The 113596-nt window shown below is 67.9% G+C and carries 109 protein-coding genes, 2 tRNA genes and 1 pseudogene (2 of these 112 cut by a window edge); 69 read left to right on the forward strand and 43 right to left on the reverse strand.

What is annotated here, in order from left to right; genetic code table 11:
- The 5 genes from metH to ACIA12_RS39360 form a co-directional block, all read left to right on the forward strand.
- Positions 1 to 3559, forward strand: the 3' portion of a protein-coding gene (gene metH / locus ACIA12_RS39340; RefSeq protein WP_396372562.1) for a methionine synthase. 53 nt of this gene lie to the left of the window's left edge; only the last 3559 of its 3612 coding nucleotides appear in the window; its start codon lies off the left edge, out of view; it ends in the stop codon at positions 3557 to 3559.
- Between the two features lie 17 nt (positions 3560 to 3576).
- Positions 3577 to 6111: an ATP-binding protein gene (locus ACIA12_RS39345; RefSeq protein ID WP_396372563.1), complete on the forward strand. Its 2535-nt coding sequence runs from the start codon at positions 3577 to 3579 to the stop codon at positions 6109 to 6111.
- Positions 6112 to 6205: 94 nt separating this feature from the next.
- Positions 6206 to 6478, forward strand: a complete 273-nt coding sequence (locus ACIA12_RS39350) for a DUF4242 domain-containing protein (protein WP_396372564.1) — start codon at positions 6206 to 6208, stop codon at positions 6476 to 6478.
- Positions 6479 to 6536: 58 nt separating this feature from the next.
- A complete protein-coding gene (locus ACIA12_RS39355; protein WP_396372565.1) occupies positions 6537 to 7388 on the forward strand; it encodes an HAD family acid phosphatase in 852 nt (283 codons plus the stop codon).
- Between the two features lie 27 nt (positions 7389 to 7415).
- Positions 7416 to 8195: a class I SAM-dependent methyltransferase gene (locus ACIA12_RS39360; protein WP_396372566.1), complete on the forward strand. Its 780-nt coding sequence runs from the start codon at positions 7416 to 7418 to the stop codon at positions 8193 to 8195.
- Here the strand turns inward: ACIA12_RS39360 and ACIA12_RS39365 are convergent.
- Entirely contained in the window at positions 8158 to 8709 is a 552-nt protein-coding gene (locus ACIA12_RS39365; protein WP_396372567.1) for a GNAT family N-acetyltransferase, read from the reverse strand. The genes ACIA12_RS39360 and ACIA12_RS39365 overlap by 38 nt on opposite strands.
- An 87-nt stretch (positions 8710 to 8796) precedes the next feature.
- Between ACIA12_RS39365 and ACIA12_RS39370 the strand changes: the two genes are divergently transcribed.
- The gene (locus ACIA12_RS39370; RefSeq protein WP_396372568.1) at positions 8797 to 9153 is read left to right on the forward strand and encodes a YciI family protein; all 357 of its coding nucleotides are present in this window, start codon (positions 8797 to 8799) and stop codon (positions 9151 to 9153) included.
- Positions 9154 to 9173: 20 nt separating this feature from the next.
- On the opposite strand, the gene ACIA12_RS39375 is transcribed toward ACIA12_RS39370, so the two are convergent.
- Positions 9174 to 11453, reverse strand: coding sequence for a polysaccharide lyase 8 family protein (locus ACIA12_RS39375; RefSeq protein WP_396372569.1), 2280 nt, complete (start codon positions 11451 to 11453; stop codon positions 9174 to 9176).
- A gap of 116 nt (positions 11454 to 11569) precedes the next feature.
- Here ACIA12_RS39375 and ACIA12_RS39380 point away from each other — a divergent pair, with 116 nt between their 5' ends.
- A complete protein-coding gene (locus ACIA12_RS39380) occupies positions 11570 to 12595 on the forward strand; it encodes a GntR family transcriptional regulator (RefSeq protein ID WP_396372570.1) in 1026 nt (341 codons plus the stop codon).
- Here the strand turns inward: ACIA12_RS39380 and ACIA12_RS39385 are convergent.
- The 4 genes from ACIA12_RS39385 to ACIA12_RS39400 all read right to left on the reverse strand — a co-directional run bounded on the left by ACIA12_RS39385 (position 12564) and on the right by ACIA12_RS39400 (position 16135).
- The gene (locus ACIA12_RS39385) at positions 12564 to 13157 is read right to left on the reverse strand and encodes a TetR/AcrR family transcriptional regulator (RefSeq protein WP_396372571.1); all 594 of its coding nucleotides are present in this window, start codon (positions 13155 to 13157) and stop codon (positions 12564 to 12566) included. The two genes, ACIA12_RS39380 and ACIA12_RS39385, sit on opposite strands and share 32 nt — an antisense overlap.
- 19 nt (positions 13158 to 13176) lie before the next feature.
- Complete coding sequence (locus ACIA12_RS39390; protein WP_396372572.1) at positions 13177 to 13971, reverse strand: class I SAM-dependent methyltransferase; 795 nt, start codon at positions 13969 to 13971, stop codon at positions 13177 to 13179.
- An 18-nt stretch (positions 13972 to 13989) separates the two neighbouring features.
- A complete protein-coding gene (locus ACIA12_RS39395; RefSeq protein ID WP_396372573.1) occupies positions 13990 to 14529 on the reverse strand; it encodes a dihydrofolate reductase family protein in 540 nt (179 codons plus the stop codon).
- Between the two features lie 145 nt (positions 14530 to 14674).
- Positions 14675 to 16135: a chondroitinase-B domain-containing protein gene (locus ACIA12_RS39400; protein WP_396372574.1), complete on the reverse strand. Its 1461-nt coding sequence runs from the start codon at positions 16133 to 16135 to the stop codon at positions 14675 to 14677.
- A gap of 310 nt (positions 16136 to 16445) precedes the next feature.
- Between ACIA12_RS39400 and ACIA12_RS39405 the strand changes: the two genes are divergently transcribed.
- The 4 genes from ACIA12_RS39405 (at position 16446) to ACIA12_RS39420 (ending at position 23020) form a co-directional block, all read left to right on the forward strand.
- Positions 16446 to 17273, forward strand: coding sequence for an SAM-dependent methyltransferase (locus ACIA12_RS39405; protein WP_396372575.1), 828 nt, complete (start codon positions 16446 to 16448; stop codon positions 17271 to 17273).
- A gap of 191 nt (positions 17274 to 17464) precedes the next feature.
- Positions 17465 to 18457 carry a hypothetical protein gene (locus ACIA12_RS39410; RefSeq protein WP_396372576.1) on the forward strand — a complete coding sequence of 331 codons (993 nt, stop codon included), beginning with the start codon at positions 17465 to 17467 and terminating at the stop codon, positions 18455 to 18457.
- Between the two features lie 147 nt (positions 18458 to 18604).
- Complete coding sequence (locus tag ACIA12_RS39415; protein WP_396372577.1) at positions 18605 to 22201, forward strand: CARDB domain-containing protein; 3597 nt, start codon at positions 18605 to 18607, stop codon at positions 22199 to 22201.
- Between the two features lie 69 nt (positions 22202 to 22270).
- Positions 22271 to 23020 (forward strand): SDR family NAD(P)-dependent oxidoreductase, encoded by a 750-nt coding sequence (locus ACIA12_RS39420; protein WP_396372578.1) that lies wholly within the window; start codon positions 22271 to 22273, stop codon positions 23018 to 23020.
- Between the two features lie 12 nt (positions 23021 to 23032).
- On the opposite strand, the gene ACIA12_RS39425 is transcribed toward ACIA12_RS39420, so the two are convergent.
- Complete coding sequence (locus tag ACIA12_RS39425) at positions 23033 to 23311, reverse strand: hypothetical protein (RefSeq protein WP_396372579.1); 279 nt, start codon at positions 23309 to 23311, stop codon at positions 23033 to 23035.
- Between the two features lie 50 nt (positions 23312 to 23361).
- On the reverse strand, positions 23362 to 26070 hold the full coding sequence (locus tag ACIA12_RS39430; RefSeq protein WP_396372580.1) for an ATP-binding protein: 2709 nt from the start codon (positions 26068 to 26070) through the stop codon (positions 23362 to 23364).
- A gap of 78 nt (positions 26071 to 26148) precedes the next feature.
- Between ACIA12_RS39430 and ACIA12_RS39435 the strand changes: the two genes are divergently transcribed.
- The gene (locus ACIA12_RS39435) at positions 26149 to 27084 is read left to right on the forward strand and encodes an alpha/beta fold hydrolase (protein ID WP_396372581.1); all 936 of its coding nucleotides are present in this window, start codon (positions 26149 to 26151) and stop codon (positions 27082 to 27084) included.
- A gap of 9 nt (positions 27085 to 27093) precedes the next feature.
- On the opposite strand, the gene ACIA12_RS39440 is transcribed toward ACIA12_RS39435, so the two are convergent.
- From ACIA12_RS39440 to ACIA12_RS39455, 4 genes are read right to left on the reverse strand one after another with little or no spacing between them, the layout of a single operon-like run.
- A complete protein-coding gene (locus ACIA12_RS39440) occupies positions 27094 to 27297 on the reverse strand; it encodes a nickel-binding protein (protein WP_396372687.1) in 204 nt (67 codons plus the stop codon).
- Positions 27294 to 28022 carry a DUF2993 domain-containing protein gene (locus tag ACIA12_RS39445; RefSeq protein WP_396372582.1) on the reverse strand — a complete coding sequence of 243 codons (729 nt, stop codon included), beginning with the start codon at positions 28020 to 28022 and terminating at the stop codon, positions 27294 to 27296. The genes ACIA12_RS39440 and ACIA12_RS39445 overlap by 4 nt, the downstream gene beginning before the upstream one ends.
- 25 nt (positions 28023 to 28047) lie before the next feature.
- Entirely contained in the window at positions 28048 to 28449 is a 402-nt protein-coding gene (locus ACIA12_RS39450) for a DUF1707 domain-containing protein (protein ID WP_396372583.1), read from the reverse strand.
- Complete coding sequence (locus ACIA12_RS39455) at positions 28446 to 29129, reverse strand: PadR family transcriptional regulator (RefSeq protein ID WP_396372584.1); 684 nt, start codon at positions 29127 to 29129, stop codon at positions 28446 to 28448. The genes ACIA12_RS39450 and ACIA12_RS39455 overlap by 4 nt, the downstream gene beginning before the upstream one ends.
- A gap of 151 nt (positions 29130 to 29280) precedes the next feature.
- On the opposite strand from ACIA12_RS39455, the gene ACIA12_RS39460 reads away from it, so the two are divergent.
- Entirely contained in the window at positions 29281 to 29616 is a 336-nt protein-coding gene (locus tag ACIA12_RS39460; protein WP_396372585.1) for a hypothetical protein, read from the forward strand.
- A 114-nt stretch (positions 29617 to 29730) separates the two neighbouring features.
- Here the strand turns inward: ACIA12_RS39460 and ACIA12_RS39465 are convergent, their stop codons facing one another.
- From ACIA12_RS39465 to smpB, 5 genes are all read right to left on the reverse strand, one after another.
- The gene (locus ACIA12_RS39465) at positions 29731 to 30084 is read right to left on the reverse strand and encodes a YciI family protein (RefSeq protein WP_396372586.1); all 354 of its coding nucleotides are present in this window, start codon (positions 30082 to 30084) and stop codon (positions 29731 to 29733) included.
- A 146-nt stretch (positions 30085 to 30230) separates the two neighbouring features.
- Entirely contained in the window at positions 30231 to 31835 is a 1605-nt protein-coding gene (locus ACIA12_RS39470) for a phospholipase C (protein WP_396372587.1), read from the reverse strand.
- Between the two features lie 64 nt (positions 31836 to 31899).
- The gene (gene efeB / locus ACIA12_RS39475; RefSeq protein WP_396372588.1) at positions 31900 to 33174 is read right to left on the reverse strand and encodes an iron uptake transporter deferrochelatase/peroxidase subunit; all 1275 of its coding nucleotides are present in this window, start codon (positions 33172 to 33174) and stop codon (positions 31900 to 31902) included.
- Entirely contained in the window at positions 33171 to 34142 is a 972-nt protein-coding gene (locus ACIA12_RS39480) for an EfeM/EfeO family lipoprotein (RefSeq protein ID WP_396372589.1), read from the reverse strand. Before ACIA12_RS39480 ends, efeB begins: the two co-directional genes overlap by 4 nt.
- A gap of 363 nt (positions 34143 to 34505) precedes the next feature.
- Complete coding sequence (smpB, locus tag ACIA12_RS39485; protein ID WP_396372590.1) at positions 34506 to 34985, reverse strand: SsrA-binding protein SmpB; 480 nt, start codon at positions 34983 to 34985, stop codon at positions 34506 to 34508.
- Positions 34986 to 35028: 43 nt separating this feature from the next.
- Between smpB and ACIA12_RS39490 the strand changes: the two genes are divergently transcribed.
- Positions 35029 to 35511 (forward strand): hypothetical protein, encoded by a 483-nt coding sequence (locus tag ACIA12_RS39490; protein ID WP_396372591.1) that lies wholly within the window; start codon positions 35029 to 35031, stop codon positions 35509 to 35511.
- A 26-nt stretch (positions 35512 to 35537) separates the two neighbouring features.
- On the opposite strand, the gene ACIA12_RS39495 is transcribed toward ACIA12_RS39490, so the two are convergent.
- From ACIA12_RS39495 to ACIA12_RS39515, 5 genes are all read right to left on the reverse strand, one after another.
- Positions 35538 to 35610 (reverse strand) — tRNA-Arg (locus ACIA12_RS39495).
- A gap of 32 nt (positions 35611 to 35642) precedes the next feature.
- Positions 35643 to 36899, reverse strand: coding sequence for a hypothetical protein (locus tag ACIA12_RS39500; RefSeq protein WP_396372592.1), 1257 nt, complete (start codon positions 36897 to 36899; stop codon positions 35643 to 35645).
- 143 nt (positions 36900 to 37042) lie between these two features.
- Positions 37043 to 37663 carry an META domain-containing protein gene (locus tag ACIA12_RS39505; RefSeq protein ID WP_396372593.1) on the reverse strand — a complete coding sequence of 207 codons (621 nt, stop codon included), beginning with the start codon at positions 37661 to 37663 and terminating at the stop codon, positions 37043 to 37045.
- The gene (locus ACIA12_RS39510) at positions 37660 to 38154 is read right to left on the reverse strand and encodes a SigE family RNA polymerase sigma factor (protein ID WP_343973706.1); all 495 of its coding nucleotides are present in this window, start codon (positions 38152 to 38154) and stop codon (positions 37660 to 37662) included. The genes ACIA12_RS39505 and ACIA12_RS39510 overlap by 4 nt, the downstream gene beginning before the upstream one ends.
- Before the next feature lie 194 nt (positions 38155 to 38348).
- The gene (locus ACIA12_RS39515) at positions 38349 to 38957 is read right to left on the reverse strand and encodes a hypothetical protein (protein WP_396372594.1); all 609 of its coding nucleotides are present in this window, start codon (positions 38955 to 38957) and stop codon (positions 38349 to 38351) included.
- 114 nt (positions 38958 to 39071) lie between these two features.
- Here ACIA12_RS39515 and ACIA12_RS39520 point away from each other — a divergent pair, with 114 nt between their 5' ends.
- From ACIA12_RS39520 to ACIA12_RS39530, 3 genes are read left to right on the forward strand one after another with little or no spacing between them, the layout of a single operon-like run.
- Complete coding sequence (locus tag ACIA12_RS39520) at positions 39072 to 39209, forward strand: hypothetical protein (protein WP_396372595.1); 138 nt, start codon at positions 39072 to 39074, stop codon at positions 39207 to 39209.
- A gap of 12 nt (positions 39210 to 39221) precedes the next feature.
- Complete coding sequence (locus ACIA12_RS39525) at positions 39222 to 39836, forward strand: alpha/beta fold hydrolase (RefSeq protein ID WP_396372596.1); 615 nt, start codon at positions 39222 to 39224, stop codon at positions 39834 to 39836.
- 5 nt (positions 39837 to 39841) lie between these two features.
- Entirely contained in the window at positions 39842 to 40324 is a 483-nt protein-coding gene (locus ACIA12_RS39530) for a GNAT family N-acetyltransferase (protein ID WP_396372597.1), read from the forward strand.
- A 22-nt stretch (positions 40325 to 40346) separates the two neighbouring features.
- Here ACIA12_RS39530 and mscL read toward each other — a convergent pair whose 3' ends face one another.
- The 3 genes from mscL to ACIA12_RS39545 form a co-directional block, all read right to left on the reverse strand.
- Entirely contained in the window at positions 40347 to 40769 is a 423-nt protein-coding gene (gene mscL, locus ACIA12_RS39535; protein ID WP_396372598.1) for a large conductance mechanosensitive channel protein MscL, read from the reverse strand.
- A gap of 120 nt (positions 40770 to 40889) precedes the next feature.
- Positions 40890 to 41504, reverse strand: a complete 615-nt coding sequence (locus ACIA12_RS39540) for an SAF domain-containing protein (protein WP_396372599.1) — start codon at positions 41502 to 41504, stop codon at positions 40890 to 40892.
- A 56-nt stretch (positions 41505 to 41560) separates the two neighbouring features.
- Entirely contained in the window at positions 41561 to 41911 is a 351-nt protein-coding gene (locus tag ACIA12_RS39545; protein WP_396372600.1) for an FmdB family zinc ribbon protein, read from the reverse strand.
- Positions 41912 to 42081: 170 nt separating this feature from the next.
- Between ACIA12_RS39545 and ACIA12_RS39550 the strand changes: the two genes are divergently transcribed.
- A complete protein-coding gene (locus ACIA12_RS39550; RefSeq protein WP_396372601.1) occupies positions 42082 to 44628 on the forward strand; it encodes a penicillin acylase family protein in 2547 nt (848 codons plus the stop codon).
- Here ACIA12_RS39550 and ACIA12_RS39555 read toward each other — a convergent pair.
- Positions 44625 to 45182 carry a 5-formyltetrahydrofolate cyclo-ligase gene (locus ACIA12_RS39555; protein WP_396372602.1) on the reverse strand — a complete coding sequence of 186 codons (558 nt, stop codon included), beginning with the start codon at positions 45180 to 45182 and terminating at the stop codon, positions 44625 to 44627. The genes ACIA12_RS39550 and ACIA12_RS39555 overlap by 4 nt on opposite strands.
- A gap of 70 nt (positions 45183 to 45252) precedes the next feature.
- Here ACIA12_RS39555 and ACIA12_RS39560 point away from each other — a divergent pair, with 70 nt between their 5' ends.
- The 17 genes from ACIA12_RS39560 (at position 45253) to ACIA12_RS39640 (ending at position 62249) form a co-directional block, all read left to right on the forward strand.
- Positions 45253 to 46641: a UTP--glucose-1-phosphate uridylyltransferase gene (locus tag ACIA12_RS39560; RefSeq protein ID WP_396372603.1), complete on the forward strand. Its 1389-nt coding sequence runs from the start codon at positions 45253 to 45255 to the stop codon at positions 46639 to 46641.
- Positions 46634 to 47113, forward strand: a complete 480-nt coding sequence (locus ACIA12_RS39565) for a GNAT family N-acetyltransferase (protein WP_396372604.1) — start codon at positions 46634 to 46636, stop codon at positions 47111 to 47113. The genes ACIA12_RS39560 and ACIA12_RS39565 overlap by 8 nt, the downstream gene beginning before the upstream one ends.
- A complete protein-coding gene (gene glp, locus ACIA12_RS39570) occupies positions 47110 to 48336 on the forward strand; it encodes a gephyrin-like molybdotransferase Glp (protein ID WP_396372605.1) in 1227 nt (408 codons plus the stop codon). The genes ACIA12_RS39565 and glp overlap by 4 nt, the downstream gene beginning before the upstream one ends.
- A complete protein-coding gene (gene moaC / locus ACIA12_RS39575) occupies positions 48333 to 48815 on the forward strand; it encodes a cyclic pyranopterin monophosphate synthase MoaC (protein WP_396372606.1) in 483 nt (160 codons plus the stop codon). The genes glp and moaC overlap by 4 nt, the downstream gene beginning before the upstream one ends.
- Positions 48812 to 49300: a molybdenum cofactor biosynthesis protein B gene (locus ACIA12_RS39580; protein ID WP_396372607.1), complete on the forward strand. Its 489-nt coding sequence runs from the start codon at positions 48812 to 48814 to the stop codon at positions 49298 to 49300. The genes moaC and ACIA12_RS39580 overlap by 4 nt, the downstream gene beginning before the upstream one ends.
- The gene (locus ACIA12_RS39585) at positions 49300 to 49911 is read left to right on the forward strand and encodes a GNAT family N-acetyltransferase (RefSeq protein WP_396372608.1); all 612 of its coding nucleotides are present in this window, start codon (positions 49300 to 49302) and stop codon (positions 49909 to 49911) included. The genes ACIA12_RS39580 and ACIA12_RS39585 overlap by 1 nt, the downstream gene beginning before the upstream one ends.
- 98 nt (positions 49912 to 50009) lie before the next feature.
- The gene (locus ACIA12_RS39590) at positions 50010 to 50840 is read left to right on the forward strand and encodes a hypothetical protein (protein WP_396372609.1); all 831 of its coding nucleotides are present in this window, start codon (positions 50010 to 50012) and stop codon (positions 50838 to 50840) included.
- 91 nt (positions 50841 to 50931) lie between these two features.
- Positions 50932 to 51007, forward strand: a tRNA-Ala gene (locus tag ACIA12_RS39595).
- A 391-nt stretch (positions 51008 to 51398) separates the two neighbouring features.
- Entirely contained in the window at positions 51399 to 52400 is a 1002-nt protein-coding gene (locus ACIA12_RS39600) for a LuxR C-terminal-related transcriptional regulator (RefSeq protein WP_396372610.1), read from the forward strand.
- Positions 52401 to 52543: 143 nt separating this feature from the next.
- A complete protein-coding gene (locus tag ACIA12_RS39605; RefSeq protein ID WP_396372611.1) occupies positions 52544 to 53599 on the forward strand; it encodes an Hsp70 family protein in 1056 nt (351 codons plus the stop codon).
- Complete coding sequence (locus ACIA12_RS39610; RefSeq protein WP_396372612.1) at positions 53502 to 54056, forward strand: Hsp70 family protein; 555 nt, start codon at positions 53502 to 53504, stop codon at positions 54054 to 54056. Before ACIA12_RS39605 ends, ACIA12_RS39610 begins: the two co-directional genes overlap by 98 nt.
- A 4-nt stretch (positions 54057 to 54060) precedes the next feature.
- The gene (locus tag ACIA12_RS39615; protein ID WP_396372613.1) at positions 54061 to 55215 is read left to right on the forward strand and encodes a tetratricopeptide repeat protein; all 1155 of its coding nucleotides are present in this window, start codon (positions 54061 to 54063) and stop codon (positions 55213 to 55215) included.
- Between the two features lie 3 nt (positions 55216 to 55218).
- A complete protein-coding gene (locus tag ACIA12_RS39620; RefSeq protein WP_396372614.1) occupies positions 55219 to 55725 on the forward strand; it encodes a nucleotide exchange factor GrpE in 507 nt (168 codons plus the stop codon).
- Positions 55726 to 55783: 58 nt separating this feature from the next.
- Positions 55784 to 56710 carry a hypothetical protein gene (locus tag ACIA12_RS39625; protein WP_396372615.1) on the forward strand — a complete coding sequence of 309 codons (927 nt, stop codon included), beginning with the start codon at positions 55784 to 55786 and terminating at the stop codon, positions 56708 to 56710.
- A gap of 383 nt (positions 56711 to 57093) precedes the next feature.
- Complete coding sequence (locus ACIA12_RS39630; protein ID WP_396372616.1) at positions 57094 to 57504, forward strand: hypothetical protein; 411 nt, start codon at positions 57094 to 57096, stop codon at positions 57502 to 57504.
- Between the two features lie 129 nt (positions 57505 to 57633).
- Positions 57634 to 58620, forward strand: a complete 987-nt coding sequence (locus ACIA12_RS39635) for a LuxR C-terminal-related transcriptional regulator (RefSeq protein ID WP_396372617.1) — start codon at positions 57634 to 57636, stop codon at positions 58618 to 58620.
- A gap of 95 nt (positions 58621 to 58715) precedes the next feature.
- On the forward strand, positions 58716 to 62249 hold the full coding sequence (locus ACIA12_RS39640; RefSeq protein ID WP_396372618.1) for a discoidin domain-containing protein: 3534 nt from the start codon (positions 58716 to 58718) through the stop codon (positions 62247 to 62249).
- On the opposite strand, the gene ACIA12_RS39645 is transcribed toward ACIA12_RS39640, so the two are convergent.
- The 6 genes from ACIA12_RS39645 to ACIA12_RS39670 all read right to left on the reverse strand — a co-directional run bounded on the left by ACIA12_RS39645 (position 62250) and on the right by ACIA12_RS39670 (position 68218).
- Positions 62250 to 63167 carry a TAXI family TRAP transporter solute-binding subunit gene (locus tag ACIA12_RS39645; RefSeq protein WP_396372619.1) on the reverse strand — a complete coding sequence of 306 codons (918 nt, stop codon included), beginning with the start codon at positions 63165 to 63167 and terminating at the stop codon, positions 62250 to 62252.
- A gap of 80 nt (positions 63168 to 63247) precedes the next feature.
- Complete coding sequence (locus ACIA12_RS39650) at positions 63248 to 64612, reverse strand: sensor histidine kinase (RefSeq protein WP_396372620.1); 1365 nt, start codon at positions 64610 to 64612, stop codon at positions 63248 to 63250.
- Positions 64609 to 65262, reverse strand: a complete 654-nt coding sequence (locus tag ACIA12_RS39655; protein WP_396372621.1) for a response regulator transcription factor — start codon at positions 65260 to 65262, stop codon at positions 64609 to 64611. The genes ACIA12_RS39650 and ACIA12_RS39655 overlap by 4 nt, the downstream gene beginning before the upstream one ends.
- A gap of 4 nt (positions 65263 to 65266) precedes the next feature.
- Entirely contained in the window at positions 65267 to 66571 is a 1305-nt protein-coding gene (locus ACIA12_RS39660) for an MFS transporter (RefSeq protein WP_396372622.1), read from the reverse strand.
- A gap of 85 nt (positions 66572 to 66656) precedes the next feature.
- Complete coding sequence (locus ACIA12_RS39665; RefSeq protein ID WP_396372623.1) at positions 66657 to 67346, reverse strand: pentapeptide repeat-containing protein; 690 nt, start codon at positions 67344 to 67346, stop codon at positions 66657 to 66659.
- Between the two features lie 26 nt (positions 67347 to 67372).
- Positions 67373 to 68218 carry an ROK family protein gene (locus ACIA12_RS39670; RefSeq protein ID WP_396372624.1) on the reverse strand — a complete coding sequence of 282 codons (846 nt, stop codon included), beginning with the start codon at positions 68216 to 68218 and terminating at the stop codon, positions 67373 to 67375.
- 172 nt (positions 68219 to 68390) lie between these two features.
- Between ACIA12_RS39670 and ACIA12_RS39675 the strand changes: the two genes are divergently transcribed.
- From ACIA12_RS39675 to ACIA12_RS39745, 15 genes and pseudogenes are all read left to right on the forward strand, one after another.
- Positions 68391 to 69284: a hypothetical protein gene (locus tag ACIA12_RS39675; protein WP_396372625.1), complete on the forward strand. Its 894-nt coding sequence runs from the start codon at positions 68391 to 68393 to the stop codon at positions 69282 to 69284.
- A gap of 38 nt (positions 69285 to 69322) precedes the next feature.
- A complete protein-coding gene (locus tag ACIA12_RS39680; RefSeq protein ID WP_396372626.1) occupies positions 69323 to 70012 on the forward strand; it encodes a YcnI family protein in 690 nt (229 codons plus the stop codon).
- Between the two features lie 2 nt (positions 70013 to 70014).
- Positions 70015 to 70524, forward strand: coding sequence for a copper resistance protein CopC (locus tag ACIA12_RS39685; RefSeq protein ID WP_396372627.1), 510 nt, complete (start codon positions 70015 to 70017; stop codon positions 70522 to 70524).
- A gap of 545 nt (positions 70525 to 71069) precedes the next feature.
- The gene (locus ACIA12_RS39690; protein WP_396372628.1) at positions 71070 to 71663 is read left to right on the forward strand and encodes a copper resistance D family protein; all 594 of its coding nucleotides are present in this window, start codon (positions 71070 to 71072) and stop codon (positions 71661 to 71663) included.
- Positions 71664 to 71693: 30 nt separating this feature from the next.
- Positions 71694 to 72155: a MarR family winged helix-turn-helix transcriptional regulator gene (locus tag ACIA12_RS39695; RefSeq protein ID WP_396372629.1), complete on the forward strand. Its 462-nt coding sequence runs from the start codon at positions 71694 to 71696 to the stop codon at positions 72153 to 72155.
- A gap of 101 nt (positions 72156 to 72256) precedes the next feature.
- A pseudogene (locus ACIA12_RS39700) lies at positions 72257 to 72511 on the forward strand (NADPH-dependent FMN reductase); the annotation flags it as partial.
- A 130-nt stretch (positions 72512 to 72641) separates the two neighbouring features.
- Complete coding sequence (locus ACIA12_RS39705; protein ID WP_396372692.1) at positions 72642 to 72818, forward strand: hypothetical protein; 177 nt, start codon at positions 72642 to 72644, stop codon at positions 72816 to 72818.
- A gap of 205 nt (positions 72819 to 73023) precedes the next feature.
- A complete protein-coding gene (locus tag ACIA12_RS39710; RefSeq protein WP_396372630.1) occupies positions 73024 to 74562 on the forward strand; it encodes an ABC transporter substrate-binding protein in 1539 nt (512 codons plus the stop codon).
- Positions 74563 to 75501: an ABC transporter permease gene (locus ACIA12_RS39715; protein WP_396372631.1), complete on the forward strand. Its 939-nt coding sequence runs from the start codon at positions 74563 to 74565 to the stop codon at positions 75499 to 75501.
- Positions 75498 to 76334, forward strand: a complete 837-nt coding sequence (locus ACIA12_RS39720) for an ABC transporter permease (RefSeq protein WP_396372632.1) — start codon at positions 75498 to 75500, stop codon at positions 76332 to 76334. The genes ACIA12_RS39715 and ACIA12_RS39720 overlap by 4 nt, the downstream gene beginning before the upstream one ends.
- Positions 76335 to 76483: 149 nt before the next feature.
- Entirely contained in the window at positions 76484 to 77980 is a 1497-nt protein-coding gene (locus ACIA12_RS39725) for an ABC transporter ATP-binding protein (RefSeq protein WP_396372688.1), read from the forward strand.
- On the forward strand, positions 77977 to 79023 hold the full coding sequence (locus ACIA12_RS39730; protein ID WP_396372633.1) for a pyridoxal-phosphate dependent enzyme: 1047 nt from the start codon (positions 77977 to 77979) through the stop codon (positions 79021 to 79023). The genes ACIA12_RS39725 and ACIA12_RS39730 overlap by 4 nt, the downstream gene beginning before the upstream one ends.
- A gap of 35 nt (positions 79024 to 79058) precedes the next feature.
- On the forward strand, positions 79059 to 79871 hold the full coding sequence (locus ACIA12_RS39735; RefSeq protein WP_396372634.1) for a Rossmann-like domain-containing protein: 813 nt from the start codon (positions 79059 to 79061) through the stop codon (positions 79869 to 79871).
- Positions 79868 to 81064, forward strand: a complete 1197-nt coding sequence (locus ACIA12_RS39740) for an MFS transporter (protein WP_396372635.1) — start codon at positions 79868 to 79870, stop codon at positions 81062 to 81064. Before ACIA12_RS39735 ends, ACIA12_RS39740 begins: the two co-directional genes overlap by 4 nt.
- Before the next feature lie 95 nt (positions 81065 to 81159).
- Positions 81160 to 84033 (forward strand): S8 family serine peptidase, encoded by a 2874-nt coding sequence (locus ACIA12_RS39745; RefSeq protein WP_396372636.1) that lies wholly within the window; start codon positions 81160 to 81162, stop codon positions 84031 to 84033.
- A 1-nt stretch (position 84034) separates the two neighbouring features.
- On the opposite strand, the gene ACIA12_RS39750 is transcribed toward ACIA12_RS39745, so the two are convergent.
- From ACIA12_RS39750 to ACIA12_RS39760, 3 genes are read right to left on the reverse strand one after another with little or no spacing between them, the layout of a single operon-like run.
- Positions 84035 to 84523, reverse strand: coding sequence for a hypothetical protein (locus ACIA12_RS39750; protein WP_396372637.1), 489 nt, complete (start codon positions 84521 to 84523; stop codon positions 84035 to 84037).
- Between the two features lie 42 nt (positions 84524 to 84565).
- Entirely contained in the window at positions 84566 to 85771 is a 1206-nt protein-coding gene (locus ACIA12_RS39755; RefSeq protein ID WP_396372638.1) for an RNA polymerase sigma factor, read from the reverse strand.
- Between the two features lie 2 nt (positions 85772 to 85773).
- Positions 85774 to 86130, reverse strand: a complete 357-nt coding sequence (locus tag ACIA12_RS39760) for a YciI family protein (protein WP_396372639.1) — start codon at positions 86128 to 86130, stop codon at positions 85774 to 85776.
- Positions 86131 to 86281: 151 nt separating this feature from the next.
- On the opposite strand from ACIA12_RS39760, the gene ACIA12_RS39765 reads away from it, so the two are divergent.
- On the forward strand, positions 86282 to 87688 hold the full coding sequence (locus tag ACIA12_RS39765; protein ID WP_396372640.1) for an alpha/beta hydrolase family protein: 1407 nt from the start codon (positions 86282 to 86284) through the stop codon (positions 87686 to 87688).
- A 74-nt stretch (positions 87689 to 87762) separates the two neighbouring features.
- A complete protein-coding gene (locus ACIA12_RS39770; RefSeq protein ID WP_396372641.1) occupies positions 87763 to 88431 on the forward strand; it encodes a DUF1707 domain-containing protein in 669 nt (222 codons plus the stop codon).
- Here the strand turns inward: ACIA12_RS39770 and ACIA12_RS39775 are convergent.
- Positions 88428 to 90113, reverse strand: coding sequence for a dolichyl-phosphate-mannose--protein mannosyltransferase (locus tag ACIA12_RS39775; RefSeq protein WP_396372642.1), 1686 nt, complete (start codon positions 90111 to 90113; stop codon positions 88428 to 88430). The genes ACIA12_RS39770 and ACIA12_RS39775 overlap by 4 nt on opposite strands.
- A gap of 94 nt (positions 90114 to 90207) precedes the next feature.
- On the opposite strand from ACIA12_RS39775, the gene ACIA12_RS39780 reads away from it, so the two are divergent.
- The 12 genes from ACIA12_RS39780 (at position 90208) to ACIA12_RS39835 (ending at position 101569) form a co-directional block, all read left to right on the forward strand.
- On the forward strand, positions 90208 to 90447 hold the full coding sequence (locus ACIA12_RS39780) for a hypothetical protein (RefSeq protein WP_396372643.1): 240 nt from the start codon (positions 90208 to 90210) through the stop codon (positions 90445 to 90447).
- Complete coding sequence (locus ACIA12_RS39785) at positions 90444 to 90656, forward strand: hypothetical protein (RefSeq protein ID WP_396372644.1); 213 nt, start codon at positions 90444 to 90446, stop codon at positions 90654 to 90656. Before ACIA12_RS39780 ends, ACIA12_RS39785 begins: the two co-directional genes overlap by 4 nt.
- An 8-nt stretch (positions 90657 to 90664) precedes the next feature.
- Positions 90665 to 91504 carry a 16S rRNA (cytidine(1402)-2'-O)-methyltransferase gene (gene rsmI, locus ACIA12_RS39790; RefSeq protein ID WP_396372689.1) on the forward strand — a complete coding sequence of 280 codons (840 nt, stop codon included), beginning with the start codon at positions 90665 to 90667 and terminating at the stop codon, positions 91502 to 91504.
- A 23-nt stretch (positions 91505 to 91527) separates the two neighbouring features.
- On the forward strand, positions 91528 to 93096 hold the full coding sequence (gene metG / locus ACIA12_RS39795; protein WP_396372645.1) for a methionine--tRNA ligase: 1569 nt from the start codon (positions 91528 to 91530) through the stop codon (positions 93094 to 93096).
- Between the two features lie 86 nt (positions 93097 to 93182).
- A complete protein-coding gene (locus ACIA12_RS39800; RefSeq protein WP_396372646.1) occupies positions 93183 to 94094 on the forward strand; it encodes an NADP-dependent oxidoreductase in 912 nt (303 codons plus the stop codon).
- 72 nt (positions 94095 to 94166) lie between these two features.
- Positions 94167 to 94592, forward strand: a complete 426-nt coding sequence (locus tag ACIA12_RS39805) for an SRPBCC domain-containing protein (protein ID WP_396372647.1) — start codon at positions 94167 to 94169, stop codon at positions 94590 to 94592.
- Between the two features lie 12 nt (positions 94593 to 94604).
- On the forward strand, positions 94605 to 96848 hold the full coding sequence (locus ACIA12_RS39810; RefSeq protein WP_396372648.1) for a hypothetical protein: 2244 nt from the start codon (positions 94605 to 94607) through the stop codon (positions 96846 to 96848).
- Between the two features lie 18 nt (positions 96849 to 96866).
- Entirely contained in the window at positions 96867 to 97781 is a 915-nt protein-coding gene (locus ACIA12_RS39815) for a TatD family hydrolase (protein WP_396372649.1), read from the forward strand.
- Entirely contained in the window at positions 97781 to 98395 is a 615-nt protein-coding gene (locus ACIA12_RS39820) for a nitroreductase family protein (protein WP_396372650.1), read from the forward strand. The genes ACIA12_RS39815 and ACIA12_RS39820 overlap by 1 nt, the downstream gene beginning before the upstream one ends.
- A 220-nt stretch (positions 98396 to 98615) precedes the next feature.
- The gene (locus ACIA12_RS39825) at positions 98616 to 99725 is read left to right on the forward strand and encodes a ubiquitin-like domain-containing protein (RefSeq protein WP_396372651.1); all 1110 of its coding nucleotides are present in this window, start codon (positions 98616 to 98618) and stop codon (positions 99723 to 99725) included.
- A gap of 86 nt (positions 99726 to 99811) precedes the next feature.
- Complete coding sequence (gene rsmA / locus ACIA12_RS39830) at positions 99812 to 100630, forward strand: 16S rRNA (adenine(1518)-N(6)/adenine(1519)-N(6))-dimethyltransferase RsmA (RefSeq protein ID WP_396372652.1); 819 nt, start codon at positions 99812 to 99814, stop codon at positions 100628 to 100630.
- A gap of 9 nt (positions 100631 to 100639) precedes the next feature.
- Entirely contained in the window at positions 100640 to 101569 is a 930-nt protein-coding gene (locus ACIA12_RS39835) for a 4-(cytidine 5'-diphospho)-2-C-methyl-D-erythritol kinase (protein ID WP_396372653.1), read from the forward strand.
- A gap of 50 nt (positions 101570 to 101619) precedes the next feature.
- Here the strand turns inward: ACIA12_RS39835 and ACIA12_RS39840 are convergent, their stop codons facing one another.
- Positions 101620 to 104013 (reverse strand): tetratricopeptide repeat protein, encoded by a 2394-nt coding sequence (locus tag ACIA12_RS39840; RefSeq protein ID WP_396372654.1) that lies wholly within the window; start codon positions 104011 to 104013, stop codon positions 101620 to 101622.
- A 171-nt stretch (positions 104014 to 104184) separates the two neighbouring features.
- Between ACIA12_RS39840 and ACIA12_RS39845 the strand changes: the two genes are divergently transcribed.
- From ACIA12_RS39845 to ACIA12_RS39855, 3 genes are read left to right on the forward strand one after another with little or no spacing between them, the layout of a single operon-like run.
- On the forward strand, positions 104185 to 104631 hold the full coding sequence (locus ACIA12_RS39845; RefSeq protein ID WP_396372693.1) for a hypothetical protein: 447 nt from the start codon (positions 104185 to 104187) through the stop codon (positions 104629 to 104631).
- The gene (locus tag ACIA12_RS39850) at positions 104588 to 104680 is read left to right on the forward strand and encodes a hypothetical protein (protein ID WP_396372690.1); all 93 of its coding nucleotides are present in this window, start codon (positions 104588 to 104590) and stop codon (positions 104678 to 104680) included. The genes ACIA12_RS39845 and ACIA12_RS39850 overlap by 44 nt, the downstream gene beginning before the upstream one ends.
- Positions 104681 to 104692: 12 nt before the next feature.
- Positions 104693 to 106489 (forward strand): ABC-F family ATP-binding cassette domain-containing protein, encoded by a 1797-nt coding sequence (locus ACIA12_RS39855; RefSeq protein WP_396372655.1) that lies wholly within the window; start codon positions 104693 to 104695, stop codon positions 106487 to 106489.
- A 398-nt stretch (positions 106490 to 106887) separates the two neighbouring features.
- Here the strand turns inward: ACIA12_RS39855 and ACIA12_RS39860 are convergent, their stop codons facing one another.
- Positions 106888 to 107385: a MarR family winged helix-turn-helix transcriptional regulator gene (locus ACIA12_RS39860; protein WP_396372656.1), complete on the reverse strand. Its 498-nt coding sequence runs from the start codon at positions 107383 to 107385 to the stop codon at positions 106888 to 106890.
- A gap of 94 nt (positions 107386 to 107479) precedes the next feature.
- On the opposite strand from ACIA12_RS39860, the gene ACIA12_RS39865 reads away from it, so the two are divergent.
- Positions 107480 to 108268 carry a trans-aconitate 2-methyltransferase gene (locus ACIA12_RS39865; RefSeq protein WP_396372657.1) on the forward strand — a complete coding sequence of 263 codons (789 nt, stop codon included), beginning with the start codon at positions 107480 to 107482 and terminating at the stop codon, positions 108266 to 108268.
- Entirely contained in the window at positions 108268 to 108615 is a 348-nt protein-coding gene (locus ACIA12_RS39870) for a VOC family protein (RefSeq protein ID WP_396372658.1), read from the forward strand. Before ACIA12_RS39865 ends, ACIA12_RS39870 begins: the two co-directional genes overlap by 1 nt.
- Here ACIA12_RS39870 and ACIA12_RS39875 read toward each other — a convergent pair whose 3' ends face one another.
- From ACIA12_RS39875 to ACIA12_RS39895, 5 genes are all read right to left on the reverse strand, one after another.
- The gene (locus ACIA12_RS39875; RefSeq protein WP_396372659.1) at positions 108616 to 111075 is read right to left on the reverse strand and encodes an ABC transporter permease; all 2460 of its coding nucleotides are present in this window, start codon (positions 111073 to 111075) and stop codon (positions 108616 to 108618) included.
- Between the two features lie 3 nt (positions 111076 to 111078).
- Positions 111079 to 111900, reverse strand: coding sequence for an ABC transporter ATP-binding protein (locus tag ACIA12_RS39880; protein WP_396372660.1), 822 nt, complete (start codon positions 111898 to 111900; stop codon positions 111079 to 111081).
- A 66-nt stretch (positions 111901 to 111966) separates the two neighbouring features.
- The gene (locus tag ACIA12_RS39885; RefSeq protein WP_396372661.1) at positions 111967 to 112266 is read right to left on the reverse strand and encodes a hypothetical protein; all 300 of its coding nucleotides are present in this window, start codon (positions 112264 to 112266) and stop codon (positions 111967 to 111969) included.
- Positions 112266 to 112937: a response regulator transcription factor gene (locus ACIA12_RS39890; RefSeq protein ID WP_396372662.1), complete on the reverse strand. Its 672-nt coding sequence runs from the start codon at positions 112935 to 112937 to the stop codon at positions 112266 to 112268. Before ACIA12_RS39890 ends, ACIA12_RS39885 begins: the two co-directional genes overlap by 1 nt.
- On the reverse strand, positions 112934 to 113596 hold the 3' portion of the coding sequence (locus ACIA12_RS39895; RefSeq protein WP_396372663.1) for a sensor histidine kinase. It continues 549 nt past the right edge of the window; 663 of the gene's 1212 nt are visible here — the last part of the coding sequence; its start codon lies beyond the right edge, outside the window; it ends in the stop codon at positions 112934 to 112936. The genes ACIA12_RS39890 and ACIA12_RS39895 overlap by 4 nt, the downstream gene beginning before the upstream one ends.

A 113596-nucleotide genomic window follows, 5' to 3' on the forward strand; every position in this document is an offset into this window, starting at 1 on the left:
GCTGGACGGCGCCTGGGGCACCATGCTTCAGGGCGCGAAGCTGACGCCCGAGGACTTCCGCGGCGACCGTTTCCTCGACCACACCCATGACGTGACCGGCGACCCGGACCTGGTCAACCTGATGCGCCCGGACGTGATCCTGGACGTCCACCGGCAGTACCTGAACGCCGGCGCCGACATCACCACCACCAACACCTTCACCGCGACCAGCATCGGCCAGGCCGACTACGGCCTCCAGTCGCTGGTGCGGGAGATGAACCTCGAGGGTGCCCGGCTGGCCCGCCAGGCCGCCGACGAGGCCGGTGGCAAGTTCGTGGCCGGCTCGGTCGGCCCGCTGAACGTCACGCTCTCGCTGTCCCCGCGAGTCGAGGACCCGGCGTACCGTGCGGTGTCGTTCGAGCAGGTCAAGGACACGTACGCCGAGCAGATCTCCGCGCTCGCCGAGGGTGGCGTCGACCTGCTGCTGATCGAGACGATCTTCGACACCCTGAACTGCAAGGCCGCGATCGCCGCCGCCCGCGAGGTCGCCCCCGAGTTGCCGCTGTGGATCTCGGTCACCATCGTCGACCTGTCCGGCCGCACGCTGTCCGGCCAGACGGTCGAGGCGTTCTGGAGCTCGATCGAGCACGCCAAGCCGCTCGTCGTCGGCGTGAACTGCTCGCTCGGCGCCGCCGAGATGCGTCCGCACGTCGCCGACCTGGCCCGATTCGCCGACACCTACGTCGCCTCCCACCCGAACGCGGGTCTGCCGAACGCCTTCGGCGGGTACGACGAGACGCCGGACCAGACGGCCGGGATGCTGCGGGAGTTCGCGGAGTCCGGCCTGGTCAACATCGTCGGCGGCTGCTGCGGTACGACGCCCGCCCACATCGCCCAGATCGCGAAGTCGGTCCAGGGACTGCCTCCGCGCACGGTGGCAGAGCCCTACGGACAGACCCGGTTCAGCGGCTTGGAGCCGTTCTCGATCGGCCCGGACACCGGGTTCGTGATGATCGGCGAGCGGACCAACGTGACCGGCTCCGCGCGGTTCCGCCGGCTGATCGAGGCCGACAACCACCAGGCCGCGGTCGACGTCGCGCTGGAGCAGGTACGCGGCGGCGCGAACCTGCTGGACGTGAACATGGACGCCGACCTGCTCGACAGCGAGCAGGCGATGACCACCTTCCTCAACCTGGTCGCGACCGAGCCCGAGGTGGCCCGGATCCCGATCATGATCGACAGTTCGAAGTGGTCGGTGCTCGAGGCCGGGCTGAAGTGCGTGCAGGGCAAGGGCGTGGTCAACTCGATCAGCCTGAAGGAGGGCGAGGAGGAGTTCCTCGAACGCGCCCAGCGGATCCGCGACTACGGCGCCGGCGCGGTGGTGATGGCCTTCGACGAGCAGGGCCAGGCCGACACGGTCGAGCGCAAGGTGGAGATCTGCGGCCGGGCGTACGACCTGCTGACCCAGAAGGTCGGCTTCCCGCCCGAGGACATCATCTTCGACCCGAACGTGCTTGCCGTCGCCACCGGCATGTCCGAGCACAACGGCTATGCGAAGAACTTCATCGACGCGCTGCCGCTGATCAAGCAGCGCTGTCCGGGCGTCCACATCAGCGGCGGCATCTCGAACCTGTCGTTCTCGTTCCGCGGCAACGACATCGTCCGCGAGGCGATGCACTCGGCCTTCCTGTACCACGCGGGCCAGGTCGGTCTGGACATGGGAATCGTCAACGCCGGCCAGCTCGCGGTCTACCAGGACATCCCGGCGGACCTGCTGGAGCTGGTCGAGGACGTCATCTTCAACCGGCGCGACGACGCCACCGACCGGCTGGTCGCCTTCGCCGAGAACGTGAAGGGCAAGGGCACCCAGCGCGAGGTCGACCTGAGCTGGCGCGAGGGCACCGTCGAGGAGCGGCTGTCGCACGCGCTCGTGCACGGCATCGTGGACTTCATCGAGGACGACACCGAAGAGGCCCGGCTGACCCGGAAGCGGCCGCTCGAGGTGATCGAGGGCCCGCTGATGGACGGGATGAAGGTGGTCGGCGACCTGTTCGGCGCGGGCAAGATGTTCCTGCCGCAGGTGGTGAAGAGCGCGCGCGTGATGAAGCGCTCGGTCGCGTACCTCGAGCCGTTCATGGAGGCGGAGAAGGAGCTGGCCCGGCAGGAGGGGCGTGCCGAGGACGTCCGCGGTCAGGGCAAGGTCGTGCTGGCGACGGTGAAGGGCGACGTGCACGACATCGGCAAGAACATCGTCGGCGTCGTGCTCGGCTGCAACAACTACGAGGTGATCGACCTCGGCGTGATGGTGCCGGCCGCGAAGATCCTCGACACGGCCGTTGCCGAGGGCGCCGATGTGGTCGGGCTGTCCGGGCTGATCACGCCGTCGCTCGACGAGATGGTCGCGGTCGCGGCCGAGATGGATCGCCGCGGGCTCAAACTTCCTTTGCTGGTTGGCGGTGCGACGACGTCGAAGCAGCATACGGCGGTACGGATCGCGCCGGCGTACGAGAACACCACCGTGCATGTGCTGGACGCGTCCCGGGTGGTCGGCGTGGTCTCCGACCTGCTCGACGACGACCGGGCCGAAGAGCTTGCCGTCAGCAACCGTGCGGCCCAGGAGATCCTCCGCGAGCAGCACGCGAACAAGCAGCGCAAGCCGATGCTGACGATCGAGGCGGCCCGGGCGAACCGGGAGGTCGTCGACTACGGCGAGATCCCGGTCCCGGAGTTCATCGGCGTACGCCGGGTAGCCCCCGATCTCGAAACCCTGCGGGCGATGGTCGACTGGCAGTTCCTCTTCCTGGCCTGGGAGTTGAAGGGCAAGTACCCGGCCATCCTGGAGCAGCCCGTCGCGCGGGAGCTGTTCGACGACGCGAACACGCTGCTCGACCAGATCATCGCCGACGGCTCGTTCACCGCCAAGGGTGCGTACGCGTACTGGCGGGCCCACAGCGAGGGTGACGACATCCTGCTCGACGACCTGGGTGTCTCCTTCCCGATGCTCCGGCAGCAGACCGAGAAGCCCGCGGGCCGCGAGAACCGTTGCCTGTCGGACTACATCGCACCGGCCGGCGACCACCTCGGCGGTTTCGCCGTGGCGATCCACGGCGCGGAGGAGCTCGCGGCGAAGTACGAAGCGCAGAACGACGACTACAAGGCGATCATGGTGAAGGCGCTGGCCGACCGGCTCGCCGAGGCGTTCGCGGAGTGGATCCACCTGGAGGCCCGCAAGGGCTGGTTCGAGCCCGATGCGGAGCCGCTGCTGGAGGACCTGCACGCGGAGCGGTTCCGCGGCATCCGGCCGGCCCTCGGCTACCCGGCGAGCCCGGACCACAGCGAGAAGGAACTGCTCTTCGACCTGCTCGAGGCAGACCAGCTCGGCCTCGGCCTGACCGAGTCGTTCGCGATGACCCCGGCCGCGGCCGTCAGCGGCCTGATCTTCGCCAGCCCGGCGGCCAAGTACTTCAGCGTCGGCCGGGTCGGCAAGGACCAGGTCACCGACTACGCCAAGCGCCGCGGCATGCCGCTGGAGGAACTAGAGCGCTGGCTCCGCCCGAACCTGGCCTACGACCCGGACTGAGGATTTACAGTGACGGGATGACCGTCACGATGCTGGTGGAGCGTGACGGGCTGCTGGCGGCGCTGCGGGAGGTCGAGCCGGGGGCGATGGTGTTCGTCTCGGGCGAGGCGGGGATCGGGAAGACCTCGTTGGTGCGCGCCTTCTGCGCCGGTCGGCCGCTGGTTCGGTACGGGTTTTGTGATGCTCTCGGTACGCCTAGGGCGCTTGGTCCGTTGCATGACATTGCCAGGTCGAGCCAGGACTCCGCGCTGACCGGTCTGCTGGGGTCGGGGGCTGACCGGCACGCGCTCTTCACGGCATTTCTCGACCTGCTGGCCGCCGGGCCGTCGGTGGCGGTGGTGGAGGATGCGCACTGGGCAGACGAGGCAACGCTCGACCTGCTGCTCTTCGTCGGCCGCCGCATCGATGAGCTGCCCGCGATCGTCATTGTCACGTATCGCTCCGAGGAGGTCGGCCGCGACCACCCGCTGCGCCGAGTCCTGGGCGACCTGGCCACCGCCCGGCCGGTACGCCGGTTGCAGGTGCCTGCACTGTCTCGGGCGGCGGTAGCCGAGCTGGCCGAGCCGCTGGGGCTAGATGCCGACCAGTTGTTCGCAGTGACCGATGGCAACCCGTTCTTCGTCACGGAGGCGCTCAGTGCGCCGGGTGAGGAGCTACCGGCCACCGTGCGGGACGCAGTACTGGCCAGAGCGGCTCGCCTAGGACCAGAGGCTCGGTCCGTACTGGACATCGTCTCGCTGGTGCCGGACCGGGCCGAGCTTGCCCTTGCGGGTAAGGGCGTTGAGGAGTGCATCGAGTCCGGCGTGCTCCAGCTGGAAGGGCAGACCGTCCGCTTCCGCCATGAGTTGGCTCGGCGGGCGATCGAGTCCGACGTACCGGCCGTGCGGCTCCCGGTACTGCATGGGCAGGTGCTGGACTACCTGGCCGGTTTGGATGAGGTGGACCCGGCGCGGCTCTCGTACCACGCCGAGGCGGCCGGGGATCGGGCCGCTGCTCTGGAATACGCGCCAATGGCCGGCCGGCGAGCAGCGGAGGTCGGTGCCTATCGACAGGCGGCCGAGCACTACGCGCGGGCGCTGCGGCACGCCAGTGGAGCACCCGTGGAGGTGCAGGCCGCGTTGTGGAGGGACAGCGCGGAGGCCTGTGACAACAGCGGGTACCTAGCCGAGTCGATCAAGGCATCCGAGCGATCTGCTGAGCTGTGGGCGTCACTGGGAGAGGTTGACAACCAGGGCACGGTGATGGCGCGCTGCTCGCACGTACTGTGGAAGGCGGGCCGCAATGCCGAGGCCCATGCGATGGCACGCGCAGCAGTCGAGCTGTTGGAAGCCGGTACTCCGGGACCCGGGCTGGCGGTGGCGTACGCGGCTCTGGCCAGGTTGCTCATGCTCGGCCGGGACATGCCTGGAGCGATCGCTCTGGGGACCAAGGCAGCCACCCATGCCGAGCAGTTCGGTGACACGCAGACACTCGGCCGTGCACTCAACGCGGTCGGCAGCGCGCACTGGCTGACGGATCCGGAGCGCGCGGTCGAGGTCTTGTCGGCCAGTCTGGACGCGGCGATCGAAACCGGTGACCAGATGGGCGTCGCGTCGGCGATGACCAATCTCGGGTCGGGTGCCGGAGAGGTTCGCCGGTACGACCTGGCCGACCACTGGCTCGCAGCGGCCGCCGAATACTGCTCAGCCCGCGACCTGGACGCATCTGGAAGCTACGTGCAGGCGTGGCAGTCGCGGAGCCTGTTCGAGCAGGGGCACTGGACTGCTGCTGGGGCGAAGGCGGCTGAGGTGCTCGCTGCGCACAGTCAGCACGTGCCGTCGTACATCGTGGCCAATGTGGTGCTCGGCCGGCTTCGGGCGCGACGTGGGGACCCGGACGCGGAGACGCCATTGCAGCGCGGCTGGGAGCTCGCAGTACAGACAGGGGATCTGCAGCGGTTGTGGCCGGCCGCTGCGGCGCTGGCGGAGAACGCTTGGCTGCAAGGGAGTCCTGAGCTGATCGAGGGGCTTGTGGGTGAGACCTATGAGCATGCGCGGGTGCTGAAGCATCCGTGGGCGGTCGGGGAGCTGGCACAGTTGCTGCGGCTCGGTGGAGTCGAGACCGAGCTGCCGGAGTACGTTGCCCGGCCTTATCTGACTGGGGACGGGTGGCAGGAGCTCGGGTGCCCATACGAAGCCGCGCTGGCCCTGGCGGCGAGTGAGGATCCTGAGCGGCAAGTGGAGGGGTTGTCCGGGCTCCAGCAGTTGGGTGCCTGGCCGGCCGCTGAAATCGTCGCGAAGCAGTTGCGTGAGAGCGGCATCCAGCGGCTGCCCCGGCGTCCGCGCGGGAGCACCCGGGACAACCCTGCGCACCTGACCGACCGCGAAACCGAAGTACTGGCCCTGCTGGCGGAGCATCTGCGGAACGTGGACATCGGCGCCCGGCTGCACATCTCAGCGAAGACGGTCGATCACCATGTGTCGTCGATCCTCGGCAAGCTCGGCGTCTCGTCACGGCAGGAAGCGGCTGAGTGGGTGCGCGCCCAAGATAGGGAGCTGGGGACCCGAACATAGGGAACTGCTCCCGATGGCTGCGCGGTCGCGGCCGGGCAGAGTTCTTCGCAGGGAGGCGAACGGCGCTTCCCGGCAACGAAGAAAGGTACTGCTCATGACTCGCTACCTGGTGGAACGCAGCTTTCCCGAAGGCCTCACCATCCCGACCGACGACCGCGGCGCCAAGGCGTGCCTGAACGTGGTCGACGGCAACGCGCAGCACGACGTGACCTGGGTGCACTCCTACGTGTCGCCCGACCACAAGATGACGTACTGCGTGTACGACGGCCCCTCCCCGGAGGCGATCCGGAGCGCGGCCGAGACCAACGGGTTGCCGGTCACCAAGATCACGGAGGTCCGGGTCCTCGACCCGTACTTCTACCACTGACGGCTCTCCCAGGGTTAGTTTGCTTTTGCAAGCATCAGGCCCGTTCATGGGAGAGATCATGTTCAACCGTTCCTGGCGCCTTCCGTCGCGCCGGCTGGTCCTCACCGGGATCGCCACCCTGACCGTCGCCACTGTGGCCGGCGGCGTCGCGTACTCCGCGGGGGTGGCATCCCAGCAGCCGGCGATCCAGACGTCGACGCCCCGGTCCGAGAAGCAGGTCACCAACATCGACGTACTGCGGCAGCAGCTCCGCAACTACTACGGCGACCCGCTCGGCACCGGCACCTTCGCCGCGGACAGCAACTACGCCAAGGAAGCCAGCTCGGTCGCCAAGGCCGGCACCCGCTACCTGGCCACCCGCCACCACACCCATGGCACCAAGGCGATCCTGCTGGACGTCGACGACACGTCGCTGGCGACCTGGAACTACGAGATCGCCAGCAACTGGGCGTTCAACCCCGGTACCAACGGCACGTTCGTCACCGAGCAGCGCTTCCCGGCGGTGCCGGGCATGGTCGAGCTGACGAAGGCGGCCGAGCGGGAGGGGTACGCGATCTTCTTCCTGACCGGGCGCGGCGCGGCCCAGGAGCAGGCGACCCTCGGCAACCTGACCGCGGACGGGATCGGCGTCGACGCCGGCTACCCGAAGCCGACCGGCCTGCGCAACGGCGAGGACGGCCTGTTCACCAAGCCGGCGGTCGCGAACTACCCGGACTACCTGAAGGCCGCCTGCGCGGGCGACCCGAACGGCTCCTGCACGACGATCCACTACAAGTCCGCCACCCGGGCCCACATCGAGTCCCTCGGCTACGACATCGTCGCCAACTTCGGCGACCAGTTCAGCGACCTCAAGGGCGGCCACGCAGACCGCACCTTCAAGCTGCCGAACCCCAACTACTACCTGCCCTGATCCTCCGTCGCGGTTTATGGTGCGGAGATGAGTGAGTGGTCGCAGGGGGAGATCTACGAGTCGTACGTCGGTCGGTGGAGCCGGCTGGTGGCCAAGGAGTTCGTGGCTTGGCTGGACCAGCCGGCGGGACTGCGGTGGCTTGATGTGGGGTGTGGGACGGGGGCGCTGACGAGTGCGGTTCTTGCTCAGGCGGAGCCGAGTGCGGTGGTCGGGGTGGACCAGTCGGAGGGCTTCGTCGGGTACGCCCGGGGTGCCGTGGCGGATGAGCGAGCCCGGTTCCAGGTGCTGCCGGCGGAGGAGTTGTGTGCCGAGGCGGTCGGTGGGGCGGTTGATGTGGTGGTCGGCGGGCTGGTGCTCAACTTCATTCCCGAGCGGGTGGAGGCGTTGCGCCGAATGCGAGAGCTGGGCCGGACCGTTGCCTTCTATGTCTGGGACTACGCCGAGGGCATGCAGCTGATGAAGTACTTCTGGGACGCGGCGGGCGACGTCGTACCGGAGGATCGGGAGCGGGACGAAGGCCGGGCCTTCCCGTTCTGCAATCCGGCCGGCCTCGAGGGGCTTTTCACCGAGGCGGGCTTCCGCGACATCGCGACCCGCGGGATCGTCGTACCGACCGTGTTCGAGTCGTTCGACGCGTACTGGACGCCGTTCCTCGGCGGGCAGGGAGTCGCGCCCGCCTACCTGCGCAGCCTCGAGCCGGACGCTCAGGCAGCGGTCCGCGACCTGGTGGAGTCACGGTTGCCGACCAATCCGGACGGCTCGATCGAGCTCACTGCCCGCGCCTGGTCAGCCCGCGGTTCGAGCTGAAGTTGCTCCGGAGCAGGCCGTAAAGCAGGTCGTCGGTCCACTCGTCCTTGAACCACGTGTTCTGCGGCCGGAACCCCTCCTGCTGGAAGCCGAGCCGCTCCAGCAGCCGGGCCGACGCGACGTTGCGGGCGTCGACCTCCGCCGAGACCCGGTGCAGCTCGCGCTCGGTGAAGAGGTGGTCGAGCAGCCCGCCGACCGCCTCGGTCGCGTAGCCCTTGCCCTGGTACTCCGGTGCCAGCGTGTAGCCGATGTCGGCCTGCATCAGGTTGTCGAAGGTGTTCAGCCCGATGTCGCCGATCAGCAGTCCGTCGAGCGCGATCGCGTACTGGAACCACCCCGGCTGCAACGGGTCCCCGGCCGCGAACCTCGCCACCGTCGTCCGGGCTTCGTCGAGCCCGAACGGCGCGGTCCAGGACTGGAAGCGGGCGACCTCGGGCACCGACCGGTACGCCGAGAAGGCCTCGGCGTCCTCGGGCCGGAAAGGGCGCAATTCCAGTCGGTCGGTCGTGATCATCCACCAAGTATGGATGTCAAGAACGGCCGACCGGCTGCGTACTTGTTGGTGAGGACCGCGCCACGCGGACCGGGACGGAGGAGGGCGATGAAGTACCTGCTGGTTCTGCAGGCCGACGCCGGGGTGCAGTTGACGACCGAACAGCGGGAGGCGGTCATCGCCGGCCATCGCGAGTTCGAGCGGGTCGCGTCCGAGGCCGGCGAGCTGGTCAGTACACAGGCGCTCGCCGACCCCTCGCGGAGCACGCTGATCCGCAGCAGGCACGGCCGACAGGAGGTGTCGACCGGGCGGTCCCGGGAGGAGTACATGGGCGGGTACTACCTCGTCGACGTCGACGGTCGGGATCGCGCCCTCGAACTGGCCGGCCTGCTGCCCGACGTACAGATCGACGGCCTTGCCGTGGAGATCCGCCCGATCATGTGCGGCTCGGGTACAGACCTCTAGACCTCTAGACCTCTAGACCTCTAGACCCGGAGGGTGAGGTAGCGGGTGGCGCCGGCCGCGCCGGCGACGTCGATGGTGAGCTTGGTGCCCATGGCGGTCAGGTGGATGGTGGTGGCCAGTTGGGTCGGGTCGGAGACGGCGAGCTCGACCGTGCGGCCCCGGAGCCGGGCGATCACTGAGCAGGGCGTGTCTGCTTGAAGGTCGCCGACTCGGTCGGGCTGCCAGAAGTTCACCAGGGTCATACCGAGCGACATGCTGGTCACTGCCTGCACCGAGGCGGTGTTTCGCAGCACCAGCAGGCCGGAACCCTTGGACAGCTGCTTGGTCCGTGCTGCCGAGGCTCCTGGCACTACGAGATACCTGTACGCGGCTCCGCTCGGGTTGACGCCGTGGTCTTGCCACATGGTCAGGTAGCGACGGGTGATGGGCGTAGTGGGGCCGCCTGTGTTGATGTCGCGCCAGGAGCCCGTCCGTGCCTCGCGGCGGAGTTGCAGTGTCGCGCCACTGGGGAAGAAGTACCCGCCTACGCCCTCCAGGTGAGCCCACCTCGCGTTGCTGACGGTTGCGGAGTCGCCGAGCGCGGGTACGCGGCTGAGGTCGTCCACGGTCAGGACGTTGGTACCGCTGCTGTGCAGGTTGCGGTTCTCGATCACTGTCTCGACCGAATAGCCACTGCTGCCCGTGATGCCAGCACCTAGCGCAACGACGTACTCGTCGAGGCAGAACCAGGACTTGCGGGCTCGCATGGGTGATACCGGGCCCTGGAGGTCCTGGCCGACTGCTGCGTAGCCGTCGAGGGTGGTGCCGCCGACCCAGGCCGTTGTCGGGCGGGCCTCGCCCCACTCGCCACCTGCCTTCGGGGGAAGGGGGAGCTTGTCCACTGTCGTACCGGGGAGCCGCGTGCGGTCCACTGTCGGCCAGAAGGCGTCGGCGTACTGTCCGTTGTCCTTGTCGTACAGGTAGGTCATGCCGGAGCCGCTGTGGTAGCCCTGCTCGTTCTCGCCGTTGCCTGATTCGTAGTACGCGATCCGGCGGCTGGCCATCGAGATCGAGTACGCCCAGCCGGAGCGGCGATGCACTGAGCGGTCCATGCTGGCGAACAGCGTGTGCCCGTCGCGCTCGGGCGCCGGTGTGATGCCGCTGAGCGACTTCACCAGGGCCACCCGCGGGATTGTTGCCCCGGCCAACATGTTGCCGAAGGTGTCGCGCTGCAGCCAACCGGCCACCGCTGCTCGCCACTGGTTGGCCAACGCGGTGTCGACGCCGGCCGCGAGGCGCAGGATGGCCTCGGCCGCGGTGTAGCCGTCGTTGTGGTCGGAGGCGTTGTAGCGGGAGACCGCGCGGCCGCGGACGAAGTCCATCATCCGCGCGTCGTGGACGACCGGCAGGTACGCCTTCGCGACCGAGTCGAACAGGATCTGCCGTCTCGGATCGGTCACCTGCCAGGGCGAATTCGCCAGCAGGGCAAGGAGTTTGCCGATCCCGCTGAGCAGAACGTGACCGTAGGTGCCGGTGTAGGCGACCCAGGTGTGCTGGACGAACGAGCCGTCGCGGTAGAAGCCATCGCCGGTCGTCACGTACTGCCAGGTGTCGCTGAGGCCGTCGCGGGCGTGGGTCAGCTTTGCCTCGTCGTCGGTGACCAGGGCACGCACGATGATCGCCTGGCAGAGGTCGACCCGGTTGGCGCCGGTGGAGAGGATCTTGCCGCGCTCGGGCGGGAACATCCAGTACGGGTCGGCGACGAAGTGGTCGATGGCCGCGCAGTAGCGCTCACGTGCTGCCGGCGGGAGTTCGGAGTACAGGAGGACCAGCGTGTTGGCCAGTGGGCGGGTGGCACCGATCTCCCAGGACCACCAGTTGCCGAACTCGACCGTGCTGGGGTTGTAGATCAACTGGTCCATCGACTCCAGGGCTGCCTGGATGTCGGCTAGCAGCGAAGCGTTGGAGTGGTACGCCGAACCGGGGGTGGCCCAGGCGGTCGCCAACTGCTCCAGGCGGACGTAGGTGTTGGCGATCGACGGGTCCTGGTTGAGCGGGTAGTCGATGAAGACTGCCTTGCGGGTGGTGGAGCGGTCGAGCTTGGCCAGCGAGGCCTTGACCGCGTTGTCGAGCCGGGTCAGCGCGGCGGCGTAGTCGGCGTCGGCTGGGTCCAGGGATGCACCACCGGTCAGGTCGGCGGCCCACTTGGCCCTGAGGGCGGCGAAGTCGGCCGGTTCTGCGCTTGCGGTGGCAGGGAGTCCGAGTTGCATCGCGGCGACGGTAGCGGTGCTCGAGGCCAGGAAGGTACGGCGATTCAGCATGGCGGGGTTCCTTCAGAGAGGCGGATCACTGAGGAGGCTGTTTCGCATGAGTCTCTGGCAAGTCATACTCTTCGTCAATGGATTCATGCTAATGAATTTCCAGGTAGAGTCCGTGCATGAGTGCGTCGGAGGCTGTGCGGGGGCAGAAGGCCCGGCATCTCGCGGAGGAGTTGCGGCGGGGGATCGCCGAGCTGCGGTGGCCGGGCGGGAAGTTGCCGACGGAGCAGCAGCTCGCGGGTGAGCAGGGGGTCAGCCTCAACACCGTGCGGCGGGCGGTCGACCTGCTGGTGCAGGACGGGCTGGTCTATCGACGGCAGGGTTCGGGGATGTACATCGCGACCAACGAGACCGGGCCGCTGATCGGGGTCGCGGTGCCGTCGATGACTTACTACTACCCGCGCATCATCGTCGGGATCGAGCGCGAGCTGGCCAAGCAGGGTGCGCAGATGCTGCTGCGCAGTACTGAGTGGGACCGTGCCGAGGAGCGGCTGGCCGTCGACGGGCTGATCGGCGCGGGTGCGGCGGGGTTGATCCTCGCGCCTGATGGCCCGTCAGGGCTCGCCGAGCTCGAGGACCTGGCGTTGCCGATCGTGCTCGTCGAGCGCGGTCTGGAGGATCCGGCGACGGTGCACGAGTTCGTCGGGACCAATCATGCGGCGGGTGCTCGGGCTGCGTTGAAGCATCTGCGCGGCTTCGGGCATACGCGGATCGCTTACCTGGAACGCGTCAGTCCGCACACGGCCCCGCAGGTCAGGGCCGGCCTTGGCGGCGTGCCCGTCCTGGTGGAGTCACGTTATCGCTGGAGCACGGCGGGCGCTGACGAGTTCCTCGACGAAGTTCTGCGGCTGGGAGTCACCGCGGTCATCTGCTTCGCCGACCGCGAGGCGACGCTGCTGCTCAATGCGGCGCTTGCTCGCGGTATCGATGTACCGGGGGAGTTGTCGGTGATCAGCTACGACGACGAGGTCGCCGACCTGTCCGAAGTACCGTTGACGGCCGTTTCCCCTGCAAAACTTGAGGTTGGGCGGATCGCGGTGGAGTTGCTGCGCGCCCGGCTTGCTGATGCCGAGGCGCCGCGCAGGCAGGTGTCGCTCGTGCCGCGGCTCGTCGTCAGGGAGTCGACCGGGCCGGCTGCACGATAGAGCGTGCGGCCGATTCCGCGAGCTTCTCTGCCTCGGCGGCGTTGACCAGAACGCCTTCCAGTACGAACACGGCGAACCCATGCGCTGCCGCGGCCACCGACAGGACGAGCTCGCGCGACGCCGCCTCGGTGGAGCGGGCTTTGCGGGCCGGCTCCTGAAGTACCGCGAAGAGCTCGTTGCCTGCTGCAAGCAATTCTGGGTAGGCCGTCTTGTCCAGGCCTGCCGAGAAGGTCAGCTCGAACATCGGCCGACGCTCGGCCGCGAACCGGACATAGGCGCGGGCGAAGGCGGCCAGCTTCGCGACCGGATCGCGCTCGTCCTTCATCGCTTCGATGTAGCGATCTCGCTGCTCGGCGTACCCCTTCTGTACCAGCGCCGCCAGCAACGCATCCCGATCCGCGAAGTGCTTGTACGGCGCCGCGACACTGACCCCCGCCCGCCGACTCACCTCCGCCAACGTCGCCGCCTTGGGCCCACCCTCCGCCACCAACTCGAGCGCAGCTTCCTCCAGCACCCGCCGAAGATCGCCGTGGTGCTGTCCGCTGGGTCGTCTACCGTTCATTCGACTTAGGTTAGTGCCACTAACTAACCTCCGGCTTGACCGCCTGGCAGGTGAGAAGGAGGGGGATGGGGTCGCCGGGAAGGTGCCAGAAGCCGTCGCCGCCTTGCTGCATAGCGGGATGACGCTGCCGCAGGTCGAGCGGCAGTTCGTCCAGGCGCTTGATCTGCAGGCCCGCTCGGCCGAGGGCCGTGACGAGCTTGGCGACGGTCCAGGGCCAGGTGGTCTGGATGTGCGGACGGTCCATCTCGCCGGCGTAGGTCTGCTTGACCTCGCGCTCGGCGGCCTCGGTGCGGAAGTACGACTTCGCCAAGGCCAGCTCGTCGTCGAACAGCACCGCGATCGGGTGGAAGTCGGCGACGAACAAGGTGCCGCCCGGCCTGAGGCACTTCGCGGCGGCCCTGGCCCACCCGTCGAGATCGGGCAGCCACATCAGCGTGCCGTACGTCATCACGACGAAGTCGAAGGCGCCGTCGAGTTCGCCCGGAAGCTCGTAGACATCTGCCTGCAGGAAGCGCGCGTCGATCGACAGGTCGTGAGCTAACGCGGTCGCGGCAGCGATCGACTCGGCCGAGAAGTCCACACCGGTGACGTTCGCGCCCAGCCGCGCCCATGACAACGTGTCCTGCCCGAAATGACACATCAGGTGAAGCAACGACCGCCCGGTGACGTCGCCGAGCGCCTCCTGCTCGAACGGACGCAACGAGTTCCTGCCCGCCTTGAACGAGGCGACGTCATAGAACTCGGACTCGACGTGCGGTCCCGTCTGCGCGTCCCACGCTCGCTGGTTCCGCAGCATCTGCTGCTTCTCGTCCATGGCGTCGAAGCTAACTTGTCACTCGACCTTGAACCACAGGTTTGTTGCCAGCGGTACCTCGGTAGTGCTGAGGCGTTGGAGCTTGACCGTGCGGCCTCCGGGGTGGTCGAAGAGGCGGACGCCGTCGCCGAGCATGACCGGGGCGACGCAGGTGAGGACCTCGTCGAGTTGGCCTGCCTCCAGGCACTGACGGGCGATGTCCGCGCCTAGTACGTTCACGTACTTGTCACCTGCGGCCGCCTTCGCCTGGGCCAGTGCGTTCGCGAAGTCGTCCACGAAGTACAGGTCGGCAGATGACTTTGACGGCGGACGATGGGTGACGACGTACTGCGGTCCGTCCCACCCGCCGCCGAAGGCCTTGCCTTCGCCGGGGCGGCCCTTGTTCGGGTCGTCGCCGTCGAAGGTCCGCCTGCCGACGAGCAGCGATCCGATCTGCTCGATGAGGTCCCGTACCTCGGGATTCGGGCCGAGGTACGGGGTCATCCACTGCATGTCACCGGCCGGGCCGGCGATGAAGCCGTCCAGGGACATCGTCACCGCATAGAGCACCTTCGCCATGTTTCCTCCAAGGGTTGTTGTCGCCATCAAGACGAGCGAGCCCCGGAAAACTCATCGCAGGCGGAAGGCGGAAGGCGGAAGGCGGAAGGCGGAAGGCGGAAGGCGGAAGGCAGCGAGGCGGTAGGGCGGCAGGGCGGTGAGGTGGTCAGGTGGACTGCGGTCCCACGTCGTTGGGTGTGAGGGGACGGTTGATGGGCGTGGCCGTGCTGTACTCGTCGGCGCCGACGTCCGCCGTGCCCGAGCGGGGATTGCCGTCCAGATCCCGGGTGACGCTGGAGTACGTCCTGCTGGCCGCGTTGATCGCAGGGCTCGACGAGCTCAGCCGCCGAACGCCATCGGAACCCGTTGCCAGCAAGGGGTCCTTGCGGCTGAAGCCTGAAGCGGGGATGTTGCCGTTGCCGGCGGCGCCCCAGAGCAGGTTGCCCGACCAGGTGATGCCCTGCTGGTACGGCATGTCGACGAGCTGCCGGCCCGAGTCACCCACCAGAAGGTTGTCGGAGATCGTGCAGCCGAGCGGTGGCAGCGTCCGCATCGTCTCGCCGGCGATCGCGGTACCGCAGGAAAGTACCGTGTTGAGCGCGATCGTCACCCGGTCCGGGGCGTCGTTGCCCTTCCGGCTCTCGGGCGAATCGCTCGGCTTGTCGTCGCGGACCGATCCGCTGCCGAGCACGATCCCGGCGCCGGTCACCTTCTCCACATAGTTGTTCACCACCAGATGGTCATTGCCGTACATCCGGATGCCGTTCGTGCCGTTGAGGATGAAGTTGCCCTCGACCCGCGAGCGGCTGCCGTGCCGCAGCACGATCCCGCCAAGGCTGTCGCGGACCGTGTTGTCCCGGATGGTGTTGCTGCAGGACTTGACCGAGATCGCCTCCGGATCGCCGTTGGCCCGCTCGAACAGGTTCTGCTCGACGATCGCGCCGGCATCGCTCAGCGACCGGCCGCTCAGCCCGAGCCGGATCGGCTCACCGCCGTTGGACCCGCCGAAGGTGTGGTCGGAGAAGTAGTTGCGCAGGATGTGCACCCCGCGCGCCATCCCAGCCGTCCCGGGCCCCTCGACGCACAGGAAGACGCCCAGCGACGACTTGTGGTGGAAGTGGTTGCGGTCCACCTTCGAGTAGTCCGAGCGGACCATCAGCCAGTTGAGGCCCTCGGTGTTCGCGAGCTGGATGTCGTTGCGGCTGAGCCGGAGATGGGTGCAGTTGGTCGGCAGGTCGATCATCGTGCTCTGCCGGAATCGGAACCCGCTGACCGTCACCCACGACGAGTCGGCGAAGGTGAAGCCCTGGCTGCCGGTCAGCGTCACGCCGCCGACCGATTCGGCCTGCACGATGATCGAGGCGGTCGAGTTGCCGTGCTTGCCCTGGATCGCGATCGGCCTGCCGGACGGTACGGCGTAAGTGCCGTTGGCCAGGGTGACTGTGTCGCCGGGGTTGGCGGCGGCGATCGCCGAGCGCAGTTGGTCGAGCGTCGTCACCCGTACTGCGCGGGCGCGGGTCTGGGCTCCGGTTTGAGGCAAGGCGGAGGTGGCGTCGGCCAGGGTGGGGAGTGCGGCGGCGAGGCCGGCGCCGAGGGCGGTACTGGTCAGGAAGGTCCTGCGGTCCATGGGTGGTCCTCCGGTCGGGGCGGTGATCCGGGTGGTCGGCCGACGGTGCCGGCCGGATCGGCCGACGACGCCGGCCGGTGGCTCAGTCTGGGGCGCTCGCGCACACTCCGGCAAGCGCTTGCCGGAGTGTCGGAGAGTGATGTCCCGTGGGCCGGAACGAGGTTCCGCCGACGTTCCGCCGGGTAGGACGTGTGGGGCAGCGCGGGGCAGTTCGCGGGCAGATCGCCGGTAAGGGGGTGCTGGCGGTGTACAGAGCGAATTGCTGCGATAGCCTCCGGTAATTGCGATTTTCGGATCCGGGCGGGTGGAGATGGACGAAGGGGCCGGCGGCCGGCGCAGGACAGCGCCAGACGTCGATATGCAGCGGCCGAACGATGCCCGCGTCTACGACCTGCTGCTCGGCGGCAAGGACAACTACGAGACCGACCGCCAGCTCGCCCAGCAGGTGCTCAAGGTCGCGCCCGAGATGCCCGAGCTGCTGCAGGCGAACCGGCGCTGGCTCGCCGAGGTGGTCGAGCGGCTGCTCCGCGAGGCGGCCGTGGTCCAGTTCCTCGACCTCGGCTCCGGCCTGCCGACCACGGACAACACGCACGAGATCGCGGCCCGGGTGAACCCGAAGGCGAAGGTGGTCTATCTCGACAACGACCCGACGGTGATCCGGCACGGCCAGGCGCTGCTCGCCGACGAACGGCACAGCTTCTTCGCCGAGGGCGATCTGTCCGACCCGGCCGCGGTGCTGGCCAACCCGGTCGTCACCGGGGCGCTCAACCTCGACCAGCCCGTCGCGGTGATCCTGTGCCTGGTACTGCACCACATCCGTGAGACCAAGGCCGCCCGCGAGATCGTCGCCGGCTACGTGGACGCGCTGCCTTCGGGGTCGTACCTGGCGATCACGCATCCGTGCAACCCGCGTGACGGGAGCCGGCGGGCGGAGTTCGCCACCGGGGTGGAGGAGAAGCTGCGAATCGGCTTCAAGGCCGTGACCTTCCGGACCCCGGACGACATCGCCTCCCTGTTCGAAGGCCTCGAACTGCTCGACCCCGGGCTGGTCAGCCTCGGCGAATGGTGGCCGTCCCCGACCGCCACCCCGACCGGAGCCAGCCACCTGATCGTGGCCGGCCTAGCCCGCAAGCCCTGATCAAACAGCCGGCCCTGATCAAATAGCTGGCTCATCGCCGCCCGGTCCATCGATGATGGCTGCATGTCTGCTGACAAGGCTGCTGCCGCTTACTGATCCACGCCCGTGTTGATCAACACGGCCGCGTGATCGACGACCCCGCTTAGTCGCCGGGTCCCTCAAGCGTGCAGTTTTCCTTCTCAGGGAGCCCCATGTCGCAGCACCTCGAGATCGCCTGTGACGAGTCCGGATTCACCGGAACGAACATGCTCGATCCCAGCCATGAACTCATCACCCACGCCGGCGTGCAGCTCGACCAGGAGACAGCGGCGGAGTACGCCGCCCTGATCCGCACCCGATTCCATCGCTACTCGGCCACGGAGTACAAGGCCGGCCAACTCCTCCGCAACCGGATCGCGGTCGAGTGGCTGCTCGGCACGTTGTCGGGCACCGCGACCGTGCACCTCACCGACAAGACGTACTTCACCGTCACCCGCCTGGTCGACCTGCTGATCGGCGAACCGACGTACGCCGCCGGAACCAGCCTCGCGCTCGACCTGCGCCCGGTCGCGCGGACCCTGCATCGCGCCGGACCGGTCGTCTTCGGTACGACCCGATGGCGCGCGTTCCTCGACACCTTCGTCGAGATGATGCGCCACAAGCGCTACCGCCTCATCGACGGCCCATGGGTCGCTCACTTCCTGCAGACGCTGGACGGGATGCGATCGGAGCGACTCGACCCGCTGATGCAACCGCTCCGCGATGCCCGGCCGCAACTGTTCCACGTCCTCACCGAACTCCAGGACGACCGCTCCCCGGTACCACCGCCGCTCGAACCCCTGATCCCGGCACTCTTCGAAACGGCCCGGCTGTGGACCGCCGACGGCTCCTCGATCACGATCCTCCACGACGAGCAGAGCGCCCTGACTCCCCATCGGGTGGCCCGCGTCGGGGAACTCCTCCGTACGGTCTCCCCGAGCCCGGAACCCCTGCGCGGCCTGACGATGCTCGACTCCCGCACGGACCCGCGCATCCAACTGGCCGACCTCTTGGCCGGCACCGCCCGGTACCTCGCCACAGCCGAACTCCGCAACCGCGCCGACCCCCGCCTGACCGCGCTACTCCGCCCGTACCTGGCACCAACTTCCCTCTGGTCCGACCAAGCGAGCTGGCAGCGAATGACAGGCGGGCTGATGGTCCGCTAACCCCACCTCTTCTTTGTTCTTTGTCTTCGGTCAGTGACGAGCCGTTGACGGATAGATGTTTGGGCTGCAACCTTTGGCTACTGTCTCGCAAAAAGCTTGCAAATCTCTGCAACTTTGAGATCCCGCCCCTCCGCCCTGAGGACACCTATGAAACGAATGCTCGGCGGCCTTGTCGCGGCCGCCCTGATCGCCATCGGCCTCGTGCCGACCGCCTCCGCCGCCACCACAGCGGTTCTGACCAAGACCCTGACCGCCAACAGCTCGCTGGGGGACTATCCGGTCACCAACGCCGGCGACGGCAATCAGAACACCTACTGGGAGAGCACCAACAACGCGTTCCCGCAGTGGATCCGGGCCGACCTCGGCAGCTCGAAGGCTGTCGACCGGGTCGTCCTCAAGCTGCCCGCATCGTGGGGCGCCCGCACTCAGACGCTGGCGGTCCAGGGCAGTACCAACGGCACGACGTACTCCGACCTGGTGGCGAGCGCGGGCTACAACTTCGCGCCCGGGAGCAGCAACACCGTCACGATCACCTTCCCGGCCGCGACGACGCGGTACGTCCGGCTGAACATCACCGGCAACACCGGCTGGGCCGCCGGCCAGCTGTCCGAGTTCGAGCTCTACGGCCCGGACACCGGCGGCGACACCCAGCCGCCGACCGTACCGGGCAACCTCGCGCTCACCGAGCCTTCGTCCGGGCAGATCCGGCTCGGCTGGACCGCGTCCACCGACAACGTCGGCGTCACCGGCTACACCGTCTACCGCAACAACGCCGCGGTCACGACGGTCGCCGGCACTGTGCTGACCTTCACCGAGGCGCAGCCCGCGACGGCGACGGTCGAGTACTTCGTCCGCGCCCGCGACGCGGCCGGCAACGAGTCGGGCGACAGCAACCGCGTCCGCCGCAACGGTCAGGGCGGTGGTACCAACCTCGCCAACGGCAAGCCGATCGAGGCGTCCTCGTCGGTCTTCGGCTTCGTCGCGACGAACGCCAACGACAACAATGTCGCCACCTACTGGGAATCGAACGGCTTCCCTTCGACGCTGACCGTCAAGCTCGGCGCCAATGCCGACGTCAGCTCGGTCGTCGTCAAGCTCAACCCGGACCAGGCCTGGGGGCCGCGGACACAGAGCATCGAGGTGCTCGGCCGTGACCAGGGCGCCACCACCTTCACGTCCCTGAAGGCGCGGGCCAACTACGACTTCAGCCCGGCCTCGGGCAACACCGTCGAGATCCCGGTCGCGGGCCGCGTCGCCGATCTGCGGCTGCAGGTCTTCAGCAACACGGGCGCTCCCGGCGGCCAGGTCGCCGAACTCCAGGTGATCGGTACTCCGGCCCCGAACCCGGATCTGGTCGTCACCTCGGCCAGCTGGACCCCGGCCTCGCCGAGTGAGTCGAGCCCGATCACGCTCTCGGCGACCGTACAGAACATCGGTACGGCAGCGGCCCCGGCCAGCTCGCTCAACTTCAACCTCGGCGGCACTGTCGTCGGCACCGTTGCAGTCAGCGCTTTGAATGCCGGAGCCTCCGCCACGGTCTCCTTCAACGCCGGTACCCGCGCCGAAGGAACGTACAGCGTGTCCGCGGTGGTCGACCCGACCAACACCGTCGTCGAGCAGAACGACACCAACAACACCTTCACCGCCGCGACTCAACTGGTGGTGTCGCAGGCTCCCGGTCCCGACTTGCAGGTCCTGAGCATCACCTCCAACCCGCCGAACCCGGCCGTCGGAGCGTCGGTCACCTTTACGGTCGCCGTCAACAACCGCGGTACGTCGTCAGCCGCGGCCAGTACTACGCGACTGACCGTCGGCAGTACGACTCTCACCGGCGCCACCGGAGCAATCGCGGCCGGTGCGACCTCCAACGTCGCCATCAGCGGCACATGGACCGCGACCAGCGGGGGAGCGACCCTCACCGCGACTGCGGACTCGGCCAACGCGGTCGCCGAGACGAACGAGACCAACAACTCGTTGTCCCGCGCGATCGTGGTCGGTCGTGGCGCTGCGGTCCCGTACACCTCGTACGAGGCAGAGGCCGCCAACTACACCGGCACACTACTGACCGCCGATGCACTTCGTACCTTCGGCCACACCAACTTCGCCACCGAGTCGTCGGGGCGGCAGTCGGTCCGGCTGAACTCCACCGGCCAGTTCGTCGAGTTCACCTCGACCAACCAGACGAACTCGATCGTGGTGCGCAACTCGATCCCCGACTCGGCCAACGGGCAGGGCATCGACGCGACGCTGAGCCTCTACGTCAACGGCACGTTCGCGCAGAAGCTCAACCTGTCGTCGCACTACAGCTGGCTCTACGGCAACAGCGACGGGCCGGAAGCCCTGACGAACACTCCGGGTGGTGATGCGCGTCGGCTCTTCGACGAGTCACACGCGCTGCTTTCGCAGTCCTACCCGGCGGGTACGAAGTTCAAGTTGCAGCGCGACTCGGGGGACACCGCGTCGTACTACATCGTCGACCTGATCGACCTCGAGCAGGTGGCTCCCGCGTTGTCCCAGCCTGCGGGGTGCACCAGCATCACGCAGTACGGGGCAATCGCCGGTGATGGCATCGATGACGCGGACGCCATCCAGCGGGCCGTCACCGATGACCAGAACGGTGTGATCAGCTGCGTCTGGATCCCGGCCGGCCAATGGCGGCAGGAGAAGAAGATCCTCACCGACGACCCGCTCAATCGGGGTCAGTACAACCAGGTCGGGATCAGCAACGTCACGATTCGCGGCGCGGGCATGTGGTACTCGCAGCTCTACTCGACGATCGAGCCGCAGAACGCGGGCGGCATCAACCACCCGCATGAAGGCAACTTCGGCTTCGACATCGACAAGAACACGCAGATCTCGGACATCGCGATCTTCGGTTCCGGCCGGATCCGCGGTGGTGACGGCAACGCCGAGGGTGGCGTCGGGCTGAACGGCCGGTTCGGTACCGGTACGAAGATCACCAACGTCTGGATCGAGCATGCCAACGTCGCGGTCTGGGTCGGCCGCGACTACGACAACATCCCCGACCTGTGGGGGCCGGCCGACGGGCTGGAGTTCAGCGGGATGCGGATCCGCGACACCTACGCCGACGGCATCAACTTCGCCAACGGCACCCGCAATTCCAAGGTGTTCAACTCGTCATTCCGGACCACTGGTGACGACTCGCTGGCCGTCTGGGCCAGCAAGTACGTCAAGGACCAGTCGGTCGACATCGGCCACGACAACGCGTTCACCAACAACACCGTCCAGCTGCCGTGGCGTGCCAACGGGATCGCGATCTACGGCGGGTACGGCAACAAGATCGAGAACAACCTGATCTACGACACGATGAACTACCCCGGCATCATGCTCGCGACCGACCACGACCCGCTGCCGTTCTCCGGTACGACATTGATCGCGAACAACGGCCTGTACCGCACCGGCGGCGCGTTCTGGAACGAGGACCAGGAGTTCGGCGCGATCACCCTGTTCCCGTCGAACCTGCCGATCCCCGGCGTCACCATCCGCGACACCGACATCTACGACTCCACCTACGACGGAATCCAGTTCAAGACCGGCGGCGGCGAGATGCCCAACGTAGCCATCACCAACGTCCGAATCGACAAATCCAACAACGGCTCCGGCATCCTCGCCATGGGCGGCGCCCGAGGCAACGCCACCCTCACCAACGTCACCATCACCAACTCCCGAGACGGCGACATCCTGAAGGAACCAGGCTCGAGCTTCGTCTTCTCAGGCCAGTAACACCATTGCCCGCCCCCGGATCCGGTCTGCCCACCGGATCCGGGGGCTTCGGCATGCCAAGGTAGCGCCATGAGCGTTTGCATTGTTACTGGTGGCGGTGGGCCGCGGATCGGGAATGGGATCTGCCGGGTGCTCGCGGCCAAGGGGTGGACTGTTGTGGTCGCCGACTGCGACTTGGCGGCGGCTGGTGCGGTTGCCGACGAAGTGCGGGCGGCGGGTGGGAAAGCGGTCGCGATGGAGCTTGACGTGACTGATGGCGAGTCGGTTCGGGCGGTGGTGGCGGCGACGGTGGATCAGTTCGGGACTGTTGACGGGTTGGTGAACAGCGCGGGGGTGGGGTCGCGAGGGGATGGAGCGGAGGCGAGTCCGGAGGAGTTTGATCGGGTTCAGGGGATCAACTACCGAGGGCCTTGGACCTGTATCCGGGAAGTTGTGCCGGTGATGATGGCCGGCGGTGGGGGCAGCATCGTCAACATCGGGTCGGTGCATTCGGCGGGGGCGGCTGAGACGTTCACCTTGTACGCCGGTACGAAGGCTGCACTGGCTGCGTTGAGTCGGGGGATCGCGCGGGATTACGGGCGGCGCGGGATTCGGTGCAACATCGTGCATCCGGGGGCCGTTGAGGTGCGGGGGAGTGGGCACGTGCTGGACGAGTTCGTCGCCAAGCAGCAGATGTTGCCGGATGCCGTTGAAGCAGTCGACATCGGCAATGCGGTTGCCTTCCTGCTGTCGGCGGAGGCGCGCGCGATCACCGGCGTCGAGTTGTTCGTCGACGCCGGCACCACGGCGATGCTCTTCTCCAACGGCTTCACCGACTGAACGCCTTGTTGTTCAGCGGGTGTAGCTCCGGGCGACGTCGACCCCGATGACGGACGGCTGGCCGGCCGGTTCGGGGCCGAGTGCCTTGGCGAGGGCCGGGCCGAGGCGGTCGGCGAAGAAGCGGTCGGCGGCGTCCTTGGACTCCCACAGGGTGACGACGCGCAGGCCGTCGGCGGCCGTACCGACGTACCGGGCCTGGAGGCCTTCGGGTTCGGCGCCGACGTGCTCCATCACCTGGTCGAACTGTTCGATCGAGGCGAACGGCGGGGTGGCGATCGCGATCCATGACATGGCTTGCTCCTCTGGTCGGGCGACCGCTCTCTGCGGCCACACCCATCAAGTTAGGAGCCGGCCGGCCGGCGCGAATCCGCCGAATCACTCATCGCGGTACTCAACTGGCCGCGGGTCGCCCAGGTGGCGATCTGGCTGCGGGTGGTGAAGCCGAGCTTGGTGAGGATGTGCTGGACGTGGTTCTGCGCGGTCCGCTCGGAGAGCACCAGCCGGGTCGCGATCTGCCGGTTCGTGAGACCTTCGGCGACGAGCGCGGCCACCTCGGTCTCGCGCGTGCTCAACACGGGTTCCTGGCTCAGGTAGACGGTCATCCCCAGCGAGGCGGCCAGCCGCGCCGCGTCGCGCGAGTTGGTCTCGGCCAGCGCCCGGTCGCCTGGTCTGTTGCGCTCGAGAAGAGTCCGGGCGAGGTGGTACTGCGCTTCCGCGACGAACCCCGGCGCGCCCGCACAGCCGGCCTGGTGGACCGCCGCGGTCAGGTCGTCGACAGCATCGTCCAGCCGACCGAGTACTGCGGCCCCGCGTCCGAGCGTCAACTCAACAGGACCCAGGTACGCAACGCCGTTGCCCACCGTGTGCTCACCCCGGAACGGCTCGAGTCGACGCAGGAGTTCCGTGAGGTCGTCGTACCGGCCGATGCCGGCGCAGGCCAGAGCGGCGTACACGTAACCGGGCAGGATGAAGAAGGCGGGCAGCGACCAGGTGTCGAGCGGTCCGGCCTGCCGGTACGACGCGGCTGCCTCGCTCGTGAGCCCCGCGCAGGTCTGGAGATAGGCGCGCGACAGGTGGGCCATCGTCGCGAACCGGGGCGGCGGGTCGAACGCCTGCCTGGCAACCTCCGGGCTGACCCCGACGTGACCGGCCAGTGCCGCCAGCAAGGCGAAGTACGCGCCGGTGGCCGGTGCCTTCTCGATCACTCGCATCCGCTCGAACCCGCGTCGGGCGATCGCGGCTGCCTCGTCGTAGCGCCCACGAGCCTGGGCGACACACGCAGCGACTCGGTCGTGATGCCAGGCGCTGACCGGGCCGCCTACTCGCTCGACCGCGACCTCCAGCGCGGGCAACTCCTCTGCCGCGGCAGCCAGCCGACCACTCTCTATCAGGGCATCGAGCCGCCAGAGTTCACCCCACATGGCCGAGCGCGGGTTGCCGGTTCGCTGGGCGAGCTCGAGCATCTCCGTTGCCAGCAGCAACCTCTCCGCGCGACCGGCCGGGCCGGGGCAGGCCTCCTGCCGGGCGTGCAGGGCGTCGGCCAGCGCCTGGTCGTCGTTCGCCTGGCGGGCGAGGTCGAGGGCCTCCTGGCTGAGCTCGCCGGTCCGGTCCTGCTCACCGTCATAGAAGGCGAGGTGGCTGCGCTGAGCCAGCAGCCTCGCCCTGGTCGCCTCGCTCACCTGACCGGCCATGGCTTCCTCGCACAGACGTTTGGCGACGGTGTTGATCCCGGGATCCGGGACGGCCTCGAGGACGAGCGCCGCCTCGGCCCGCTGCTCGTCATCCTGTGCAGCCGCCGCGGCCTCGGTCGCTGCAGCCACGCAGGTCTGCAGATCCCCGGCCAGCCTGGCCGCACGGCCGAGCGCTACTTGCCTTGAGCAACGTTCGGCGGCCTCGACCGGCGCGATCTCCCAGGCGGCCTGATAGAGCCGCACGCCTTCCTCGTACGCCAGCCGCCGGACCGCCTCGTCGCCGGCCAGGGTCAGCCAGTACTGCGCGATCGCACCCTCCCCGTACTGCGCCAAGTGCGCCCGATGCCGCGCGATCTCGACCAGGTGCTCACTCAGATCGCCCGCGTGCTGCCGCTCCAACACCTCCGCGATCCCACGATGGAGAGCGGCGCGTTCCGCGGTACCGAGCGAAGCCGCCACCGCATCGCGGGTCAGGGCATGGCTGAACCGTCCCGGCTGATCAAGGAAGCCGAAGGCAACCGCCTGGTCGACCAGCGGCAGGGTTTGCTCAACCGTGAGCTCCAGTACCGCGGCAACCGTGGTGAGCTGGAAGTCCCGGCCTACGATCGCCGCCGCCTGCACCATCCGGCGGCAGTCGGCGCTGACCCGGTCGAGCCGGCCCACGACGATGTCGAGCACCGTCCGCGGCGGCCGGTCGGGCTGCCACGAGCCGTCGGCGATCGCCCGTCCGACCTCGGTGACGAACAGCGGGTTGCCACCGGTGACCTGGAAGACCTGCTCAGCCTGCTCCGCCGAAGCCATGGGGAGTTGCTCTCGGACAGCCCTGAGGTCGAGGCCGCGGAGCTCCAGGCGCTCGGCAGGCAGCTCGGCGAGCAGGCGTGCGCTCCCGGGCTCGCCTAAGCGATGGGTAGCGAGGACTAGTACCGGCAGGTCGCTCACCTGGGCGGCGAGATGCCGCAGTACCAGCAGGGAGGGCTCATCTGCGCGATGGACGTCGTCCAGGAGGATCACCAGCCCCTGCGGGTCCGCTGCCCGCGCTATGGCCTCAGTGACGGCCTCGAACAGGCGGAACCGGTCACCGGCCTCTCCTGCGAGCACCTGGTCGGCGTCGACCTTCAGTCCGCGCAGTACCTGCCGCCACGGCCAGTACGCCGGCGCGCCCTCACCCTCGACGCACCGCCCCCAGGTAACTGCGGTACCGGCCGCCAGTGCCAGCCCTGCGAACTCCTGCGCCAGCCGCGTCTTCCCGATCCCCGCCTCGCCGCCGCAGACCACCAGTCGGCCCCGACCGCCGCCCCGCGCGTCATCGAGCCACCCACGCAGCGCGCCGAGCTCCCGCCCCCGTCCCACAATCCCCATCCGCTCAGCATCACCTAATGCCCGGTACTTCGGGAAGCCCGGTGAACCATCACTTGCGTGGTCGGTCAGACTTGGGCGGTGAAACGGTTCCTGCGGCGGGCTCTCATCGCGATCGTCGTCTTCGTGCTGGTCGTCACGGGCGGGTCACTGACGTACAACGCCTTCACCGGCGGCACGGAGCCGGCGCCGGAGGGGCTGAAGTTCGTCCAGGCGGGGGACGTCAACACCCGCTACGAGAGCTGGGGTACGACCGGTACGCCGGTGGTACTGGTGCACGGCTCGGTGGAGTCGGTCGACACGTGGTCGCGGCTGGTGCCGTTGCTGGCCAAGACCCATCGGGTCTACGCGTACGACATCACGGGATACGGGTACAGCGAGCGCAAGGCGCCGTACACGGTGGAGCATCTCGCCGCGCAGTTGCTGGGCTTCCTGGACGCGATGCACCTTGGGGGCCCTGGGCAACCACGCCCGGTGCTGGTCGGGCACTCGCTCGGCGCCGGGATCGCGGCCGAGGCGACGCTGGAGGCGCCGGCCCGGATCGGCGGCCTGATGTTCCTCGACGGCGACGGCCTGCCGCTTCCCGGCGGTGCTCCGCCGACCGGGGTGATCGTGCCGCCGTACCGGACCACCCTGTACCGGGTGGCACTGAGATCCGACTGGCTGCTGCGGCGGGTCTACAAGTCGACGTGTGGGGCGTCGTGTCCGCCGATGGACGTGGAGCAATGGGTCCGGCCGTTTCGTCAGCCGGGCGCCGAGAAGGCTGTTTGGCAGATGACGGCCGGCGGGATCCCTGCAGTCGCGGCTGATCGGTTGGCTGGGCTGCGCGAAGTACCGGTTCCTACTGCTGTGGTTTTCGGCGCTCGGGACACCAATGGTGGCAATGCTGCCGAGACCGCCGAGCGGATCGGCGCGCCTGCCCCGACGCTGATCCCGGACGCCAACCACCTGACGCTGATCTCCAACCCGGCCGAGATCGCTACCGCAGTAGACGCGCTCGCGGCCCGCAGCCTCTGAGCAGGTACGTCACTGGTGCTCGGTGACCGGGAAGATCTCCTGTGCCACCAGGCCATGCGCCTCGCGGTGGACGGTGTTGGCCGCCTCCGCGTCAGGCGCGTCGACCAGACAGAAGATCTTGCCCGCCGCCTCATCCACCCAGTACTTCAGGTAGTTCACCCCGTGAGCCCCCTGGGTGGCCAGACTCACGTGTGGTTCGGGAAAACGGTTCAGGCTCCGGAGAGCTGGAGGTTGGTGGCTGCCGCGGTGAGGACGATGGACTGGTCTTCGATCGCGACCTGCTGGAGGGTGGCCTTGAACGGCAGTTCCGGTACGACGATGCCGCGCGACAGGATCGCGCCGACCGTGCCGCGGAGCTGCTCGGGGATGCCTTGCAGGGTGCTCTCGTCGACGACCAGCCCGATCCGGCCGTTACGTGCCTCGGGCCGTACGGTGGCGGAGACCTTCAGGCCCTGGATGGTCGCGTTGGCCACCAGTTTGCCGCTTCTGGTTTGCAGGGTGAGCGCGTCGATACCTCTGGTGTTCGCGGTGAGCTTCGCCAGCGCGGACGGGGACAGGCGCAGCTTGACGTCGGCCTTGTCCACCGTGACCGCGGCGTTCCGATCGCCGGTCAACGCCTCGTGAGGGACGTGGATGCCGTGCATGTCGACAGTCAGGTCCTCGGCCGCGACCTTCTCGATCCTCGGCTCGCGCATGGTCATCGTGACCTGGTCGAACTTGCTCCTGGCCAACTGCGGCAGGAAGCCGAAGCCCCCGATCTCCACCTTCGTCTCCGCGGCGGTGACGTCGTACTTCGCTGCCTCGTCGGCCGCCGACTTGGACAACTGGCCCTCGGCGAGCGACTCACCGACCCGGTCGGCGGCGACGGCGAGGCCGGCGAGGATCAGCAGGATGACGATCAGCGCGCGCAGTACCCGGCGTGGTCTTCTGGAGCTCATGCAGGCAGAGCCTAGTGTCCACGCCCTAACCCCGTCGGCCGCCCTGCTGCCAGCGATGGTGCCTGGCCGGTCCGCTGAACATCGCGACCCAGAAAAGCATCCAGAGCAACCAGGGCGCTGCCAGTACGACCGCTGAGGCGACCAGGCCGATCATCAGCACGGGGATGACGAACATCAGGGGAGACGGCGGTCCGGACCTGCCACGTCGGGGCCGGCCCGGATGGGTCGTCTCCAGTTCGGGGAGGTCGGCGAAGAGAAGGTCGACCTCATCGGCGTACCGGGCCTTGGTGGCCTGGTCGCTGCGCTCCTCGAACTCCTCTTGCGTCAACCGGCCGGCGACGAAGTGATCGCTCAACTGCTCGACCGCCCTGTCGCGCTCGGCGTCACCGATGCGGAGCGAACCTCTGGCGGGGAGGTATCCGCTCATGACCGGTCACCGTCGTCGTCATCCGCGAGGATGGAGTAGAGCGTGCGGCGCAAGGTGATCAACGCGTCCCGCGCCTTGGCCTGCTGGTCGGCCGAACCGGCGGCCATGATCTGCCACATCGCCGTCGCGACCTGGCCGAGAATCGGCTTCAGCCCGTTCTCGTCGTCGTCCTGCGCCGACATCGCCTCCCAGGGAGCCGAGACCTCGTCGGCGTGCTCGGCGACATAGGCGCGACCCTCGTCGGTCAGCGTGAACGTCCGCCGCCCGGTCGCCGCGTCGGCGGTCACCAGCCCTTCGTCCTCGAGCTGCTGCAAGGTCGGATAAATCGAACCAGGGCTGGGTTTCCAGGCCCCGCCACTGCGCTCGGCAACCTCCTGAATGATCTGGTAACCATTCATCGGCTGCTCCGCCAGTACTGCGAGAATCGCCGCCCGTACGTCGCCCCGCCGCGCCTTCGGGCCACGGCTGAACCCACGCGACCCACCCGCCCAGGGCGGCCCACCGAACATCCCCCACGGGTTCTGCCCGCCGAACGGATGCCCACCGAACGTCTGCTGCCCACCACGCCGGGAGCGCTGCCCGGTCATCGCCGCGCGCAACTCTTCCTTCAACTGCTCGAACCCATCACAATCCAGCCGCCCGAACCCGGGCCACCCACCGACAAACGCCGAACCCGTCATCCCAACCACTCCTCACCGAGCCATCACGATAATCCGACGATATATCGCGAACCCCGGCCACCCAAGGGTGTGGACAACTCTCAGCAACCTCTCATCCAGCCTTGCTACCGTCGGCAACTCCCTCCAAGCCGACAACGACTGAAGGGTCACCATGAGCTTCTTCGACAGCCTCAAAGACAAGGCCTCCGAACTCCTCCAGACCGCCACCGAAAAGGTCACCGACGCCACCGGCGTCGATCTGGGTGGCGTCACCGACAAGGTCGCCGAGACCACCGGCGTAGACCTCGGCGCCGCGGCCGACCAGGCCACCGAATCAGCCGAAGGCCTGGCCGGCCAAGCCGAAGGCATCGGCGAAACGGCCCAGGGCCACCTCGACGCCACCGGCGACCAACTCGCCGACGCCACCGGCATCGACATACCCACCGAAGCCCTCACCGACCAGGCCACCGACAAACTCGGCGACATCACCGGCAACAGCCAGAAGTAGGTCGGTTAAGCCGACCTCCCGAGGTCGATGCGAGCATGCCCGGCGCCCCGGGCACGCTCGCGGTCCGAGATCACCCCGCAGGAAGACCCGCGGAGCGCCTCCAGTGCCTCTGGCTCATCCGACGTTAGGGGGAAATCGGTGGACCTCTTGCGGCCAGTCGAGGGCGACGGCGAGGCGGCCCGCCCAGTAGCGGGCGGTCTCATCGTCGGGGACCTGGACCACACAGAGGCCGCCGAGGTGCTCCTTGGTTTCTACGTATGGTCCGTCGGTGAAGACCGGCTCGCCGTTTTGTGAGGTGACGCTGCAGACCACCGTCGACGCGTCGAGAGCACCGTTGCCGTAGACGAAGATGCCGTTCGCCTTCATCTCCTCGATCACGGGTTCCACCGAAGCGGACTTCTCGCGGATCTGCTCCGGCGTGTGCTCGGGAACCCACTCGTCGTTGAAGCTGATCAGGTAGTCAGTCACTGTCGTCTCCTCTCGAGGCAGCGGCCATCGGCGGCCGCCACATTATCTCCACGAACGGCAGCACCCCGATCCGACACCATCACGGCAACTGATTTCAAGACGACTCGGGGCCGGACGATTCTTCGTCCGGCCCCGAGTCATTCGCGTCAGTGCTTGGCCACGGCTCCAGTGGTCGGGTTGAGCAGTACCGGTCGGGGGTTCGGGCGGTGGTGGAAGTCGAGCATGCCGGTCAGCGAGCCGGCGCGGGCGTCGTACGAGGCATCGCCGATGGAGCCGGTCCGCCAGTTGTCCTCGATGAACTTGAGGATCGAGGTCTGGTCGGTCCGGCTGTGGTCGACGTAGTTGGTCTTGCTGAACGGGCTGATCACGAGCAGCGGCTGCCGCGGACCGAAGCCACAGCGGTCGGCGTACCCGCCGGCGGCCGGCTTGCCGCCGCACAGTGCCGCCTGGTCGTTGGCCGGGTCCGCGGAACCGTTGCGGAGCGGCGGCGTCACATGGTCGTACCAGCCGTCGGAGTCGTCATACGCGACGACCACCGCGGTCGAGGCCCAGTCCTTGGACTTCTGTACTTCGTTGATCGTGTTGACCAGGAAGTGCTGCTCGTCCAGCGGGTCGGAGTAGCCGGCGTGGCCGTCCTGGTACTCGCCGGCCTTGAGGAAGCTGACCGCGGGCAGGTTGCCCGCCTTCGCGGCAGCGGAGAAGTCGGTCAGGTCGTACTGGTGGTTGGCCTGGTCGGTCTGCCCGATCTTGGCGACCGACGTCGGCGGCAGGTGCTTCGGGTTGCTCGTCGACTTGTAGTACTGGAACGGCTCGTGGTGCGGGCTGTAGTCGACCACCGTGTTGCCGCCGACGTTCTGGTGTGTCGCGCCGCAGACGGAGTACCCGTTCGCAGTACTGGTCGGGCGGAACCCACCCTGGAACCAGCCCCAGCTGACGCCCTTCTTGTTCAGCAGATCGCCTACGTTCGTGCCGGTCATCACGCCGAGCGCGTTCTTCGACGTGTGGTTGTTGTCCGCGCAGTCGTCGTACGCCGGATCCGGGTCGTTGATCATCGTGCCGACGCCGTTCGCGTCCGGCGACGCGACGGTATAGGCGTCGGTGACCTTCTTGCCGGTGACCGAGTCGACGGCGTAGATCCCGTGCGTCTGGCCGGAGATCAGGTTGACCGCACCGGGCGAGGAGGGGCCGAAGGTGCTGCTGTACGAGTTGTCGCTCATCGCGTAGTGCTGGGCGTAGTTCCACAGCCCGGTCACCGTGTTGCCGTCGAAGTAGTCCATCACGAGGCCGGGCGCGCCGTACAGGATCGGCTGGCCGGTGCACTTGTCGGTCTCGGTGTACTCGACGAACTTGTCGGCCTTACCGCCGTTGTACGCCTTCTGCTCCGCGCCGTAGCCGTGGTTCTGGTCGCAGGTCAGCGCCTGCTCGGGGCTCAGCCGGCTCGGGTTGTACTGGTTCGGGTTGTGCTCGAGCAGCGTCGGCGTCAGGCCGTTGATCCGCGGCGTGTGGCGGGCGGCCTGGAACTTGGTGCCGTCGGTGTTGGCGGCGTTCGGGTAGGTGCCGAAGTAGTGGTCGAACGAGATGTTCTCGTCGAAGATGACGACCAGGTGCTTGATCGGCGTACTGGCGGTCACCGGTGGCTTGGGATGGTCGTCGCCGCCGTGATGCCACCAGCCGTCGCCGGCCCAGGCGGGCCCGGCCGCGGCGATCAGCGCCAGTGCGCCGACCCCGGCGACGCCGGTGATCGCCGCCATGCGGGTTCGTTTACTCCAGGTACGGGGTTTGGGGACCACAATTGCCTCCTGTTGGTGAAGCACTTCATGCGAGCAGCCCGCGGCCGAGATGGTCGGCGGAGTCCCGGACCCCGGGCAGAATGAGGAAATAGCCGCCACCCACCGGCTGGATGTAGTCGACCAGCGGCTCGTCGGCCAGCCGCTTCTGGATGGTTTCGAACTGGCGCTGGAGATCTTGCTGGTAACAGACGAAGACCAGTCCCATGTCGAGGTTGCCGACGTTGTCCACGCCGCGGTCGTAGTTGTACGGCCGGCGCAGGATGCGGCTGCCGTCGCTGTCCGGAGTACGCGGATTCGCCCGGCGGATGTGGCTGGTCAGCGGGATCGCCGCGCCGACCGGGTCGGCGGCGAAGTTCGGTACGTCGTGCTCGTCGTTGCCGTCGAGCGGGGCGCCGGTGTCGCGCCGCCGGCCGAACATGTTCTCCTGCTCGTTGATGGAGACGCGGTCCCAGAACTCCACCAGCATCCGGATCCGGCGGACGACCTGGTAGCTGCCGCCTTCGGCCCAGGGCTGATCAGTTGCTGGCGGCAACCACACGAGCTTGTCCATCACGGCCGCGTCGTTGACGTCCAGGTTGGACGTACCGTCCTTGAAGCCCATCAGGTTGCGGGGAGTGCCTGCCGGCCGGGGTGGCGAGCTGAACCCCTCGTACCGCCAGCGAACCTGCATCGCGCCGCGGGTGTGCCGGGCGAGGTCGCGCAGGGCGTGCACCACCGTGTCGCGGTTGTCCGCGCACAGTTGCACGCTCAGGTCGCCATGGCTCTCGGCCGGGTCGAGGTGATCGTTGGGGAAGGTCACCATGCGGGTCAGGCCGGCCGGCTTGCGTTTGGCCAGCCCGTACCGCTCGTCGAACAGCGAGGCCCCGACGCCGACGGTGACAGTCAGCCGGTCGGCGGGGACGGTCGGCCCCAGTACGCCGGAATCGGTCGGCGGCCCAGAAATGCCCGGATCGGGCGGCGTCCCGCCGGCGGTAAGAAAGTGAGCCCTGTCAGTCAACGTCCGAAACAGGTCGGCGAGCTCAGCCCGGTTCGCGGCGAGCACATCGAACGAAACATGCATGGCATGCGGCTGCGCAGGCGTAGTAATCCCAGCCTGATGCACCCCATGAAACGGCACAACCGCCTCAACCACCGGCCCCGCATCACCCCGCCCCGCCCGAGCAACCCCAGCCCCAGCCCCCGCCCCCACCGCAACCCCCGCCACCCCAGCACCCAGCGCACCCCGCAAAAACGCCCGCCGCGCCGTACCAGCCTGCCCCGTGCCAGGCCGGTCCGTTTTGTTCTGTTCGGGGTTGGTCATGAGGTCCTCCGGACGTCGCCTATTGCGGCGATCGGCGCTAGGACTTCCACTAGTTGGCTGACGGCAGCGTTGAGGCGCATGCGGTTTGGCTGGCTCAGTGCGGTGGGGGCGACCCAGGTGCCGTCCGGCCGGTGCCCCTTGGCGACCAGGCCTCGGGTGGTCGCGATCCACGTGGCTACCTGCGGCCAGCCGGAGTACCGCTTGGTCATCACCGGCGCCAGCGCGCGCAGCACCGCCTGCGTGCCGTCCAAGTTCGCCCCGATCGTGGCGAGCCCAGTGCCACTGCCCTGGTCAGCCTGCCCAGTCAGCTCGAACTGCAGCGCGTTCTCCATGATCTCGTGCGCACGCAGCGGCAGGTCGTTCGGATCAGTCCGCTCCTTCGGGAAGTCCTCGCGAAGACCAGCGACCGCGGTAGCAAGCCCAGTCCCGACCGCTACCAGCGATGCAGGCGACTGCCCATGCCACAACCCATACTCAATCCGCCGCAACCCACCGAACCCCGGATCCCGCACCCCACCAGCCAGCCCATCCGGCATCCCATCGATCCGATCAGCGAAGTCCCCGAACGTGTCGTACGCCGCCCCCAGCCGCTCATACGCCAGATGCGCGCCCAGCCACGCCGCCCGAGACGCCGCCAGATCACCGCCCCGCAGCGTCCGTACCAGCGCGCCGACCTCACCCGCCAGCGTCACGAGCGCCGCACCGACATACCCCCGGTACTCCGTCACAGCCCCGACCAGGTCCTGACCCGTGACCGGCAGGATGGCCGGCGTCGGCGGGGGAGGACCCTCCATGACCTGGATCGTCGGCCCAATCACCGCATCAGTGTCCTCAGCCAAGCACCGAAAGGCATACGACGCCCGCCCGAGGTTGACCTGCATCGGCCGACTGGTATTCGGCGCCAGCCCCTCGACCTCCGCGTAAATCCCACCGGTCGCCGGATCGATCAGGTCAACCTCGGTAGTCACCGTGCCGACGTTGCTGACCCGAACGCTCTGCGGCCCACCGCGCGGATCCTTCCACCCAGTACCGCAGTTCCCCCGCGACACGGTGACGGTCGCCGCCTCACCTTGCGACCCATGACCGGAGCACCCGGCCACACCAAGCAGCACCCCGCACACAGCCAACGCACCACCAGCACGCAAGCGCACAACAAGCGGCACGAGGGCTCCGAGGAAGGGGTAAACACTTGGTCACCCCCGACCCTAGGCCACCTGGCGAACACCGCCCCATGACAGATGTCAGTACCCGAAAATGTTGGCCTCCAGGTAACCCACCGTTTGCCTACTGCCCAGCGAGCGGGCCCTCCAGCGGAAGTGCAGATATCCGGATCAGTCCTTGCGACCCTTCAGTCGACGGCTGACCGCGCGCTCTACTTCGCGAGTCGCCTCGCGCTCGGCGAGGGCGTTCCGCTTGTCCCAGTTCTTCTTGCCGCGAGCCAGCGCGATCTCCACCTTCGCTCGCCCGTCCTTGAAGTACAGGACCGTCGGTACGATCGTCAGCCCGCCCTCGTTGACCTTCCGCTCGATCTTGTCGATCTGCGCCCGGTGCAACAACAACTTCCGCTTCCGCCGCGCCCCACCCTCGAACCACCGAGCCTGCGAGTACTGCGGAATATGCACCCCATGCAGCCAGATCTCGCCATCCTCGACCTGAGCAAACCCACCCACCAACGAAGCCCGCCCAGCCCGCAGCCCCTTCACCTCCATCCCCTGCAAAACAATCCCCGCCTCCCAAACCTCTCCCAACTCATACTCATGAGCAGCCTTACGGTTACGAGCGATCACAGGGTCGGCTACGGGCTTCTTCACACACCAATTCTCTCCCACCGGCGGGTGCGAGAGGATACTGCTCGTGGACGTGCATCAGATCACCGCGGCGTTCGACGACATCTTCGACCAGGCGCTCGTCTTCCACGGCTATACCGACTACATGCGCGACTACGACGTATTCGCCTATACGTCGGCTGATCCTCGAACCGGGATCGCGCCGGAGTACCTGCGCTACCGCTTCAAGCACTGCGTCCGCGCATCGGTCACCTCATCGGTCTCACCGCAGACCTGGAGCCAATCGCTGGACGACCGCCTGCTCGACATCGAGCAGGACCACGATCTCGACGGTCTCGTCTGGGGCGCCCGCTGGCAGGTCCTCTACCCAGGCGCCAAGCTGCTGCCCGGCACGGCAGAAACGGAGATGTGGTCAACCCGGCTGGGCAGACCGGCCTACGAGGCCAGGATCGAGACCAACATCCAAGCTATTTCTCTGATCTTCTCCGACCTGTCAGTCGACCAGATCGAGCCCGGCTACTCGCCCTTCACCGTGGCGCAGGACGACTGACCTGTTCGCCGAACGGGTCCGGTGGGTGCCCCCGGCAGGATTCGAACCTGCGACGCACGGTTTAGGAAACCGACGCTCTATCCCCTGAGCTACGGGGGCGCACGTGTGGACCGGGGACAAGGGTAGCGGAGTCAGCCGATGACTGCGTTGACGCCCAGGTGGCCGGAGATGGAGGCGTAGCGCTCGGCGTAGAGGGTGATGCAGTTGGAGGCGGTGCAGCCGCCGCCGGCGAAGGAGAGGCCGCGGATGGTGGCGCCGCCGCCGGAGGAGGTTGTGTAGATGGGGCCGCCGGAGTCGCCGCCGCGGATGGCGATCGCGTTGTCGCGGGTCGCGCGGATGACGTACGTGGTGCAGCCGTCCGTGTCGCAGTACTTCGCGCTCAGCGACTTCACCGTGAGCCGGCACATCGAGAGGCTCTTGTAGCCGGACTGGCAGATGAAGGAGCCGAGGGCCGGGTCGCCGGCGGCCTTGACCGTCCGGGTGTCCACGGAGTCGCCGGGGCCGTCGGTCCAGATCTTGGGGCCGTACGAGCTGCCGGTCAGCAGCGACTGGTCGTAGTCGGGGTAGTTCGTCCGCACCGAGGTGGTGCCGTAGTAGTTGGTACCGGAGTTCCAGACGGTGCCGACGCCGCCGCAGTGGCCGGCCGTCACCGAGCCGCGCTGGCCGTTCGACCGCTTGACGACCGAGAAGCCCGCGGTACACAGCTTGAGCGCCGACTTGATCATCGCGCCGCCCCAGTGGCCGCCGGTCGGGGTGTCGCTCATCCGCGACGTCCGCTGCAGACCACCGGCCGATGCCCGTACGCCGTCCAGCGACTGCAGCGCCGCGGCCGAAGCAGCCGAGGTCGAGGCCTTGTCGTACTCGACGACGACGTCCTCGGTCGCCGGGTCCAGGTCCGCGCTGTACGTCGTCTTGGCCGCGTCGGCCCACGAACGCGCGCTGATCCGGTTCCAGGCGTCCGCGATCGAGCGGGCGGAACGGCAGCTGCGCTCGAGGCCGAGCATCTTCTGCCCCGCGGCCGGAACGTTCTTGGAGACGGCGGCCTGGTACTTCTTCTGGTCGACCACCGAGTCGTCCACGACCACCTTGTAGCCGGTCTCGGGCGACCCCAGTACGCCGACGATGCCCTGGCTCAGCCCGTACGGAAGACCCGACGTCGGCCGGCCGGTCGCATCGAGCGGCTCGATCGACCGGACGGCGCTGGTCACGCCCTCGGCGATCGCCTGGCCGAGCGGTCGCGGGTCCTGCGCCGAGACAGGCTGGGACAGCCTGGTGGCGTTCGAGGATGTCGTCGTCGGGTCGGCGTGGTTGCAGACCGTGGCCTGCGTCACAGTCGTCGGTGCGCCCGGCGCGGCCGTCGACGGCAGGGCCGAAAGTGACGCGGTCACCAGTGACACTGAGCTAAGAGCGAGCAGCGGAACGGTAGCTGAGAGTCGCACTGAGCTCCCCAATCGGTGGACGGCCTCCGTGAATCGTCCGGTCAGGGACTGCTCATAGTCAATAGCCGATCACCGTCCGCAAGCAAATTTGACTACCGTGCGCGAGCGTATCTCGCAACTTCTCGCCCGTCGCCGGCGTAGAAGGTCAAGCCGGTCTGGTCGCCGGCGATCCGTTTCGCGGACGCCAGGACGGCGGTGTGCGGGACGTTGTCGCAGCCCACCATTCGTTGACTGCCCGACTTGCTGCTGAACTCGCCGCGCTGGCCGATCGAGTAGGTGCCGTTGATCCCGTTGCAGCCGTCGGAGCCGACCCAGGTCCCGTCGGCCTTGAAGGTGATGGTCGGGGCGTCCGGCCGGGCAGCCTTGAGGGTGGTGAAACCACTGAGATGCACTGGTCGCCAGGTGCCAATCACTGTCTGGGCCGTGGCTGCAGGAGCCTGAGCATTCGACCCGGCCGCTGCCGGGTTGCTCCCCGCCGGTTGTGGGGTCGACTGAGACGGGCCGGCCAGGCTGAAGCTGACTGCGGCGACCAGGGCCACCGCGGCCGCGGCGGCACCCGAGATCAGCCAGGTACGCCGCTGCGCCTGCTGCGCGCCGAGGGTGGCCCGGCCGACCAGGTCGGCCGACGGTGGCACCGAGGCGGCCGCGCGCTCGAAGGTGGCGCGCAGACCGTCCTCCAGATCTGACACTGTTTCCGGCTCTGTCTTGCTCACGACAACCTCTCATCAACACGGTGGGACTGCCTCGTCCTGCGGAGCGCGGCGAGGGCTCTGCTCGCGGTCGCGCGCACCGAGGACGGTTTGATGCCGAGCAGGTCGGCGATCGTCCGGTCGTCCAGGTCCTGGTAGTAGCGCAGCACCAGGACGACCCTTTCCCGGGCCGACAGCGTGGCGAGGGCTCGCCAGAGGTCGTCGGAGTTCACGATGTCCGTGGCCGGATCCGGCACCGTGCGATCGGTGTCGAGGTCGGCCGCCGGGGCTTCGGTGAAGGACCGGCGACGCGTCATCGACAGATAGGAATTGATCAGGATCCGGCGCACGTAGTGGTGCGGGTCGTCGGCCCGCTGCACCTTGCGCCAGGACCGGAACGCCTGCATCAGCGCGATCTGGGCCAGATCCTCGGCCCGCTGGTAGTCGCCGGAGACGGTGAAACCGAGGCGCACCAGTTCCTGCCCGCGCGCGGACGCGTACTCCTCGAACTCCACTCGCAACTCCCCAGCTGGGCGTACAACACCTCACACCTATTAGACGCAGTGTGCTACCCAGGGTGCTGCAGAGATTCACACACAGTTCGATCTCACCGTGGCAGCGGCCCAGCCGCCCGCCTTGCGGGTGGTACCCACAAGGCGGGCGGGGTGACCCGGCCCGGACGGCTTCGGGGGGCACGTCCGGGGCAGGGTCAGCGCAGGCCGAGCGCCTTGATCAGCTCGGGGGAGACCTGCCGCGGCGACGCGAGCTCGCCGGGCTTGCCTTGTCCTTCGAACGAGGTCGCCACGAGCTGCCGGCAACCGAACGCCTCCGCGGTGTACGAGAGCACGCCGCGGTCGTTGTCGGTGAACCGCAGCACGTAGGTCGGCCCCAGTTCCTTGGTGCACATGGCCGGTTTCTTGGGTACCGGCTTCGCGCTGTTCACCAGGGCGAAGAGGTCGGCGGCCTGGGCCGCGGTCCGCTTGGTGGTGACGGTCGCGTAGTCCTGGCCGGTCGCCTGCGCGTCGTACTGGCAGATCGTGACGCTGACCGGCTGGAACAGGGACTTGGCGGTCCCCTTGCCCCAGACAGCCTTGCCGACGGCGTCCCGGACGGCGGTGATGGTCTCCGGGCAGTCCATGCTCGGTGTTCCGCTCGGGGTGGCGGTGGGCAGTGTCGGCGGGGTGCTGGGGGTGGTCGGTGGTTGGCTGGGCTGGGCGCCGGCGCCGCTGGAGTCCTCGTTACCGCAGGCGGCGGTAAATCCGAGCACTGTCACGACGAGCGTCGCCCCGATGAAGCCCCGTGTCCTTGATGCACTCACGACTCGGTCCTTCCGGTTGGGCAAGGAAACCCATCATGGTCGAGGAGGATCTCACTGGTCGTGCCAGAACTGTCACGGCACTGCGTCTATCTGGTCACGGGGTAAAATGAGCCCATGACGAGCCCGTACGAAGACGACGAGCCGCTGCTGCCCGAACAGACCCGCGACGACGATCCTCGCGCCTGGGGGGAGAACGACCCCGGCAGCGACGACGACGAGCGGATCCTGCGCGAGGTCCCGCCGCACCACTGACCGGCTGCCCCGATGAGCACGGCTCTTCTGGTCCACGGCGGCCTGTGGGAACCGATGAACGCGGAACGCTTCTGGCGTACTTCGGGCATCATCGATGCGCTCGAGGTACGTGGTGTCACCCTCCTCGCGCCTGATCGCGTCCAGCAGCCTGGCAGCTGGACCGAAGAAGTCGCCGTACTGCGTAAGCACCTTCCCCAGGAACCGGTTGTGGTCGTCGGCGCCTCCAACGGCTGCTCGGTGGCTGCCCTGCTGGCGATCGAGTACCCGGAGTTGATCGAACGACTCGTCCTGGCCTGGCCGGCGACCGGCGGCGACCCGGTGGTCGACGAACGAACTCGCGCAGGCCTCACCTCCAGGGGTGCACCGGCAGCCGTCGCTGACGAGTTGCTGGTTGCGGGCACCTTGCGGGGAGTGCGAGATGAAGACCTTGCGGTACTGGGTATTCCAGTGGCCGTCCTCCCTTCGATGCCGGAGAATCCATCTCATCAACGCAAGACGGTCGATGCCTTGCTGAGCCTGATCCCCGGCAGTCGCGAACTTCCCGGCTGCCCGGAACCACCCACCCCAGACTTTCCGCCCCACAAGGAAGAACTGGCCGAGACGCTGGCTGCTTTCACGAGGAGGTAGTCCTGATGGAACTGCGGTCGTTCGAGAGCGAGTACACGACGCTCGTGGCGGGCTGGGCGACGACGGCGCAGGAGGTGGCGTTGCTGACCGGGCGCGAGGAGTACCCGTTCCCGGCCGGCATCCTGACCAGTTGGCGGGCGATCGCCGACGACATCGAGGCCTACCTGTACTTCGACGGCGAGACCCCGGTCGCGTACGGCGAACTCTGGCTGGACGACGACGAGGACGAAGTCGAGCTGGCTCGTCTCATCGTCGACCCGAGGCTGCGCGGCAAAGGCATCGGCACCGACTTCGTCCGGGCCCTTCTCGAACCGGCCCGGTCCGCGGGGCACACCGAGATCTTCCTCCGCGTGCGCCCCGACAACACCCAAGCGATCCGCGCCTACCTCCGAGCCGGCTTCGAACCCGTCCCCGACGACCTAGCCGCCGAATGGAACAAACCCCAACCCATCGACTACACCTGGCTCCAATACCCGACCACCAGCTGACCACCTGGGCCGGTCAGCTGGGTCAGGACAGTGGGCGGGCTCGGAGGGCGTCGCGGATCTCGACCAGCAGCTCCTGGTCCATGGTGAGCGTCTCGGGCTCCTCCTCAGGGGTGCCGGCCTTGGCTGCGCGGCGGTCCTGGATCTTCTTCATCGGGACGACGAGCACGAAGTAGACGACCACGGCGGTCAGGAAGAAGACGACGGCGGCGTTGATGATCGCGCCGAAGTCGATGACTGTTTTGGGGTTGCTGTCGTTGAGCTGGACGGCCAGGCCGTTGACGTTCGAACCCCCGATCGCCGCTATCAACGGATTCACGAGGTTGTCGACCACGGTCTTCACCACGGTGGCGAAGGCGGTGCCGATCACGAACGCGATGGCCAGGTCGAGGACGTTGCCTCGCATAAGGAATTTCTTGAAGCCCTCGATCATTTGCAGTGCCTCCACGATGCGGGGTCCTGGTGGACCCTCGGCTGGGTACCCGCAAAACGTAGGACCCCGCCCGCTGGATGGCGAGGGAGCGCGCCGCATCGCCACGGATCGCCATCGTCTGTGTCCGATAAGTGATCAGCTGGTGTCCGGTGTCAGCGCGAAGCTGATCCTGGTGTTCGCCGTCGCCTGGGCGATCCGGCCGATCACCTCCCGCCCGGCGGCGATCACAACCAGCGCGCCCGAGGCTCCGGAGGCTGAGGCGGGCAAGGCGATCACGCGCACAGCGCCGGCCAAGGGAGTCGCGGTGTCGACGGGTGTGCTCGTCGCGGCGTACAGATCTATTCGGTCGCCGACCTGGAGCAGGGTGGTGAGGTCGGCGTCGTCGATGCGGACCGGATAGGCGAGTTGCCCGGCGGGGAGTGACGCGGGAGTGACGAAGCGCACGTCGGTGAGTGGCTCGCCGGAGCGCACCGGCCCCGCGAGGACGCGCCGGGCGACGTCACTGCCCGGCTGGAGGGCGCCGGCGGGCACGACGGAGGCAGGCAGCCGCACGGTCCGAAGGTCGCGCGCCGTCGGCGGCGAGCCACCGGCCAGGTCTCTGGCGGCGGCGAGGACGGCCACCGTCGGCGGTGGTGGCGGAGAAAGGGCGGCCATGCCGCAGTACACGGCTGCCGCCGCGGACACCCCGGCCAGTAGGCGGCGGTGCCGGCGAACGGCTTTCAGCAGGTCACGAAGAAGAAGTCGGCTCATGCCAGGGAAGGTACGAGCCCAGGAGCGCCGTTCTCCCGTTGTCCACAGGGGAAAGTTCAGGCAGCGCTGGTGTTGCTGCTCGAAGACGAGCCGGACGAGCCCGACGAACTGGACGACCCGGTCGACGAGGAACTCTTCGACGAGTCCGACGACGACTTCGACCCGTTGGACGACGACTCCGACGAGGAGGAGGACGCCTCACTCTTGGCCGGCAGCGTGCTGGTCCCCGACGAGCGGCTGTCGTTGCGGTAGAAGCCAGAGCCCTTGAACACGACACCCACCGCGTTGAACACCTTGCGCAGGGTCCCCTGGCACTCGGGGCAGACCGTCAGGGCGTCGTCGGTGAAGCTCTGGCGGACCTCGAGCGAGTTACCACACTCGGTGCACTGGTACTGGTACGTCGGCACGTGATTCCCCTTCAGGCCGCTGGCACTCCTACTACTCGACTGCTAATAATGCGTCACGGGCCCGAAGTATTCCAACTTCCGTCCACGATCACCGGTCTGGACCGCTCTTCGTCCACAGGTTTCGGGGAGCGGCATTTGGGGTGCGGGGCCGGATTCTCTAAGTTTGGTCCGTGCGTCGCCTGCTGCGTGTCATCATCCTGTCCGGAATCGTGTTCGCCACCTTGCTCCTGGTGGTGGCCGGCACCGGCGTCTTCGTCGTCCGCCACTCCTTCCCCGGCTACGACGGGACGGTGGAGCTGACCGGACTCGACGCGGACGTGGAGGTGGTCCGCGACGGCAACGGCATCCCGCAGATCTACGCCGACAAACCGGGTGATCTGTTCGCCGCCCAGGGGTACGTGCACGCCCAGGACCGGTTCTTCGAGATGGACTTCCGCCGCCATGTGACCTCGGGCCGGCTGGCCGAGCTGTTCGGCAAGGACGCGCTGGAGACGGACAAGTTCGTCCGCACGCTCGGCTGGCGACGGGTCGCGGAGAAAGAGCTGGCCCTGCTCACGCCGACCACCCGGCAGTACCTGGACGACTACGCCCGCGGCGTCAACGCCTACCTGAACACCCACCAGGGCTCGGCCCTCAGCCTCGAGTACGCCGTACTGTCGCTGAAGGACCCGGGCGCCCCCGACTATCACCCCGAGCCGTGGACGGCGGCCGACTCGCTGGCCTGGCTGAAGGCGATGGCGTGGGACCTCGGCGGCAACATGGACGACGAGATCACCCGCACCAAACTCGCCGCGAAGTACCCGGTCGCCAACATCGCCAGCCTCTACCCGGACTACCCGTACGAGCGCAACGAGCCGATCATCGCGACGGCCGCGGTGACCAAGGGCGGCACGTTCACCACCGCGTCGGCCCCACCGCCCCAGCGCGGCATGCTGACCAAGGATCTGCTCAAGTCGCTCGACACCATCGACAAGGTGGCCAAGGGCCTGCCGGACCTGATCGGCCGCGGCGACGGGATCGGCTCGAACTCCTGGGTCGTCTCCGGTGAGCACACGACCACCGGCAAGCCGCTGCTGGCCAACGACCCGCACCTCGGCGCGACGATGCCCGGGATCTGGACCCAGGTCGGCCTGCACTGCAACAACCTCGGCACCAAGTGTCCGTACGACGTGTCCGGCTTCAGCTTCTCCGGCCTGCCCGGCGTGGTGATCGGCCACAACAACTCGATCTCCTGGGGTTTCACCAACCTCGACCCCGACGTGATGGACCTGTACCTGGAGAAGTTCGCCGGGCCGAACGCGGTGATGTACGACAACAAGCGCACCGGGCTGTCCAGGCGTGAGGAGAAGTTCAAGGTCGCCGGCCAGGACAAGGAGGAGACGATCGTCGTCCGGGAGTCCCGGCACGGCCCGATCATCTCCGACGTCGGCGACGACGAGCGGGAGACCGGTGAGCTCGCGGCGAAGAAGCTGAAGAGCCCCGAGGCCTACGGCGTCGCCCTCCAGTGGACCGCGCTGACCCCGGGCCGGACCGCCGACGCGTTGTTCGCGATCAACCGGGCCCAGAACTGGACCCAGTTCCGCGCCGCCGCCTCGATCTTCGAGGTCCCGTCCCAGAACCTCGTGTACGCCGACCGTGAGGGCCACATCGGCTACCAGGCGCCCGGCCGGGTCCCGGTCCGCAACGCGGGCTTCGGCGACTGGCCGGTGCCGGGCTGGGACTCTCGGTACCACTGGAAGGGCTACATCCCGTTCGATGCGATGCCGACCGAGGAGGACCCTGACGACGGCGTGATCGTGACGGCGAACCAGGCTGTCGTGCCGGAGACGTATCCGTACCATCTGACCGACGACTGGGACTACGGCTACCGGTCGCAACAGATCCTCGAGCGGGTCCGCGCGGCCGGCAAGCTCGACGCGAACGCGATGGCTTCGATCCAGCTCGACACGAAGAACCGCAACGCCGAGCAGCTGATGCCGTACCTGCTGCATGTCCAGATCAACGACGACTTCGACCGGCAAGGTCAGGACACGCTGCGGAGCTGGGACTTCACCCAGCCGGCCGACTCCGCGCCGGCGGCGTACTTCAACGTCGTCTGGCGCAACCTGCTTCAACTCACGTTCCATGACCAACTGCCGGAAAGCGCCTGGCCGGACGGTGGGTCACGCTGGTTCGAGGTGATGCGCAACCTGCTCACCCAGCCGAACAGCACCTGGTGGGACAACCTCGACACCACCCAGCGGGAGAGCCGCGACGACATCCTGCGCGAGGCGCTGGTCAACGCGCGGGCCGAGATCACCACCAAGATGGCCCGCGAGCCCTCGAACTGGCAGTGGGGCCGGCTGCACAAGCTGACGCTGACCAACCAGACGCTGGGCAAGTCCGGCGTCGGCGTGGTGGACAAGCTGTTCAACCGCGGCCCGTACGAGCTCGGCGGCGGATCGTCGATCGTCGACGCGACGTCGTGGGACGCGGCCGAGGGCTACAAGGTGACCTCGACGCCGTCGATGCGGATGGTGGTCGACCTGTCCGACTTCGACAAGTCGCGCTGGATCAACCTGACCGGCGTCTCCGGGCACGCCTTCTCGTCGAACTACACCGACCAGACCGACCTCTGGGTGCGCGGCGAGACGCTGCCGTGGGCCTACACCCGCGGCGCGATCGAGGCGGCCCGCAAGCACACGCTGACCTTCACCAAGCCGGAGAAGGAGAACTAACCGAGCTGGACCAGCCGGGTCGGGGTGAGTGCTGCCCTGACCGGTTGGTCATGCGGGTCGGCCGGGAGCTCGTCGAGGATCTCGGAGTCGTGGACCACGGCCCAGGTCGGCGTACCGGGGGAGACGCGCGCCAGAGCCCGGTCGTAGGAACCGCCGCCACGGCCGAGCCGTACGCCGTGACGGTCGACCGCGAGCGCGGGGCAGATCACCAGTTCGGCGGAGGCGATCGCGTCGGCGCCGAGGTCCACGGGCGGCTCTGACAGGCCGAGCCGCCCAGGGACCAAGTCGGCCGCGCCCGGGGCGACACCCCAGCCGAGGTCGTTGTCGGCGTACAGGACCGGCAGCAGAACCTCGCGCCCGGAGGCGAGCAGCCAGTCGATCAGCGGGCCTGTTTGGGGCTCGTTGACCATCGAGACGTAGACCGCGATCGTTCGCGCGGCCACCACCTCAGCCTGTTCGCGCGCGACCGCGAGCAGCCCAGGTCCGGACAAACTCGCGGAAACCTGCCGGGCGGCCAACAGCCGGGCACGCAAAGCGGCCTTGGAGGAGAACACAGAGTGATCCTAGAGACGCATGGTGACGCAGCTAACGTCGCGGTGGCGGTGGCTACCCTAGTGTTGGGTCATGAGTGAGGCAGGTCTTCAGCAGGCACAGGACAAGATGCGGGCGGCCGGGGCCGCCGAGGTCGCGATCAAGGTCTTCTCGCACTACTACCGGTTGCTCGAGTCGGGCCAGCAGGGCACGATCCGCGAGGGCGACATCGATCCGGTGGGCGATCTGCCGCATCTGGAGCACCTCGATCCCGATCAGGAGTCGATGCGGGCCGCCCTCGCCGAGACCGTGGTGATCAAGCTCAACGGCGGCCTCGGTACGTCGATGGGTGTCACCGGACCCAAGTCCGCGCTGCCGGTCAAGGACGGACTGAGCTTCCTCGACATCATCGCCCGGCAGATCCTGGCCACCCGCAAGGCGTACGACGTGCCGCTGCCGCTGGTCCTGATGAACTCCTTCCGGACCAAGGAGGAGTCGCTCGCGATCCTCGGCGAGTACTCCGACCTGCCGGTGGCCGGCGTACCGCTCGACTTCCAGCAGAACATGGAGCCCAAGCTCCTCGCCGACGACCTCAAGCCGGCCGAGTGGCCGGACGACCCCGAGCTGGCCTGGTGCCCGCCCGGCCACGGCGACATCTACACCGCACTGGTCGCGTCCGGCACGCTCGATGCCCTGCGGGAGAAGGGTTTCCGGCACGCTTTCATCTCCAATGCGGACAACCTCGGCGCCACCCCCGACGGCCGGATCGCCGCCTGGATGGCCGAGCACGACGTCCCGTTCGGGATGGAGGTCTGCCGTCGGACCAGGTCCGACCGGAAGGGCGGCCACGTCGCCGTCCGCAAGTCCGACGGCCGGCTGATCCTGCGCGACAGCGCCCAGGTGCACCCCGACGACACGAAGTACTTCCAGGACGTCACCCGGCACAAGACGTTCAACACGAACAACCTGTGGATCGACCTCGACAGGCTCGCCGAGCTGATGGACGGGCACGACGGTGTGCTCGGGCTGCCGATCATCGTCAACCGCAAGACCGTCGACCCTGCCGACTCCTCCTCGCCAAAGGTGATCCAGTTGGAGACCGCCATGGGCACCGCGATCGAGACCTTCGAGGGCTCGCAGGCCGTGGTCGTCGACCGGAGCCGGTTCAAGCCGGTCAAGACCACCAACGACCTGCTGGTACTGCGCTCCGACGTGTACGACCTCGACGACGCCGGTGATCTGACCACCACGCACGAGGGCGACGAGCCGTACGTCGACCTGGACCCGGACTACTTCAAGATCCTCGCCGACTTCGACCAGCGGTTCGCGGGCGGACCGCCGTCGCTGGTCCGGGCCGATCGGCTCGAGGTACGCGGTGACGTTGCCTTCGGCAAGGATGTGGTGGTGGTCGGCGAGGTCGAGGTGGAGGCGCCGGCCGGTGAGCGCCGGGAGATCCCCGACGGGACCGAGCTCCGTGGATGATGTCTGGATCCGGCCGCTGGAGCCGTACGACACGGACGAGGCCGCAGCGGTTTGGTGGCGGTCCAGGCATGCGCAGGACTCGCAGTTGCCACCGGCGATCCACTCTGAGGAACAGGTGCGCGGCTGGTTCGCCGAGGTGCTGCTACCGGACGGGCAGACCTGGGTAGCGATCGACGACGGCCGGATCGTCGCCGTACTGACGCTGGACGGCGACGACCTCGACCAGCTGTACGTCGACCCGGAGGCAGCCGGTCAGGGAGTCGGCTCGACGCTGGTCGACCTGGCCAAGGACCTGCGCCCCGGTGGACTCGCCCTGTGGACGTTCCAGAGCAACACCCGGGCACAGGAGTTCTACCGGCGGCACGGCTTCACGGAGGTACGGCGTACCGACGGCGCGGACAACGAGGAGCACGTGCCGGACGTACGCATGGTCTGGGGCGCCCATCCCGAGCGACTAGAGTCTTGGGCGTGAGACGTAGTGTTGACGAGCATTTGGAAGCAGTACTCGGCAGGGTGAGGCCGCTGCCGCCGTTCGAGCAGCCGTTGATGGAGGCGCTCGGGCTGGTGCTGTGTGAGGACGTTGTCTCGCCGGTGAGTCTCCCTGGCTTCGACAACTCCGCCATGGACGGGTACGCGGTACAGGCGGCCGATCTGGCCGGTGCTTCCCAGGAGAACCCGATCCTGCTGCCCGTTGTCGGTGAGATTGCCGCTGGGCGGACTCAGCCGATCGTGGTGACCCCGGGGACCTGCGTGCGGATCATGACCGGCGCGCCGATGCCCCGTGGGGCCGACAGCGTCGTACCGGTCGAGTGGACCGATGGGGGAGCTGCACGGGTCCACATCGCGCAGCAGCCATCACTAGGTGCCTCTGTACGCCATGCCGGTGAGGACCTCCAGGCGGGCGACAAGGTCATGGACCGGGATACCGTGCTGGGCCCGCGGCAGATCGCAGTACTAGCGGCTGTTGGACGTGCCCGGGTGACCGTGCGGCCGCGTCCGCGAGTAGTAGTCGTCTCTACTGGCGCAGAGCTCCGCGAGCCGGGTACGCGGTTGGGAGACGGGCAGATCTACGACTCCAACAGCTACACGCTCGCTGCGGCGGCCCGGCAGGCCGGGGCGGTCGTCTACCGGGTAGGCATCGTCGATGACGACCCGAAGAAGATCATGGACACCCTGTCGGACCAGCTGGTCCGTGCCGACCTGGTGATCACCTCCGGTGGCGTCAGCAAGGGCGTGTACGACGTGGTCAAGGAGGTGCTGACCAAGCTCGGCACCATCGACTTCCCTGAGGTCGCCATGCAGCCGGGTAAGCCGCAGGGCTTCGGCGTGATGGGTGACGACGAGGTACCGATCTTCACGCTGCCCGGCAACCCGGTGTCGGCGTACGTGTCGTTCGAGGTGTTCGTACGGCCCGCGCTGCGCAAGCTGATGGGGGCGATGCCGTACCGCCGCCAGACGGTGCAGGGCGTGGTACTGGACGGGTTCTCGTCCCCGGCTGGGCGGCGGCAGTTCGTCCGGGCAGCGGCCACCTCCGGCGATCAGGGCTGGATGGCCAGTACAGTCGGCGGCCATGGCTCACACCTGCTCGGTGGGTTGAGCCGGTCGAACGCGCTGATCGTGGTGCCCGAGGACGTCACCTCCGTCCGGGCCGGCGAGCAGGCTGAGCTCTGGCTGCTGGATGAGGAGACCGGATGACCGAAGCTGCCGGGGGGCTGACCCATGTGGACGCCAGCGGTGCCGCCCGGATGGTCGACGTCTCCGACAAGTCCGCGGGCGCGCGGCGAGCGGTTGCCTCTGGCAAGGTCTATGTGTCGGCCGAGGTGGTCGCTGCGTTACGTGGCGAGGGAGTACCGAAGGGCGATGCGCTGGCGGTTGCCCGGATCGCCGGGATCATGGGTGCCAAGCGCACGCCCGACCTGGTGCCGCTGTGCCACCCGATCGCCATCACCGGGGCGAAGGTCGAGCTGGAGGTGGCGGACGACGCAGTACTGATCGTTGCCACCGTCAAGACCACCGACCGGACCGGGGTGGAGATGGAGGCCCTGACCGCCGTCGCGGTCGCCGGGCTGACGGTGATCGACATGGTGAAGGCACTCGATCCGGCGGCTGTGCTGACCGACGTGCGGGTGGAGCTGAAAGAAGGCGGCAAGACCGGGCACTGGGAGCGGCCGTGAGGGCTCTGGTCATCAGCATCTCCAACCGAGCTGCTGCTGGTGTCTACGAGGACACCACTGGGCCGCTGATCGCAGAACGGCTGGCTGCCTGGGGCTTCACCGTCGACGGCCCGCAGGTGGTGCCGGATGGTGCTCCTGTTGGTCAGGCGTTGGTGAAGGCGGTCGACGCGGAGTACGACGTCGTGCTGACCACTGGTGGTACGGGTATCTCGCCTACGGACGAGACGCCCGAGCGGACGCGCGCAGTACTGGAGACAGAGATCCCCGGTATCGCCGAGGCCATCCGTGCCTATGGCATAGCGCAGGGCGTGCCCACTGCTGCGCTGTCCCGGGGGCTGGCGGGGTTAGCCGGCAAGACGGTCATCGTGAACCTTCCGGGTTCGCGTGGTGGGGTCAAGGACGGCTTGATCGTGCTGGAGCCGCTACTGCGGCATGCGGTTGACCAGGTACGCGGCGGAGACCACGTTCGGACGGACCAGGACTAATGGCCGTGGTGCACTGGCCCGTGGAACTCCAGCACGGGCAGGTCGGTCTCAGACCCCTCAAGGCCACCGATGGCCCCGAGTGGAGTGCTGCCCGCCAGCGGAACATCACCTGGCTCCGCCCGTGGGATGCGACCCAGCCGCCCGGTGCGGACGACGGTGCCCGCACCTTCCGGGCCATGGCTCGCGACTGGAACCGCCAGGCTCGGTACGGACGCATGCTGCCCTTCGTCATCACCTACGCCGGTGCAGCCGGTCCCAAGGCCAAGAGGCCTCTGGTGGGTCAGTTGACGGTCTCGGGGATCACCTACGGCTCCGCGCGTTGGGCGAACCTCGGCTACTGGGTAGACGAGCAGTACGCCGGGCGGGGGATCGTACCGGTGGCAGTGGCGCTTGCTGCCGACCACTGCTGGTTCACGCTCGGCCTGCACCGGCTGGAAGTCGCGATCCGCCCAGAGAACAAGGCGAGTCTGCGCGTGGTGGAGAAGCTCGGCTTCCGCTACGAAGGAGACCGGCCGCGCTTCCTGCACATCGACGGCGAGTGGCGCGACCATCGCATCTTCGCCCTGAACGCCGAGGAAGTCGGGCCCGGCCTGGTAGCACGGTTGCCCTGATCACGCTGCGTGCCTATTCACACCAGTCACACGAGTCTTCTTGCGACACACCGGCTCACGTACCGGACCTGACCCGCCCGGGGTCTTAGCGTCGTCGCATGGGGACGACAGGGCTGATCTATGTGGCGATCGTCGCCGCGTGGGCTGCCTACCTCGTCCCGATGCTGCTGAAGCGCAACGACGAGGCGAGTGCACGCCGCTCGGCGGAGAAGTACTCGTCGTCGGAAGCGCGCGTGCTGTCGCGGGCTACCGACGTGCAAGCGCGCTCGCGGTACGTCGTGCGACCGGCGGGCCAGTCGCCTGACACGGCGTCGCCTGACGAAGTGCCGGAGGACTTGTCGCCGCCTGCGCGGTACGTTCCGAACCGAGCCCGCCGGGTGGCCGCCATGCGCCGCCGGCGGGTGCTGTCGATCCTGACCCTTTCGCTGTTGTCGGTCACGGCGCTGGCCAGCTTCCAGATGCTTGCCTGGTGGACGTTGTCGGTACCGGCCGCGCTGATCGTCGGCTTCGTCGTACTGACTCGCGTCCAGCTGCGTCGCCAGGCCCGTGAGCGGGCTGCCGTCGCCGCGGAGCGCCGTGCCCGGGCCGAGGCCCACCACGACCGCGGCCCGGCGACCGCGCCACCACTGTCGCCGGACCAGGAGCTGACGATCGAGGTGAAGCTCCCGGTCGCTCCCGAGCCCGTCGCCGAGACCAAGCCCGAGCCGCGCACCGACGGCCTCTGGGACCCGGTACCTGTGACGCTGCCCACCTATGTGATGAAGGAGAAGGCCCCCGACCGGACGGTCCGCACCATCAGCCTGTCCGGCCCCGAAGTCTTCTCCTCCGCCCGCACCGCCGACCCCGAGCCGGAGGCGGCCCCGGTGGTACCGGAGCCCGTCCCGGCCCCGGTGGAAGAGCCTGAAATCCGACGGGCGGTGGGCGACTGACGCTGCGCTGAGACCGGAGCGATACCGGTTTCAGACAGCGACCATTCGCGTGTTAGAGTTTCGCGGTCGCAAGGGAAACCAGCGACAACCTGGGGCTGTGGCGCAGTTGGTAGCGCGCCTCGTTCGCAACGAGGAGGCCAGGGGTTCGAATCCCCTCAGCTCCACCAGGGCGATGGGCGATCTGTGTTCACGAAGATCCGTGAACCTGGGTCGCCCTGGTTGTTTTGTGCGGCGCTTCGCGCCGCGGGCGGGGGCTTCGCCACCCGCACCCCCCTTGCTGGGGTTGGGTTGGGTGCTTCGCCACACCTTGCTCGGGTTGGGTTGGGTGCTTCGCCGCCGGCACCCCCTTGGGTTGGGTGCTTCGCTGCTGCGCCCGCTTGTTGTGGGCTTCGGGTGGCGAAGTGTCCGTCAGGGACGGGTGCTGGGGGCGTCGTTGTGGCATCGTTGCCTGGATTTTGGCTGCGCTGTGTAACGGTGCGGGGGGTTGTTGCGATGTGACGGAGGGGAGTTGAACCGCGGGGCGGGTTCGGGATGGCTGAGTTCGACGGGGGAAAACGGATGCATCCGCGAGTGCTGGATGTAGGTCCGCAGACGGCGGCGATTTTGTCCGAGGCGCATCGCAAGGTCAATGCGTTGCCGGGTGGGGATCATTACCGGCGGTATGACCTGATGCGCAATGTCATGGCGGGAATCACCAGTGTCGACGCTTTTTATGTCGGATTGTTCCAGGGGGCGACCAGAATTCGGCTGCCTTATTGTTATGACGGGGAGAAGTATGATGTGCCGGAGACGCACACGTTCGCGCCCAATGGGCCGACCGCGTGGGTTTTCCGGGAACAACGCACATATCGGTACCGGATGGACGGCGGCAAGGTGGTTCGGGCCGGGCTCTCGTTCGGCGATCCGCGGAAGCTGTCCGCCGACGTCGTGACGGTTCCGCTGTTCAGGGTGCCGGAGGCGCGCCGGGAGATCTTCGGCGTGGTCTCAATGCACTCCTACCAGGCCGACGTGTACGGCGACGAGGAAGTGGCCGCCTTCGAGTGGCTGGCGGAGGTGCTGTCCCGGGCGCTCAACCGGGACTGGGAGGACGACCGGGTGATCAGCCTGCTCCCCGGTGTGGCGGGCGGCTCCGCCGTACCGCTGACCGCGGAGAGCGTCGTGGACTACGTGGTGAACAGACTCGACCGGCTGCGAGGGCAGCTGCAGGAAACCGCCGGGCAACTCGAGCACGGCCAGTTCGGCACCGCGGCCGCGGCCGGCGCGCTGGACGACCTCGGGCACGAGTGCGGCAGCTTCCAGACCGACCTCACCGAGCTGCTGCTCCGGGTCGACGACGAACCGAGCCGGCGCTTCGGCCTGCTGACCGAACGGGAACAGGCGGTCGCCGTGCTGCTGGCCGCCGGGCTGACCAATCCCGGTATCGCCGAACGGCTGTCGATCTCCGCCGAGACGGTGAAATCCCATCTGGCCCGGATCCGGGAGAAATACGGGATGACCGAGCGGTCCCTGCTGGCCGACGACATCTCGGCACATTTGGGCCGGACCGCGCGCGGGAATTGAGTTCGCCCGGACCAGCCGGCGATCACCCGGCAGGTGAGAAACCCGGTATTTGATTTCACCCGGTGGGGGATAGTGTCCCGGCCGCATTACGCGCAACCATCTTTCCGAGGAATTCAGCACGGGGAGGTGCGGTTGTGGGGTTGATGATCGGAATCGATCTGGGAACGACGTATTCAGCGGTCGCGGTGGTGGACCGGTCCGGCCGGCCGGAGATTCTGCCGAACGCCGAAGGGCAGCGGATCACACCGTCCGTAGTCTTCTTCTCCGGCGACGCGGCGCTGGTCGGTGCGGTCGCCAAGCGGTCGGCGGCGGTCGCGCCACTGGACACGGTGCAGTTCGTGAAGCGGGCGATGGGGGATCCGGCCTGGCGGTTCGAGACCGCCTCAGGGCAGCAGTTCCGGCCGGAGGAGATCTCCGCCATCATCCTGCGGCGACTCAAGGAGGACGCCGAGGCGTACCTGGGTGAACCGGTGACCGACGCGGTGATCACCGTCCCGGCGTACTTCGACGACGGCGCCCGGCGAGCGACCCAGGACGCGGGAGCGATCGCCGGCCTGACGGTTCACCGGGTCCTGAACGAGCCCACCGCGGCTGCGCTCGCGTACGGCGCCAACCGGCCGACGGTCGGCACCGTGCTGGTCTACGACCTCGGCGGCGGGACGTTCGACGTCACCATCATGCGGATCGCCGACGGCGAGTTCGAGACGGTGGCGACCAGTGGTGACCGGAATCTCGGTGGCTTCGACTGGGACAACGCCCTGATGCGGCTGATCAACGAACGCTTCCAGGCGGCCGGCGGACCGGATCTGCTGGACGACGACCGGACCGAGGCGGACCTGCGCGACCGGGCGGAATGGGCCAAGCACGCGCTGACGATGATGCCGGCCGCCCGGGTGGTGATCTCGGCCGGCGGCAGCACCGAGACGATCGAGATCACGCGGGCCGAGTTCGAGGAGGTCACGGCGCACCTGGTCAGCCGGACCCGCGACCTCGCGGAGATCCTGATCGAGGACGCCGGGCTGGTGTGGAGCGACATCGACCGGGTGTTGCTGGCGGGCGGCTCCACCCCGGATGCCCGCGGTCCGCGCGATGGTCGCGAAGATGTCCCGCCGGGTCGCGGAGTCCGCCGTCAATCCGGACGAGATCGTGGCGCTCGGGGCCGCAGTACAGGCACAGGTACTGGCCGCCGGCCACGGTGAGGGCGCGATGCCGCGGGTCAACGGCGTACCGATCAGCATCCGCGACGTGACCTCGCAGGGTCTCGGGACGCTGGCCAGGATCGAGGGCACGTCCCGGATGGAGAACGTCGTCATCGTCGCGCCGAACACCCCGATCCCGGCCTCGAACAGCGAGCTGTTCCAGACCGTGGTCGACAACCAGACCAGCTTGCTCGTCCAGGTCACCCAAGGCGATGACCGCGACCCCGCCTACGTGAAGGTGATCGGCGAGCGGGAGCTGTCGATCCCGCCGTACCCGGCCGGCGCGCGGGTCTCGGTCGCCTTCGCCTACGACATCGACCAGACGGTCTCCATCGAGTTGACCGATCTGACCAGCCACCGGTCCCTGGGCACCTTCGAGGTGTCCGACGTGGCGAACCTGACACCGGCCGAGAGGGACCAGGCCACCCGCAAGATCCATGAACTGGAAGTGAGTTGAGACCATGAAGACGACGCAGTTTGTGGACCTCTACCAGGTCCTGCAAGTGCCGGCGACCGCCACCGAGGAGGAGATCCGGTCCGCGGTCACCAAGCAGCGACGCCAGTGGGTGAAGCGGCAGACCAGCGCCGACCCCGACCGCCGGGCGGAGGCGGAGGCCCGGGTCCGCGACATCGACCGGGCCGAGCAGGTACTGCTGAACCAGCTGACCCGGCAGGGGTTCGACCGTGAGCGGGCCGGTCAGCGGCCGTCCGAGCAAGAGGTACCCGGCACTGAGATGGCCGGCAGCTGGATCGACAAGGCGCGCGAGTACCTGCTCGCCGACAATCCGGGCGCCGCGAACTACGCGGCCCGGGAGGCGATCGGCAAGGAGGGCAACGACGCCGAGGCGTGGTTCCTGCGGGCACACTCGTCGTTCCTGCTCGGCAACGGGCGAGACGCCGGCTACGAATTCGTCGAGGCGATCCGGCTGCGTCCCGACTCGGCGCTCTACCACTACGGATTCGCCGAGGCCTTCGCGGCGCAGGAGAAGTGGAAGGAGGCGCTGGTCGAGTACGAGCAGGCCCTGCGACTGGACCCGGGGAACCCGGAGTACCGGACGTCGATCGCCGTCGCCTACCTGCAGGACGACATGGCCGCCCGGGCGCTCGAGATCATGGAGGCCCTGGTCTCGGAGTATCCCGGCACCGAGGTCTACAAGTACTACCTCGGCCTGGCGCTGCACGACAACGCGCTGGACTCCCTCGGCCAGATCAAGCCTTTCGTCTACAACGGCCGGATGGTCGACGCCGGCGGCTACGCGGTGGTGTCCGAGGCCCAGGTCCGTTGGGTCGAGGCGCAGGGCGGCCGGATCCGGGCGCTGAAGAGCAAGGACCCCGAGATCCGCAGACTGGGCGAGCGGTTGATCGAGATGGCCGCCGAAAGCCGTACGGTCCGCTGGAACCTGGACGGCAGCGGTCCCTGGATCGGGGCCTTCGTCCTGCTCGGCGTGATCCCGTTCTTCGCCGGGTTCAGCGGCAGCGCGGGTGCCGTGTTCTTCGGCCTGGTCGCCGGTTGCCTGATCGCGGCGATCTTCACCAACACCCGCCGGCTGCCCGTGTGGAAGCAGAAGTTGAAGTCGCTGACCGAGAGCGGCCGGCTGTTGCGGCCCGGGATCTGACGGATGGAATCCAGCACGAGCATTCAGGGCCTGACCGAGGAGTTGGCTGCTCTGCGGGACCTGTTCCACCGGCGGCTGCTGAACGACAAGGCTCAGCAACAGGTCGTCGACGAGCTCTCCAAGCGTCTCGACAACGCCGACCGCCGAGCGGCGACGGCGATGCTGACACCGGTACTACGCCAGCTGGCGCTGGTGCTGGACCGCATCGACGCCGAGGCGCCACTCGCCTCGGTCCGGGACGAGCTGGCCGAGATCCTGACCCGGTGCGGCGTCCTTCCGCTGGGTCCGACGGCCGGCCTGCCGTTCGACCCGCGGTTCCATCACGCGGTCGGCCGGCTCGAGGTCACCGACCCGGCCGGCGACGGTGTGGTCGCGGCGGAGCTGAGGCCCGGCTACCTGCTCGACGGGACGGTACTGCGTCCCGCCGAGGTCACCGTCGGTCAGTTGCTGTCGGCAACAAACTGTGCACCGGAGACCGCAGGTGTGAGGGAGGACCACACAACAAGCTGATGAGCTGGGTGCCGTTCGGAGGGGACGGCGAAGGGTTCGCAACAGGGGGGATTGAAAAATGTCAGCAGGTGTTGACGATCGACTGGCCGAGCTGGTCTGGTACGGGACCGCCAAGCTTCGGCGTCGAGCGCACGTGGCGGTGGGGCACGCGCACTGCCCGACCCGCGGAGTTCCGTACGCGGAGAACGAGGGCAGGGTCCACCAACTCTGCCGCGACGACGGTTGCCTGGGCATCATGCACGAGGTCTACGTGCGGGCGGTCCAGCGGTTGGGGGACCGTCGGGAATCGATGTCACCGGTCAAGGACCGGCTGGGCTACGCCCGGACGATCGTGTCGTCGCAGGTGGCCGACTACGAACGCGACGGCCGCGTACGCCGGGGCCTGCCGGCCAAGCCGACCCGCAACGACGGCATCGCGGCCCGGATCAACGTCGCGCTGGACGCCAAGGGCGTAGGCGAGCACCAGCGGCACTGGCTGCGGATGCTGTTCCGGATGATGCGCGGCTACGCCTGTCGCGACGACCGGCGCAGCGCGGTCTGGCCGGTCGATGTCTGGGCTGGTGAGAAGAGTGCGGTCGACGGCGGGCTGCGGGTGATCGGAGCGGCTGCGACCCGGGCCGAGGTGTCGGCCGACATCGCCCTGGTGCTCGTCACCGCGGAGCAGGTCGCCGGGCGCCGATGGGTCGACGAGGCGATCCGCCAGCCGCTGCTGACTTTCACCGGGCCGCTGACCGAGGACCATCAGCGTGAGCTGACCGCCGCCGCGGTCGACCCGGTCGACGTCGTCTCGGTCGCCGCGTTGCGAACCAGGTTCTGGTCGCTGCTGCAGGAGGGATCGTCAGCGCAGGAGGCCCTGGACCGATCGGCCGACGAGGTGCTGGGGCACCGGGCCGAGTGCGACGTGGGGGAGGTGATGGACGATCTGCTGGCACCGAGTACCGATCAGGACCAGCCGGTGGCGTCTCACCCGTGGGGTGAGACGTAGTTGAGCGGGAGATCATCCTGCGGGCGATGGGCGGGGAGTGCGGAGAGTGACATTGTTCTCCTTGGGGGGATGGAAGAGGCCGATGGTTCGGGTGGTTCAGGGTTGCTTGTTCCGGTGGGGGCACTGGGGACAGGTGGTCCGGGCGCTCGGGCCGGTCTCGGAACTGTGGGCGTGGGTGGTGGTGGACGGGCGACCGGGGAGTTGCAGGGCTCCAGGTTGGGGATGCGTCGCAAGGGTCGGTTGAGTTCAACCAGGTGGTGAACTCCAGACGATCGATCGCCGGGTGTACTGGGGGCGGTACATCTGGCGGTCCGCATCCAACCGGTCGCAGAGGTCGCCACCCCCGCGTTCACGCGAACGGTCCTGGCTGAGAAGGAGAAACGGTGGAGGCCGTTCGTGAAGTGCTGGTGATCGATCCCGTTGATCTGCAGGCGATCCGGGAGACCGCCGAACGGGTCGGGGCGCGGACGGCTGAAGTGCCGCCGTTTCGCGGGATCCGGCCGGTGATGGCTTCGGTACTCGTGACCGGCGAGCGTGGAGCGGTCAGGCAGGTGCGGGCGGAGGTCGAGCGCCGGCGCGGCGGCCTGGTGTTCGACCTGCGGGTGGGTGCGGTGCGGCCGATTCACCGGAGCCGGGCGCTGGCCCACGGAGAACTCAAAGTAGTCGCTGCCGACGGGACGGTGAGGGTCGCGGAGTGCGACGCCGAGCTGGTCGCGGCACTCACCAGGCTGGCTTCGGGGCGAGGTGAGACGACGGTCGCGAACGTGCGCGACCTGGTCGGCACACTGAGCTGATCCACCTCGCATCGTCGTCACTTGCAGCTATTGGCATCCGCCTCGCTACCGGCCGAGCCCTTGGCAACCGAGCGTGACGACGGCATAGTCCTGCTTGCAAGGCAGGACTAGCTAGGGGGACGGCGGCCGGTGAATTCCGACAAGCCTGCTCCGCTGCGGGTGGACGCCGAGACGGCGATCATCCTGCGCGAGGCGTACCACAAGATCCAGTCGCTCTACCGGGGCGACCACTACGGTCTGTACGACTACGTGCGGGCGGTCTGCGCCAAGATCGCCCGGGTGGACACCTTCTACGTGGGGTTCCTGCACGGTACGAATCGGGTCCGGTACCCCTACGGCTACGACTCCGGCACCTACCTCGATCCGGACACCCACAACTTCGGGCCCAACGGCCAGACCGCGTGGCTGCTGAAGCATCGGCAGACCTACCGGCTCGCCTATGACAACGGTGCCGTACTGCGCTCCGGCGTCCAGTTCGGCGATGTCACCCGGAAGTCGGCCGATGCCGTCACGGTGCCGATCTTCCGGGCCGGCGAGGGCGGCTCCGATCGGTTGTTCGGCATGTTGTCGATGCACAGCTACGAGCCGGACAGCTATGACGACAACGCGGTTCGCGCGTTCGAGTGGCTGGCCGGATTCGTGGCGCGGGTGCTGACCCGGGAAGGCGAGGATGCCGAGGCGCTGCGCCGGTTGCCGGCCGGCGACGAAGGGCAGAACCTGCTGACGTCGGACCGGGTGATGGAGTACCTCGGTCACCAGATCGCCTCCCTGCGGGCGATCGCCGTCGAGGCGATGGCCGAACCGGACGCGTCGGGCGCGGCCGTCCAAGGGCACCTCAACCGGCTGGTTCGCGCGACCGAGCAGATCCAGTCGGAGCTGATGGAGATGATGCTCGACACCGACCAGGGACCCGAACGCCGCTACGCCAGCCTGACCAAGGCCCAGCAGGGCGTGGCGGTGCTCCTGGTCGAGGGCTTCGACAACGACCAGCTCGCGGCCGAGCTCGGCATCAGCCTCAACACGGTCAAGACCCACCTCAGCGCGATCCTGAAGAAGTACGGCATGGTCCACCGCGCCCAGGTCGCAGACGACGTCCGCAAGTACCTCGCCCGCTAGCGGCACAGCTGGAACGCTATAAATTGAGGGATTGAAGTAAGTCGGCGGATCTGCGTTAATTACGAAATAAACCCGCCGCCCTTGGGAGTCACAACGTGCCGTCCGATCCGCTGTCCCGCCGGACCTTCCTCGCATCGACCGGCGGAGTGCTCGCCGGTATCACGCTGAGTTCGGCCCTGCCCACCGAGGCCTTCGCCGCTCAAGCGGCCACCCGGACCGACCTCGCGCTCTACCGCCCGGTGACCGCATCTTCCACCGCGTACGCCGCCACCCCACCGCAGTTCGCCGTCGACAACCTCGCGCAGACCGGCGTACGAGGCTCCGGCTGGCGCGCCGCGACCACCGATCCGCAGTGGATCACGGTCGACCTGCAGGCCAAGTGCCGCGTCGAGGCACTCACGCTGACGTTCGAAGGCAAGGCTGGTGACCCTACCTTCGACCTGTCCGGCGGCAACCCCTACGGCCAGACCCAGGGCCAGGAGATCCTCTCCAGCTCGCCGGCGAACTTCCGCATCGACGTCTCGACCGACGGCAGCTCCTGGCGCACGGTCCACCAGGCGACCAACAGCCCCGGCGGCGTAGTCGACATCACCCTCGACACCGCGACCACTGCCCGGTACGTCCGCCTGACCGGCACCAAGCAGGCCAACGGCAACCCGCTCGGCCTCAACGGCTTCCAGGTCTACGGCACAGCCCAAGGCACCCGCCCCGCGGCAACCGGCTGGACCTCCTGGGGCACCCACCACGGCACCGTACCCGCCCTGGTCAAGGCACCCGACGGCACAGTCCCGGTCGAAGACGGCTGGACCCTCACCATGGACGACTTCGCCGGTACTACCGATGGCGCCGCCCTCTCGAGCCCATCTCAGGACACCTCAACCTGGCTGCCGGCGGTCGTCCCCGGCACTGTCCTCGCAACCCTCGTCGAGCAGGGTCACTTCCCCGAGCCCGCCGAGGGCATGAACAACCTGGAGATCCCCGAGGCCCTCAGCCGCCACGCGTGGTGGTACCGACGCGCCTTCGACCTCCCCAAGGGCCTCGACACCAGCGCGGGTCGCCGGATCTGGCTCGAGTTCGACGGGGTCAACCACCAGGCCGATGCGTGGCTCAACGGCGTACAGGTCGGGACTCTGAAGTCGCCGTTCGCGAGGGCGTCGTTCGAGATCACGCAGGCGTTGACGGCGAAGAACGCGCTCGCGGTCAAGATCACGCCGATGCCGCACCCCGGATCGCCAGGTGACAAGGGCGACAAGGGCAACGCGTTCGTGCAGTCGGGCAAGCTCTGGCAGGACTCGCCGACGTTGCTCTCGGCATCTGGGTGGGACTGGATGCCCGCAGTACGGGACCGCGCGGCCGGCATCTGGAACCATGTCCGCCTGCGCTCGACCGGCGACGCGGTACTGGGCGACGCACGCGTCGTCAGCAAGGTGCCCGACACGAGCAAGGCGAGCGTCGCCGTCACCATCCCGGTCCGCAACGCGGCGACCGCGGACCGGACCGTCACGGTGAAGGCGGTCTTCGACGGCAACACCCTGACCAAGACCGTCACCCTCAAAGGTGGCGAGCAAAGCAACGTCGCCTTCGACGCGGTCACCGTCACGAACCCCAAGCTCTGGTGGCCGAACGGCTACGGCGCGCCGGACCTGCACACCCTGACCTTCAGCGCCGCGATCGGCGGCAAGGTCAGCGACAGCCGGACGACGACCTTCGGCATCCGCGAGTTCGGCTACAGCTACGACCTGCCGATCAAGATCGACCCGGCCACCAACAGCGCGGCTCAGGCAGTCCAGTTCGCCAAGCAGACCAAGCGGTACCTCCGCATCCAGGGCCGCCGTCGTGCTACCGGCTGGGGCTTCTCCCTGTGGACACTGGCGATCAAGGACTCGGCGAACGCCGCGACGGACCTGGCGCGCGCCGGCACGGCGACAGCCTCGTCCGACGACGGCAGTCCGGCCACGAACGTGAACGACGGCAACGACCGCAGCCGCTGGTCGTCGCAGTACAACGACAACGAATGGGTCCAGATCGACCTCGGTGAGGCGAAGACCTTCGACCAGGTCGAGCTGCTGTGGGAGACGGCGTACGCGCTGACGTTTGCCGTCCAGGTGTCCGACGACGGCCAGAACTGGACCGACGTCAAGGACGTCAGCAACGCGCCGGTACCGCTGAAGATCAGCGTCAACGGCGTCCAGATCTTCTGCCGCGGTGGCAACTGGGGGTACGACGAACTGCTCCGCCGCGTCTCGCCGGCGAAGATGCGCGCGCTGATCGGCATGCACCGGGACATGAACTTCACCATGATCCGCAACTGGATCGGCTCGAGCACTCGGGAGGAGTTCTACCAGGCCTGCGACGAGAACGGCATCCTGGTCTGGAACGACTTCTGGGAGGCCGGCGAGTTCTCCGACAACCTGCCCGGGTACGTCGAGATCGCCCGCGACACGATCGTCCGGTACCGGACGCATCCCAGCATCGTGATCTGGTGCGGCGCCAACGAACAGCACCCGCCCGGCGGCATCAACCAGGGGCTGATCGACGCGGCGGCCGAGGAGGACGGCGAGATCCTCTACCTGCCGGACTCGGCGGCGGGATTCGTCTCCGGCCATGGCCCGTACTACTGGGTCGACCCCGCGAAGTACTTCGACGAGAACACCTACGACACCTTCAACTTCGGCTTCCACACCGAGATCGGGATGCCGACCATCCCGGTGATCGAGTCGATGCAGAACCTGGTCGGCAAGGGTGACCCGGGCTGGCCGATCGGTACGCCGTGGTACCACCACGACTGGTCGACGAACGGCAACCAGCACCCGGAGACCTACCTGGGCGCGATCGACGACCGGCTCGGCTCGTCGAGCGGGCTGGCCGAGTTCACCCGCAAGGCGCAGTTCGTCAACTACGAGAACATGCGGGCGATGTTCGAGGCCTGGAACGCGAATCTGTGGGAGGACGCGTCGGCGTTGCTGCTGTGGATGTCGCACCCGGCCTGGCACAGCACGGTCTGGCAGACGTACGACTACGACCTCGACGTGAACGGCAGCTACTACGGTGCTCGCAAGGGCTGCGAGGCGATCCATGTCCAGGCGAACCAGAACGACTGGAAGATCGTCGCGATCAACCACACTACGAAGGTGCTGACGGCAACCATCACGGCGGATCTGTATGACCTGAAGGGCGCAAGGCTCAAGCCGACCCAGCAGCAGGCGGTGAGTGTCGGCGCATCCGGCAAGACCGACTCCTTCGCCGTGCCGAACTCGGCTGATCTGCCGGCTCTCCACCTGCTGCGGCTCAAGCTGACCGATGCCCAGGGCAAGCTGTTGTCCGAGAACACCTATTGGCGGTATCGCGAGGCTGCCGACGTCCAGGCGATAAACGCTTTGGCGAAGGCGAAGTTGAGCGTCAACAGCACCGCCGGCAAGGGGAAGCTCACCGCGACCATCCGCAACACCGGCCAGTCGGTGGCCGCGTTGACCCGTCTCTCGCTGCGTGATCGCAACAACGAGCGGGTGTTGCCAGCGCTGTACTCCGACAACTACTTCTGGTTGCTGCCCGGCGAGTCGCGCACGGTGACGGTCACGGCTGACACGACGTCCAGCCTGAAGCTGCTGGTGGAGCCGTACAACAGCTGATCATCCGTACATCCGCCGGTACTGCTGGATGGCGCCGGCATGGAGGTCGATCGGGGCGCTGACAACCAGCGACTGCAGGTTGAGGAACTGCGCCCCGACGGCCGACGGTGGTACGAGGTTGCTGGCGCGCCGGACGAGGGTCTCGACGATCCGGCGCGCTGTCGTGGCCGGCAGGTCGGGGCGGCAGAGGAGGAGGTTGGGGATGCCGACGACCTTCACCGGCGCCGTCCCGCGGTACACACCGGCCGGTACTCGCACGTCTTGGTACACGGGACCGTAGGTACGCCGGAGTGCCGGAAGCGGGCCGTCGAGCGGGATCAGCCGGAGGGGGACGCGCTGGCTGAGCTTGTCGAGGGTGGAAGTCGGAACGCCACCCGACCAGAACATCGCGGCGATCCCTCGCGCCTCCAGCGACTTGGTGGCCTGCTCGAGTAACAGATGGTCCACCGTGCAGTCGACGCCGACGGTGGTGAGGATGCGGGCGGCCGTCAATGCCGCGCCCGATCCGGCGGCGCCTGCGGAAATCCTCGTACCGGCGAGGTCGGCGAGCGTCTTGTACGAACTGTCCGCCCGCACCACGCACTGCAGATAGTTCTCGTAAACCCGCCCCAACGCCTTAACCTGCGGACTCGGCGAGACCGCGTCGGCCAGACTCAACGCGAGATCCGTCTTGAGCTCACCGAGCAACCGCAGATTGTCCTTGCTCCCAAGGGTCGGCAACACAACAACCTCCTTGGCAACCCCAGCCAGATTGAGCTGAGCCGCCAACAGCTGAGCAAACTCCAAGTAGAACCCACCAGGCTCACCCGCCGCGATGGTGAGCCGATCACTCCCATCCTCACCTTTGGTACAGGCGGCCAGTACTAACGCTGTGGTCGAGCTGGCCAGGGCCGCAAGAACGGTGCGGCGGGAGTGCATCGACGGAGGTGGGTTCTGTGGAGGTCGGCTTTGCGGACCTGGGGAGCTCGGCTCGGGGGCGGGTTTGCTGTCGGCGCGCTTCATGGTGCCTCTGGCAGGTGGATGGTGGCGGTCAGGCCGTGGGGCGTGGTGGGGGACAGGGTGAGGTTGCCGCCCACTGCGAGGGCGGTTTGTTCGGCTATTGCTAGGCCTAGGCCGGTGCCTAGGGTGGAGGCGGTTCCTCGCCAGAAGCGGCGGGTGGCTAGGTCTAGCTGTTCGGTTGGTAGGCCTGGGCCGTCGTCTGACACTTGGATCTCCAGCCCATCAGGCACCCGGGTGGCGGCAAGTACTACGGTCGCCGAGTTGCCTGCGTACTTGATTGCGTTGTCTAGGAGGCCGCCGACGAGTTGGCGCAGATCGTGCTCGGCGGCGGCCGCGACCAGTTCGTCTTCGACTTGCAGGGTCAGCGTCACGCCTGCTGATACGGCTGTGGGGCGCCAGATCTCGAGTTCCTCGGCCAGTACGGCAGCGACGACACAGGACTCGTCTGAGAGCGGCAGGCCGTCGGTGACGCGGCTCTCCAGGGCGGCTAGTTTCAGTAGGTCGGTGAGTACGTCTTCGAGGCGTTCCAGGTCGTCTTGGAGGTGGAGGAAGGCGGGGCTGGCGGGGTCGCGGAGTTCTGGGGCCAGGCCGTCGATGCGTAGCCGGATCGAGGCCAGTGGGTTGCGGAGTTGGTGGGAGGAATCGGCGACCATCTGGCGTTGGACGTCGATCGAGCGTTGGACGGTTGCTCCCATCACCTCCACCGCCTGGGCGAGACGGCGCAACTCGGGTGGGCCGCTCGCCTCCAGTGACTGATTCCACGTGGCTGACCGACCCAGCTCGACGACGGCATCTTCGAGTTGCTTGACCGGGCGGATCACCCAGCGAGCGGCGCGGGAAGCCATGAACAGCAGTAGTAGTGCGGCAGCGAAGGCAGCCAGGCAGATCGCCAGCCATAGCCGGCGTACGGAGCCGACCGCCCGCGAAGCGTCGACCGCGAGCACGACCGCGCCTTCGGGTTCATGGGGTGAGCCGACCGGCGTCGCGATCAGCGGATGCGCGGAGCTCCACGGTCGGAGGGCGTCGATGCTCAGCTGAGGAAGATCCCGCGCGGCCAGATCGGCAATCGCGCCGACGCCGGGCGACGACTGGCTGAGCCCGCCGGTCGCGACGACGACGTTGCCGGAGGCATCAATCACCAATACCGACTCGCCATACAGTTCCTGATGCCGCTCGGCCTCGATCCGGACCGAGCTGTAGTCGGCCCGGTCGGCCAGCCCCGCAAACCGATCCAGTGCAGCACTCCGGGTCAGCTGCAGCCGTTGGGTCTGCGCATCGGAGACAGCGAAGAGGAACGGCAGTACCAAGGCCGCCAGCAGCACGAACGACACGACCGCCAGCACACTCATCAACCGCGCCCTCATGGGGCCAGCCGATAGCCGAAGCCCCGGATGGTGGTGATGACCGGCTTCCCGAGCTTCATCCGCAACTGGTGCAGATGGACGTCGAGCGCCTTCGACTTGGTCAGGAACGCGTCGCCCCAGATCTCGTCCTGGATCACCTCCCGGCTCACCGCGGTACCGGCCCGGCGAGCCAGTACTGCGAGCAAGTCGAACTCCAACGGCGTCAGATGCAGCACAACGCCATCGACAACAACCTGCCGCAGCCCGAAGTCGATCCGCAGCCCGCCCGACTCGTACCCGTTGTCGTCGAGCTCAGCCCGCCGGGACCGGCGTACCGACGCCTCGATCCGCGCCAGCAGTTCGGCCAGCCGGACCGGCTTGGTCAGGTAGTCGTCCGCGCCGAGCCGCAGCGCAAGTACCACCGAGCGCTCGTCGTCCCGAGCGGTCAGCACGATCACCACCACGTCGTCGACCCGGCGGAGCTTGCGCAGTACCTCCAGGCCGTCCATGTCCGGGAGACCCAGGTCGAGCAGGATGACCTGGGCCTCGGCGTGCCGGAGCAGAACGTCTGCCCCGCAGTCGACCAGCGTGACGGTGTGCCCGTTGGCGCTCAGGACGTCCCGGAGCGCCCGGCCGACCAGCTTGTCGTCCTCCGCGATGAGAGTGCGCATTGCGTCATTGTGCCGTTGTGGTCCGCTCACGGCGTACCGGACGAGCACTGCTCAGCGCCTTCCCGCGCGTCTCCGACATGGTCAGGTAGACGATCAGGCTGACCGCCGCGCAGCCGGAGACGTAGTAGTAGAAGGCCGATTCGTGGCCGGCGTTCTTGAGCCAGAGTGCGACGTACTCCGCGGTCCCGCCGAACACCGCCACCGTGACGCCGTACGGCATCCCGACCCCGAGCGCCCGGATGCTGGTCGGGAACAACTCGGCCTTCACGATCGCGTTGATCGAGGTGTACCCGGTGACCACGACGAGCCCGGCGAGCATCAGCAGGAACGCGCGGAACGGGGTCGCGTCCTCCAGCGCCGTCAGCAACGGAACGGTCAGCACGGTGGTACCGACGCCGAAGAAGATCAGCAACGGCCGCCGGCCGATCCGGTCGGACAGCATTCCGCCCAGCGGCTGCAGGCAGACGAAGAGCAGCAGCGCGAAGAAGTTGATCCAGGTGACCGTCGTCTTCTGGATGCCGGTCGTGTTGACCATGAACTTCTGCAGGTACGTCGTGAAGGTGTAGAACGCGACCGTGCCGCCGAGCGTGAGGCCGACCACCGTGAGGACCGCGCGCGGGTGCTTGGCCAGCTCAGCCAGCGAGCCCTGCCGGAACCGCCGCGACGCGGGCTGCGCCTCGAACTCGGCCGACTCGTCCATCGATCGCCGCAACCAGAACACGATCACCGCGGCAACGGCCCCGATCACGAACGGGATCCGCCAGCCCCACTCGGCCAGCGCGCTCTTGGACAGCGTCTGCTGCAACAGGATCTGTACTGCAAGAGCCACCAACTGCCCAGCCGCCAGGGTGACGTACTGGAAGCTGGAGAAGAAGCCGCGACGACCTTCCGAGGCAACCTCGGACATGTACGTCGCGGAGGTGCCGTACTCGCCGCCGACCGACAGGCCCTGCAGCAACCGCGCTGTCACCAGCAACACGGGTGCGGCGATGCCGATGGTCGCGTGGCCAGGGGTGCACGCGATCACAAGGGACCCGGTGGCCATCAGGGTCACCGAGAGAGTCAGGGCGGCTCGTCTGCCATGCCGGTCGGCGTACCGGCCGAGCAGGAAACTGCCGACCGGGCGCATCAGGAAGCCGACCGCGAAGACGCCCGCGGTGTTGAGCAGCTGGCCGGTCTGGCTGCCGGAGGGGAAGAAGACGGGTGCGAAGTAAATCGCGAAGGCGGTGTAGACGTACCAGTCGTACCACTCGACCAGGTTGCCCATCGAGCCTTTGAAGATGTTGCTGACCACTCGTCGTGAATCCACGATTGCCTCCAGGTGTCCTTGTGCCCGCAACTGTCCGAGTGGCGGACGGTGGCGACAAGATCACCGGCGGCATCCTTAACTCGCCTTAAGAGTGGTCCTCCGGGTCGCCGAGCGTGATGCCCAGGGCGGTGGCCATCGCGACGGTCACGGCGAGGGTGTCGATCGGCGAGGAGTTGGCGATCGTGGCGCCGGCCAGGCTGCCGATGCCGCGGGTGCCGTCCCAGGTGCAGTCGATGAAGACGGCGCCGGTGGCGGTCACCTGGGAGAACTCGACCGACGTCAGGTCGCAGCGGCGGAACACCGTGCCGGTCAGGTCGGCCGAGACGAAATCGGCGCTCTGCAAGCGGCAGTCGGTGAACTCGACTCTGACGAACTTGGCGAACCGGAACGAGCTGAAGTCCAGCACGGAATCCCGCACGGTCACGTGTTGCAGGCCCATCCCCGGACCGGCGAATCCGGTCAGCCGCGACGACGTGATCGCCAGCCGCGTGCCGGATGCGTCGGCCCAGCGTGCGTTGGCGAGATCGCAGTGGTCGAGCTCGAGGTCGACCAGGATCAGCTTGTCGAGGTCCGAGCCGCCGAGATTGACCCTGGTCAGCCGGCAGCCGCTGAGCTCGACGTGCTCCGCGAGCAGCCCGCCGAGGTCCTGGTCGGTTAGGGCGAGATCGGTGAGCCGGTCCTCGTCGCCGATCGCGGCCGGCGCCCAGTCGTCAAGCTGCGTCCGCAACCGGGGAGTGGCGAGCTTGGTCGGGGGTTTGCGATGAGGAGGAGGCATGTCCGTCACCGTAACGGCCGCCACCGTCAGTTTCTCAAGTAGTGCTCCGCCGCCCCGATCAGTGCGGAGTGCTCGGCGTCGGCGGTCGCGCTCACCGGGAAGGGGAACACCTCGGCCACCACGTCGAAGGCGCCGGCGATCGATCCGCCGAGCACGACCCGGGTCGCTTCGAAGCATTCGAGCCAGGGGATGAGCGCGTCGGACAGCACCTGGAACGCCTCCACCAGAGCATCCTTGGCAACGACATCGCCGGCTCGGGCGGCCTCGGCGATCTCCTTCACCCCCGTGCTGGGCGGCAATGGGTCGCTGAGCTTTTCGGCGTACCGGCGGAGGATGGCCCGGGCGGAGATCCAGTCCTCGATCGGGCGGCCGTCGTACGAGGTCTTGTAGAGCTCACCGCCGGGCGGGACCGAGTCGCCGGTACGGACCGCGCGGCCGTCGTCGAGGAAGGCCGACCCGATCCCGGTGCCGATCGTGATCCCGACGCACCGGTCGAGCCCGCGGAGCTCGCCCACCGACCACTCGCCGACCGTGAACGCCTCGGCGTCGTTCAGGAAGACGACCTGGTCGAGCCCGAGCCGCTCCCGCAGGCTCCGGCCGAGGTCATGCCCGTACAGCGCGGCGAACTTGTCCAGCTTGTACCAGGCCACGCCGGCCGCGAAGTCGAACGGACCGGGCAACGCCACCGCCAGCCCCTTTGCCAACGGCAACTTCTTCGCCGCCTCACACAGCTCCCCGATGATGGAGTCCGCCGAGGCCTTCGAGTTCAGCCCCGCCCGGTACATCCCCTCCACTCCATCGGTAGCCGGCGAAACCACCGCCGCCGTCACGTGACTTCCGCCGACCTCCAGGACCGGCACACCCGAACTCATACCGCCCATCATTCCCGACGCCCGGCCGACGTTGTCAGCCAGGCTGGTTCCATGTCCGGACTTATCTGGTTTTGCTGCGGCGCACTGAGACGGGAACCACCGGGCCCCGTCCGCTCGTAGAGTTGTCTGGAGCGCGGCCCGCCCACCGCCGGTCACGCTGCCATCACTGCGAATGACGAGGGTGACCGGGTTGCGTGCCGAGACGAGTGCGACCGCCGCCATCGCGACGCTCAGCGTCGCCGTAGCGGCAACCGGCCACGCCCTAGCAGGCGGCACCGTCTCGCTCCAATCGCTCCCGCAACTGCTCGCGCTCGCCGCCATCGCGTGGTCCACGGGTGAACACGTCGCGGGCCGCCGCTGGCACTCAATCACCCTCCTAGCTCTCCTCCAACTGACCACCCACCTCACTTTGGAGCTCAGCCACCGCGCCCCCAGGTCCGTTGCCACCGCGGCGGCCGCATCCGCGGCCGATACAGCGAGCGGCTCCTCGAACAGTTCCGCGAACAGTTCGGCGGTGCAGGCGGCGCACACGGCGATGGACCACGCAGCGATGGATCACGCGGCGATGGGCCACGCGGCGATGGGCCACGCGGCGATGGGGCACAGTTCGATGCACGACATGGCTGGGGTGCACGACATGGCTGGGATGCACGACCTGGCTGGGATGGCCGGCATGGCGATGTCCGGGGGCGATGCCTCGGCCGGGGTCGGCTCTGGCAGCCTGGCGAGCGCTGCCTCCGGCGGTCTGGCCGGCGCTGCTCCTGGTGACATGGCGAGGGCGATGCACAGCGGGTTTGCTGGTGTGGTGAGCATGTCGGCGGCGCACCTCTTCGTGTTGCTGGTGGGTGTTGCGCTGGTTACCCAGGCTCATCGCTGGGTGCATCGGGTGGCCGGGATTGTTGCTCGGCTGGTGCCGCAGGTTCCGGCTCCGGGCGTCGCTCTACCGGTGCTGCGCGCAGTGCTGGTCGGCGTACCGGAGGTGCCGCGGGTTATCCAGCGGTGGTTGGTTGCTGGTGTGTCGCGGCGGGGGCCGCCGGTGTGCGGGGTTCTTGCAGCTTCGTACTGATCCGCCCCACACGTATGCCCTAGAGAGGGTTTCCAGTCATGCCCAAGAATCTTGTACTGCGCGCTGCCGCGATCACCGCGGCGACCGCGCTCGTCCTGGTCGGCGCCGCCGGCTCGGCCTCTGCTCATGTGACCGTGTCGTCGCCGGACGCGAAGCCGGGTGGTTACGCCAAGCTCGTGTTCCGGGTGCCGAGCGAGTCCGACACCGCGAGCACCACCAAGCTCGTCGTCACGCTGCCCAAGGATCACCCGTTCGCCCATGTGGGCGCGCAGGTGAAGGACGGGTGGAAGGTGGTGAAGACGACAGAGAAGCTGCCGCAGGCGGTCAAGGTCGGCGACGTCACGCTGACCGAGGCGATCACCACCATCACCTGGACCGCCGCAGCCGGCGGCGTACCGCCGAACGACTTCGACGAGTTCGCGCTCTCGGTCGGCAAGCTGCCCGAGGGCGTCGACTCGCTCAACTTCCCGGCGGTACAGACTTACAGCGATGGGGAGGTGGTCAAGTGGGAACAGATCGCCAAGGACGCCTCGGACAAGCCGGAACACCCGGCGCCGTCGCTGAAGCTCACCACCGCGATCACGCCGGTCGCCGCCGCCACCACGGACGACAAGGGCGGTTCGTCCGACACGCTCGCCCGGGTGCTCGGCGCGGCCGGGCTGCTGCTCGGTCTGGTCGGGCTCGGCCTCGGGCTCCGCGCGGGTCGTACTCGGAAGGTGACTCCGTAATCGTGCGTCGCCTGTTTGCTCTGCTGGGTGCGTCGCTGCTCGTTCTGGTGTGCTCCACCGGGACGGCAGCGGCGCACGCCAAACTCGATTCGATGACGCCGGCCGACGGTTCGACCCAGGCGGCGCCGCCGACCCAGGTGGTGCTCACCTTCAACGAACCGGTCGGCAGTACCGGCGCCGAGGTCCAGGTCACGTCGCCGAAGGGCACGAACGTCTCCACCGGCGAGATCAAGGTGATCGACAACACCGTCACCCAGCCGGTCGACGGGCTCGTCGATGTCGGTGAGTACACGGTCGTCGCCCGGATCGTCTCGGCGGACGGCCATCCGATCACTGTCGGCGGAAGCTTCAAAATCACCCACGCGGGTCACCCGGCCGTACCGGTCGCCGCGACCCCGCCGACAGCGGACAGCAAGTCGAACGTCGTGGTGATCGTCGCGATGGGGCTGGTGATGCTGGTGGTTGTTGCGCTGGCGATCGTGATCGTCCGCCGCCGGCCAGCGCCGCAATGAGCGTCGAAACGGCGCCTCGGGTGTCGGGGAGGGTGCTGGGGTTGGGAGTTGTCGCGGCTGCGTTGGTGGTCGTGGTCGTAGCGCTCCTGGCCGGGGGAGGTGCTCCTAAGCCGCCACCCCCAGGGCTCGCGGGCGCGGGCCAGCCTGTGGCTTGGGCAGTCCCAGTACTACGCGTCCTCGCCGACCTGGCAGCAATCGCCACCGGCGGCGCCGTACTGGCCGCCGCCTGGTTGCTCCCAGCAACCTCGCTCGTCGAGCCGCAGAGCGGAGGTGGGCAGAGCAGGAGCCGGCGCGGAGAACCGCAGAGCGGAGGTGGACAGGGCAGGAGCCGGCGCGGTGGGGTTCAGGGCGGAGTTGCGCGGGGTGGAGGAGGAGGTCGCGGGCTTGGGGCGCAGGGGGTGCGGGCTTGTCAGGATGGGGCTGTTGTTGCGGGGGTTTGGGCTGTGGCTAGCTTTGGTGGCCTTCTGGTTACGGCCTCGGTGATTCTTGGGGTTCCCCTTGCTGAGTTGGGATCTCGGGCTGGGGACGCCGGCGGGTTGAACCAAGTGCGGGCGCTTGCGGTCGCGGTCGTGCTGACGGCGGTACTGGCCGTGGTGCTCTCTGGTGCTCGTACTGTCCGTACAGCGCAGGTGGCCTTGGTGCTGACCGCCGCCGCGCTGACCGGGCCGTTGCTCACCGGACACGGCGCGATCGAACGGACCGCCTTTTGGTCGGTACTAGCCACCGGCTCCCTCGTCGTGCACGTGTTGTGCGCGACCGCCTGGATCGGCGGCCTCGGCTCGCTGATCCGTTACGGCCGCGACCAGCAAGCCGCGATCGAGAAGTTCAGCCGGCTCGCCCTCATCTGCGCCGTGACGATCGGCGCCACCGGACTCCTCACCGCCGAGATCCACCTCGGCGGCCGCGAGGACGGCTTCGGCCTGATCACCCAGTGGGTGACCACCGGCTACGGCGCCCTCGTCTTCGCCAAGGCGGTGGCTTTCGCCGTACTCGTCTACATCGGCCGGCGCCACCGCCAAGCCACCCTGCCCGCCCTCGCCGCCAACCAACCAACCGCCTTCTGGCGTCTGGCCGCCATCGAGTTGCTCGTGATGGCCGGTACCGTCGGACTCGCCGTGGCCTTGTCGCGGACACCGTGACATGTCAACAGAAGCACGTAGGATGGGTGGATGACGCAGACACGGTGGCTCGATGCCCGGGAGTCGCATCTGTGGCAGACCTACCGTGACGCCTACCGGGAGCTGACCGCGACGCTCGAGGCCCGCCTGGTCGACTCCGGGCTGTCCGGCGCGGACTACGCCCTGCTCCATCCGCTGTCCAGCTCCGAAGCCGGCATCCTGCGCACGCGTGACCTCGGCCGCTCGATCGGCTGGGAGCGCAGCCGGCTGTCGCACCAGGTCAGCCGGATGGAGAAGCGCGGCCTGGTGATCCGCGAGGAGTGCGAGTCGGACGCCCGCGGCTCGATGGTCCGGATCACCGCGGCCGGCCGCGCCGCGATCGAGGCCGCCGCCCCGGACCACGTCGACGCGGTCCGCACCCACTTCTTCGAGAAGCTGACCCGCGAGGAGCAGGAGCAACTGACCAAGATGCTCGACCGCGTCCTCGCCGAACTCCCCAAGACCGACTGCTGAGACCCCAAAGGTTGATACGTCATCTAAATCTGCTATTTTTGGTGACGCATCATCAAAAGTCCCCCCACTCCTGTTAGCCCCCCACTCCTGTTAGGAAGAACATGCCCAAGATCGCGATCATCCTCGGTAGCACCCGGCCCGGCCGCAACGGCGAGGCCGTGGCCCAGTGGGTGCTCGACATCGCCAAGCAGCGCAGCGATGCGGAGTTCGAGCTTGTCGACATCGCGGACTACAACCTGCCGCACCTGGACGAGGTGATGCCGCCGGCGGCCGGGCAGTACTCGCAGCCGCACACCTTCCCGTGGGCGGAGAAGATCGGCTCCTTCGACGGCTACGTCTTCGTCACTCCCGAGTACAACCACTCCACCTCCGGCGCGCTGAAGAACGCCATCGACTTCCTCTTCGCGGAGTGGAACGACAGCGGCCGGCTTCGTCAGCTACGGCTCGGCCGGCGGTACCCGCGCCGTCGAGCACCTGCGCCTGGTGATGGCCGAGCTCAAGATCGCCACCGTCCGCGCCCAGGTCGCGCTCTCCTTGATCACGGACTTCAAGAACTACAGCGAGTTCGCCCCGGCCGAGTACCACGTGGCCGAGGTCACCACCATGCTCGACCAGGTCGTCTCCTGGAGCAACGCCCTCACCACCGTCCGCACTGCCGCCTGACCCTGGCGAAACGGCAGTAACTCCCAGTACCCGGCGTCCGTGGACGGTGACACGCCGTCACGGGCGACGGGCCGGCGGGGTCTGCCGGAAGAATGATGAGGGTCCGTTCAGATGCGCCTGAATTTGACAACTATTTTCATTAACGGCAGGATTCGACCCGACGACCACTCCTCGTCGGAGCCCCCTCACCGTGAAGGAAATGCGGATGTCCGATGCTCTGAACAGGCGGGGATTTCTCGGGTTGGCCGGCGGTCTGGGGCTGGCGGCGATGACCGGTTGCGGGTCCGGCGGCGGTACCGGATCGGCGGCTGAGCCGAAGGCCGGCGGGCGGTTGCGCGCGGTCTTCGCCGGGGGAGGCGCCAAGGAGGTGCTCGACCCGCACGTGCAGAGCCTGTTCGTCGACATCGCCCGCCACAAAGCGATCTACGAGAAGCTCGTCGAGCTCGGACCGGACCTGAAACCGTTGCCACGGCTGGCGGAGAAATGGGAGCCGGACGCGCAGGCGGCGACCTGGCGGTTCACGCTGCGGGACGCGACCTTCCACGACGGCAAGCAGTTGACGAGCGCGGACGTTCTCTACAGCCTCGCCCGGATCGCTGACCCGAACGCCCCCGAGCGCGTCGCGCAGTCGTCGCTCGCCGCGCTGGATCTCAAGCGGTGCAAGGCGATCGGCAAGCAGACGGTCGAGCTGGTCCTGACCGCGCCGAACGCAGAGTTCCCCGCCCTGCTGGCCGGTATCGGCACGCAGATCGTCCGGGACGGCTTCAAGGATCCGGCCAAGCCCGTCGGTACCGGCGCCTTCGAGTTCGTCTCCTTCGAAGCGGGTCGATCCCTGGTCGCCAAGCGGTACGGCGACTACTGGGACGGCGCGGCCAAGATCGAGGAGCTGCAGATCCTGTCCGCCGACGCCGAGGCGCGGGCCAATGCACTGCAGGGCGGACAGGCGGAGTACGCGAACGAGATGACCGCGACCTTCGCCCGGACCGCCGAGGCCGGCAAGGCGGTCAAGATCGTCGCGGCCAAGGGCAGTACGACGCAGGCCTTCGTGATGAAGGTGGATCAACCGCCGTTCGACAACCCCGACGTACGGATGGCCTTCAAGCTGCTCGCGGATCGGCAGCGGCTGGTGGATGTCGTGCTCGCCGGCCGTGGGGCCGTGGGCAACGACCTTTTCGGCAAGGGATTCCAGTACTACCCGGCGGACCTGCCGCAGCGCGAGCGCGACGTCGAGGAGGCCAAGGCGCTGCTCAAGAAGGCCGGCCTGCTGAACAAGGAAGTGGAGATCTTCACCTCCGACGCATCGGCGGGCTTCGTCGAGGCGGCGACTCTCTTCGCGGAGCAGGTCGGTGAGGCGGGTGTGAAGCTCAAGGTGACCACCGGCAGCGCTCAGACGTACGCCAAGGACCTGCTCACCAAGGGCGCGATCGGCAGTCATCGATCGGGCGCGATGCCGATTCCGCAGTACGTCACCGACCGGTTGCTGTCGAAGTCACCGTTCAACGTGACGCATTGGCGCCGGCCCGCGTTCGACGCTGCGTTCGCCGCGGCGCAGGTGCAGACCGACGAGGCGGCGCGCGCGGCGAAGTACGGGGAACTGCAGAAGACGTTGCGGGACCAGGGCGGCATCCTCGCGTGGGGACATCCGGACTTCCTGGTCGCCGTCTCCGCCAAGGTGCAGGGCGTCCAGGCGGTCCCGCCGAACACCTTGGACTCGGGCCGGTTCGACAAGGTGTGGCTGGCCTGAATGCGGTCGTATGCCGCCCAGCGGGCTGCATTGGCGATCGTCCAGCTGGCCGTGCTCTCGGTTCTCGTCTTCGTCCTCACCGCGTTGCTGCCGGGCGACGCCGCGGACATGCGCTTCACCGAGACGCTGACGCCTGAGCAGGTCGCCCGGCTGCGGGAACAGCTCGGGCTGGATCAGCCTGCGCTCGAGCGGTTCGTGCACTGGTTCGGCAATGTACTGACCGGAGACCTCGGTACTTCGTTGATCAGCGGCGGGCCGGTGCTCGACATCGTGAAGGCCTCGGTCGGGGCGACGTTGGTGCTGACGGTTGCCACGCTGGCCGTGGTGGTGCCGCTGGCCGTCGCCCTCGGCATCTTGATGGGGACGCGCGAGAACGGGCGGCTGGATCGGGCGATCACGTCGATCACGCTGGCGTTGAGTGCTGTTCCCGACTTCGTGATCGCGGTCGTGCTGGTTGCTTTGTTCTCGTTGAAGCTCGGGTGGCTTCCGGCGACTTGGGTTGGTGGGTCGCTGCTCGCGTCGCCCGTGTTGCTGGTGCTGCCTGTTGCCGTGCTGCTCGGCCGGACGGTCTGTTTGCTGTCGCGGCAGGTGCGGGCGGGGACGATCAACGCGTTGCATGCGGAGTACGTCGTACAGGCTCGGCGGTTGGGGGTGCCGCGGCGGCGGTTGCTGCTCAGGCATGTGTTGCCTAATGCGGCGGTTCCTGGGGTGCAGGAGTTGGCGCGGACCGGGGACACCTTGCTGGGTGGGGTTTTGGTGGTCGAGGCGATCTTTGCGATCCCGGGGTTTGCGACGGCGCTGGTCGATGGGGTCGAGACGCGGGATGTGCCTGTCGTCCAAGGGCTGACGTTGGTGCTGGCGGTGGCCGCGCTGTTGATCAATCTCGGCGCTGATCTCGTCTGCAATCGGCTGGTACCGCGGACGGAGCTGCTGCGATGAGTCCGAACACTAACGTCCGGGCGAGCATCTGGACACTTCGATCCCGTACTCCGCTCGCCGTCTCCGCATTGCTGGTGCTGCTGCCATTGCTGGTAGCCGTTTTCGGCCCATTCGTTGACGTGGCGGTCAAGGCCGGGTTGCCCTATGAAAGCGCTGGGTTGCTGGGCACGGACGGTCTTGGGCGAGATGTCTTCGGGCTGTTGCTGGTGGGTGGGCGGACGGCGCTCGGGATGGCGTTGGGGGCTGTGCTGATCGCGTATGTCCTGGGTGGGCTGATCGGGTTGGTCGCCGCGTCGACGAGGCATCGCTGGGTTGACGAGTTGTTGATCCGGCCGCTTGACGTGCTGCTGCCGTTGCCTTCGCTGCTGGTGATCAGCGTCGTCGCAGTGGGGTGGCGGGCGTCGCCGCTGGCGATCACGCTGGCGGTCGCGGCGGTGAACGTGCCGACCGTGGCGCGGTTGGTGAGGGCGGCGGCGCTGGACGCAGCGAGCGGCCCGGTGGTCGAGGCGTTGCGAATGCAGCGGGAGAGCTGGGTGGGCATCCACCTCGGTTATGTCGGCCGGTCAGTCCTCGGTCCGGTCGCCGCCGACATCGGCACCCGTATCACCCTTGCCGTCTTCCTGGTCGCCTCAGTCAACTTCCTCGGCCTCGGCCTGAGCCCAACCGCCCCCGACTGGGCGGTCAGCGTCTCCCGCAACCGCGAAGGCCTGCTGCTACAACCCTGGGCGGTGTTGGCTCCGGCTCTGCTCCTTGTCTCCTTCACCCTCGGGTTCAACTTGCTGGCCGACCGGTTGGTCCACCGGACCAGACGCCTCGCCGAGGCAACTCGATGAGGGGGGAGGAGGAGCGGGCCGACCGGGGAGGGGTGAGGGGCGGGGAGGCTGGCCGGGGTCGGGTGGTGAGCGGGGAGGGGGCCGGCGAGCGGCGGCGCCCGCTGGTGCGGGTTGTTGGGCTGGGTGCTGTGGCGGGGGAGGCCGTCCTTGTGGATGGTGTCGGCTTCGAGGTTTGGGCGGGGGAGGTTACTGCTCTCGTCGGTGCCTCTGGGTCGGGGAAGACGACCTCTGCTCTTGCTCTGCTGGGTGAGCACGGCCAGGGGGTGAGTTTGAGCGGCTCGGTAGAGGTTGACGGATGCCTGGTAGTGGACGGCGGGGTGACTGCAGCGGCGACGTCAGTGCGGGGGCGTGTGGTGGCTTACATGCCTCAGCATCCGGGGAGTGCGCTCAATCCGGCGCGGCGGATCGGGGCGGGGTTGACCGAGCTGGCGAGGCTGCATCACCCCGGCGTACCAGGTGTTGTGCCGGCGGCGTTGCGGGGTGCGCAACTGCCGACGGACAGGGCGACGACAAGGCGGTTTCCGCATCAGTTTTCGGGTGGGCAGCGGCAGCGGGTCGCGTTGGCTCAGGCGTTGGTTTGCCGGCCGAAGGTGCTTGTGCTGGACGAGCCGAGCACCGGGCTGGACTCGATCACCAGGCTGCAGCTGGTCGAGGAACTGAAGGAGTTGGCCGCCGCCGGGCTGGGAATTCTGTTGCTGAGTCATGATCTCGACCTGGTCCGCGCGCTCGCCCACCGGGTCGTCGTGCTCGACGCCGGCCGGGTCGTCGGCGATGTTCTCCCAACCGCAACACAACCGGCGGCGACACAGGGAACCGACCAACAGAGCGAGCCGTTGCTCCAGGCAATGAACATCTCCGCGTCGTTGCGTACCCGCGGCCGCGATCCCATCCTGCAGGAGGTCGATCTCGCCGTGCCGCCCGGTGGCTGCGTCGGCGTGGTCGGTCGGTCCGGCAGCGGCAAGACCACCCTCGCCCGCTGCCTCGCCGGCCTCCACGAGCGCCATACCGGCCGCATCACGCTGGCCGGCGAAGACCTCCCCGTACTACGCAAGCGCACCCCCGACCAGACCCGCCGAGTCCAATACGTCTGGCAGGAGGTCCGCGGCTCCTTCGACGAACGCCGCCTCGTGGACGAACAAGTGGCCCGTACTGCGATCCGCCTCCGCAGCCTGACACCAGACGCCGCAAAGGCCGAAGCCAAAGCAACCCTCGCCCGCCTAGGCGTCTCCGCGCACACGGCCGCCCGACCGCCAAGCCGCCTCTCCGGTGGCGAACTCCAGCGAGCAGCCCTGGCCAGGGCGCTGCTCGCGCACCCCGAAGTACTCATCTGTGACGAGATCACCACGGCCCTCGACGAGCACGGCACCAGCCTCGTCGTCGAACTGCTGAACGAGCTGAAAGCCCAGGGCACCGCCCTGGTCTGGATCAGCCATGATCTCGGCCTCGTCGCCCAGGTATCCGACCACGTCCTGGTGCTCGACGCCGGCCGCGTGATCGAACAGGGGCCACCGGCAACAGTCATGACCAAGCCCGACACCGAACTGACCCAGCGGCTGGTGAGGGCCGCCCGGATCGGGCATCAACCCCCAGAGCCTCCGCCCGTGCTGACCAGTAGTGCCGACACGAGGAGCGAACCGCACCGATGAAGCAACTGCACGATCACCTGGCGGAGGCGATCAAGGACCCGGACCCGATCCGCGTCGGCGAGGACCTGATCTGCCTGCGGTTCGAGACGATGAAGGTGTACTCCGCGCTGGGCGCCGTCCGCCATCTGCTGGAGACGGGCGCGGTCCGGCCCGGGGACACCCTGATCGACAGCTCCAGCGGGATCTACGCGCACGCGCTGGCGCTGGCCTGTCACAGGTACGGGATGAAGTGCCACATCGTCGGGTCCACGACGGTCGACCGGACGTTGAAGATCCAGCTCGAGATCCTCGGCGCGACGGTCGAGCAGGTGCCGTCGTCCAACAACCTGCACCTGGACCAGAACCTGCGGGTCCGGCGGATCGGGGAGATCCTGCGCGACAACCCGTCGTACCACTGGATGCAGCAGTACCACGACGACATCCACTACCTCGGGTACGGCGCGGTCGCGGATCTCGTGGCCGAGCTGGTACCGGCCGGGCCGCTGTGTCTCGTCGGGGGAGTCGGCACGGGTGCTTCGACCGGCGCGATCGCGGCGTTCCTGCGGGATCGGGGGCGGGACGTCAACCTGGTCGGCGTGCAGCCGTTCGGGAGCATCACGTTCGGCGCCGGGCATACACAGGATCCCGAAATGATCATCGCCGGGATCGGCAGCTCGATCGAGTTCCGCAATGTGCGTCACGAGCTGTACGACCGGTTGCACTGGGTCTCCTTCGACTATGCGATGTCGGCGGCGGTGGACCTGCTGCGGACGAGCGGGGTCTTCGCCGGACTGTCCGCGGGCGCGGCGTACCTGTCCGCACTGTGGGAACACAACTGCGACAGCAGCCGCACCCACGTCTTCCTGGCCGCCGACACCGGCACCCGGTACGTCGAATCCGCTTTCTCCCGGTACGCCGAGGCGCGCCCGATGGACACCATGCGCCCCCGCGAGATCGACTCACTCGACGAGCTCGCCGTGCCGTGGTCCGCGATGTCGTGGAATCGGCGGCGCACGGCCTGGGCCGAACGCCAAGAGTTTCCATCTGCGACTCCGTCGCATTAGAGTAGCCACGACCCAGAGAAGCCGAGGGATCCGCCATGACCGTCGCCGCACTCACCACCGCCGTCCTCGCCGGATCTCACGGTCCGGCGCCGGCGGAAATGAACGTGACCAGCGCTTTCTGGCTCCACCACACGACGCGGCTCCCCGGCGCGGACGTCACCTATCGCAACTACTACGTGCTCCTGCGGGTAGGCGACGTCTTCGGCGCCTGCTCCTTTGAGGCCGGCGAGGTCGATCCCGACTACTGTGCCGGCGCATCGGGCCTACCGTTGTCGGAGTTGCTTGCCGATGGCCCCCTTCCGGTCCGGATCGCCGCTTTGGATGCCTACCTGGCTGCGGTCGAGCCGCACCATCTGTCGGCCCAGGCCGAGGAGGTCATCCTGCCCGCCGGTACTCCGGACATCCGCGCCCGGGCCCGCGATGCCGCCGTAGCCGGCCTGCTCGAAGTCGCCGAGGGCTCGAAGGTCGCGCTGATCGGCGTGGTCAATCCGCTGGTCGACGCGATCACCGCCTTGGGCGGCACCTGTCTGCCCTGCGACTTCAACCTCCGCGAGACCGCGTCCGGACTCCCGGTTTCCCGCGATATGACGGCGGTTGTCGATGCCGCCGACGCGGTCGTGGCGACCGGAATGACCTTGAGCAACGGGAGTTTCGACATCTTGCTCGATCGTTGCCTGCAGCAATCGAAGCCGCTGGCAATCTATGCTCAGACCGGCAGCGCCGTGGCTCGCGCCTTCCTCGGCGCCGGCGTCACCGCCCTGTCCGCTGAGCCCTTCCCCTTCTCTCAGTTCAGCGCCCGCCCGACCTCCCTCTACCGCTACCGCCAGGACGGACCACCGACGCCATGAGCACCACCGAAGTTCGCAGGACAGGAGAAGTGCCGGGCGACTGGCGAATGGCGAAGCGGCTCTGGCCTTTTCTGCTCGCCTCCACGGTCAGCCTGATTCCGTTCACCGTCTTCGGCCTGTACCTGGTGCCGATCGCGGCGGCCGCGGACGGCAGCGTCGCCGAGATCGGCGGACTGCGGGGACTCGGAGGCCTCGCAGCCCTCATCGTCGGCATCGCGCTCGCGCCGCTCATCGACCGCTTCGCCAGGGAGCTGGTGGCCGCCGGCGGTCTGGCGCTGCTGGGGATCTCGGCCGCGCTGGGTGCCGTCGGCAACGTCTTCGCGCTGGCCACCTTCTGCCTGCTGATCGGTGCGTCGACCTCGATCCTCGGACCGTCGATCGGTGCGGCCGCGGCGGATCGCTTCAGGACTCCTGCCGCTGCTGGACGAGCGGCCACGCTGGTTTCTGCGACGACGTCGATGATGGCGATGCTGGCCGCGCCGGTGCTCGCAGTACCGGGGATGTTCTGGGGTTGGCGGGGAAACCTGCTGGCAGCGTCGGCGATCTCGCTGGCTCTGTCCGCTGCCTTCTTCTGGCGCGGTCGAGGACGCAAGGCTCCCCTGCATCACACCGAGCGGACGAGCTACCTGGCGACGTACCGGGCCCTGGCTCACATCCCCGGAGCGCTGCCGTTGCTGGGTGTAGCGATGCTGAGGACGGCCGCCTTCATGGGCTATCTCGCCTACCTGGCCGCGTTCTACGACGAGAAGTTCGACCTCGCTCCCGGCTGGTTCGCCCTCGTCTGGTCCCTCAGCGGCGCGTCCTTCTTCCTTGGCAACCTGTTCGCGGGCCGGTACCTCGTCGCGGCTGTACGCCCCGAGAAGACCCTGCTCCTGGGCCTCCTCGCCGCTCTGCTGGCCGTCTCCGCTTTCTACTTCACCCCGAGCCTCCCGGTCACCCTCCTGCTGACCTCACTCATGGGTGCTGCCCACGCCACCGTCGCAGCCTGCGTCACGACGCTGCTGGTACGCCGCAGCGGCGATCTCCGCGGCTCCGCGCTCAGCGTCAACGCCGCCGGCATGAGCATGGGCACGTTCCTGGGCGCGGCTCTGGGCGGTGTCGGCCTGGGATTCGGGGGATATCCCGGCCTGGCGCTGATTTTCGGCGCCGTCACCCTCGGTGGGGTTTTCCTCGCCGTGCGGGTAAGGCCCTAGCTGCAGCTATTGACATGGATCCGGCGCGAGTTCTGGTCCGTACCTCTGCCATACTCCGGCTCATTGTCACTTCTGAGACCCTTGGGGGGGGTCCTGTGTCCTTCCGTCCTGCCCACCTCCTGCGCCTCGGCATTCCTGCCGCCCTGGTCGCAGCCACGCTGGTAGCCGTCACCGGTTCCGCCAGCAACGCGGCCCAGCCGGGCCCGTATACACCGAAGTTCACTCCGCACAACGCCACCGGCCCGAAGTACGACCCGAACTCGGTCGTGGTGAAGTTCAAGCCGTCCGCCACCAAGGCGGCCCGGCAGTCGGCGCTGTCGCGCTTCAAGAGCAAGACCGGCGACTCGCTCACCTCGAAGGCCGTCGAGCTCACCGGCGAACTGCCGGCGCCGGAACTGCTGAAGAAGGTCAAAGCCGACCCCACCGTCGAGCTGGCCTCACTGAACTACAGGCGGCACATCTCCGCCATCCCGAACGACGAGTACTACGGCGAGGACCAGTCGATCTTCGCGAGCACCGTCCGGCTGCCGCAGGCCTGGGACCTCTCGAAGTCATCCGGCAAGGCACCCATCGCCGTCCTCGACACCGGTGTCGACCTCGGTCACCCGGATCTGGTGGGCCACCTCGTCCCCGGCTACAACTTCGTCACCCCTGGCGCGGCGCCGGTCGACGACGAGGGCCACGGCACGATGACGCTCGGCCTGATCGCCGCGTCCGCCAACAACGCGATCGGTGTCTCCGGTGTCGCCTGGTCGGCGCAGGCGATGCCGGTCAAGGTGCTCGACAACGAGGGCTCCGGCTACGACTCCGACATCATCAAGGGTCTGCACTGGGCCGTCGCCCACGGTGCCCGGGTCGTGAACATGTCGCTCGGCAGCGACGAGGACGACCCGGTCCTGCACGACGCGATCGCTCAGGTTGTCGCCGATGGGGTCGTGGTAGTGGTTGCTGCTGGCAACGACGGCAACTCGGTCCTGCAGTATCCGGCCTCCTACCCCGAGGTGATCGCGGTCGCGGCCACCGACCCGCGGGGCAAGCTGGCCGACTTCAGCTCGTTCGGCGACTGGGTCGACATCGCTGCTCCGGGCACCCACCTGCTGAGCACGGGCTCGCGGGCGAAGACGGACCCCGACTACCTGCCGTACTGGTACTGCACCGGTACTTCGTGCTCCGCGCCGGTCGTCACCGGGATCGCGGCCATGATCCGCAACAAGTGGCCCGCGTTCACCCCGGCCCAGATCCGCCAGCGCCTGATGGTGCTGTCGCGCGACGCCGGCCCGCGGGGCTTCGACCAGTACTACGGCGCCGGCATCGTGGATGCGTACGCAGCCCTCGGCGGGAAGACGACGACCGACTTCGCGGGCGGAGCTGCCGACGGCAACGACCAGCCGTCCCGGGCCACCAAGGTCGGTATCGGTACGACGGCGTCGAGCGTGATCAGCACCGAGGGAGACGTCGACTGGTACGCGATCGACTCCGCCGCCGCGCGCAACCTGCGCGTCTCGGTGACCGGCGCGTCCTTCGACGAGCGCAACCAGAACTTCGCCAACGTCGGCCCGGAGGTCGACGTCTACAACGCCGACCTGCAGTCGCTCGGCCACAAGGTGAACGCTTTCCCGCCGGTCAACCCGACCACGCATGTGGTGAGCTGGGGTCCGCTGACCGCGTCCGTCGACGCCAGCGCCGCCGCCGGTACGACGTACATCGCGGTCCGCAACAACAACGGGTCCTGGGACAGCCGGTCGTACAGCCTCTCGGTCACCGAGGCAGGTTCCGGTGGGACGAGCGCTGATCCTGCCTACCCGATCCGCGATGTCACGCCGGCCCACCTGTCCTCGGTCGCGACCGCGGACACCACGCCGACCGTGACGTTCGCTCGGGCGGTTGCCGAGTCGACGGTGACTGCCGACACGGTCCGGCTGAAGAACGGCAAGACGGGAGCCACTCTGCCCGCGACGATCAGCTACGACCCCGCGACGCTGAAGGCGACGCTCACGCCGACCACTCCTTTGCCAGAGGCAACGGCGTACAAGCTCGTCGTCGATGGTGTGCAGGAGACGGGTGGCACGCCGCTCACGTCGATCCAGACGGTCTTCAGCACGGTCGATCTGGTCCCGCCGAAGCTGACGACGTTCACCGCGAGCGGCGCCTACCTGGCCGCGAACGTGTCCTGGACGATCCCGGCGATCACCGATCTCGACCAGGTGATCATCCGGCAGAACGTCGGTGGCATCGCTCCGACGATGAGCACCGGCACGCTCGTCTACTCGGGCACCGGCACGTCGGTGAAGGTGACCGGGCTCAAGGCGGCGACGACGTACACGTACGCCGGCTGGGTGAAGGACAAGGGCGGCAAGTACAGCCCGATCTCCTCGAAGGCCGTCAACGGGGTCAAGTCGGGGATCTCGACGACAGCCACGGCGATCAACTACGGCGGCACGATCACCCTCAAGGGCAGCGTGCTGCGGATCGACAACAAGGCGTACGCGGGTCTGCCGGTGCAGTTGTACGGCCGAGCCAAGAACGTGGCGGCGCTCAAGCTGATCACCACCCTGAAGACCAGCTCGACGGGTGGGGTCAGCTACGCGATTAAGCCGGCCACGTCCTCGGTCTACACGATGGTCTTCGTCGGCAACGCCGACCTGATGGGAACCCGCACGGCCGATATCAACATCGCCGTCGCGCCGACCGTCACCTCGGTCCTCTCGCCGACCGCGATCAGGCTGGGCGCAACGACGCGCTTCTCCGGCAAGGTCACCCCGGCCCACTCCGGCAAGCTCGTCTACCTGCAGTTCTACTCAGCCAGGACCTGGAAGAACATCGCCTCGGTCAAGCTGAGCACCACCGGCACCTACGCCTTCGGCATCAAGCCGACGGCCCGAGGCTCCTTCGCGTACCGCGTCCTCTTCACCGCTGACGCAGACCACGCCCAGGCCCTCAGCCCCCAGCGAATCATCAAGGTCAGCTGACCTAAGGCTGGGGGAGTTGCTCCTTGAGTAGCTCCTCCAGCCACTGCTGGAGAGCCTTCATGTCCCTGGCCGCGGTCGCCGGGATGACAAGTTCCTTGGCCCACACATCCTTCGGGATGATCGGGAGGGCGCGGCCGCTGGGGCCGCCGGTGCGGAGCAGGCCGATTGAGCCCACGTCGGCCCAGCGGATGGATTTCTTCAGGCCGATCTTCAGGCCGGACTTGTCCACCGTCAGCGCCGGGTAGCGGGCATAGAGCCGCGAGGTGTACCAGAACGTCACGACCACGGCCGACAGCACCACCGCGACGGCGAGGTACTGGCGGGTGTCGCCCTCACCCCACGACTGGCCGAACGAGATCGCCTGGGTGAAAACGACGGAGAGCCAGATGAACCCCAGCTCCCGCCACACGCCGGCAGCCCGGATCGGGAAGATCACCCGGCCCTCGCGCTGAAGCTCGCCAGACCATCGCTCGGGCAAGCTGTCGCCCATCACTGCCATCGCAACCCCCAGTAGATCCACCCCGATCAGGGGCTAAGAGTAGGTCCTCAGGCGGGCCGCCCGGGTGTTCAGATAGCGCTGCTCCGGGAGGCTGGTGGTTTTGCGGGCTGCGTCGAGATAGGCGGTGAGTGCCTCGGGGATGTTGCCGGCTAGTTCTAGTAGGTGGGCTCGGGCTATGGCTACTCGGTGGTGGTTGGTGAGGCGGGGGTCCTTGGTCAGGTCGTCGATGAGGGTCAGGCCGGCTTGGGGGCCTTGGAGCATGGCGATGGCGACCGCGCGGTTGAGCAGGGCGATGGGGGTGTCGTCGAAGCGGATCAGGAGGTCGTAGAGGGCGACGATCTGCGGCCAGTCGGTGGCTTCGGGGGTCTTGGCTTCGTTGTGGACGGCGGCGATCGCGGCCTGGAGCTGGTACGAGCCCAGGGGGAAGCGGGTCATCGCGTCGGTGATGATCGCGGTGCCCTCGGCGATCAGGTCCGCGTTCCAGAGGGTGCGGTCTTGTTCGTCCAGGCGGATCAGGTCGCCGGCGGGGGTAGTACGGGCTGGGCGGCGGGCGTGGGTCAGGAGCATGAGGGCGAGCAGACCAGCTGTTTCTCCGTTGGTGGGGAGCAGACGGGTCAGACGGATTGCTTCCTCCGCGAGGTCCACGCGGTCGGTGCTGGTGTAGCCCTCGTTGAAGATCAGATACAGGACCTGCAGTACCGCGGCCAGCCGCGCGGGCAGCTCGCTCGGTGGCGGCGGACGGAAGGGGATGCCCGACGCCCGGACGCTCTGCTTGGCGCGGGTGATGCGTTTGCGCATGGTGTCTTCGGGGACGAGCAGCGCGCGGGCGATCTCGTCAGTCGTCAGGCCGCCGACCGCGCGCAGGGTGAGGGCGATCTGCGCCGCCCGGTTCAGCGACGGATGACAGCAGAGGAACAGCAACAGCAAGGTGTCGTCGGCATCACGCGGGCCGGCGGAATCGGCGCCGGGGGCAACCAACGGGATGTCGACAGCGACGGCGTTCTCGCGCCGCCGCCGAGCCTCCTCGCTGCGCAGCTCGTCGGTCAGCCGGCGCGACGCGACGGTGATCAACCACGCCCGCGGCTGCTCCGGTACCCCATCGCGCGGCCACTGCTGCGACGCCGCCAGCAGCGCTTCCTGTACTGCGTCCTCGCACGCGTCGAAGTGCCCGTACCGCCGAACCAGCGCGCCGAGCACCTGCGGCGTCAGCTCACGCAGCAGGTGCTCGAAGCCGGTCACGGTCAGGAACCGTCCATCAGCGGCCGGACCTCGACGATGTCGCCGACCGCGTCGACGATCTGCTGGGCGATCTCGTACGCCCGGTCGGCGCTCACCACGTCGACGATGCCGAAGCTGGCCAGCACCTCCTTGACCTCGGCGTACGGGCCGTCGGCGGCGACCGTACCGCCGGGGGTCTCGCGGATCGTCCTGGTCAGCGACGGGTCCCCGAGGCCGGCCGTGTAGACCGCCTCACCGCTGGCGGTCAGGTCCTTGCCGAGCTGCTCGTAGAAATCGCAGGCCTTCTGGAACTCCTCGGGGTCCCAGGTGCCCTCGACCCAGGTCTGGGCGTTCGTGTAGGCCAGCATGATGAATTTCATCGCGTACTCCTCGCCGATCCGGCTCCTTGGTGGGGCCTCTCAGTCAGTAGTCGGAGTCGGCTCCGCCGCAGGGACATCGTCTCGCATGTCCCGCACCGCCCGATGGCTCCGACCAGGTGAGTGAAGGTTCCCACCGAGAAGGAGCAGGACGATGAAACGACTCACTCAAGCAGTTGCGGCCGCCGCGCTCAGCACCGCCCTGGTCGGCGCCGGCTTGTCCGGTACTACGGAACGCGCCGACGCCGCCGCGGGGGCGAACCGCGGTCGCCACACGTATACGGGGACGATCGGCGGCGCAGAGTACAAGGTGGAGACGCCCGAGCGGTGGAACGGGACGCTGCTGATCTACAGCCACCCGTACTACCCGGCGGGCATGCCGGAGTTCCCGCCCGGGCATGGCAACCGGGTCGACAGCGAGGAGTGGCTGCTCGAGCAGGGGTATGCGCTGGCGGCGTCCGACTTCAAGGGGCGGACGGGGTTCGTGGTGAAGGAGGCGGTACGGGATCAGGTCGGCGTACTGGACTGGTTCGAGGATCACGTCGGCAAGCCGCGGCGTACGGTCGCGACCGGTTCGTCGGGCGGCGGCGCGATCTCGTTGCTGCTCGCGGAGAAGTACCCTCACCGGATCGACGGGGTGCTGGCGATGTGTACGCCGATCGATCTGTACGGGCAGATGAATCTGTCGCTGGACATCAACTTCGCGCTCAAGACGCTGCTTGACGCCAAGGAGGTCGAACTGGTCAACGCGAAGGATCCGGCGGCGAGTGTGCAGAGGTTGCAGGAGGTGATGACTGAGAAGGTGGAGACCGCGCAGGGTCGGGCTCGGATCGCGCTGGCCGGGGCGTTCGGCAATGTGACCGGCTGGAATTCGGCGCATGACCCCAAGCCGGCGACGATCGAGGGGCAGGCGCGGGCGCTCTACGAGATCCAGCTGTATGGAGCGGTGGGCGTCTTCGGCGCGGTCGGCCAAGCTGATCTCGCTGAGCATGCGGGTGGCAACCCGTCGTACAACGTAGGCGTCGACTACGCGCGGCAGTTGGCGAAGTCGAACCAGCTGGCCTTCGTCCGCAAGGCCTATCGCGAGGCAGGGCTCGACCTCGGCAAAGACCTCGCGCGACTTGCGGCGGCTCCTCGGATCAGCCCGGATCCCCAAGCCAGGCAGTGGATGTTGCGTCATGCCGTACCGCGCGGTACTACCCCCTCGCCGGTCGTAACGCTCCACAACACAGTCGACCTTGCCGTCCCCGACCACGAACGCTGGTACGCCACCCAGGTCCGCCGGCACGGCAACCCGACCGACCTCCGCCAGCTCTTCGTCGCCCGCGCCACCCACTGCGCGTTCACCGTCGCCGAGGAAGCAGTCGCCCTCCAAACCCTCTTGAACCGCATCAACACCGGCCACTGGCCAACAACCGATCCGGCTGGCCTCAACGTTCGAGCCGCTGCGTTGGGCGAGCGCTGGAGCAAGGTGTTCGACTTCGCGACCGGCGGCGACGCGGTACGCGCGCCGGGCTTCACGAAGTACCGGCCGGCGCCGTTGCTCCGCTCGTCTCGGTGAACGCCCTGGGCCGACCCTGAGATCGGGGAAAATCTCGTTCCGGTGGGAGTGGGGTGGGGATAGTGTTCGGGGTTATGGACAATCTGCCCGAGCGCCCGAATCCGCACGCCCACCTGCGGGCCTCCGACACCGATCGGGACCAGGTGGTCGATGTGCTGCGGGATGCGCTGATGACCGGGCGGTTGACGCAGGACGAGCATGCCGAGCGGCTCGAGCAGACGTTGCAGGCCAGGACGCTGGGGGAGCTCGAGCCGATCACCCAGGACCTCGCGGTACCGGGGCAGCCGTTCCGGCCGGTCGCCGCGGCCGCGCCGTCGAACAGTCCGGTACCGATCGAGGAGCCGGCCAACCCGTCCGACAGTTTCGAGTCGCTGGTCGGCATCTTCGGTGGTGGCGAGCGGAAGGGGCGCTGGCGGGTGCGCCGGCGGACCAACGCGATCTGCGTCTTCGGCGGCTACGACCTGGACATGACGGACGCCGTCTTCGAGGGGCGTGAGGTGACGATCTGGGCGTTCGCGATGTTCGGCGGGATCGACATCACCGTGCCGGACAGCGTCGAGGTCCGCAACGAAGGGGTCGGCATCTTCGGTGGGTTCGGCGCCCGCGGCGGCGAGTCACCTGACCCTCATGCGCCGGTCGTGATCGTGAAGGGCATCGCGCTGTTCGGCGGCGTCGGCGGCCAGCCCAGCTCGAAGCGGCACAAGAAGCGCTTCCGCGACGGTGGCCACGGTCAACTTCACTAGATCCAGGACTTGAACCACATGCGGTTCAGCCAGTCCGGATGTGGCATCACCTTGTCGGTCAGGATCGGCCAGATGTAGGCGAAGTTCAGCACCACCAGGACGACGAAGGCGCCGACGACCGCACTGCCGACCAATCGCCGCGGCGTCGATGCCTGGAGCGCCTGTTTGGCCGGGCCGAGGATCTTGCCCAGCACCATCGCCAGCGCCATACAGGTGAACGGGATCATCGTGACGGCGTAGAAGAAGAAGATCGGCCGGTCGTCGAAGAAGAACCACGGGATCCAGCAGGTGAAGAACCCGACGATCGGGATCCCGAACCGCCAGTCGCGCTGGGCGATCCAGAACACCAGCGCGGCGATCAGCGCCAATGCGCCGGCCCACCACAGCAGCGGCGTACCGACCGCGGAGATCACCGACAGGCAGTTCACCCCGGCCGGCGCGGTGCAGCCGTTGGTACCGGGCTTGATGTCGTTGACCGCGTCGAACCCGATCGGGCGGGCCACGATCGGCCAGCCGGCCGGGTGGGACTGGTACGGATGTGTCGCGTTCTTGATGTAGTCGCCGGTGTGGAACGCCAGTACTTCCTGGTGGTAGTGGATCAGCGACCGGAAGTCGTCCGGGATCACCTTCATCACGCCGTGCGCCGGATGGCTGGCCGCGTAGTCGTGGTCGTAGGCGTTGTCGTGCAGCAGCCAGCCGGTCCAGGTCGCGGTGTAGGTGATGCCGGCGACGAGCACGATGCTGACGAACGCGGGCAGGCCGTCGACGAAGACCGACTTGATGAAAGCGCGCCGGGCGCCGAGCGCACGACGGGCGCCGAGATCCCAGGCGAAGACGAGGATGCCGAAGCCGGCCATCACCCAGACGGCGGACCACTTGGTACCGAGCGCCAGGCCGAAGCAGACGCCCGCGGCGAGCCGCCACGGGCGGATGAGCAGCCAGCGGCCGATCTTGCGGCTGCCGTCGCGGTGCTCGAGGGAGTCCGCGTGCCGGCGGCGGGTCCAGTCGCGGTCGGCGACCAGGCAGGAAACGGCCGCGACCAGCCAGAAGGCGAGGAAGATGTCGAGCAGGGCGACCCGCGACATCACGAAGTGCAGACCGTCGACGGCGAGCAGCAGACCGGCGATACAGCCGATCAGAGTCGATCGCGTCATCCGGCGTACCGTCCGAATGACCAGGAGAACCGTCAGCGTGCCGAACAGGGCCGGCATGAACCGCCAGCCGAAGGTGTTCATCCCGAACAACTGCTCGCCGGCCGCGATCATCCACTTGCCGACCTCGGGGTGCACGGTCAGGCTCGGGGTGGTCTTGAAGACGTCCAGGTTGCCGGCCAGGATCGCCTTGTCGGCGGCCCCCTCCGGCTTGTCGATGAACTGCAGCGCATACCCGTGCTTGAGCAGCGAGTACGCGTCCTTGGCGTAGTACGTCTCGTCGAAGACGAACTTCACCGGGTTGCCGAGGTTCCAGAACCGCAGGATCGCCGCCAGCGCCGTGATCGCCAGCGTCGCGATCCAGCCACCCTCGAAATCCTTCGGCATCGGCGGATACAACCGCTCCTTGAGCGGCGGCAACCGTCTACCGAGAACATCCCGCCCGAGCGTCTCCCGCTCCTCCACACCCTCCGCGGACACGTCAGCCGGCTGAGCGGTGTCATCCTCGATCACGGCAGTCACGCTGGCCATGGTACGGAGAACCCGGTCGAACCGCTCCCCGGCCTGGCCACCGGTCCTGTGGATAACCGTCGAAACGTCCGCCGGACCTTCTAGACTCGTGACCATGAGTACTCCCAGAGAAGAGCTACACGCTCTGATCGACTCCTTGTCGGACAGCACCGCTGCCGATCTCTTGCCGGAACTCCGGCTGCTGAAGCTGCAGGCCGAGGCACGTGCAGAGCGTCCGCAGCCGACCGGCACCTGGCCACCGGCCTGGTTCGGGTCGATCGAGGGCAGTCGCACCGACCTGTCGGAGAACCACGAGGAGATTCTTCAGGCCGAGCTGGGACGCAATTCCCGGTGATCGTCGTCGACACCGGCCCGTTGGTTGCTGCGGCGATCAGCTCCGACATCAACCATCGACGTTATGCCGATCTACCGCTGGGATTGGTGGATGCGTCTGTGATCGCTCTTGCCGAGCAGCTCGAACTCCAAGAGATCGCGACCTTGGACCGGCGGCACTTCAGCGTTGTCCGGCCTAACCATGTCGACTCGTTCGCGTTGCTGCCGTGACCGGGCGATTGGTGTTGGTGGGGACTCCTATTGGGGATTTTTCGGATGCTTCGGCGCGGTTGCGGCGGGTGTTGGGGGAAGTGGATGTGGTGGCCGCGGAGGATACGCGGCGGTTGAAGCGGCTGACGAGTGAGTTGGGGATCGTCGTCAGCGGGCGGGTGGTGAGTTTTTTCGAGGGGAATGAGCGGCAGCGGACCGACGAGTTGGTCGCGGTGCTGGTCGAGGGGCAGACGGTTGCGGTGGTGACCGACGCGGGGATGCCCAGCGTGTCGGATCCGGGGTACCGGCTGGTGGCTGCGGCGATTGAGGCCGGCGTGCAGGTGACCGCAGTACCGGGGCCGTCGGCTGTGTTGACGGCGCTCGCGTTGAGCGGGTTGCCGGTGGATCGGTTCACGTTCGAGGGATTCCTGCCGCGGAAGTCGGCCGAGCGGTCCAAGCGGTTCACCGAGCTCGCCCGGGAGCAGCGGACGATGATCTTCTTCGAGGCGCCGCACCGGCTGGCCGCCTCGCTCCAGGATCTGGCCGACGCGCTCGGCAAGGATCGGCGTACTGCTGTCTGCCGCGAGCTCACCAAGACGTATGAAGAGGTCAAGCGGGGCACCGCCGCCGAGCTGGCCGAGTGGGCGGTGGACGGGGTCCGAGGCGAGATCACCATCGTCGTCGCCGGAGCCGACCCCTCCGCCCGCGAACTCGGACCCGAGGAGCTGGCCGCCGAGGTAGCCGCCGACGAGGAGGCGGGCACACCGCGTAAGCAGGCGATCTCGGATGTCGCCAAGCGGTTCGGAGTACCGAAAAGAACGGTCTACGACGCCGTACTGGCCGCCCGAGACCCTGGTAAGACCAGCTAGCCCAGCCCACTACCCTTGAGGGCATGTCCGAGAAGGCCTTTTACGTCACCACCCCGATCTACTACGTCACGGCCCCGCCGCACATCGGCAGCGCCTACACGACGGTGGCCGGGGACGTCCTGACCCGTTGGCACGCCCAGCGCGGCGAGCGCAAGTGGTACCTGACCGGTACCGACGAGCACGGCGAGAAGGTGATGCGCAGCGCTCAGGCGCAGGGCATGTCCCCGCAGGAGTGGACGGACAAGCTGGTCGAGGAGGCGTGGAAGCCGGCCTGGGTGGACGTCGACATCGACTACGACGACTTCATCCGGACGACCGAGAAGCGGCACACCGAGCGGGTCCGCGACTTCTGGCAGACGCTGTACGACAAGGGCGACGTCTACAAGGGCGAGTACGAGGGCCTGTACTGCGTCGGCTGTGAGGAGTTCAAGCTCCCCGCCGACATCAGGACCGACGAGGACGGCACCCAGCGGTGCATGATCCACGGCACCGAACTGGAGACGGTCTCGGAGACCAACTACTTCTTCCGGCTCTCGGCGTACGCCGACAAGCTGATCGAGCTGTACGAGTCGCAGCCGGACTTCGTCGCGCCGTCGAGCGCCCGCAACGAGGTCATCTCGTTCGTCAAGCAGGGCCTGCAGGACCTGTCGATCACCCGCTCGACCTTCGACTGGGGCATCCCGGTCCCGTGGGACGAGGACCACGTCCTGTACGTATGGATCGACGCCCTGCTCAACTACGTCACCGCCGCGGGCTACGGCACGGACCCGGAGCGGTTCGAGGAGCTGTGGCCGGTCGACGTGCACCTGGTCGGCAAGGACATCCTCCGCTTCCACGCGGTGATCTGGCCGGCCATGCTGATGGCCGCCGGGGTCGCAGTACCGAAGCAGGTCTTCGCGCACGGCTGGTTGCTGGTCGGCGGCGAGAAGATGAGCAAGTCGAAGCTGACCGCGATCGCGCCGAAGGAGATCACCGACCACTTCGGCTCGGACGCCTTCCGGTACTACTTCCTGCGCACGATCCAGTTCGGCTCCGACGGCTCCTTCTCCTGGGAGCACCTGAACGCCGTCTACACCTCCGAGCTCGCGAACGGCCTGGGCAACCTGGCCAGCCGGATCGCCGCGATGGTGAACAAGTACTTCGACGGCGAACTCCCCGAGCCCACCGACCACGGCCCCGCCGAGCAGGCCCTGGCCGACAAGCTCGCCGAGACCGTCGCCGCCGCCGACAAGGCGATCGACTCCCTGGCCTTCCACGACGCCCTGGCCGCGATCAACGACCTCGTCGGCGCCGTCAACGGCTACGTCTCCGAGCAGGAGCCCTGGAAGGTAGCCAAGGACGAGTCCCAGAAGGCCCGCCTGGCCACCATCCTCTACACCTCGGCCGAGGTACTCCGCGCCGTCGCCGTCCTCCACAACCCCACGATGCCGAAGACGGCCGCCAAACTCTGGACCCTCCTAGGCGCCGAAGCCAAGCTCGGCCCCCTCAAGGACCAGCGAATCCAGGAAGCCGGCACCTGGGCCCAACTCCCCACCGGCTCAGTCCTGGTCAAGGGCGACTCCCTCTTCCCCCGCCTGGCCGACCCGGAATAACCAAGGGACGGAATACCCGCTCGCCCCGGATGGTTGAACGCTGAAGCTAATTACTTGATGCTTCAACCTATCCAAGGAGCAGTGCGATGCGAGCGGTTGTCTTCGAAGAGTTCGGTGGACCCGAGGTTCTGCAGGTCAAGGACGCCAAGGAGCCGCAGGCCGGCCAGGGCGAGGTCCGGATCGCGGTCAAGGCCGCCGGGGTCAACCCGATGGACTTCAAGATCCGGTACGGCTGGTTCGACAGCTTCATGCCCACCACGTTCCCGGCGATCCCGGGCCTCGAGGTGGCCGGTGTGGTCGACCAGATCGGTGAGGGCGTGACCGAGTTCGCCGTCGGTGACGAGGTCGTCGGCTGGTCCCAGAGTGGCGCGTACGCCGAGCACGCGCTGGTCGGCGTCGCCGCCAAGAAGCCCGCGAACCTCTCGTGGGAAGAGGCCGTCGCCGTCCCGATCGGCGGCGAGACCGCGGCCCGGGTGCTGAACGAGCTCGGCCTCAAGGAAGGCGAGACGCTGTTGCTGCACGGAGCCGCCGGTGGGGTCGGCTCGGTGGGTGTCCAGCTCGCCGTCGCGCTCGGCGCGACCGTGATCGGTACCGCGTCCGAGGCAAACCACGAGTACCTGCGTTCGCTCGGCGCGATTCCGATCGCGTACGGCGAGGGCCTGGTCGACCGGGTCAAGGAGGTCGCTCCGCAGGGTGTCGACGCCGTCTTCGACGCGGCGGGCAAGGGCGGGCTGCAGGAGTCGATCGAGCTGCGCGGTGGTACCGAGCGGATCGTCACGATTGCCGACATGGCTGCCGGTGAGATCGGCATCGCCGTCTCCAGCGGGGCAGTGGCCGACGACGTGAAGAAGAACGGTCTGGCCGAGCAGCTCCAGCTGGCCGCCGACGGCAAGCTGAAGCCGGCCATCGCCAGGACCTTCACCCTCGATGAGGCCCGCGCCGCCCACGAGATCAGCGAGGCCGGCCACAACCGCGGCAAGCTCGTCATCCTGGTCTGACGCTTTTCTACAAGACCGTACGGCCACGAAGTCGTACGGTCTTGTAGAAGACACAGATGGGAGTTGGACATCATGGCCGACTATCTGGCCACGGCGGAGACCGAGATCGACGCATCGCCCGAGCAGGTCTGGGACGTCCTGACCGACCCGAAGCAGATCAAGAAGTTCATGTTCGGGGCGGACGTGGAGACCGACTGGCAGCCGGGCAGCCCGATCACCTGGCAGGGCGAGTACGAGGGCAAGCAGTACACCGACAAGGGTGAGATCGTCGCGGTCGACAAGGCCCGGCTGCTCAAGGTCACCCACTACAGCCCGTTGAGCGGGCAGCCCGACGTACCGGAGAACTACCACACGCTCACCTACGAGCTGTCCGCGACTGATGGCGGTACGCAGCTGAAGCTCAGCCAGGACAACAACGGCAGCCAGGAAGAGGCGGATCACTCCAGCGGCATGTGGAAGATGCTCGTCGACGGTGTCAAGAAGGCGGCCGAAGGCTAGTAAGATCCGACGGTGACCAGTCGATTACGGCCTGGCATCGGGCTGCTCGGGTGGTGGCTGTTGGTGCCGCTCAGCGCGGTCCTGTTGCTGGTCCGGATCGGCGACTCGACGGGGGAGAGCGTCCGCTGGATGCTCACCTGGCTGATCGCCGTACTCCTGCCAGGCACACTCCTCTGGCGCGCACTGGCCGGCGGCCGCTCGTTGACGCAGGACCTGGGCTTCGGCGCAGTGCTCGGCCTCGCCTGGCAACTGGCGGTCTGGGCGATCTGTACCGCGCTAGGCGTCCCGCTACTCCAATGGGCCTTCGTCGCCGGCCTACTGCTGTTCTTCGCCTTCAACAAGTCCCTGCGCCCGCCCGTCACCGCCCCACCCCGCTGGTGGCACGTACTGCTCGTCTCCAGCCTCCTACTGGCGATGGTCCGGACGGTGGTCGTACTACTGCGCCCCGTCCCGCTCCCGCCTCTGCCCGCCACCAGGCATCAAGACATCTGGTACCAACTCGGCCTGGTCCAGCAGCTACTGCATGACGTCACGCCCAGCGACCCATGGGTACTGGGCGAGCCACTGATCTACCACTGGTTCGCGACCGCCTCGATGGCCAGCGGCTCGGTGATGGCCGACGTCAGGCCGGCCACCGTGCTCATCCACCAGTGGCCGCTGACCATGCTGCTCACGCTGGTCCTGGTCGGTTGGGCGGCGGGGGAGCTGCTCAGCGAGCGCAAGTGGGCCGCGCCGCTCGCCGGCCTGCTCGCTGGAGTCCTGCCGGGCGCGATCCAGCTGGTCAACACCCCAACGGCCAACATGTCGGCTGCTCAGGTAGTGCAGGGACCGACCGGCACCATGGCGGCCGTGGTGATGCTGGGCCTGGTCGGTCCGACCGTGCTGATCCTGCGGCGGCAGGCTGGCCGGGGTGTCTGGACAGCGATGGTCCTGATGCTGGCGCTGGCGACCGGGACGAAACCGACCTTGCTCCCGATCATGCTGGTCGGCTGCCTGTTCGCGGGCGGCGTGGCCTGGGTGGCCGAGCGGCAGGCGCCATGGCGGGTCGCGGCCTTGACCGGCGTCACGGCGGCCTTCCTGCTGGCGTCCTCGTTCGCGCTGACCGGTAGTACGGGTGGCAGCCGGTTCCAGTTGCTCGCCGCGCTCCGGGTCCAGCCGTACTACCAGGCCGTCACCGGCGACAAGTCCTACCCGGCCACAGGGAACTGGGTGCTGCCGTCGCTGGAGCACGGCGACGGCCGGATGATCCTCTTCGCCGTTGTGCTCGTGACCTATTACTTACTGGTCGACGCACCCCGGCTGCTGACGCTGCTCGGTCTCAAGCTGTCGCCGGTGCGCCGCGACCCGGCGTACTGGTGGATCAGCGGTTGTGTCGCGGCCGGGACCGGGGTGACGCTCGTGTTTTCGCACACGGGCTATTCGGAGTACCACTTCCTCGGCGCGATCCTGGCGCTCGGGATGGTCGGGGTGGTTGCCGTCGGCGTCAACCTTGCGAGTCAAACGCGCGCACGGGACGTTGTTGTCGCGGCAACTGCTGGGCTGGTCACCGCGGTTGCCCTCTACCTCTTCTGGCCCACCGACACCGAGACCCACACAGTGGCACGCGCAGCGGCCGGGTTGCTGGGGCCGTTCGGGGTGCTGGCCGTGGTCGGGGGAGTAGTGATCCTTGGGATCAACCGGACGCGGCAGGCCGCGTCGGCCGCAGTACAGGTGATCGTGCTGACGGTCGCGGCCAGTCTGCCGGTGCAGTTCATCGTGATCGGGGACGCGCTGCGGGACGCCTCGAGGCCGCTGCCGCCGCCGAACATCGAGTACCGGACCTACCTCACGCGCGAGGAGCAGAGCGCGATGCTCTGGCTGAGCAAGCACCTCGAGCCCAACGATGTGGGCGTCAGCAACGTCTTCTGCATGCCGGTGCCGTACCGGCCGGGCTGCCCCAACGATGCGTACTGGATGTCTGGGCTCAGTGGAGTGCAGATGTGGATGGGCGGTTGGGCCTACGCGCCGGCCAACCTGGCCGCCACCCAGCACAAGCACAGCTTCCTGCTCCAGCAGTCGCCCTGGCCCGACCGAGTGCTGGACAGCCGGATCGCGGTCGAGAAGCCGTCCGAGGCGCACCTCGCCAAACTGGCCGGCGACGTCGGTGTCACCTTGATCATCGGGGATCTGCGGGCCGGCCCGGTCTCACCGAAGCTCGACCAGCTGGCCATTCCGATCTACCGGAACCAAGACATCCGGATCTATCGGCTCAAATGACTAAGTAGGCTGGGGCGCATGTCTACCGACGGTGTGGAGGTCGATCGCCCGACGCGGGAACGTGCTGCCATCGGGGAGGACGGCCGGTCTCGCGATCGCAGCCGCCCCGCGGTACCGGATCCGTTGCCGATGAGCGTGGTCGACGCGCACTGCCACCTGGACATCGCCGACGGCGAGGACGGCAACTGGCTGGCCGCGGCCGAGGCGATCAAGCTGGCCGCGTCGGTCGGCGTCACCCGGATCGTCCAGGTCGGCTGCGACCTGCCCGGCGCGGTCTGGGCGGTCGAGGCGGCGGAGCAGTATCCGAACCTGATCGCCGGTATCGCCCTCCACCCGAACGAGGCGCCCAAGCTTGCGTCCGTCGGCGAACTGGACAATGCGTTGGCCGAGATCGAGCGGCTTGCGGTGAGCTCGCCCAAGGTCCGGATCATCGGAGAGACCGGCCTCGACTACTTCCGGACCGGCGAGGACGGCCGGGCCGCGCAGCATGCATCGTTCGCGGCGCACATCGAGCTGGCCAAGCGGCTCGGCAAGACGCTGATGATCCACGACCGGGACGCGCACGACGACATCCTGAAGATCCTGGACCGCGAGGGCGTGCCGGACCGGCTCGTCATGCACTGCTTCTCCGGCGACACCGAGTTCGCCCGCGAATGCGTCAACCGCGGCGCGTTCCTGAGCTTCGCCGGTGTGGTGACCTTCAAGAACGCCCAGTCGCTGCGGAACGCGCTCGCCGTCACCCCGCTCGACCGCGTGCTGGTCGAGACGGACGCCCCGTACCTGACCCCGTCACCGCATCGCGGCCAGCCCAACGCGTCGTACCTGATCCCGCACACGGTCCGAAAGATGGCCGGCGTCCTGAACATCTCTGTCGCCGAACTGTGCCAGGCCCTGTCGGACAACGCCGACCGTGCGTTCGGCGGGTCCTGGTAGTGAAGTTCAGCGAGGTCGTCCGGCGACGGCGGATGGTCCGCAACTACGATCCGGACCGGCCGGTGCCTGCTGAGATCCGGGAGCGGATCCTGGAGAACGGTCTCCGGGCCCCTTCGGGCGGGTTCACCCAGGGGTGGGCGTTTCTGACCCTCGAAGGTGACGATCGGGAGCGTTACTGGCGGATCGCGGCCGAGAATCCGGACGAGAAGTATGTGGAGTGGATCACAGGGTTGCGGCGCGCCCCGCTGCTGATCTTCGCCTTCGCGCACAAGGACGCGTACCTCGACCGGTACACCGCTCCGGACAAGGGCTGGACCGACCGCGACGAGAAGCACTGGACGGCGCCGTACTGGTACATCGACACCGGGATGGCGGCCCTGCTGATGCTGCAGACGGTGGTCGACGAAGGCTTGGGTGCTTGCCTTTTCGGCCCTCCGGCGGAGAAAGTCGGACGGCTCAAGGAGGAGTTCGGAGTACCGGCCGGCTTCGACCCGATCGGGGTCATCTCGATCGGGTACCGGGCCCCGGACAAGCGGTCCCCGTCGCTCAAACGAGGGCGTCGCAGTACTGCGGAAGTGGTGCATCGCGGGCACTGGGGTCATCACCAGGCGTGAGCGGGCCGTTACACCTTTTTGCGCCACGCCGACTAGGGGATTGGCGCTTCAGCGACTTCTTCGTTACTGTCTCGTGATGTTGGCCGGGATCGGGGAAGATTCCGGGCGGCACGCCCCTCGGCGGTTGACCGTGGTTTCCGGGCCCTGAATACCCGGCATACGCGGCCTCGCGCCTGTGCCGTCCCACCCCGTGCCCGGGTAGCTCTACCTGGGAGCGTTAGTGCGTAAGTCCATCATCGCGGCCGTGGGCGCCACGGCTGTGTTCGCCGTCGTGGGCGGCTCCGTGGCCTATGCGACCAAGAGCAAGACCGTCAGTCTGTCCATCGACGGCCAGGTGCAGAAGGTGCACACCTTCGGCTCCACTGTCGGGGACGCCCTGAAGGCGAAGAAGATCCAGGTCGGCGAGCGTGACCTGGTGGCCCCGTCGCTGGACGCCAAGCTGCAGGACGGCCAGGAGATCGCGGTGCAGTACGGCCGCCAGCTCACCGTCAACGCGGATGGCACCAAGAGAAGCTTCTGGACCACGGCGGACAGCCTCAGCGAGGCGATGACCGACCTGGGCCTGCGTTATGACGGTGCCGTCTTCTCCACCAGCCGCAGCGCCCCGATCGGGCGCGAGGGCCTGGAGCTGACCGTTCGCACCCCCAAGACCCTGCAGATCGTCCGGCTGGGCAAGGCCGTCGCGGTGAAGTCGATGGCGACGACGGTGGGCGAGGCGCTGACCAGCGCCAAGATCCCGTTCGACTCCAACGACCGGATCGTCCCGGCGGTGGCCACCGTGCTCAAGCCCGGCAGCATCACCCGGGTCACCGTGGTCAAGGTCGAGACGAAGGCGATCACCGAGAAGCAGGCGATCGCGTTCGGAAAGAAGGAGACCAAGGACGCCACGATGCTCGAGGGCGAGACCAAGACGACCGCCAAGGGCGTCGCGGGCTCCAAGAGCGTCAAGTACCTGCTCACGTACCTGGACGGCAAGCTGGCGAGCAAGAAGCTGGTCTCCAGCGACGTCGTCACCAAGCCGGTCGACGAGCTCGTCACGGTCGGCACCAAGAAGAAGCCGGTCGAGGACGTCCCCGCCAGCCCCGGTGGTACCGGCGCCTGGGACCGGATCGCCGCGTGCGAGTCGGGCGGCAACTGGGCCTCCAACACCGGCAACGGGTACTACGGCGGCCTGCAGTTCGACCATGGCACCTGGGCCGCGTACGGCGGTACGGCGTACGCCAACAACGCCAACGGCGCGTCGAAGGCGCAGCAGATCGCGATCGCGGAGAAGGTCAAGGCCGACCGCGGTGGCTACGGCGCGTGGCCCGTCTGCGGCAAGAAGGCTTGATTCATCACCTTCTCTGCGAGACTGGCGCCGTGACGAGTGCTGATTCATCCACTTCCGCCGGACCGAGGCTTCTCGGTCCGGCGGAAGTGCGTTCACTGGCCGCGCAGCTCGGGGTCCGCCCGACCAAGCAGCGCGGCCAGAACTTCGTGATCGATCCGAACACGGTCCGCCGGATCGTCCGCGCCGCGGAATTGTCCGCGGACGGTGAGACAGTGCTCGAGGTAGGCCCGGGGCTGGGGTCGCTGACGCTCGCGTTGCTTGCCGAGGGCCACCGGGTCACCGCGGTCGAGATCGACCCGGTGCTTGCCGGGGCGCTGCCGGCCACGATCGCGGAGTACGCGCCGAACCAGGCCGCTGCGCTGACCGTTGTCGAGGCGGACGCGATGACCGTCGTACCGGCTCAGATCGGCTCGCCGGATGCGTGCGTGGCCAACTTGCCGTACAACGTCGCAGTACCGGTCCTGCTGCATCTGCTGGCGATCGCGCCGTCGCTGCGGCACGGGCTCGTGATGGTGCAGTCCGAGGTGGCCGACCGGCTCGCGGCGCCGCCGGGCTCGCGGACGTACGGCGTACCGTCCGCCAAAGCGGCCTGGTACGCCGAGGTACGCCGTGCCGGTCCGATCGGCCGCAACGTCTTCTGGCCGGCCCCGAACGTCGACTCCGGCCTGGTCGCCTTCACTCGCCGCGAACCGCCTTCTTCCACCGCGTCCCGCGAAGAAGTCTTCAAGGTGATCGAGGCCGCCTTCTCCCAGCGCCGCAAGACCGTCCGCTCCGCGCTCGCCCGCTGGATGCCCGACCGCGACCGCCTGGACGCTGCGCTGGCCACCGCCGGCATCGACCCGTCTTTGCGCGGCGAGATGTTGGGAATCGAACAGTTCGCCGCGATAGCCGACGCTGGGCATTAGCCTGTGCCCGTGTCAGCTCATCAGGTCACGGTCCGGGCGCCGGCCAAGATCAATCTCGGTCTGTCCGTCGGTCCGCCGCGTCCGGACGGATTCCATCCGCTCGCGACCGTGTACCAGGCCGTTGCCCTGTACGACGATGTGACGGCGACCCTGCGCGAGGACTCTTCCGAGGTCACGGTCGAGGTGCTCGGTGACTTCGCCGCGGACGTTCCGACTGACAGTACGAACCTCGCGGTCAAGGCGGCGCGGGTGCTGCAGGCGGAGTACGACGTCGAAGAAGGCGTCGACCTCGTCATCCGCAAGACCATCCCGGTCGCCGGCGGCATGGCCGGCGGCTCCACGGACGCCGCGGCCACTCTCGTCGCGTGTAACCGCCTGTGGGGGCTCGGTCTCGCTCAATCGGAGCTGGAACGCGTTGCGGCCGACCTGGGCAGCGACGTACCGTTCTGCCTCGTCGGCCACACTGCCCTCGGCCGCGGCCGCGGCGAACAGGTCACCGAGGTGATGTCACGCGGCACCTTCCACTGGGTCTTCGCCATCGCCGAAGGCGGCCTCTCTACACCTGCCGTCTATCGCGAACTCGACCGCCTCCGCCCCCTCCGCCGCGTCGAACCCCCCGAAGTCCACCCCGAACTCCTCACCGCCCTGCTCTCCGGCCAACCAGCAGCCCTGGCAGTTGCCCTCAGCAACGACATGCAAGCAGCCGCCCTCTCGCTCCGCCCCGAACTGGCGGACACCCTCCAGTTCGGCCTCGACCAAGGCGCCCTGGCCGCCATGATCTCCGGCTCCGGCCCCACCTGCCTCTTCCTCGCCGCCGACAGCCGCCGAGCCGTAGACCTGGCCGTAGAACTAGCCGAATCCGGCCTCTGCCGAATGGTCCGCCAAGCCGAAGGCCCAGTCCCCGGCGCAAGAATCCTGCCGGCCCCCATCCCCCGCTGACCCCGTTGTCCTCACGCCACGGCTGCGGGGGCGTGGGCGCGGTACCCCGGCTAGAGGTTGGTGCCTCGGCCTTGGATGATGGTTTCGGCTTGGGTGCGGTGTTCTTCGGCTAGAGCGTGGTTGCCGGTGGCATCCAAGGCGCCGGCTAGGTGGATGAGGATCAGGTAGTGGCGTAGGCCGTCGTCGTAGTGGGCGCTGATGGTCAGGGCTTCCTCGTGGTGGCGGATCGAGGACTGGAGGTCGCCTGACAGGCGGTTGGTGACGCCTAGTTCGTCCAGGGCTTCGGCAAGGCTGATTTGGTCGTTGAGGGACTTGAACATGGTGGCGGCCTGGTGGAGGTGGGTCGTGGAGGACTGTAGGTCGCCGGCTTGTTGGTAGGTGACGCCGGAGCAGAGGAGGGCGGCGGCCAGCTGGTGCTGGGCGTCGTGGTGGGTGCTGATGGCGATCGCTTCGTCGTAGGACGATCGTTGGGCTGCGGCTCGGCCGAGCTTGCCCTGGGAGTTGCCGATGTTGATGTGGGCGATCGTTTCGCCGGGGGCGTCGTCGAGTTCGCGGTAGAGGGAGAGGGCTCGTTCACCGGCGTCGATCGCTTGTTGGTAGTCGCCGTTGAGGTCGAGGACGTGGCTCAGGTTCGTCAAAGCCAATGCCTCGCCGACCAGGTCGCCGGTGGCTTCGAAGAGGTCGCGGCCGCGATGGAGTTCGGCGATCGAGTCGTCTGGATCACCAGCTCCGGATCGGGCCAGGTCGCAGAGGACCAGGCCGAGGTCGCTGCGGATGTGCGCCTCGGCCCACGGGTCGTTCACCACCTCCAGCGCCGTCCGGAAGATCCGCAAGCAGTCCAGCCAATGGCCGCGCATGGCGTAGAACGTGTGTAGGCCGATCACCAGCCGGAGCACCGACACAACTGGCACGCCGTCAGTTCGCGCGCCTTGCGATGCCAGCGCGAGCAGGTGCGGCCGCTGGCCGTCGAGCCAGGAGAGTGCTGAACTCATGTCCGCGTAGGCACGTCCGCCAGCGAGAGGAGGCTGAGCCCGGTACCACGGCAGCCGACCGGACCGGGGGAAACCGAGTTCGATCGACTGCCAGGCCGCCGATGCGTACAGGTCGAGGATCCGGGTGATCACGGCAGCCTGCAGCGCCGGACTGACGCTCGCTTGCGCCCGCTCCCTCGCGTACATCCGCAGGAGATCGGGTAGTCGGTACCGCCGCGGCGCCAGCGATTCGACCAGATGCAGATTGCAGAGATCCTCGAGCGCATCCAGTGCCGCATGCTCATCGCAATCGAGCAGCCGGGCCGCGACCTCGACGGTCAGATCCGGCCCATCCGGTACTCCGAACAGCGCAAACGCCTCCGCCGCCCGCTGCTCACGGTCACTCGGCCCGGCCGCCAGATCGTCGATCGAGACATCGAAGCTGGCCCGTACTCCGAGCTCGTGGTCCTCCAGTTGGTCCAGCCGCCGGCGCTCGTCCTGCAGCAAACCGGCGAGGTGGGCCAGCGGCCATTGGGGTCGTGCAGCCAGTCGGCCGGCGGCGATCTTCAGGGCAAGGGGGAGGAGCCCGCAGGCTTCGACGATCGACTGAGCGGCCTGCGGTTCGGCGTCGACCCGGGCGGCGCCGACGGTCGTACGGAGTAGGTCGAGCCCTTCGGAAGGAGTCAGCAGTCCGAGGCGCAGGATCTGTGCGGTCGGCATCCCGGACAGTTCGTGCCGGCTGGTGATGATGACGGCAGAGCGGCCGGTACCGGGCAGCAACGACTGGACCTGGGCGGCGTCTCGCGCGTTGTCCAGCAGGATCAGCGCTCGACGGCTGGCGAGGACGGTCCTCAGTCTGGCGGCGGCCTCGTCTACCTGCACCGGTACGTCCGGGCCGGACAATCCGAAGGCGCGCAGGAGGTAGTTGAGAGCTTCGAGTGGTGACACGGCGGCGGTGGTGTCATAGCCGTGGAGGTCCAAGTAGGCCTGGCCGTCGGGATACTCCGCGATCGCCGAGTGGGCGGCCTTCACGGCAAGGGTCGTCTTGCCGACGCCACCCATCCCGGTGATGGCGACGATCGCGACGCGGGCGCCGCTGGTGAGGGCGGTGTGCAGGGCATCAAGATCCGCCGTACGACCGGTGAAACCCGAATCCGGCATCGGCAGCTGCCGCGGCACCACCGCCCCACCCGCCCCGCCCGCCACCCGAGGTCCCGCCGCCTCCGCCCCGGGCCCCGCTGCCGCTGAGCTCTTGCGGCGCGCGGCCGCGCTGAAGAGCTTGCGCTCGTCGGCGGTCAGGTTCATCGCGTAAGCCAGCGCGTTCACCGTCTCCGTGCGCGGGAACCGGCGTACTCCGCGCTCGAGCGCGCCGATCGCCGCCAGGCTCATGCCGGCCTTTTCCGCGAGCATCTGCTGGGTCAGCCCGGCCGCCTTGCGATGCCGGTGCAGCAGCGTCGCGAACTCCGCTTCCATCCGCCGTCCTCTCGAAAACTTCGATCGCCGGCGCCTCACCGACAGGTTATTCTCGCAAAGCCAGTCGTCCGCGGTACCGCAGAATGGAGCTCCAGATGCGCCGAGCGTCGGTCCACGCCATCACTCCTGATCGCTGCGACGCACCCGCGAGAACCTTTGAACACTCTGACGATGGGCATTCTGGCGCATGCCGCCGCCGGTAAGACCAGCCTGACCCTGTTGTTCGTCAACAAGATCGACTGCCGGCGTGAGCTGGCCGATCAGGTACGCCGTACGCGCGTGCATCCGGCGTACTTCGGCTCGGCGATGACCGGCGAAGGGGTACCTGAGCTGATCGCCGGTATCCGCAGGTGGTTGCCGCGGGCAACGGGCAGGCCGGATGCCCCGCTCCGGGCGCAGGTGTTCAAGGTGGAACGGGACTCGGCGGGATCCGGTACCGCGATCCGCGAGATGGCCGAACCCGGCAACCTGTGGTGCGCGGCCGTCGGCTTCCGCATCTCGCCGGCGCCACCCTGGAGAGCACGGAGGTGCCCGGGACCGGGCCACCCTCAAGGGCCTGATCCCGGTCGGCCGGATCCATGCCTTCGAGGCGCGACTGCCCGGCCTCACTCATGGTGAGGGGGTGCTGCTGACCACCTTCGACAGGTACCAGCCGATCACCGGTTAGGCTTGAGGGGATATGGCCGCTACCCCTGCACCCAACCTTGTCAATCTTGAAGCTGTCTCCAAGGGCTTCGGAACCCGCACCCTGCTCGACCGGGTGACCCTCGGCATCGGCCGGGGCGAGCGGATCGGGGTGGTCGGGCGGAACGGGGACGGGAAGTCCACGCTGCTGCGGCTGCTCGCCCGGGAGGAGACGCCCGACAACGGGCGGATCACCCACAACCGCGACCTGCGGCTGGGCTTCCTCGGGCAGGTCGACAACCTCGACCCCGAGCTGACCGTCGCGCACGCCGTCCTGGGCGATGTCGAGACCTACACCTGGGCCGCCGATCCGAAGGCGCGCGAGGTGATGGAGGAGCTACTCGGTGGCGTCGACCACGACGCGCTGGTCGGCACGCTGAGCGGTGGTGAGCGCCGGCGCGCGTCGCTGGCGAAGCTGCTGATGACCGAGGTCGACCTGCTGATCCTCGACGAGCCGACCAACCACCTCGACATCGAGGCGGTCAACTGGCTCGCGCAGCACGTCGTCGACCGGGCCAGCGCGCTCATCGTCGTCACCCACGACCGCTGGTTCCTCGACGCCGTCTGCAACGAGACCTGGGAGGTCCAGGGCGGCAAGGTCAACTCGTACGACGGTGGCTACGCGGCGTACGTGCTGGCCAAGGCCGAGCGGTCCCGCAACGAGGCCGTCGTCGAGGGCAAGCGGCAGAACCTGGTGAAGAAGGAGCTGGCCTGGCTGCGCCGCGGCGCCCCGGCCCGGACCGCGAAGCCGAAGTTCCGGATCGAGGCCGCCAACGACCTGATCGCGAACGAACCGGCCCCCCGCGACAAGCTCGCCCTCGCCCAGCTCGCCACCTCGCGGCTCGGCAAGGACGTCTTCGACGCCGAGGACGTGTCGCTCAAGTTCGGCGACCGGGTGATGCTCAACCACGTCACCTTCCGGCTCGGCCCGGCCGACCGGATCGGCCTGCTCGGCCCGAACGGCGCCGGCAAGACGACGTTCCTGAAGGTGCTCACCGGCCTGCTCCCGCCGGACTCCGGCAAGGTCAAGCAAGGCAAGACGGTCAAGATCGCCAACCTCTCGCAGACGCTGGAGGATCTCGACGGCTCGGTCACCGTGCTCGCGCACATCACCGACATCCGCCGGGTCGCCGCGTTGGCGGCCGGGGTCGGCGAGATGAACTCGTCGCAGCTGCTGGAGCGGTTCGGCTTCACCGGCGACAAGCTGACCACCCGGATCAACGACTTGTCCGGTGGTGAGCGCCGCCGGCTGCAGCTGCTCCGGATCCTGCTCGACGAGCCGAACGTGCTGATCCTCGACGAGCCGACCAACGACCTGGACGTCGAGACGCTGACGGTGCTCGAGGACTTCCTCGACAACTGGCCGGGCGTCGTCGTGGTCGTCACCCACGACCGGTACTTCCTCGAGCGGGTCAGCGACATGGTCTACACGATCCTCGGCGACGGCACCGTGCGGCATCTGCCCCGCGGCGTCGACCAGTACCTCGAAGAACTTGCCCACGGTACGCCGGTACGCCGGGTGGACTCACCTGCCGGGGAGACCAAAGCCAAGCCGACCGCCGAGCCCGTCGTCGACGCCGCTGCGGCAAGGGCAGCCAAGAAGGAGCTCAACCGGATCGAGCGGCAGCTCTCGAAGCTGACCTTCAACGAGTCCAAGCTGCACGACCAGCTGGCCGCGAACGCGAGCAACTACGAACGGCTGGCCGAGCTCGACACCGAGCTGCGCAAGCTGGCCGAAGAACGCGCCGAGCTGGAAACCGCCTGGCTCGAAGCAGCCGAAGGCGCCGAATAAGTCAGCACATTCTTCCGGCGCCGGAAGAATGTATACATGATCAAATCTTTTGTTACCCATGAGTCGCGGCATACCCTCCGATCCCCTGTGATTGGGAGGGTATGCCGCGCCTGCGGGCGAGCGGGCCCCGACCGGCCGGGTTGTCCGAGCCCCGAGCCCCGGACACCACCAACCGGCTTCGGCGAACCACCTCTTGCCGCCGAAGTCACCGATCTCTAGAGCGTTTCGTAGTCGCCTGATCACCAACGGTCACGACACTAGTTGGACCGGTCGCTCAGTGTCGATAGTCGCGGACTACAGCAATCTCTCGATCTCGTTGCAACTAGCAACGATCGGCGCGGACATAAAGTGACGGGTCGTCTTTTCGGATTATTCCGCCACAATTCGGAAATGCCGGATCAGTGCTTTTCCTGGTCGAACGGGCCGACCAGTTCGCGCAGCACGCGGGCGATCTTGGCCTGGTCGCGCTCGCTGATCGAGCCGAGCAGGGTGCGCTCGTGGGCGAGCAGGTCGGCCATCGCCGCGTCGACCGAGTCGCGGCCGGCGACGGTCAGCTGGACCAGTACGCCGCGCCGGTCGGCCGGGTCGGGCAGTCGCTCGACGAGTCCGCGGGCGGTCAGCCGGTCCACCCGATTCGTCATCGTCCCCGACGTCACGAGGGTCTCCTTGAGCAACCGCCCCGGCGAGAGTTGGTACGGCTTGCCCGCTCGCCGAAGCGCGGCCAGTACGTCGAACTCCCAGGACTCCAGCCCATGGGTCTCGAACGCATGGCTCCGGGCGCGATCGAGATGGCGCGCCAGCCGGCTCACCCGGGACAGCACCTCCATCGGCGCCACGTCGAGATCAGGCCGCTCCCGGCGCCAGGCCTCGATCAGCCGGTCGACCTCGTCTCTCATGGCTCGAGCGTATGTCATCAAGACTCTTGACATCAAGACAACCGCCAGGCGTAAAGTATCTCGATGTCAAGACATCTCGGCAGAAGGGCGCCCCATGCGCACGTCCCCGGTCTGGAACCCCCAGCAATACAACAAGTACGCCGACGAGCGCGGCCGCCCGTTCGCCGATCTGGTCGGCCGGATCCGGGCGGAGGAACCCGCCACGGTGGTCGACCTCGGCTGCGGGCCGGGCAACCTGACGGCCACCCTGCTGGACCGGTGGCCTGGCGCGACCGTGCACGGTGTGGACAGTTCGCCTCAGATGATCGAGACGGCTCAACGGCTGGCAACCGAACGGCTGAGCTTCGAGGTGGGCGACCTGCGGGAGTGGAGCGCCGAGCCGGAGTCGATCGACGTGATCGTCACCAACGCGACGCTGCAGTGGATTCCGGAGCAGCTCGACCTGCTGCCGGGGTTCGTCCGCGCGCTCAAGCCGGGCGGCTGGCTGGCCATTCAGATTCCGGGGAACGGGAACGCGCCGTCGCATGCCATCCTCCGCGAGTTGGCAGCGACGGAGCCGTACGCCGAGTACGCGAAGGACAAGTCGCTCCGGCCGGACGTGCCGGGGCCGGCGGAGTACGTGGCGGCACTCAGTGCCGAGGGCTGCACGGTGGATGCGTGGGAGACGACGTACAGCCATCTTCTGGAGGGTGACAACGCGGTGCTCGAGTGGGTGAAGGGGACAGGGGCCCGGCCCGTCCTGCAGTCGTTGCCCGACGAACTGCGCGCGCGGTTCGAAGCGGAGTACGGGGCGAGGTTGAACGAGGCTTATCCGCGGCGGGAGTTCGGGACGCTGCTGCCGTTCCGACGGATCTTCGCGGTGGCTCAGAAGAAGGAGAGCTGATGAGACTCGATCACGTACAGGTCTCCTGCCCGCCTGGTGGTGAGGACGTGGCTCGGGCCTTCTACCGCGACGCGCTCGGGATGACCGAGCTGGAGAAGCCGCCGTTGCTCGCTGCCCGCGGCGGCTGCTGGTTCAAGGACGGTGATGCGGAAGTACATGTCGGCGTTGAAGTGGACTTCAGGCCGGCGTCGAAAGCACATCCCGCCCTCGCTGTTGACGATCTCGACGCAGTGGCCGAAACCCTTCTGGCCAGGGGGTATTCCGTAGCCTGGGACAACGAGACGATCCCGGGCCGCCGGCGGTTTCACACCGCCGACGGCCACGGGAACCGGGTCGAAATAGTCTGACTACTCGGTGGCCAGTGCCCCGGCCGGTGCGACCTTCGCGGCCCGCCGGGCCGGGAGGATCGACGCGAGCAGACCGGCGACCGCGGCGACCAGCGCGATCGTGATCAGGAGCCGACCCGGTACGGCGTACGAGAGCGGCCCGTCGATCTGGCCGCCCATCAGGGCCGCCGTCCCGGTCCATCCGTAGATCAACCCGAGCCCGATCCCCAGCCCGGCCGCGACCAGTGCCATCAGCAACGACTCGACCGCGAGCATGCCGCGCAGTTGCCGCCTGGTCAGCCCCATCGCCCGGAGCAGGGCGTTCTCACGCGTCCGCTCCAGCACCGACAGGCTGAGCGTGTTGCCGACGCCGACCAGCGCGATCAGCACCGAGACGCCGAGCAGGCCGACCGCGACGAGCAGCAGGATGTCGAACACCTTGGTGTAGAAGCTCCGCTCGGGCAAACCGCCCGAGATGTTGAGGTTCTTGACCGTGGGCAGCGACTGCTTGAGCTCGTCCATCACCTTCGGGCCGTCGGCCTTCGGGTCGGAGGCGAGCCAGTAGCCGGTCACTGCCGCCGTCGGCGCGAGCTTCTGCAGGTCGGCTGAGGTGACCGTGATCGGTTCCAGTCCCTGAGCCTGGACGACCTTGAGGTTCAGCTTCTGCTTGCCCGAGACGATGGTGACGATGGCGCCGTTCTCGACGTTCAGCGAGTACATCGTGTTGCGGTCCACCAGCGCGGTACCGGACTGCAGCTGGTCGACCAGTGCCGGGTTGTGGATCACCGACGAGGCGGCGGCCGGGTCGATCCCGGTGATCTCCAGGGTGTTGCCACCGGACTTCACCGAGGTCGACCGGACCGGTACGACCTGGGTGATGCCCTTGATGCTCTTCAGCTGGCTGGCCGCGGTGGCCGGCAGCTTCTCGTCGTACACCTTCATCGTGACGTCGACCGGGTATTCCTTGTCCATCGTGACGTCGAACGTCTTCCGGACCGAGGCGATCCCGACGCAGGTCAGGCTGATCAGCGTGACACCGATCAGCAGCGCCGAGGTGGTCGCCGCGGTCCGCCGCGGGTTGCGAACGGCGTTGGCGACGGCGATCCGCGCGGGTACCCCTCCGGTCCGCGCGGGCAGCGCCCCCAGCACCTTGACCAGCGCGGGCACGAGCAGGGAGCCGATCGACAGGATGCCGACGAAGGAGATCACGCCGCCGGCGACTCCGACAATCACCTGGTGCGAGCTGGCGCCCAGGGCGAGCAGTGCCCCGCCACCTGCCAGCAGGAGGAAGCCGAAGACCAGTCGTACGATCCCTGCCTTGGACTTCGCGACCGGAGCCGCCTCGGGCCGGAGCGCGGCCAGCGGAGCGACCCGGGTCGCCCGACGAGCCGGTACCACGGCCGCCAGGATCGTCGCGACCGTACCGAGCAGGAGCGGGATGAACACCGACGCGAGGTCGAGGTGCAGATCGACCGGGGGCAGACCCCAGTCGAAGGACCGGGCCAGCGTCAGGGCGATCGCGGAGAGAGCTACTCCGAAGACCACGCCGATGCCTGAGGCAACCAACCCGACGACGGTCGCTTCGGCCAGTACCGACGAGAAGACCTGTTTGCGGGAGGCGCCGACGCAGCGCAGCAGCGCCATCTCGCGGGTTCGCTGGGCGATCACGATGGTGAAGGTGTTGCCGATCACCAGGCACGCGACGAACAGCGCGATGACGGCGAACATGCCGAACACCCCACCGAGCACATCGATGCCGTTCGTGATGCTCGAGACCTCGTGGTCGATCCAGGCCTCGCCGGTGTAGACCTTCACGCCGCTGTTGACGACCGCCGTGACGGCGGTGCTCAGTGCCGCCTGGGTCACGCCGGGGTTCGCGGCGACCTTGAGCTGGTTGATGTAGCCCTGCGGTTCGAAGGCCTTCACCGTCTCGGCCGTGGCGACCGCCTTCGCGCCACCGATCGAGGTGGTGTCGTCGATCAGCCCGACGACCTTCACCACGTGGGCCTTGCCGTCCCAGGACGTCAGCCTGATCTCCTGGCCGACGGAGACCTTGTACTTGTCCGCCAGCTTGGCCGGCAGCGCGATCTCGTTCATTGCTTCCGGCAACTTCCCGGCCGAGGTGGTCGGGCCGGCGATCTTCGAGGTGTCGTAGCGGGCGGAGACGGCCAGACTGTCCGGGCGGACCTGGCCGGCCCACTGGACCTGCATGTACGCCGAGGTGTCGATCACCACCGAGGCGACCTGCGGCAGCTTCTTGACCGCGGCGGCGTCGGCCGCCGAGACGGATTCACGGTTGGAGTCGACGACCGCGTCGACGCCGGCGTTCTGTTTGCCGATGGTCTCGTCGATGCCGTGGGTGGCCGACGAGTGCGCGGTCATCGCCAGGGTGCCGAAGCCGACACCCAGCACGATCGCCAGACAGGCGGCGACCAGGCGGCCCAGATGGGCGCGCAGGGAGGAGAGGATCGAGCGTCGCACGGGTCAGGCCCCCAGCTGCCGCAGGGCGCCGAGTACGGACTCCGGGGTCGGATCGGTCAGCTCGCCGGCGAGTTTGCCGTCGGCGAGCATCACTACGCGGTCGGCGTACGAGGCCGCCAGCGGGTCGTGGGTGACCATCACGACGGTCTGGCCGAACTCGCGGACAGAGCGGCGCAGGAAGCCCAGCACCTCGGCGCCGGAGCGCGAGTCCAGGTTGCCGGTCGGCTCGTCGGCGAAGACCACCTCGGGCCGGCCGACGAGTGCGCGGGCGACGGCGACGCGCTGCTGCTGACCACCGGACAGCTCCGAGGGGCGGTGCGTGAGCCGGTCCTGCAGGCCGAGTACGTCGATCAGCGTGGCCATCCACTGCTGGTCGGGCTTGCGGTTGCCGAGCTCGAGCGGGAGCAGGATGTTGTCCTTGGCCGTCAGCATCGGCAGCAGGTTGAAGGATTGGAAGACGAACCCGATCCGGTCCCGCCGGATCTTCGTCAGCGCGGCGTCCGGGAGCTGGGTCAGTTCGGTCTCGCCGAGCAGTACCTGGCCGGACGTCGGGGTGTCCAGGCCGGCCAGGCAGTGCATCAGGGTCGACTTGCCGGACCCGGACGGACCCATGATCGCGGTGAACCGGCCCACCCCGAAGTCGACGGAGACGCCGTCGAGCGCGGCGACCGCGGTGTCACCCTGGCCGTAAACCTTGCGAAGTTCGTGCGCACGGATCGCAGTGCGGCCGGGTCCGTCCTGGGGGAGGCGCCCGGGCGCGAGTTCGCCGGTCTGGATGGTCATCGTTCTCCTCGGAGAGTGCCGGGGCGAGACGTTCTCACCCACGTTCCAAGAAGTTACTGAGGATGGCCGTCGGAAGAGTCGGACCAGGGAATGGACTGTGTGTACGACCTAGGTCGTACTTTTCCTTGCCCACTCAGTGATCTCGTACGCCGCGCTGCCGGGTTGTGCCGGATCCCCGCTCAACTCGGTCGAGGTCCACTTCGGGTTCATCGCAACTTTGACGACGCTGCCGTCCCTTCGATGGACGTGCAGGTTGGACTGGTTCGGGAAGTCCCACTCGAACTTGGCGAAGGCGACCTCGGACCGCGGGATCCGGTGCCTGACGGCGAACCAGTAGCGCAGGGTCAGCTCGTCCTCGGAGAGTTCGTACTGAGGAGGGAACAGCCGGCGCAGCAGCGGGCGCAGCATCAGTTGCTCGGCTTGACGATGCCGGTTTCGTAGCCGAGGACCACCAGGGCTACTCGGTCGCGGAGGCCGGTTTTGGCGAGGATGCGGCCGATGTGGGTCTTGACGGTGGCCTCGGACAACGTGAAGAGGGTGGCGATCTCGGTGTTCGACAGGCCGCGGGCGACCTCGACCAGTACTTCGCGCTCGCGCGCGGTCAGGTCGCCGAGGTCGGGGCGCTCGGTCTCGCCGTCGGGGAGCGAGCCGGCGAAGTGCTCGAGCAGGCGGCGGGTCGTACTGGGGGAGACGACCGCGTCGCCGGAGTGGACCTGGCGGATCGCGCTCAGCAGGTCGGCCGGTGGGGTGTTCTTGAGCAGGAAGCCGGCCGCGCCCGCCTTGATCGCGGCGAACGCGTACTCGTCCAGGTCGAACGTGGTCAGCACGATCACCCTGGGGGCCTCGGGCAACGACTGTAGTTGCCTGGTCGCCTCGACGCCGTCCAGCCTGGGCATCCGGACGTCCATCAGCACGACATCGCTGGCTGTCACCCGGAGCTTCTCCAGCGCCTCGCCGCCGTCGCCGGCCTGACCGACCACCCGCATGTCCGGCTGGGAGTCCACCAGCATGGTGAATCCGGCGCGGACCAGCTCCTGGTCGTCCACCAGGAACACCCGGATGACGTTGTCGTCGGTCACTGATTTCCTCCGTTGGGCAGGTTGTACGGCAGCTTGGCGATCACCTCGTAACCGCCGCCCGCCTTGGGTCCGGCGTTCACCGTACCGCCGGAGATGGACGCGCGTTGCCGCATCCCGACCAGGCCGTGCCCGGGATCGCTGCTCGGCGCGACGCCGGCGCCACGCCCGTCGTCGCTGACCATCACGGTCAGCATCTCGCGCCCGAAGTCGAGATGGACGCAGGTACGCGCTCCCGGCCCGGCGTGTTTCAGCGTGTTGGTCAACCCCTCCTGCACGATCCGGTACGCCGTGAGGCCGAGCAGCGCGGGCAGGTCGCGCGGAGTACCGGTGACCTCGTAGTCCACGGTGAGGCCGGCGTCGCGGACGTTGTCGATCAGCTCGGGCAGCGACGAGATCCCGGGCTGCGGGCGCGGCTGGTCCGGATCGAGCTCCTGCTGGGCGTCTTGTTTGAGCAGGCCGAGCATCTTGCGCATCTCGGTCAGCGACGCGCGGCCGGTGTCGCCGATCGTGGCCAGGGCCTTCTTGGCCTGCTCGGGGGACGCGTCCGCGGCGTACAGTCCGCCGTCGGCCTGGACGATCATGATCGAGAGGCCGTGGGCGACGACGTCGTGGATCTCCCGGGCGATCCGGGTGCGCTCGTTCGAGACGGCAAGTTTGGA

Source organism: Kribbella sp. NPDC051620 (assembly GCF_044453825.1).
In the GTDB taxonomy this organism is placed as follows: Bacteria; Actinomycetota; Actinomycetes; order Propionibacteriales; family Kribbellaceae; genus Kribbella.

Excerpts from the sequence above, each read along its gene's own strand:
- ACIA12_RS39345 (WP_396372563.1), top strand. The coding sequence starts at position 3,577 with ATGACCGTCACGATGCTGGTGGAGCGTGACGGGCTGCTGGCGGCGCTG.
- ACIA12_RS39740 (WP_396372635.1), top strand. The coding sequence starts at position 79,868 with ATGAGCACCACCGAAGTTCGCAGGACAGGAGAAGTGCCGGGCGACTGG.
- moaC (WP_396372606.1), top strand. The coding sequence starts at position 48,333 with ATGACCGAAGCTGCCGGGGGGCTGACCCATGTGGACGCCAGCGGTGCC.
- ACIA12_RS39865 (WP_396372657.1), top strand. The coding sequence starts at position 107,480 with ATGCGCACGTCCCCGGTCTGGAACCCCCAGCAATACAACAAGTACGCC.
- ACIA12_RS39885 (WP_396372661.1), bottom strand. The coding sequence starts at position 112,266 with ATGCTGCGCCCGCTGCTGCGCCGGCTGTTCCCTCCTCAGTACGAACTC.
- ACIA12_RS39645 (WP_396372619.1), bottom strand. The coding sequence starts at position 63,167 with ATGCACTCCCGCCGCACCGTTCTTGCGGCCCTGGCCAGCTCGACCACA.
- ACIA12_RS39415 (WP_396372577.1), top strand. The coding sequence starts at position 18,605 with ATGAAACGAATGCTCGGCGGCCTTGTCGCGGCCGCCCTGATCGCCATC.
- ACIA12_RS39805 (WP_396372647.1), top strand. The coding sequence starts at position 94,167 with ATGGCCGACTATCTGGCCACGGCGGAGACCGAGATCGACGCATCGCCC.
- ACIA12_RS39400 (WP_396372574.1), bottom strand. The coding sequence starts at position 16,135 with ATGGACCGCAGGACCTTCCTGACCAGTACCGCCCTCGGCGCCGGCCTC.
- ACIA12_RS39450 (WP_396372583.1), bottom strand. The coding sequence starts at position 28,449 with ATGAGCGGATACCTCCCCGCCAGAGGTTCGCTCCGCATCGGTGACGCC.
- ACIA12_RS39380 (WP_396372570.1), top strand. The coding sequence starts at position 11,570 with ATGAGTGCGTCGGAGGCTGTGCGGGGGCAGAAGGCCCGGCATCTCGCG.
- ACIA12_RS39665 (WP_396372623.1), bottom strand. The coding sequence starts at position 67,346 with ATGCCTCCTCCTCATCGCAAACCCCCGACCAAGCTCGCCACTCCCCGG.
- ACIA12_RS39395 (WP_396372573.1), bottom strand. The coding sequence starts at position 14,529 with ATGGCGAAGGTGCTCTATGCGGTGACGATGTCCCTGGACGGCTTCATC.
- efeB (WP_396372588.1), bottom strand. The coding sequence starts at position 33,174 with ATGACCAACCCCGAACAGAACAAAACGGACCGGCCTGGCACGGGGCAG.
- ACIA12_RS39520 (WP_396372595.1), top strand. The coding sequence starts at position 39,072 with ATGACGAGCCCGTACGAAGACGACGAGCCGCTGCTGCCCGAACAGACC.
- ACIA12_RS39425 (WP_396372579.1), bottom strand. The coding sequence starts at position 23,311 with ATGTCATGGATCGCGATCGCCACCCCGCCGTTCGCCTCGATCGAACAG.
- ACIA12_RS39355 (WP_396372565.1), top strand. The coding sequence starts at position 6,537 with ATGTTCAACCGTTCCTGGCGCCTTCCGTCGCGCCGGCTGGTCCTCACC.
- ACIA12_RS39800 (WP_396372646.1), top strand. The coding sequence starts at position 93,183 with ATGCGAGCGGTTGTCTTCGAAGAGTTCGGTGGACCCGAGGTTCTGCAG.
- ACIA12_RS39730 (WP_396372633.1), top strand. The coding sequence starts at position 77,977 with ATGAAGCAACTGCACGATCACCTGGCGGAGGCGATCAAGGACCCGGAC.
- ACIA12_RS39405 (WP_396372575.1), top strand. The coding sequence starts at position 16,446 with ATGGACGAAGGGGCCGGCGGCCGGCGCAGGACAGCGCCAGACGTCGAT.
- ACIA12_RS39560 (WP_396372603.1), top strand. The coding sequence starts at position 45,253 with ATGAGTGAGGCAGGTCTTCAGCAGGCACAGGACAAGATGCGGGCGGCC.
- ACIA12_RS39735 (WP_396372634.1), top strand. The coding sequence starts at position 79,059 with ATGACCGTCGCCGCACTCACCACCGCCGTCCTCGCCGGATCTCACGGT.
- ACIA12_RS39610 (WP_396372612.1), top strand. The coding sequence starts at position 53,502 with ATGTCCCGCCGGGTCGCGGAGTCCGCCGTCAATCCGGACGAGATCGTG.
- ACIA12_RS39375 (WP_396372569.1), bottom strand. The coding sequence starts at position 11,453 with ATGCTGAATCGCCGTACCTTCCTGGCCTCGAGCACCGCTACCGTCGCC.
- ACIA12_RS39385 (WP_396372571.1), bottom strand. The coding sequence starts at position 13,157 with ATGAACGGTAGACGACCCAGCGGACAGCACCACGGCGATCTTCGGCGG.
- metG (WP_396372645.1), top strand. The coding sequence starts at position 91,528 with ATGTCCGAGAAGGCCTTTTACGTCACCACCCCGATCTACTACGTCACG.
- ACIA12_RS39390 (WP_396372572.1), bottom strand. The coding sequence starts at position 13,971 with ATGGACGAGAAGCAGCAGATGCTGCGGAACCAGCGAGCGTGGGACGCG.
- ACIA12_RS39775 (WP_396372642.1), bottom strand. The coding sequence starts at position 90,113 with ATGGCCAGCGTGACTGCCGTGATCGAGGATGACACCGCTCAGCCGGCT.
- ACIA12_RS39445 (WP_396372582.1), bottom strand. The coding sequence starts at position 28,022 with ATGAGCTCCAGAAGACCACGCCGGGTACTGCGCGCGCTGATCGTCATC.
- ACIA12_RS39615 (WP_396372613.1), top strand. The coding sequence starts at position 54,061 with ATGAAGACGACGCAGTTTGTGGACCTCTACCAGGTCCTGCAAGTGCCG.
- ACIA12_RS39750 (WP_396372637.1), bottom strand. The coding sequence starts at position 84,523 with ATGGGCGACAGCTTGCCCGAGCGATGGTCTGGCGAGCTTCAGCGCGAG.
- ACIA12_RS39525 (WP_396372596.1), top strand. The coding sequence starts at position 39,222 with ATGAGCACGGCTCTTCTGGTCCACGGCGGCCTGTGGGAACCGATGAAC.
- ACIA12_RS39840 (WP_396372654.1), bottom strand. The coding sequence starts at position 104,013 with ATGGAAGCGGAGTTCGCGACGCTGCTGCACCGGCATCGCAAGGCGGCC.
- ACIA12_RS39600 (WP_396372610.1), top strand. The coding sequence starts at position 51,399 with ATGCATCCGCGAGTGCTGGATGTAGGTCCGCAGACGGCGGCGATTTTG.
- ACIA12_RS39770 (WP_396372641.1), top strand. The coding sequence starts at position 87,763 with ATGGACAATCTGCCCGAGCGCCCGAATCCGCACGCCCACCTGCGGGCC.
- ACIA12_RS39710 (WP_396372630.1), top strand. The coding sequence starts at position 73,024 with ATGTCCGATGCTCTGAACAGGCGGGGATTTCTCGGGTTGGCCGGCGGT.
- ACIA12_RS39455 (WP_396372584.1), bottom strand. The coding sequence starts at position 29,129 with ATGACGGGTTCGGCGTTTGTCGGTGGGTGGCCCGGGTTCGGGCGGCTG.
- ACIA12_RS39720 (WP_396372632.1), top strand. The coding sequence starts at position 75,498 with ATGAGTCCGAACACTAACGTCCGGGCGAGCATCTGGACACTTCGATCC.
- ACIA12_RS39845 (WP_396372693.1), top strand. The coding sequence starts at position 104,185 with ATGGGCATTCTGGCGCATGCCGCCGCCGGTAAGACCAGCCTGACCCTG.
- ACIA12_RS39695 (WP_396372629.1), top strand. The coding sequence starts at position 71,694 with ATGACGCAGACACGGTGGCTCGATGCCCGGGAGTCGCATCTGTGGCAG.
- ACIA12_RS39410 (WP_396372576.1), top strand. The coding sequence starts at position 17,465 with ATGTCGCAGCACCTCGAGATCGCCTGTGACGAGTCCGGATTCACCGGA.
- ACIA12_RS39430 (WP_396372580.1), bottom strand. The coding sequence starts at position 26,070 with ATGGGGATTGTGGGACGGGGGCGGGAGCTCGGCGCGCTGCGTGGGTGG.
- ACIA12_RS39360 (WP_396372566.1), top strand. The coding sequence starts at position 7,416 with ATGAGTGAGTGGTCGCAGGGGGAGATCTACGAGTCGTACGTCGGTCGG.
- ACIA12_RS39530 (WP_396372597.1), top strand. The coding sequence starts at position 39,842 with ATGGAACTGCGGTCGTTCGAGAGCGAGTACACGACGCTCGTGGCGGGC.
- ACIA12_RS39670 (WP_396372624.1), bottom strand. The coding sequence starts at position 68,218 with ATGAGTTCGGGTGTGCCGGTCCTGGAGGTCGGCGGAAGTCACGTGACG.
- ACIA12_RS39620 (WP_396372614.1), top strand. The coding sequence starts at position 55,219 with ATGGAATCCAGCACGAGCATTCAGGGCCTGACCGAGGAGTTGGCTGCT.
- ACIA12_RS39815 (WP_396372649.1), top strand. The coding sequence starts at position 96,867 with ATGTCTACCGACGGTGTGGAGGTCGATCGCCCGACGCGGGAACGTGCT.
- ACIA12_RS39605 (WP_396372611.1), top strand. The coding sequence starts at position 52,544 with ATGATCGGAATCGATCTGGGAACGACGTATTCAGCGGTCGCGGTGGTG.
- ACIA12_RS39870 (WP_396372658.1), top strand. The coding sequence starts at position 108,268 with ATGAGACTCGATCACGTACAGGTCTCCTGCCCGCCTGGTGGTGAGGAC.
- ACIA12_RS39655 (WP_396372621.1), bottom strand. The coding sequence starts at position 65,262 with ATGCGCACTCTCATCGCGGAGGACGACAAGCTGGTCGGCCGGGCGCTC.
- ACIA12_RS39760 (WP_396372639.1), bottom strand. The coding sequence starts at position 86,130 with ATGAAATTCATCATGCTGGCCTACACGAACGCCCAGACCTGGGTCGAG.
- ACIA12_RS39365 (WP_396372567.1), bottom strand. The coding sequence starts at position 8,709 with ATGATCACGACCGACCGACTGGAATTGCGCCCTTTCCGGCCCGAGGAC.
- ACIA12_RS39625 (WP_396372615.1), top strand. The coding sequence starts at position 55,784 with ATGTCAGCAGGTGTTGACGATCGACTGGCCGAGCTGGTCTGGTACGGG.
- ACIA12_RS39680 (WP_396372626.1), top strand. The coding sequence starts at position 69,323 with ATGCCCAAGAATCTTGTACTGCGCGCTGCCGCGATCACCGCGGCGACC.
- ACIA12_RS39650 (WP_396372620.1), bottom strand. The coding sequence starts at position 64,612 with ATGAGGGCGCGGTTGATGAGTGTGCTGGCGGTCGTGTCGTTCGTGCTG.
- ACIA12_RS39705 (WP_396372692.1), top strand. The coding sequence starts at position 72,642 with ATGGCCGAGCTCAAGATCGCCACCGTCCGCGCCCAGGTCGCGCTCTCC.
- ACIA12_RS39715 (WP_396372631.1), top strand. The coding sequence starts at position 74,563 with ATGCGGTCGTATGCCGCCCAGCGGGCTGCATTGGCGATCGTCCAGCTG.
- ACIA12_RS39540 (WP_396372599.1), bottom strand. The coding sequence starts at position 41,504 with ATGAGCCGACTTCTTCTTCGTGACCTGCTGAAAGCCGTTCGCCGGCAC.
- ACIA12_RS39860 (WP_396372656.1), bottom strand. The coding sequence starts at position 107,385 with ATGAGAGACGAGGTCGACCGGCTGATCGAGGCCTGGCGCCGGGAGCGG.
- ACIA12_RS39780 (WP_396372643.1), top strand. The coding sequence starts at position 90,208 with ATGAGTACTCCCAGAGAAGAGCTACACGCTCTGATCGACTCCTTGTCG.
- ACIA12_RS39470 (WP_396372587.1), bottom strand. The coding sequence starts at position 31,835 with ATGGCGGCGATCACCGGCGTCGCCGGGGTCGGCGCACTGGCGCTGATC.
- ACIA12_RS39855 (WP_396372655.1), top strand. The coding sequence starts at position 104,693 with ATGGCCGCTACCCCTGCACCCAACCTTGTCAATCTTGAAGCTGTCTCC.
- ACIA12_RS39590 (WP_396372609.1), top strand. The coding sequence starts at position 50,010 with ATGGGGACGACAGGGCTGATCTATGTGGCGATCGTCGCCGCGTGGGCT.
- ACIA12_RS39460 (WP_396372585.1), top strand. The coding sequence starts at position 29,281 with ATGAGCTTCTTCGACAGCCTCAAAGACAAGGCCTCCGAACTCCTCCAG.
- ACIA12_RS39765 (WP_396372640.1), top strand. The coding sequence starts at position 86,282 with ATGAAACGACTCACTCAAGCAGTTGCGGCCGCCGCGCTCAGCACCGCC.
- ACIA12_RS39350 (WP_396372564.1), top strand. The coding sequence starts at position 6,206 with ATGACTCGCTACCTGGTGGAACGCAGCTTTCCCGAAGGCCTCACCATC.
- ACIA12_RS39585 (WP_396372608.1), top strand. The coding sequence starts at position 49,300 with ATGGCCGTGGTGCACTGGCCCGTGGAACTCCAGCACGGGCAGGTCGGT.
- ACIA12_RS39675 (WP_396372625.1), top strand. The coding sequence starts at position 68,391 with ATGACGAGGGTGACCGGGTTGCGTGCCGAGACGAGTGCGACCGCCGCC.
- ACIA12_RS39420 (WP_396372578.1), top strand. The coding sequence starts at position 22,271 with ATGAGCGTTTGCATTGTTACTGGTGGCGGTGGGCCGCGGATCGGGAAT.
- ACIA12_RS39370 (WP_396372568.1), top strand. The coding sequence starts at position 8,797 with ATGAAGTACCTGCTGGTTCTGCAGGCCGACGCCGGGGTGCAGTTGACG.